This is a genomic window from Chryseobacterium sp. GTID13, from assembly GCF_056172655.1.
The window spans coordinates 346030-461372 of the sequence record NZ_JAOCMB010000007.1; the positions used below are offsets into that span (position 1 = coordinate 346030).

General features: G+C 39.2%; 99 protein-coding genes and 10 pseudogenes (2 of these 109 only partly in view). 44 read left to right on the top strand and 65 right to left on the bottom strand.

Features of this window, described 5'->3' with window-relative positions; all coding sequences use genetic code 11:
* A protein-coding gene (locus tag N4G44_RS20875; protein ID WP_474929696.1) for an SRPBCC family protein crosses the window boundary here: on the bottom strand, positions 1-28 show its start. It extends 383 nt beyond the left edge of the window; the window shows 28 of its 411 coding nt (coding positions 1-28); it begins with the start codon at positions 26-28; its stop codon lies beyond the left edge, outside the window.
* A gap of 338 nt (positions 29-366) precedes the next feature.
* Between N4G44_RS20875 and N4G44_RS20880 the strand changes: the two genes are divergently transcribed.
* From N4G44_RS20880 to N4G44_RS20915, 8 genes are all read left to right on the top strand, one after another.
* Positions 367-825 carry an efflux RND transporter periplasmic adaptor subunit gene (locus N4G44_RS20880; protein ID WP_474929697.1) on the top strand — a complete coding sequence of 153 codons (459 nt, stop codon included), beginning with the start codon at positions 367-369 and terminating at the stop codon, positions 823-825.
* Between the two features lie 35 nt (positions 826-860).
* Positions 861-1454, top strand: coding sequence for an efflux RND transporter periplasmic adaptor subunit (locus N4G44_RS20885; protein WP_474929698.1), 594 nt, complete (start codon positions 861-863; stop codon positions 1452-1454).
* 18 nt (positions 1455-1472) lie between these two features.
* Positions 1473-1688 (top strand): efflux RND transporter permease subunit, encoded by a 216-nt coding sequence (locus tag N4G44_RS20890; protein ID WP_474929700.1) that lies wholly within the window; start codon positions 1473-1475, stop codon positions 1686-1688.
* 26 nt (positions 1689-1714) lie between these two features.
* Complete coding sequence (locus N4G44_RS20895) at positions 1715-4609, top strand: efflux RND transporter permease subunit (RefSeq protein ID WP_474930114.1); 2895 nt, start codon at positions 1715-1717, stop codon at positions 4607-4609.
* A gap of 91 nt (positions 4610-4700) precedes the next feature.
* Positions 4701-4961, top strand: coding sequence for a hypothetical protein (locus tag N4G44_RS20900; protein WP_474929702.1), 261 nt, complete (start codon positions 4701-4703; stop codon positions 4959-4961).
* On the top strand, positions 4910-5986 hold the full coding sequence (locus tag N4G44_RS20905; protein WP_474929704.1) for a TolC family protein: 1077 nt from the start codon (positions 4910-4912) through the stop codon (positions 5984-5986). Before N4G44_RS20900 ends, N4G44_RS20905 begins: the two co-directional genes overlap by 52 nt.
* A gap of 340 nt (positions 5987-6326) precedes the next feature.
* Positions 6327-6917 carry a Crp/Fnr family transcriptional regulator gene (locus N4G44_RS20910; protein WP_474929705.1) on the top strand — a complete coding sequence of 197 codons (591 nt, stop codon included), beginning with the start codon at positions 6327-6329 and terminating at the stop codon, positions 6915-6917.
* Positions 6918-6972: 55 nt separating this feature from the next.
* The gene (locus N4G44_RS20915; RefSeq protein ID WP_474929708.1) at positions 6973-7656 is read left to right on the top strand and encodes an MBL fold metallo-hydrolase; all 684 of its coding nucleotides are present in this window, start codon (positions 6973-6975) and stop codon (positions 7654-7656) included.
* 156 nt (positions 7657-7812) lie between these two features.
* Here N4G44_RS20915 and N4G44_RS20920 read toward each other — a convergent pair whose 3' ends face one another.
* Entirely contained in the window at positions 7813-8628 is an 816-nt protein-coding gene (locus tag N4G44_RS20920) for a helix-turn-helix domain-containing protein (protein ID WP_474929710.1), read from the bottom strand.
* A gap of 184 nt (positions 8629-8812) precedes the next feature.
* Here N4G44_RS20920 and moaA point away from each other — a divergent pair, with 184 nt between their 5' ends.
* The 5 genes from moaA to N4G44_RS20945 are packed head-to-tail and all read left to right on the top strand — an operon-like array spanning position 8813 to position 13129.
* Positions 8813-9799 (top strand): GTP 3',8-cyclase MoaA, encoded by a 987-nt coding sequence (gene moaA, locus N4G44_RS20925; protein WP_474929712.1) that lies wholly within the window; start codon positions 8813-8815, stop codon positions 9797-9799.
* A gap of 2 nt (positions 9800-9801) precedes the next feature.
* Complete coding sequence (locus N4G44_RS20930; RefSeq protein WP_474929714.1) at positions 9802-11001, top strand: molybdopterin molybdotransferase MoeA; 1200 nt, start codon at positions 9802-9804, stop codon at positions 10999-11001.
* Between the two features lie 8 nt (positions 11002-11009).
* A complete protein-coding gene (gene moaC, locus N4G44_RS20935) occupies positions 11010-11486 on the top strand; it encodes a cyclic pyranopterin monophosphate synthase MoaC (RefSeq protein ID WP_474929716.1) in 477 nt (158 codons plus the stop codon).
* Complete coding sequence (locus N4G44_RS20940) at positions 11467-12075, top strand: NTP transferase domain-containing protein (protein WP_474929720.1); 609 nt, start codon at positions 11467-11469, stop codon at positions 12073-12075. Before moaC ends, N4G44_RS20940 begins: the two co-directional genes overlap by 20 nt.
* 13 nt (positions 12076-12088) lie before the next feature.
* On the top strand, positions 12089-13129 hold the full coding sequence (locus N4G44_RS20945; RefSeq protein ID WP_474929724.1) for a ThiF family adenylyltransferase: 1041 nt from the start codon (positions 12089-12091) through the stop codon (positions 13127-13129).
* Positions 13130-13138: 9 nt separating this feature from the next.
* Here N4G44_RS20945 and N4G44_RS20950 read toward each other — a convergent pair whose 3' ends face one another.
* From N4G44_RS20950 to N4G44_RS20990, 9 genes are all read right to left on the bottom strand, one after another.
* Entirely contained in the window at positions 13139-13351 is a 213-nt protein-coding gene (locus N4G44_RS20950) for a hypervirulence associated TUDOR domain-containing protein (RefSeq protein ID WP_474929726.1), read from the bottom strand.
* Positions 13352-13361: 10 nt separating this feature from the next.
* Positions 13362-13907, bottom strand: a complete 546-nt coding sequence (locus N4G44_RS20955; protein ID WP_474929728.1) for a DUF488 domain-containing protein — start codon at positions 13905-13907, stop codon at positions 13362-13364.
* A gap of 22 nt (positions 13908-13929) precedes the next feature.
* A complete protein-coding gene (locus N4G44_RS20960) occupies positions 13930-14847 on the bottom strand; it encodes a bestrophin family protein (protein ID WP_474929731.1) in 918 nt (305 codons plus the stop codon).
* 34 nt (positions 14848-14881) lie between these two features.
* Positions 14882-17239, bottom strand: coding sequence for an FdhF/YdeP family oxidoreductase (locus tag N4G44_RS20965; RefSeq protein WP_474929734.1), 2358 nt, complete (start codon positions 17237-17239; stop codon positions 14882-14884).
* A 71-nt stretch (positions 17240-17310) separates the two neighbouring features.
* Positions 17311-17661, bottom strand: coding sequence for a DUF7009 family protein (locus N4G44_RS20970; RefSeq protein ID WP_474929736.1), 351 nt, complete (start codon positions 17659-17661; stop codon positions 17311-17313).
* Positions 17658-18518: a formate dehydrogenase accessory sulfurtransferase FdhD gene (gene fdhD, locus N4G44_RS20975; RefSeq protein WP_474929738.1), complete on the bottom strand. Its 861-nt coding sequence runs from the start codon at positions 18516-18518 to the stop codon at positions 17658-17660. Before fdhD ends, N4G44_RS20970 begins: the two co-directional genes overlap by 4 nt.
* A 57-nt stretch (positions 18519-18575) precedes the next feature.
* Positions 18576-18992, bottom strand: coding sequence for a molybdenum cofactor biosynthesis protein MoaE (locus N4G44_RS20980; protein WP_474929740.1), 417 nt, complete (start codon positions 18990-18992; stop codon positions 18576-18578).
* A 5-nt stretch (positions 18993-18997) separates the two neighbouring features.
* Positions 18998-19240, bottom strand: a complete 243-nt coding sequence (locus tag N4G44_RS20985) for a MoaD/ThiS family protein (protein WP_343661535.1) — start codon at positions 19238-19240, stop codon at positions 18998-19000.
* Positions 19241-19256: 16 nt separating this feature from the next.
* A complete protein-coding gene (locus N4G44_RS20990; RefSeq protein ID WP_474929742.1) occupies positions 19257-19997 on the bottom strand; it encodes a sulfite exporter TauE/SafE family protein in 741 nt (246 codons plus the stop codon).
* 193 nt (positions 19998-20190) lie between these two features.
* Here N4G44_RS20990 and N4G44_RS20995 point away from each other — a divergent pair.
* The 4 genes and pseudogenes from N4G44_RS20995 to N4G44_RS21010 all read left to right on the top strand — a co-directional run bounded on the left by N4G44_RS20995 (position 20191) and on the right by N4G44_RS21010 (position 24986).
* Positions 20191-21140, top strand: a pseudogene (locus N4G44_RS20995) (Dyp-type peroxidase).
* Positions 21141-21683: 543 nt separating this feature from the next.
* Complete coding sequence (locus tag N4G44_RS21000; RefSeq protein ID WP_474929744.1) at positions 21684-22559, top strand: hypothetical protein; 876 nt, start codon at positions 21684-21686, stop codon at positions 22557-22559.
* Positions 22526-23269 carry a tail fiber domain-containing protein gene (locus N4G44_RS21005; RefSeq protein ID WP_474929747.1) on the top strand — a complete coding sequence of 248 codons (744 nt, stop codon included), beginning with the start codon at positions 22526-22528 and terminating at the stop codon, positions 23267-23269. Before N4G44_RS21000 ends, N4G44_RS21005 begins: the two co-directional genes overlap by 34 nt.
* A gap of 448 nt (positions 23270-23717) precedes the next feature.
* The gene (locus tag N4G44_RS21010) at positions 23718-24986 is read left to right on the top strand and encodes an NAD(P)/FAD-dependent oxidoreductase (RefSeq protein ID WP_474929750.1); all 1269 of its coding nucleotides are present in this window, start codon (positions 23718-23720) and stop codon (positions 24984-24986) included.
* 82 nt (positions 24987-25068) lie between these two features.
* On the opposite strand, the gene N4G44_RS21015 is transcribed toward N4G44_RS21010, so the two are convergent.
* The 7 genes and pseudogenes from N4G44_RS21015 to N4G44_RS21045 form a co-directional block, all read right to left on the bottom strand.
* Positions 25069-26595, bottom strand: a complete 1527-nt coding sequence (locus tag N4G44_RS21015; RefSeq protein ID WP_474929752.1) for an FAD-dependent oxidoreductase — start codon at positions 26593-26595, stop codon at positions 25069-25071.
* 2 nt (positions 26596-26597) lie between these two features.
* Positions 26598-26729 carry a hypothetical protein gene (locus N4G44_RS21020; protein WP_474929755.1) on the bottom strand — a complete coding sequence of 44 codons (132 nt, stop codon included), beginning with the start codon at positions 26727-26729 and terminating at the stop codon, positions 26598-26600.
* Positions 26730-26817: 88 nt separating this feature from the next.
* Positions 26818-27615 carry an SDR family NAD(P)-dependent oxidoreductase gene (locus tag N4G44_RS21025; RefSeq protein ID WP_474929758.1) on the bottom strand — a complete coding sequence of 266 codons (798 nt, stop codon included), beginning with the start codon at positions 27613-27615 and terminating at the stop codon, positions 26818-26820.
* 32 nt (positions 27616-27647) lie between these two features.
* Positions 27648-28817 (bottom strand): zinc-dependent alcohol dehydrogenase, encoded by a 1170-nt coding sequence (locus N4G44_RS21030; RefSeq protein WP_474929759.1) that lies wholly within the window; start codon positions 28815-28817, stop codon positions 27648-27650.
* A gap of 156 nt (positions 28818-28973) precedes the next feature.
* Positions 28974-29575 (bottom strand): annotated as a pseudogene (locus tag N4G44_RS21035) (YciE/YciF ferroxidase family protein).
* Between the two features lie 72 nt (positions 29576-29647).
* Complete coding sequence (locus N4G44_RS21040) at positions 29648-30571, bottom strand: hypothetical protein (RefSeq protein ID WP_474929762.1); 924 nt, start codon at positions 30569-30571, stop codon at positions 29648-29650.
* A gap of 215 nt (positions 30572-30786) precedes the next feature.
* Positions 30787-31383, bottom strand: coding sequence for a Crp/Fnr family transcriptional regulator (locus tag N4G44_RS21045; RefSeq protein ID WP_474929763.1), 597 nt, complete (start codon positions 31381-31383; stop codon positions 30787-30789).
* Between the two features lie 955 nt (positions 31384-32338).
* On the opposite strand from N4G44_RS21045, the gene N4G44_RS21050 reads away from it, so the two are divergent.
* From N4G44_RS21050 to N4G44_RS21060, 3 genes are read left to right on the top strand one after another with little or no spacing between them, the layout of a single operon-like run.
* Positions 32339-33130, top strand: a complete 792-nt coding sequence (locus N4G44_RS21050) for a cyanophycinase (protein WP_474929766.1) — start codon at positions 32339-32341, stop codon at positions 33128-33130.
* A gap of 37 nt (positions 33131-33167) precedes the next feature.
* Positions 33168-34004, top strand: a complete 837-nt coding sequence (locus N4G44_RS21055) for a cyanophycinase (protein ID WP_474929767.1) — start codon at positions 33168-33170, stop codon at positions 34002-34004.
* 35 nt (positions 34005-34039) lie between these two features.
* Positions 34040-34807 (top strand): succinate dehydrogenase/fumarate reductase iron-sulfur subunit, encoded by a 768-nt coding sequence (locus tag N4G44_RS21060; protein WP_474929769.1) that lies wholly within the window; start codon positions 34040-34042, stop codon positions 34805-34807.
* Between the two features lie 34 nt (positions 34808-34841).
* On the opposite strand, the gene N4G44_RS21065 is transcribed toward N4G44_RS21060, so the two are convergent.
* Entirely contained in the window at positions 34842-35438 is a 597-nt protein-coding gene (locus tag N4G44_RS21065) for a Crp/Fnr family transcriptional regulator (RefSeq protein WP_474929771.1), read from the bottom strand.
* A gap of 490 nt (positions 35439-35928) precedes the next feature.
* On the opposite strand from N4G44_RS21065, the gene N4G44_RS21070 reads away from it, so the two are divergent.
* Complete coding sequence (locus N4G44_RS21070) at positions 35929-36525, top strand: Crp/Fnr family transcriptional regulator (RefSeq protein ID WP_474929773.1); 597 nt, start codon at positions 35929-35931, stop codon at positions 36523-36525.
* 23 nt (positions 36526-36548) lie between these two features.
* On the opposite strand, the gene N4G44_RS21075 is transcribed toward N4G44_RS21070, so the two are convergent.
* The 11 genes and pseudogenes from N4G44_RS21075 to N4G44_RS21125 form a co-directional block, all read right to left on the bottom strand.
* Entirely contained in the window at positions 36549-37145 is a 597-nt protein-coding gene (locus tag N4G44_RS21075) for a Crp/Fnr family transcriptional regulator (protein WP_474929775.1), read from the bottom strand.
* Between the two features lie 159 nt (positions 37146-37304).
* Positions 37305-37721, bottom strand: coding sequence for a low affinity iron permease family protein (locus N4G44_RS21080; RefSeq protein WP_474929777.1), 417 nt, complete (start codon positions 37719-37721; stop codon positions 37305-37307).
* 110 nt (positions 37722-37831) lie between these two features.
* Complete coding sequence (locus tag N4G44_RS21085; protein WP_474929779.1) at positions 37832-38689, bottom strand: SH3 domain-containing protein; 858 nt, start codon at positions 38687-38689, stop codon at positions 37832-37834.
* A gap of 82 nt (positions 38690-38771) precedes the next feature.
* Positions 38772-39599 (bottom strand): 50S ribosomal protein L11 methyltransferase, encoded by an 828-nt coding sequence (gene prmA, locus N4G44_RS21090; RefSeq protein WP_474929781.1) that lies wholly within the window; start codon positions 39597-39599, stop codon positions 38772-38774.
* A gap of 321 nt (positions 39600-39920) precedes the next feature.
* Positions 39921-40634, bottom strand: a complete 714-nt coding sequence (locus N4G44_RS21095) for a 3-ketoacyl-ACP reductase (protein WP_040996513.1) — start codon at positions 40632-40634, stop codon at positions 39921-39923.
* 366 nt (positions 40635-41000) lie between these two features.
* Positions 41001-42566 carry a calcineurin-like phosphoesterase C-terminal domain-containing protein gene (locus tag N4G44_RS21100; protein WP_474930115.1) on the bottom strand — a complete coding sequence of 522 codons (1566 nt, stop codon included), beginning with the start codon at positions 42564-42566 and terminating at the stop codon, positions 41001-41003.
* 59 nt (positions 42567-42625) lie between these two features.
* Entirely contained in the window at positions 42626-44068 is a 1443-nt protein-coding gene (locus N4G44_RS21105; protein ID WP_474929782.1) for a SusD/RagB family nutrient-binding outer membrane lipoprotein, read from the bottom strand.
* A gap of 11 nt (positions 44069-44079) precedes the next feature.
* Positions 44080-46383, bottom strand: coding sequence for a TonB-dependent receptor domain-containing protein (locus tag N4G44_RS21110; RefSeq protein ID WP_474929783.1), 2304 nt, complete (start codon positions 46381-46383; stop codon positions 44080-44082).
* A gap of 68 nt (positions 46384-46451) precedes the next feature.
* Positions 46452-47051, bottom strand: coding sequence for a TonB-dependent receptor plug domain-containing protein (locus N4G44_RS21115; RefSeq protein WP_474929784.1), 600 nt, complete (start codon positions 47049-47051; stop codon positions 46452-46454).
* Between the two features lie 444 nt (positions 47052-47495).
* A complete protein-coding gene (locus N4G44_RS21120; protein ID WP_474929785.1) occupies positions 47496-48242 on the bottom strand; it encodes a glycerophosphodiester phosphodiesterase family protein in 747 nt (248 codons plus the stop codon).
* A gap of 62 nt (positions 48243-48304) precedes the next feature.
* A pseudogene (locus N4G44_RS21125) lies at positions 48305-51387 on the bottom strand (TonB-dependent receptor).
* A 238-nt stretch (positions 51388-51625) separates the two neighbouring features.
* Between N4G44_RS21125 and ligA the strand changes: the two are divergent.
* From ligA to N4G44_RS21140, 3 genes and pseudogenes are all read left to right on the top strand, one after another.
* Positions 51626-53631: pseudogene (gene ligA, locus N4G44_RS21130) on the top strand (NAD-dependent DNA ligase LigA).
* A gap of 607 nt (positions 53632-54238) precedes the next feature.
* The gene (locus N4G44_RS21135) at positions 54239-56683 is read left to right on the top strand and encodes a DUF7619 domain-containing protein (RefSeq protein WP_474929786.1); all 2445 of its coding nucleotides are present in this window, start codon (positions 54239-54241) and stop codon (positions 56681-56683) included.
* Between the two features lie 450 nt (positions 56684-57133).
* Positions 57134-58045 carry a terpene synthase family protein gene (locus N4G44_RS21140; RefSeq protein ID WP_474929787.1) on the top strand — a complete coding sequence of 304 codons (912 nt, stop codon included), beginning with the start codon at positions 57134-57136 and terminating at the stop codon, positions 58043-58045.
* A 28-nt stretch (positions 58046-58073) separates the two neighbouring features.
* Here N4G44_RS21140 and N4G44_RS21145 read toward each other — a convergent pair whose 3' ends face one another.
* From N4G44_RS21145 to N4G44_RS21175, 7 genes and pseudogenes are all read right to left on the bottom strand, one after another.
* Positions 58074-59789: an ATP-binding protein gene (locus N4G44_RS21145; protein WP_474929788.1), complete on the bottom strand. Its 1716-nt coding sequence runs from the start codon at positions 59787-59789 to the stop codon at positions 58074-58076.
* 5 nt (positions 59790-59794) lie between these two features.
* Positions 59795-60903: pseudogene (locus N4G44_RS21150) on the bottom strand (sensor protein KdpD).
* A 265-nt stretch (positions 60904-61168) separates the two neighbouring features.
* A complete protein-coding gene (locus tag N4G44_RS21155; protein WP_474929789.1) occupies positions 61169-62257 on the bottom strand; it encodes a porin in 1089 nt (362 codons plus the stop codon).
* Positions 62258-62270: 13 nt separating this feature from the next.
* Positions 62271-62828 carry a K(+)-transporting ATPase subunit C gene (locus N4G44_RS21160; protein WP_474929790.1) on the bottom strand — a complete coding sequence of 186 codons (558 nt, stop codon included), beginning with the start codon at positions 62826-62828 and terminating at the stop codon, positions 62271-62273.
* A 10-nt stretch (positions 62829-62838) separates the two neighbouring features.
* On the bottom strand, positions 62839-64878 hold the full coding sequence (gene kdpB / locus N4G44_RS21165; RefSeq protein ID WP_474929791.1) for a potassium-transporting ATPase subunit KdpB: 2040 nt from the start codon (positions 64876-64878) through the stop codon (positions 62839-62841).
* A gap of 170 nt (positions 64879-65048) precedes the next feature.
* On the bottom strand, positions 65049-66743 hold the full coding sequence (kdpA, locus tag N4G44_RS21170; RefSeq protein ID WP_474929792.1) for a potassium-transporting ATPase subunit KdpA: 1695 nt from the start codon (positions 66741-66743) through the stop codon (positions 65049-65051).
* Between the two features lie 726 nt (positions 66744-67469).
* Positions 67470-68795 (bottom strand): sigma-54-dependent transcriptional regulator, encoded by a 1326-nt coding sequence (locus N4G44_RS21175; protein WP_474929793.1) that lies wholly within the window; start codon positions 68793-68795, stop codon positions 67470-67472.
* A 419-nt stretch (positions 68796-69214) separates the two neighbouring features.
* Between N4G44_RS21175 and N4G44_RS21180 the strand changes: the two genes are divergently transcribed.
* Complete coding sequence (locus N4G44_RS21180; RefSeq protein WP_474929794.1) at positions 69215-72082, top strand: M16 family metallopeptidase; 2868 nt, start codon at positions 69215-69217, stop codon at positions 72080-72082.
* Between the two features lie 88 nt (positions 72083-72170).
* On the opposite strand, the gene N4G44_RS21185 is transcribed toward N4G44_RS21180, so the two are convergent.
* The 4 genes and pseudogenes from N4G44_RS21185 to N4G44_RS21200 all read right to left on the bottom strand — a co-directional run bounded on the left by N4G44_RS21185 (position 72171) and on the right by N4G44_RS21200 (position 76455).
* On the bottom strand, positions 72171-72644 hold the full coding sequence (locus N4G44_RS21185; RefSeq protein ID WP_474929795.1) for a hypothetical protein: 474 nt from the start codon (positions 72642-72644) through the stop codon (positions 72171-72173).
* Positions 72645-72748: 104 nt separating this feature from the next.
* The gene (locus tag N4G44_RS21190; RefSeq protein ID WP_474929796.1) at positions 72749-73252 is read right to left on the bottom strand and encodes a GNAT family N-acetyltransferase; all 504 of its coding nucleotides are present in this window, start codon (positions 73250-73252) and stop codon (positions 72749-72751) included.
* Entirely contained in the window at positions 73249-74247 is a 999-nt protein-coding gene (locus N4G44_RS21195; protein WP_474929797.1) for a polysaccharide deacetylase family protein, read from the bottom strand. The genes N4G44_RS21190 and N4G44_RS21195 overlap by 4 nt, the downstream gene beginning before the upstream one ends.
* A gap of 70 nt (positions 74248-74317) precedes the next feature.
* A pseudogene (locus N4G44_RS21200) lies at positions 74318-76455 on the bottom strand (S46 family peptidase).
* Between the two features lie 627 nt (positions 76456-77082).
* Between N4G44_RS21200 and N4G44_RS21205 the strand changes: the two are divergent.
* Positions 77083-77571, top strand: coding sequence for a copper resistance protein NlpE (locus N4G44_RS21205; RefSeq protein WP_474929798.1), 489 nt, complete (start codon positions 77083-77085; stop codon positions 77569-77571).
* Positions 77572-77599: 28 nt separating this feature from the next.
* On the opposite strand, the gene N4G44_RS21210 is transcribed toward N4G44_RS21205, so the two are convergent.
* Entirely contained in the window at positions 77600-78247 is a 648-nt protein-coding gene (locus N4G44_RS21210) for an MgtC/SapB family protein (protein WP_474929799.1), read from the bottom strand.
* Positions 78248-78697: 450 nt separating this feature from the next.
* Here N4G44_RS21210 and N4G44_RS21215 point away from each other — a divergent pair, with 450 nt between their 5' ends.
* The 8 genes from N4G44_RS21215 to N4G44_RS21250 all read left to right on the top strand — a co-directional run bounded on the left by N4G44_RS21215 (position 78698) and on the right by N4G44_RS21250 (position 82899).
* The gene (locus tag N4G44_RS21215; protein WP_474929800.1) at positions 78698-79255 is read left to right on the top strand and encodes a YdeI/OmpD-associated family protein; all 558 of its coding nucleotides are present in this window, start codon (positions 78698-78700) and stop codon (positions 79253-79255) included.
* Between the two features lie 25 nt (positions 79256-79280).
* On the top strand, positions 79281-79679 hold the full coding sequence (locus N4G44_RS21220) for an immunity 22 family protein (RefSeq protein ID WP_474929801.1): 399 nt from the start codon (positions 79281-79283) through the stop codon (positions 79677-79679).
* Between the two features lie 6 nt (positions 79680-79685).
* Positions 79686-80237: a hypothetical protein gene (locus tag N4G44_RS21225; RefSeq protein WP_474929802.1), complete on the top strand. Its 552-nt coding sequence runs from the start codon at positions 79686-79688 to the stop codon at positions 80235-80237.
* A gap of 74 nt (positions 80238-80311) precedes the next feature.
* Entirely contained in the window at positions 80312-80776 is a 465-nt protein-coding gene (locus N4G44_RS21230; RefSeq protein WP_474929803.1) for a hypothetical protein, read from the top strand.
* Positions 80777-80811: 35 nt separating this feature from the next.
* Positions 80812-81444, top strand: a complete 633-nt coding sequence (locus N4G44_RS21235) for an FEKKY domain-containing protein (protein ID WP_474929804.1) — start codon at positions 80812-80814, stop codon at positions 81442-81444.
* A gap of 149 nt (positions 81445-81593) precedes the next feature.
* The gene (locus N4G44_RS21240) at positions 81594-81791 is read left to right on the top strand and encodes a hypothetical protein (RefSeq protein ID WP_474929805.1); all 198 of its coding nucleotides are present in this window, start codon (positions 81594-81596) and stop codon (positions 81789-81791) included.
* Positions 81791-82222, top strand: a complete 432-nt coding sequence (locus tag N4G44_RS21245; RefSeq protein ID WP_474929806.1) for a hypothetical protein — start codon at positions 81791-81793, stop codon at positions 82220-82222. The genes N4G44_RS21240 and N4G44_RS21245 overlap by 1 nt, the downstream gene beginning before the upstream one ends.
* A gap of 98 nt (positions 82223-82320) precedes the next feature.
* On the top strand, positions 82321-82899 hold the full coding sequence (locus N4G44_RS21250; protein ID WP_474929807.1) for a hypothetical protein: 579 nt from the start codon (positions 82321-82323) through the stop codon (positions 82897-82899).
* A 308-nt stretch (positions 82900-83207) separates the two neighbouring features.
* Here the strand turns inward: N4G44_RS21250 and N4G44_RS21255 are convergent.
* From N4G44_RS21255 to tssO, 16 genes and pseudogenes are all read right to left on the bottom strand, one after another.
* A pseudogene (locus N4G44_RS21255) lies at positions 83208-84406 on the bottom strand (DNA polymerase).
* Between the two features lie 99 nt (positions 84407-84505).
* Positions 84506-86040, bottom strand: a pseudogene (locus N4G44_RS21260) (5'-3' exonuclease H3TH domain-containing protein); the annotation flags it as partial.
* A 454-nt stretch (positions 86041-86494) separates the two neighbouring features.
* Positions 86495-86905 carry a type VI secretion system tube protein TssD gene (gene tssD / locus N4G44_RS21265; RefSeq protein ID WP_185097194.1) on the bottom strand — a complete coding sequence of 137 codons (411 nt, stop codon included), beginning with the start codon at positions 86903-86905 and terminating at the stop codon, positions 86495-86497.
* A gap of 314 nt (positions 86906-87219) precedes the next feature.
* The gene (locus N4G44_RS21270) at positions 87220-88134 is read right to left on the bottom strand and encodes an ankyrin repeat domain-containing protein (protein ID WP_474929808.1); all 915 of its coding nucleotides are present in this window, start codon (positions 88132-88134) and stop codon (positions 87220-87222) included.
* A gap of 1 nt (position 88135) precedes the next feature.
* Complete coding sequence (locus tag N4G44_RS21275; protein ID WP_474929809.1) at positions 88136-88945, bottom strand: Tle-like phospholipase domain-containing protein; 810 nt, start codon at positions 88943-88945, stop codon at positions 88136-88138.
* The gene (locus N4G44_RS21280) at positions 88885-89397 is read right to left on the bottom strand and encodes a PAAR-like protein (protein WP_474929810.1); all 513 of its coding nucleotides are present in this window, start codon (positions 89395-89397) and stop codon (positions 88885-88887) included. Before N4G44_RS21280 ends, N4G44_RS21275 begins: the two co-directional genes overlap by 61 nt.
* Before the next feature lie 20 nt (positions 89398-89417).
* Positions 89418-90272 carry a hypothetical protein gene (locus N4G44_RS21285; RefSeq protein ID WP_474929811.1) on the bottom strand — a complete coding sequence of 285 codons (855 nt, stop codon included), beginning with the start codon at positions 90270-90272 and terminating at the stop codon, positions 89418-89420.
* 35 nt (positions 90273-90307) lie between these two features.
* Positions 90308-92503, bottom strand: coding sequence for a type VI secretion system Vgr family protein (locus N4G44_RS21290; protein WP_474929812.1), 2196 nt, complete (start codon positions 92501-92503; stop codon positions 90308-90310).
* A gap of 208 nt (positions 92504-92711) precedes the next feature.
* Positions 92712-93122, bottom strand: coding sequence for a type VI secretion system tube protein TssD (tssD, locus tag N4G44_RS21295; protein WP_260540020.1), 411 nt, complete (start codon positions 93120-93122; stop codon positions 92712-92714).
* 357 nt (positions 93123-93479) lie between these two features.
* Positions 93480-94352, bottom strand: coding sequence for a lytic transglycosylase domain-containing protein (locus N4G44_RS21300; protein WP_474929813.1), 873 nt, complete (start codon positions 94350-94352; stop codon positions 93480-93482).
* A 71-nt stretch (positions 94353-94423) separates the two neighbouring features.
* Positions 94424-96919: pseudogene (locus N4G44_RS21305) on the bottom strand (ATP-dependent Clp protease ATP-binding subunit).
* Between the two features lie 743 nt (positions 96920-97662).
* Positions 97663-99630 carry a type VI secretion system protein TssR domain-containing protein gene (locus tag N4G44_RS21310; RefSeq protein ID WP_474929814.1) on the bottom strand — a complete coding sequence of 656 codons (1968 nt, stop codon included), beginning with the start codon at positions 99628-99630 and terminating at the stop codon, positions 97663-97665.
* A gap of 35 nt (positions 99631-99665) precedes the next feature.
* Complete coding sequence (gene tssR, locus N4G44_RS21315; RefSeq protein ID WP_474929815.1) at positions 99666-100061, bottom strand: type VI secretion system protein TssR domain-containing protein; 396 nt, start codon at positions 100059-100061, stop codon at positions 99666-99668.
* 48 nt (positions 100062-100109) lie between these two features.
* Positions 100110-101018 (bottom strand): PKD domain-containing protein, encoded by a 909-nt coding sequence (locus tag N4G44_RS21320; RefSeq protein WP_474929816.1) that lies wholly within the window; start codon positions 101016-101018, stop codon positions 100110-100112.
* 48 nt (positions 101019-101066) lie between these two features.
* Entirely contained in the window at positions 101067-101591 is a 525-nt protein-coding gene (locus N4G44_RS21325) for a type VI secretion system transmembrane protein TssO (RefSeq protein ID WP_474929817.1), read from the bottom strand.
* Between the two features lie 15 nt (positions 101592-101606).
* Positions 101607-102053 carry a type VI secretion system TssO gene (gene tssO, locus N4G44_RS21330; RefSeq protein ID WP_474929818.1) on the bottom strand — a complete coding sequence of 149 codons (447 nt, stop codon included), beginning with the start codon at positions 102051-102053 and terminating at the stop codon, positions 101607-101609.
* A 333-nt stretch (positions 102054-102386) separates the two neighbouring features.
* On the opposite strand from tssO, the gene N4G44_RS21335 reads away from it, so the two are divergent.
* The 5 genes and pseudogenes from N4G44_RS21335 (at position 102387) to N4G44_RS21355 (ending at position 106740) form a co-directional block, all read left to right on the top strand.
* The gene (locus tag N4G44_RS21335) at positions 102387-102989 is read left to right on the top strand and encodes a response regulator transcription factor (RefSeq protein ID WP_474929819.1); all 603 of its coding nucleotides are present in this window, start codon (positions 102387-102389) and stop codon (positions 102987-102989) included.
* Positions 102990-103127: 138 nt separating this feature from the next.
* Positions 103128-103418, top strand: coding sequence for an HU family DNA-binding protein (locus tag N4G44_RS21340; RefSeq protein WP_002984212.1), 291 nt, complete (start codon positions 103128-103130; stop codon positions 103416-103418).
* Between the two features lie 368 nt (positions 103419-103786).
* Positions 103787-105345, top strand: a pseudogene (locus tag N4G44_RS21345) (Rne/Rng family ribonuclease).
* A gap of 48 nt (positions 105346-105393) precedes the next feature.
* Positions 105394-105864 (top strand): OsmC family protein, encoded by a 471-nt coding sequence (locus N4G44_RS21350; RefSeq protein ID WP_474929820.1) that lies wholly within the window; start codon positions 105394-105396, stop codon positions 105862-105864.
* Between the two features lie 225 nt (positions 105865-106089).
* Complete coding sequence (locus N4G44_RS21355) at positions 106090-106740, top strand: response regulator transcription factor (protein ID WP_474929821.1); 651 nt, start codon at positions 106090-106092, stop codon at positions 106738-106740.
* 330 nt (positions 106741-107070) lie between these two features.
* Here N4G44_RS21355 and N4G44_RS21360 read toward each other — a convergent pair whose 3' ends face one another.
* The 7 genes from N4G44_RS21360 to N4G44_RS21390 form a co-directional block, all read right to left on the bottom strand.
* Positions 107071-108582, bottom strand: coding sequence for a carboxypeptidase-like regulatory domain-containing protein (locus N4G44_RS21360; RefSeq protein WP_474929822.1), 1512 nt, complete (start codon positions 108580-108582; stop codon positions 107071-107073).
* An 11-nt stretch (positions 108583-108593) separates the two neighbouring features.
* Positions 108594-109904, bottom strand: a complete 1311-nt coding sequence (locus tag N4G44_RS21365) for a CsgG/HfaB family protein (protein WP_474929823.1) — start codon at positions 109902-109904, stop codon at positions 108594-108596.
* A 78-nt stretch (positions 109905-109982) separates the two neighbouring features.
* Complete coding sequence (locus N4G44_RS21370; protein ID WP_474929824.1) at positions 109983-110393, bottom strand: curli production assembly/transport component CsgF; 411 nt, start codon at positions 110391-110393, stop codon at positions 109983-109985.
* 11 nt (positions 110394-110404) lie between these two features.
* Positions 110405-110701, bottom strand: a complete 297-nt coding sequence (locus tag N4G44_RS21375) for a CsgE family curli-type amyloid fiber assembly protein (RefSeq protein ID WP_474930116.1) — start codon at positions 110699-110701, stop codon at positions 110405-110407.
* Between the two features lie 20 nt (positions 110702-110721).
* Positions 110722-111135 carry a curli-like amyloid fiber formation chaperone CsgH gene (csgH, locus tag N4G44_RS21380; protein WP_474929825.1) on the bottom strand — a complete coding sequence of 138 codons (414 nt, stop codon included), beginning with the start codon at positions 111133-111135 and terminating at the stop codon, positions 110722-110724.
* Between the two features lie 10 nt (positions 111136-111145).
* A complete protein-coding gene (locus N4G44_RS21385; RefSeq protein WP_474929826.1) occupies positions 111146-111547 on the bottom strand; it encodes a hypothetical protein in 402 nt (133 codons plus the stop codon).
* A 159-nt stretch (positions 111548-111706) separates the two neighbouring features.
* On the bottom strand, positions 111707-112525 hold the full coding sequence (locus N4G44_RS21390; protein WP_474929827.1) for a hypothetical protein: 819 nt from the start codon (positions 112523-112525) through the stop codon (positions 111707-111709).
* 351 nt (positions 112526-112876) lie between these two features.
* Between N4G44_RS21390 and N4G44_RS21395 the strand changes: the two genes are divergently transcribed.
* The 5 genes from N4G44_RS21395 to N4G44_RS21415 form a co-directional block, all read left to right on the top strand.
* Positions 112877-113506 (top strand): NUDIX hydrolase, encoded by a 630-nt coding sequence (locus N4G44_RS21395; protein WP_474929828.1) that lies wholly within the window; start codon positions 112877-112879, stop codon positions 113504-113506.
* Between the two features lie 27 nt (positions 113507-113533).
* Positions 113534-114340 carry a lysophospholipid acyltransferase family protein gene (locus N4G44_RS21400; RefSeq protein ID WP_073065054.1) on the top strand — a complete coding sequence of 269 codons (807 nt, stop codon included), beginning with the start codon at positions 113534-113536 and terminating at the stop codon, positions 114338-114340.
* A gap of 15 nt (positions 114341-114355) precedes the next feature.
* A complete protein-coding gene (locus tag N4G44_RS21405) occupies positions 114356-114571 on the top strand; it encodes a hypothetical protein (RefSeq protein ID WP_474929829.1) in 216 nt (71 codons plus the stop codon).
* Positions 114572-114645: 74 nt separating this feature from the next.
* On the top strand, positions 114646-114840 hold the full coding sequence (locus N4G44_RS21410; RefSeq protein WP_474929830.1) for a hypothetical protein: 195 nt from the start codon (positions 114646-114648) through the stop codon (positions 114838-114840).
* Positions 114797-115343 carry the start of a UDP-N-acetylmuramate--L-alanine ligase gene (locus N4G44_RS21415; protein ID WP_474929831.1) on the top strand. Its footprint extends 791 nt past the window's final position, so 547 of the gene's 1338 nt are visible here — the first part of the coding sequence; the start codon lies at positions 114797-114799; its stop codon lies off the right edge, out of view. The genes N4G44_RS21410 and N4G44_RS21415 overlap by 44 nt, the downstream gene beginning before the upstream one ends.

The following is a 115343-nucleotide window of genomic DNA, read 5'->3' on the forward strand; positions in this document are numbered from 1 at the left end:
CTTTTTTACCAATTAATTCACTGGTCACAGATAGCTGCCGGGTCCACATTTTCTTGCATATTGGTTAATAATACAAATTTCCGTAGTAAAATATTAATAAAAAAGGTCTGAATTCGGTGTAAACTGGTCAAAATCTGAACAAACAATCATCTCTAAATATTTTAGAAATCTGTTTTCAAAATAGTCGGTAAGAAAATTCTTTAAAGAAAATAAATGACCTCAGTATCATTCAATTTGTTTTAATAGGTTGAGAATAGCTATTTCATATTAAGCTACTATCTTCTGTAGAATAATGGTTTCGTTTTAGACCAATATCAGACCAAAACAGACCTTTTATCATGTATTTCCTTACCTCAAATTTGCACGGTGAACCAATTTACAATCGGATTTCTCTTTAATAGTAAAAATTTATTTTATGATAGTCAAAAGAACGAAAAGTCTTTTTTATTAGGAAGCCTGCTGCTTCTTTCAGCATGTAGCGGGAAGGAACAGCCTAAAGTTAAAAATGAACCTATAAAGGTTGGCGTGCAGAAAATAGAGGTTGTTTCCCAACCCGAAACATTTTCTTACAGTGGAAATATTCTGGCAGACAACAGTGTGAGCATTGGTTTTGGAGTTTCCGGCCGTGTTACTGCAGTGTATATTCAGGAAGGTCAGCGCGTATCGAAAGGTCAGCTGCTGGCTGCCATTGAAACCAGTACTTATCAGAATGCCCTGGCTGTTGCCGGAGCAGGAATGGATCAGGCCCAGGACAATTTCAACCGTCTTAATCAGCTGTATCTTAAAAAAGTTTACCGGAAAGAGATTATATCGCCGCAAAGGTAGCGCTGGCACAGTCTAAAGCCAATAGAGATATTGCCATGAAAAATCTTAGAGATACAAAGCTATACGCCTCTTTTTCGGGGATCGTTTCCCAAAAGCTTACTGAAGCCGGAGCGATGGCAGCACCCGGAGTTCCTGCATTTACTGTAGTAAAGACCGATAAGATCTATGCGACTGCATCCATCACGGAAAATGAGATTAGTGCCCTTAAAATAGGAACTCCTGCGGAAGTTTCCATTCCAAGCCTTAACCGTACGATTCATGGAAATATTACCATCATCAATCCTCAGGCGGATGACAACTCCAAAACGTATACCGTAAAGATCCGGCTCGACAATCCGGGAGGGCAGATATTGCCGGGGATGATTACGGATATCAACATCAATACAGGTAAAAGTAAAGATGCCATTATCCTTCCTGCTCAGGCCATACTTAAAGACCCTGATGGTTCAAGCTATGTATATACTGTGAAATCTGCTAAAAATGGCGCCACAGCCTTTAAAAAGAGAGTAGAAATGCAGAATATGGCAGGGGCAAGCGATGTAGTTATCAAAAGCGGACTGACACCGGATGAGCAGGTCGTTATTTCCGGGCAAACGCGTCTTGGAGACGGCACACCTGTTAAGTTTTAATTAAAAAGAAATAAAGAAATGACGAATAAAAAAGTGCATTTTCTGGAAGCTGTGATGAAATACAAGCAGGTAGTGATCGTGATGGTAGTCCTGTTGATGGTAATGGGGATCAACTCTCTTATCAATATGCCCCGAAGCGAAAATCCAAGGATCGAGATTCCGACCGCTGCTGTGTATGCATTTTATCCGGGAGCCGATGAGCATCAGGTTGAGGAAGAAGTAGCAAAAAAATAGAACAGTATCTCTTCTCCTTTGAAGAGATCAAAAAGAAAAAGGTCAAAGCTGAAGTAAAAGAAGGACAGGTATTTTTCACTGTGGAAATGAATACTGATGTCAAAGACCGTAAGAAATTCTGGCATACGCTTCAGCTTGATATGGATGCGAATCTTCGTCCAAAGCTTCCTGCCGGAGTTGTCGGACCGTTTATCAACAGTAATTTTGCCAATGTTACGGCAATGATCATCTCCGTATCTTCCAAAGAAAGAACCTACGCTGAGATCGAAAAATATGTTGATAAGATGGAAGATGGTCTGAAGGTAATCCCTACGGTTTCCAAGATTAACAGATCCGGTGGCCAGAAACAGCAGATCTACATTAAGATCAATGACCAGAAACTACAGCAGTACGGTTTTGGAATCAACACATTGGTCAGTGCCATTCAGCAGCAGAATGTGACCGGATATAATGGAGAATTATCCGGAGGTTCCAATGCCATCATTCCAGTCTTTACCAACAGCCGTTACAAGAATATGTCTGATATTGCCGAGCAGATCGTCTATACAACACCGGCAGGCAATGTGGTGCGCCTTAAAGATGTCGCCGATCTTGAAAGACGTTTTGAAGAACCTTCTTCATTGGTAAGAGTAGGAGATGAAAAAGCAATGGTACTGACCGTTGATATGCAACCCGGAAATAATATCGTAGCCTTCGGGAAAGAAGTGGAGAAAAAGATTGAGGACATTCAGAAAAATTTCCCGCCTGATATTCACATGAAAACGATTGTGAATCAGCCAGAAGCCGTTGGAGAAAGTATCAGTCATTTCATGGTGGAGTTTGCCATGGCAATAGGTTCTGTGGTACTTGTTGTAATGTTACTGCTTCCTATACGGGTCGCCGGTGTAGCTTCAGCAGCAGCGCCTATTTCTATCATTATTACGTTTGGGCTCATGCAGATCGTGGGTCTGGAACTTCACCAGGTGACCCTTGCCGCTTTGATCATCGTTCTTGGAATGGTGGTGGACAATGCCATTGTGGTAGTCGATAATTATATTGAAAAGCTTGATGAAGGGATAACGCCATGGACCGCAGCCTGGCAGGCAGCCCAACAGCTGTCACTTCCGATTTTTACGGCGACAATGGCCATTATATTTGCATTTGCTCCATTAGCTTTATTTATGGATGGTATTGCAAAAGATTTCATGTTTTCACTCCCGATTACCGTAGCTATTGCATTGATCACCTCGATGCTGGTCGCTCTGTTCCTTACACCATACACCTGTTATGTATTTATTAAAAAAGGATTAAAGCATAAAGTAAGTGACAGACCTGTGAAGAAAAACATGCTGGATCATCTTCAGACAGCATTTGATAATGGGGTTGGATTGGCTTTCAAATGGCCAAAAACGATAATGTTTATTGGTGTGCTGTCTATTGTCAGCGCCCTCTTTATTGCTACAAAAGTAGACCCGGAGTTTTTTCCGCTCACCGAACGAAACCAGTTTAATATGGAAGTCTGGATGCCTAACGGAACCTCACTGGATAAAACGGAAGCTAAGGTAAAAGAGCTTGAAAAGATCCTTAAAAAAGACAATCGCGTAGTGGATATCACAAGCTTTGTAGGAATGAGTTCACCACGATTCCATACTTCCTATGCGCCGGAATCTCCTAAAAAATATTTTGCTCAGGTTTTCATTACTACTATCAGTAATGATGCATCTAATGAAATGGTTAAAGAATATCTGGAAAAGCTGAAAAACTTTATTCCTGATGGCTCTATTAAGTTGAAGCAGCTCAGCTTTCAAGAAGGTTCACCTATTGATATCCGTGTGGTAAGTGATAATGAATCCGATCAGAGAAAGGTAGCACTGGAGATTAAAAAGATCATTGAAAATACACCGGGAACCAATAATGTACGCCTGAGCAGTGAATATGATTACATGGGCGTAAAGCTGAATGTGGACGATGTGAAAGCCAACCGGCTAGGGGTAACGAATCAGGCGATTACCCAAACCCTCGGAGCGGGACTGAAAGGATATTCTGTTTCGACATTATGGGAAGGAGATAAACCAGTCGATATTTTCCTGAGATATGATTCCATAAGCAGGAAAGATATGAATGCCCTGGAAAATCTTCACATCCAATCTTATTTTGGCAGCAAGATCCCGTTGAAAGAAGTGGCGACCTTACAGCCGGAATGGCATGCAGGAGTCATTTCAAGAAGGAACGGCATTAAGTACGTCAGTGTTTTGGCAGAAGCACAGCTCGGTCCTAAGCCATCAAAGATCCTGAAAGAAGCACAGCCAAAAATTGAGGCGCTTGCGCTTCCGGCAGGCACGACCATTCAATATGGAGGAGATGCGGAATCAACAGCTGAAAATACTCCGGGAATGATGCTTTCACTTTCTGTGAGTCTTATCCTGATTTTCCTGACGCTGCTGTTCCAGTTCAAAAACCTGGGTAAAGCCCTTATTATCCTTTGTACTTTCCTTCTAAGTCTTTTCGGGGCCTTCTTCGGACTTTTCATTACCGGGAATCCATTAGGAATGACAGGTTTTATGGGTATTATCAGCTTGATAGGTATTGTGGTAAGAAACGGAATCATCCTGGTGGATTATGCTGATGAATTGATCCGTGAACATGGATATAAGCACAAAGCAGCCGCCATGGCAGCCGCCAAAAGGAGAATGCGTCCTATATTCCTTACTTCAGCCGCTGCTGCCGTAGGAGTAGTTCCAATGATTTTGGGTAAATCTCCAATGTGGGCACCTTTAGGAAGTGTATTGGCCTTTGGACTTATCTTCTCCATGATCTTTACGCTTTTCATTGTTCCGGTGATGTATTACAAGCTATTGAAAGATCCCGCGCCTAAAGACGAAATCCCTGAAGATCAAATGGACGATGAGGTTATTTTATATAAACCCAAACCTCATCATTAATAATATCAATTTTTTAACCGGTTGCCCTGTGTTGATTCCTTGTTAATAAACTTATTTGTTTAGTGCTGCAGGGCAACCTTTATGTAAAAAAATGAAAATAATATACGATACGATATCAAAAATAGTTCTGGTGCTGCTGTTTACAGCGTCAATAGGTGCTCAGGCCCAGGAACGTATAGTTTCTGTGGATGAAGTCAAAAATCTGGCATTAGAGAACAATAAAAAGATCAAAAAAGCGCAACAGAATATAGAAGCTGCCAAGGCCGCAAGAACCGCTGCAGAAGCAGGGGAAAACCTACAGTGGACGGAAGCGTGGGAGGATATTATTTCTCCAAACCACTTTCCAACCTGATACCGGAAGTATTGGGAAGTGCCAATGTAAATGTTACCCAGGTTTTGTATGCCGGCGGAAAAGTAGAAACCGGGAAAAAGCTTTCTTCAACAGCAGTAGATCTGCAGATGGCGCAGAAAGACCTTACCAAAGAGGAAGTAAAACTCTCTGCGGAGACCATGTACTGGCAAATTGTAAATGCCAAGGAGAAAATAGCGCTGGCACAAGAATACATCAAACTTCTGGATCAGCTGCATACCAATGTAAAGAATTCCTTTGACGCAGGGCTTACCTATAAAAATGATCTGTTGAAAATAGAAGTTCAACAGAATGAGGCACAACTCAATCTGAAACGTGCGGAAGATGGCCTTAGCATAACCAAATTAAGCCTTGCTCAGATCGCAGGACTTCCCAATTCGGATTTTGATGTGGAAGATGCTGTAAGCGGCAGCTTTGCCGGCATTTTGGCAGACAGTCAGCTGCAGCCGTCGAACCGACCCGAGCTATCCATTCTTGCCAAGGCAGTAGAAATCAATGAACTTCAGGAAAAATTATTGGATGGAGACAGAAAACCTACGGTAGCACTTTCAGGAATTGGGTTTTCCAGTGTAGGTAAAAATGTTAATCCTATCAATATGAAAAATAATATGCAGGGATTTGTGGGAATGCTGTCTGTAAACATTCCGATTTATGACTGGGGAGCAAGACAAGAAAAAGTAAAAGAGCAGCAATATAAAACCAATTCTCAAAAGCTTGAACTGGAAGAAACTAAAGAGCTCCTGGCCCTTGAAGTCCAGAATGCCGTGATGCAGCTCAATCAGTCTGTTAAACGTATCGAGCTTGCTGAAAAATCTCTTGTCCAGGCCACGGAAAATCTCAGGCTGAACCAAGACAGGTACGACGCAGGAACTGTGGTGGCAGAAGAAGTATTGAAAGCCCAGGTTCTCTGGCAGGAAGCCAAATCGGAAATTCTTGATGCCAAGGCGGAATATAAGATCAATGAAGCTAAGTATAAAAAAGCTTCAGGGATGAATGGTGAGCATTAAGTGTTTTTAGAAAGGGAAAAAATCTTTGCTTGATACTATTCTGATTTGTCTTGCAGGCAATAAATCAATCCTATTGCCCACGCAGTTGCATTTGTTGCGGAAATTGTCCTTGGAAGGTTATTTAAGACTTACTATTTTTAGTAAGTCTTTTTGTTTTGCTCTTTTCAAAATAATATCTGTCTTTTATGGGACGTCAAGGCTCGAAACATTTCGTACACCCATCTTGAACGCTGTCTCAAAAGTGAAACAACCTCTTTTTTTGAATATAAAATAATTGTTAGATTTGAACACTGGATTGGGCATATAGTCCACAAACGGTTAAAGAAAATAAGATTGCGCAATGACTGACGACGTATTTAAAAATTATCTATCCTCAACAGGAAAGCTCTCTGCCGAGGAAATCAGCTTTTCCTGGCAATTCTTCAAACCCATTCATTTAAAAAAGGGAGATTTTTTTATTCGTGAAGATGAACCCTGCCTTTATATTGGATTTATCGCCAGTGGAGCCGTAAAAGCGTACGCTATTGATCAGGATGGAAAGGAAAATATAACCTGCTTCAAGTTTGAGAATGCATTTGCCACCTCGTTTCCTGAGTTTGTGGCTCAGGAAAAATCCAGAAGGAATATCAGGACTATTGAAGACAGCATAATCTATAGGATCAGCTACCCCGACTATCAGCATCTGCTTAATGAGGTTAGCGCCTGGAACGAGGTTATAAAATCGGTGATGGAGCAAGAGTATAACCAAAAGGAACGTTATCTTCTGAATTACAATAACAGGTCGGCAGTGGATAAATACCTGCATGTCCTCTCTAATGAACCAATGCTCATCAAGCGCGTAGCAACGCAGGACCTGGCATCATATCTTGGTATCACACAACGGTCTCTTACACGGGCAAAGGGACAAATACACAAGCCCAACACATTATAGGACAAATGTCCTTATGCAGTCCTGATCAGCGAAGTAGATTTGCACAAAAAAAGCTATGCTACGTCAAATTGCTCCCGAAGTCTTCCAGATCCCACTGATGCCGCGAAACAGCATCAACAGCTATATTATCGAAGGTGTATTGGTAGACTCCGGAATACGGAGCTCATATGCCACTGTAAAGAAAGCCATCGAGAAAATCCCGGTTTACCAACATATACTGACGCATGCCCATGCGGACCACCAGGGCTGCAGCGATCAGATATGCGATGAATTTGCTATACCTTTACTCTGTCATCCCAACGAAGTTTTCAGGACCGAAACAGGTATGGTAACCAACGACTATCCTACTCCACAGCATTGGATCGCAAAGCTTCAGCAAAAATACTGGGCAGGACAGGGACATAAAGTCGAACGGACAATCATCGAAAAAGATAGTATCGGAAATTTCCGGGTAATAGAGACACCCGGACATTCGGCGGGTCATATTTCTTTATTCCGCGAGCAGGATGGTGTACTTATAATCGGGGATGCAGCTACGAATATGAACCTGCTCACAACAGCAACCGGCCTGCATCTTCCGCCCAATCTATTCACTTCGGACCAGCAGTGCAATATCAGATCACTTCAGAAGTTAGCCGAACTAAATCCTGCGATTATCTGCTTCGGTCATGGACCGGTTTTGAGAAATACTGATCGGAAATTTGAACGATTTGTGGCTAAACACAGCTCAAGAGTTTAAAATTAAATCTTGATGTAATTACGATTTAAAAGAAGATGCATTGTAACCATCTTCTTTTATTCCATACTGCGCAGCTGAATAATTCTGAGTTTGTGCTAAGGTAATTCAAACGAATCTTTATCTATCAAACTCAAAAATCCTTGAAATAGCTTAAGTTTAACTTTTTCTCATCGTCATTCTATAGTTCTTGGGAGTCCAGCCTGTTTGTGTCCTGAAAAAATAGGAGAAATGAGAGAAATTATTGAAACCAAGCTCAAAGGCTATTTCTTTAATTGATTTATTTGAGCTGTGTAATAATTTCTTGGCTTCCAATAGGATTCTTTGTCTTATAAATTCTAACGGAGATATTTTATATTGCTTTCTGCACAGCACTCCGAGATAATTGGGAGTAATGCAGAGCTCTTCAGCATAAAAGGCTACGCTTTTCTGTGTTTTATAATAGGTTTCAACAAGTTCGTGGAACCGGAAAGCAGGATTATTGTGATCATTTAAAGCGGATTTTCCATGGATCTGCTCTATCCAAAGATTAATCATCAGTGCCAAAAGCCTCACCCTTGCATTGATAAGCTCAGGAAATACAATTTCCGAATGTATTTCTTTATGAATCGCATCAAACTCCATACTGAATTTTTCATAAGCTTCTTCATTGGTCTGGATCATTTCGTGGGTACTGTGAGGCGAAAAAGTATGTTTTAATGTTGGGGAAAATGTTTCAAGAATAGAATCATTAATGATTAATCTTCTTCCGTTCGCCTGCAAAGGCAGATCCCAGGTATATTTCCTTTTGGGTAGATGAACAAATAATTGTTTGGAATTTAAAGCATAAGTATCAATATCTGTAATACAATTACCATCAGCACATTCATCCAAAATAATGATTGTGAAAGAATTGTCAGGAAAACGGTTAAGTTCGGAAGAACTTATTTCGCTCTGATAAATAACATCGATGTCTTTTGTATCCTCACTTTTCAAAACAGCTGAATTATTCTTTTGTTGCATCCCTTATTTAATGTCCGGTAAAGTTACTTAAATTCAATATTAATACCCTCAATATCCGGAATTGTGAAATCAATATGGTCTATTATCTGCAAATATAAAAATACCTATTTCAGAGAGAAACATTCAGTATATTTGTAATAAGACTTATTCTATTTAAATGTTGACAGATCAATTTGGAAGGAGCATAAACTATCTCCGGCTTGCTATCGTAGACCGGTGTAATCTCCGATGTACTTACTGTATGCCGGAAAACGGTCTTGCCTGGATCAAGCAAAATGAATTAATGACGGATGAAGAAATGCTCAGAATCTGTTCAGTATTTACTGAAATGGGCGTCGATAAAATCAGGATAACAGGAGGAGAACCTTTCGTCCGTAAAAACAGTATTGAGCTTATCCAGAATATATCACAATTAGCCGGACTTACTGACCTCAGCATCACCACCAATGGTCTTCTTACCGGACAATATATCCCACAACTAAAAGAATACGGGGTTAAATCTGTCAATCTAAGCCTTGACACCCTTGATAAAGAGCGTTTTTTCAAAATTACAAGAAGAAACAGTTTTGATAAGGTGATGAAAACATTAGATAGTCTCTTACAGCATAATATAAAAGTAAAAATCAACACGGTGGTGATGGAAGGGGAAAATATTGAGGATATTATCCCTTTGGTAACACTTACAAAAGACCTTCCTGTAGACGTCCGCTTTATTGAAGAAATGCCTTTTAACGGTGGCAATAATGATATTTCCCTAAAATGGAATTTTACACAAATTTACAGCTATATCAAAGATCATTTTCCTGAGATCCAAAAGACGGATGATCCTAAAAGTTCAACGTCATACAATTATAAAATTCCGGGATTTACAGGAAGTATAGGAATCATTGCAGCTTATACCCGTTCATTTTGTGGAGACTGCAACAGGATAAGAATCACTCCTTCAGGTATCCTCAGAACCTGTTTGTATGAAGGAACCGGTGTCAACCTGAAAGATGAAATGCGTATGGGAAAAACAGATGAAGAGCTGAAAAGCATCATTATCGGCAGCATACAAAAAAAACCGAAAGACGGCTGGGAAGCTCAGAAACAGAGTTTAAACCCTTCACAAATACATCAGTCAATGGCAACAATAGGAGGATAATTATGGAAATGATCAGTGTACAGCAGGCAGAAGAAATCATATTTTCCCAAGTAAGAAATTTCGGAACAGAAGAAATTTTCTATGAAAATGCCTCAGGAAGGATTTTAACGGAAGATATTCTGGCAGACCGTGATTTGCCGCCTTTTGACAGACCGACGGTGGATGGAATTGCCATCAGTTTTAAATCCTATGAAAAAGGATTGCGCAGCTTTACCATCAAATCTGTACAGGCTGCCGGAGAAGCTCCACTTTCTATTGATGAAGACAATGAATGCATAGAAATCATGACCGGAGCAGCATTGCACTCTTCAATGGATACGGTCATTCGTTATGAAGATATTTTGATAAACAACAATGTTGCGAGCATTAATATTGATATCAAAAAAGGACAGAATATTCATCTGAAAGGAAGGGATAAAAAGACAGGAGAAATACTGGTAAAAGCCAATCAGATAATTACTCCGTCTGTTCTCGGAATTGCCGCCTCAGTCGGAAAAACATTTCTGACAGTGAAAAAACTTCCCAGAGTAGCTATTATTTCCACAGGAGACGAAATGGTCCCACCTGAAAATACTCCTACTCCATTCCAACTGAGACGTTCTAACGGAATCACTATAAAATCTGTTTTGGAAAAATATAAAATCGATGCTGACCGGCTGCATTGGAATGATGATTTTGAATTAATAAAAAAAGAACTCTCCCAATGTATCAACCATTACGATATTTTACTGTTGAGCGGCGGGGTTTCTATGGGAAAATTCGATTATCTGCCCAAAGCCTGTGAAGAACTGGGAATAGAAAAGCTCTTTCACAAAATAAAACAAAGGCCGGGAAAACCTTTTTGGTTCGGAAAAAGCCAAAACGAAAAATTGGTTTTTGCATTCCCGGGAAATCCGGTTTCCGTATTTATGTGCCTGCACCGGTATTTTATTCCCTGGCTGGAAAAATCTCTGGAAATCAGGCAAAATCCTCAATATGCCGTTTTACAAAATGATATCGATTTTCCCTTTTCATTACAATATTTTGCTCAGGTAAAACTCAGCGTGAATCCGGCAGGACAATTGATTGCAGAATCAGTAAACACCAATGGTTCCGGGGATTTTTCCCATCTTGCGGAAACCGATGCATTTATAGAACTTCCTCTGGAAAAAAATGAATTTAAGAAAGGCGAAGTCTACAAAATCTGGAAATATAATTTTTAATTCTACTCATGACAAACTTTTCACATCTTAATAAAAAAGAACATCCGGGTATGGTGAATGTAGGCAGTAAAAAGGTTACCCACCGGAAAGCCACTGCCAAAGCCACTGTTATACTTCCCGAAAACATACTGGAAGCGCTTCAAAAAGATGATTTTAAAACTAAAAAAGGTTCTGTTTTCCAAACTGCCATCATTGCAGGGATAATGGCCGCAAAAAAAACAGGAGAACTGATCCCGTTGTGTCATCCTATCGGTATGGACAACTGTGAAATAGATATTCAAATCAATGCTCAAAATGAAATTGAAATCTATTGTACTACAGAGATTGAAGCTAAAACGGGCATCGAAATGGAAGCATTGACAGGGGTGTCTGTTGCCGCACTTACTATTTATGATATGTGCAAAGCCATGAGTCATGACATCGTAATCAAAGAAATACAACTCACCGAAAAATCAGGAGGAAAAAATGATTTCAAAAGAGACTGATCTTCCCAAATTAAACGGGCTGGTACTGGCGGGAGGGAAAAGCCAGCGAATGGGAAACCCTAAAGATAAAATCAACTGGCATGGCAAAGAGCAGCGGTATTTTGCGGCTGATCTTTTAACTCCGTTTTGTGACGAGGTTTTTATTTCCTGCAGACAAGACCAGCTGGAAAATTTTGATCCAGATTACAATGCCCTCACTGATACTTTTCTGAATATGGGACCTTTAGGCGGAATTCTTTCGGCATTACGCTCCCAGAGAGATAAAGCATGGCTGGTCGTTGCCTGTGATTTACCTTTATTGGATAAAAAATCGTTAGAGTTTTTAATTGAGAACAGGAATATAGAAAAAGCAGCCACCACTTACGAAAGTCCTTTTGACGGTTTACCGGAACCATTGATTACGATTTGGGAACCTAAAAGCTATCCTTTGCTCCTCAATTTTTTAGGATCAGGAATTACATGTCCAAGGAAAGTGCTGATCAACAGTGATACCTTAATCCTGAAACCAGTTAACCCGGATTCTTTAATGAATGTGAATACTCCCGAAGATAGGGAAAAAGCCCAGGAAATTTTAAGAAAACAGATTTGAAAGACAGAAACAGATGAGTAACCCGCTTGAACGTTATCATTGCCAGATGGCTTTACCAGGATTTGGGATTTCCTCCCAGGAACTCCTTAAAAATGCCAGGGTCCTGATCGTAGGCATGGGAGGGCTTGGCTGTCCCTCGGCACAATACCTTGTATCTTCAGGTATAGGAACAATTGGTATTGCCGATGATGATACCGTCTCTGAAAGTAATCTACACCGCCAGATTTTATATGCTCCGGAAGATATTGGGAAATCAAAAGTTGAAATTGCCGCTACAAAATTACAGCGACAAAATCCGTCGGTAAAAATCATTCCTTTTAATCTTCGGGTAACTTCTGAAAATGTGATAGATTTGATTTCAGAATTTGATCTGATTGTTGAAGGAACAGATAATTTCGAAACAAAATGCCTGCTGAATGACGCCTGTGTACTGACGGGAAAACCTTTGATCTATGGTGCCATTTATCAATACGAAGGTCAGGTAAGCATCTGGAATGTTTTACAGAAAGATGGTACTTATTCTCCCAATTATCGTGATGTTTTTCCGAATGCGGAAGAATCTCAGGTACCGAACTGCAGAGAAGGAGGCGTATTGCCTACACTGGCAGGAATTGTCGGATGCATGCAGGCTAATGAAGCCATAAAATATTTTACAAATCCCGAAGATTCACTGGCAGGAAAACTCTGGATAATGAATGTGCTGAATGGCAAAACCCAGATTATCAGATTAAGAAAAACTTCCGTGCAGATTACAGGTTTACCTCAGACCATAAAAACCATTATGTTTGAGCAGCTGATACAGGAAAAGGATCATTTTGAAATCATAGATGTCCGCACACCACAGGAACATGAAAAGTTTAATATCGGAGGAATTAATTTTCCTGTAGAAGAATTACAGAACCATTCAGATTATATTTCGGGTTGTGACAAACCTATTTTAGTTTACTGTCTATCCGGGAAACGCAGCGCAGAAGCGGTAAGAAAAATTAAAAATATCTTTCCTGAAAAGGAAGTATTTTCTTTGAAAGACGGCATCCACAGAATACATCCATAAGATGACAGGTTATATCCTGGTAAGCGCAGATTCTTTATGAGCCGCAATATGATCGGATTTATCACTTTTGATTTCATACTGCGGGTTGTTTTCATTAGCGTGATGAGTATAGCCCTTATAATCAAAATCTTGTGTATGAATTTTAATAATGGTTCCTGATACTCTTCCTGCTTCAGAGTTCCAGCTTACTTTATCTCCTATTTTGAATTTTGTTTTCATCATTTTTGAGATTTTAATCAAATAAACTTTCGTCAGAATAAAAAACATTCCCATCGCGTACTCTTGCCGGTGAAGTGTAAGGATGCTCTTCTGTTTTATTTACATCCATAATATGCTCTACTTTCCAGCCTTTTGCTTTAAGATAATCTGAGACCAAAGCTCTGTGGCAGCTCCACCATACCGCTTCAGAACACACGAAAACCGTTATTTTCTTCCTGGCTGTATTTTCCAGTTTTTCAGCTGCTTTTATAAAGTCTGTTGTCTGCATATAATCGGCATATCCACGAAAAGATTCATTCCGCCACCGGTTATTTATTGAATCCGGTTGTACTTTCCGTCTTCCTCCCAGTTCTTCAAGGTGGATGTACTCTATATTATTTTCGGGAAGCCTGATTTTCATATTTTCTTTACTGAACCATGGATATTTTTTGGACCCCGGAAACCTGCGGATGTCCACTACCATTTCAATCTTAAACGAATTAAGCATTTCAATAAAGTATTCCCATGAACGAACGGAATGTCCCACCGTATAAACCAGATGCTTTTCTAAAATTTCCATACAGGTATTTTTTTAGAAGATATCAATCAATAATATTCTGACCCTTTTTCTGAGAAACAGCAATATGTTCTCCCACCATTTCATGAATGGTTTCATCAATCATCACACACATGCTGTTCAGAGCTAAGTCATTTGCATCTGTTCCAAACGGTTCCTCAATTTCATCAGCTATTGCTTCAAATGCTACAAATGTATAGGCTACAAATACCACAATAAGTGGTGTAAACCATCCGAGCGAATCTACCAGTCCGAAAGGTAACAGAAAGCAATAAATGTATACCGTCCGGTGCAATAAAACCCTATAACTATAAGGGATGGGAGTTGAAATGATTCTTTCACAGCCTCCAAGAATATCAGACAGTTTATCAAAATTTTCATCAAAGCGGGCCTGCTGGATAGAATCCAGGGAACCTTCATCTTTTAAATTCTGCACCCATTCTGCAAGCAGGCGCATCATTACAGCCGGTTTATACTTGGATGCAGCGACAATTTTCAGCTGATCTTCATTAAGTCTGGATTTTAAATCTTCATAGGCATCTGTTCCTCTAAGCTGATGTTTCAACGCAAAAACAAAGGCACCAAGCAGCTGTACAAAATTGTGAACTGAAGCCTGATCATCTTTTATATTTTTCAGCGTGACTGCCTGGCGGGTCAGTGCTCTGGAAGTGTTCAGCAGAGCGCCCCATAGTTTTCGTCCTTCCCAGAATCTATCGTAGCTGGCATTGTTTCTGAATCCGAGGAATAAAGCCAGTACAAAACCGAACAGCGTGAGCGGCGCAGGATTTAAAGGAATTTTAAACGAGAGAATAATTCCATGAAAATAGGTCACCAGTAAAGAAAGAATTAAAAGCAATCCCAAACGGGGAAGCAAGGCGGGCAAAACAGAGCCATGCCACACAAAAAGCATTCTGAACCAGTGTTCCTTTTTTCTGATGATCATTACTGAATAATAATTTGTTTAAGTATTAATTATTTTATGGTTGTTCTAGACTTGTTCCGGCTGCTGCAATGACATGATCATCAATCTTTTTAAAAATATCAGGATCATGTTTGCGGATTTTGATGCGGACATATTTTGAAGCCGGCATATTGGCACCGTTTACCACATTATTGATGGATACCAGAACGTTGGTTTCCGGGAAATAGGTCATGGTACTTTTCTGAGGAATAGGATATTTTACGACAATGAAAAGCGGGGCTATCCTTTCGATTCCATCATCATAGTTGAAAAGGTCTACATGATCTCCTTCTTTGAGACCCGCTTTTTCAATATCTTTTTCGTTCATCATAACCACTCTTCTCTCATTGAAAATGCCACGGTAACGGTCATTCAAACCATAAACAACCGTATTGAACTGGTCATGTGTTCTGGTAGTTCCCATTAAATATTCGTCCTCGGCAAGCGAATTATCCGGTACGGCAGTTATGTTGAAAGCTGCTTTTCCAGGGTAAAATTCACTGTTGAATATCCCGTCTCTTGGACCGTTCGGAAGATAGAAGCCACCTTTCTGCACTACCCTTTCGTTATAATTTTCAAATCCTGGAATGCATTGTTCAATATCGTTACGAACAGCATCATAACTGTTGATAAATTTGTCCCAATCCACTACAGAACGTTCTCCTAAAACCGCTTTTGCCATTCTGCAGGCCACATGGGTTTCATTGATCAGATGTTTTGAAATAGGATCAAGAACTCCTCTTGACCATTCCACAACCCCCATTGAATTTTCCGTACTTACGTGTTGAAGTTCACCGTTTACCATATCTTTTTCACTTCTGGAAATTACCGGCAGGATCAAAGCTTCTTTTCCATGAATAAGGTGACCTCTGTTTAATTTTACAGAAACAATTACTGACATTTCTAATTTTCGCATCGCTTCTGCTGTAAAGGTCGTATCCGGCGCTGCTGAAAGGAAATTACCTCCCATACAGAACATGAATTTTACTTTACCTTCATGCATTGCTTTAAGCGCATTGACAACATCATAGCCTCCTTTTCTTGGTACTTTAAAGCCGTAATATTCCTCCAGTCTGTCCAATTGCTCAGTCGTTGGATGATGATTGATAAGTAATGTTCTGTTCCCCTGCACATTGCTATGACCCCGAACAGGACATGCTCCCCCACCCGGGATTCCTATGCTTCCTTTCATCAACAGAAGGTTTACAATGTTGTAAATCATTTCCACCCCATTGTGCTGCTGCGTGATTCCCATTCCCCAACAAATGATAATCCTTTTTCTGGAGGCAATCATCTGTGCAGCTTCTCTTAGATTCTCAACCGGAATGCCGCATTCTTCTGATAAGAAATTCAGGTCGTATCGTTTTAGTTCTTCAACCAATTCATTGAAGCCGGCAGTTTTATTCGTAATAAAATCATGGTCAAGAACTTTTCCCGGGTTTTTGTCTTCCTCTTCCAGCACGAGAATTTGCAGTGCTTTTAAAAGCGCCATATCTCCATTAATTTTTACAGGGAGATACAGATCTGACAATTCATAAGGTTTATTGAGCAAGGCACGGACTTCCTGAGGATTTCTGAAACCTTTTAATCCAGCTTCAGGAAGTGGGTTTACAGCCATAATTTTTGCGCCGTTTTTCTTTCCCTTAGTTAGTGCTGAAAGCATTCTCGGAGAATTGGTTCCGGGGTTCTGTCCTATGATGATGATAAGGTCTGTATCGTAAAAGTCTTCAAGCTTTACTGTTCCTTTCCCGATTCCGATGCTTCTGGAAAGTGCATAACCGGAAGTCTCGTGGCACATATTGGAACAGTCCGGGAAATTATTGGTCCCAAATTCACGGGCAAATAACTGGTAGACCCATGTTGCTTCATTACTTGTTCTTCCTGATGTATAAAAAATAGCTTCATCAGGCGAATCTAATGCATTTAGTTTTTCCGCAATTTTTTTAAAGGCATCATCCCAGCTTATCGGCTGATAATGTGTTTCTCCCTTCGGCAAATACATGGGTTCTGCAATTCTTCCCAACTGGCTGATTTCAAAATCTGTCAGCTTTGCTAAATCATACACCGAATTTTCTCTGAAAAACTCTGCTCCGATCTTTTTCGAGGTAGCTTCTTCTGCCAGGGCTTTTGCACCGTTTTCACAATATTCGCCTAGCTTGGAACGTTCGTCATCCGGGTCTGGCCATGCACAGCTCGGACAATCGAACCCATCAAACTGATTCATACTGAAAAGGGCTCTTCCTCCGCGAAGAACGGAGGCATTAAGCACCAACTGATCCAATGAATGAATCACCGCAGGAACACCTGCAGCCCAGGCTTTCGGCGGTTTCAGCTTCAGATCCAGCAGTTTATAAGGCGGTTCTGCAGAAGGCAATCTGCTGTCTTCTTCTTTTTATTGAATACATCTTTGTTTTCCATGATTTCTACCTTTAAAAAATGAAAAAATTAGCATTTCAGGTTCGGGTTGGGATAATTGTCGCTTTGATCTTCCAATGTATTATCAATGCATACAAAGTCTTTTTCTATTAAGAGTTTGATTTTTCCGGTCTGCCCTTCAAAGCCTACCCTGTCTGTGGTAATCCACTCATTTATCATTGCTGCAGGCATTTTCAGAACTATTCTGTTTTCGATGAAAGCTGCTGAAAGCTCTGCATCTTCTGTTCTTTCAATCGCGTAAATAAACGGACGGTCTACAAATTCCGTAAAGCTTGAAATGATACCGTCTTCCCCCAGTTTTGCCACTTCGGATTGGGTAAGACGAAATCTGACTGCGTTATCTTTAATTCTTATTTTCATAATAGATTTTCAATGTTAAAATGGCTGCCGGAATGGTAAATATTAAACCGGTTGTCCCGGAGAAAGCCCAGTAAAGTAATATCAAATTCTTTTGCAAGATCCACTGCAAGGCTTGAGGGTGCGCCTATTGCCGCCACAATGGAAATTCCTGCCATTGCCGCTTTCTGAATAAGCTCGAAGCTGGCTCTTCCGCTCAGGAGCAAAATTTTATTGTTCAGAGGAAGCAAACCGGCAGATAGTGCATACCCAATGAGTTTGTCCAAAGCATTATGTCTTCCTACATCTTCGCGCAATGCCAGAAGGTTTCCTTCCAGATCAAAGATACCGGAAGCATGTATACCGCCTGTAGCACTGAAATTATTCTGGAAAGACTGCAGTTTTTCCGACAGCTGATACAAAGTCTCCAGAGAAACTCCTGTATTTTCTTTTGTATGGTTATGGAAAACACTTACTGTTCTTATAGATTCTATAGAGCCTTTTCCGCATACACCGCAGCTGGAAGTGGTATAAAAATTCCGGTCTGCCTTCATAAGTTCAGGAACAAAACCTTCTGTAAGCTCAACAATGACAACATTTTCGCTGTTCCTGGAACATTCTGCCTGTGGAGAATATATGCTTTTAATCTGTTCACGGCCGGAAATAATTCCTTCTGTGAATAAAAAACCTGCAGCAAGTTCTGCATCATTTCCGGGAGTCCGCATCGTTACAGAAATGTTTTTAGACTCTTTTTTACCCTCAGCACTGTACGAAACCCTGATCTCTAAAGGTTCTTCTACAGAGATATCATCTGTATAAGGGAAACCACTGCTTTCCCTGACTTTGATGATTTCTATCTGCTTTACAGATTTATTTGACAACAGATTTGCTTTCATGATATAATGACTAGCTTAAAGGTACAAAATTTTATTCCTAAATCACGGGTGTGCCGAAACCCATTCTTCACCATCTTCAAAAATTTCTTTTTTCCAGATAGGAACGGTCTTTTTTATATTTTCAATCATAAAGCTGCAGGCATCGAAAACCGTATTTCTGTGCCCGTCACTCACCACAATAATCACGGCAGCATCACCTGGAAACAAGACTCCCGTGCGGTGATGAACGACAATATTCTTCACTGAAAATAAGGAAATGGCTTGATCTGCTATTTTCTGTATTTCCTTCACGGCCATAGATTCATAGCATTCATATTCCAAACGGGTAACAGTCTTACCTTTGGTATGATTTCGTACTGTTCCTACAAATGATGCCATTCCTCCGCATGCAGGATCGGAAGCAAGGGCAAAACAATCCGTAAGATTCAGTATTTGTTCTGTTATTTTTACATCAACCATATCTGTTATCCACCGCTTACCGGAGGGATTATTGCTATTTCGTTAGACACTGTTATGATCTGATCATCCTCTGCATATTCATCGTCAACGGCAATAAAATAGGATTTTAATCTTTTCAGCTCCGGAAAGTCTTTTTCCAGAAGTTCCTTGAGTGCTTTGACGCTTGCCCCTTCATGTATTTCTATTTCTTTTTCTGAAGTTCCGAAAATATCTTTCGTTATTCCGAATGCCAATATTTTAAGTATCATTTTTATATGCAGCTTATTACCAATATTTTATTAAAACGTTTATTCCGGCTACCAGAACCAGAACAGCTGTCATTCTTTTGATGACCAGAGGATTCCATTTCAGGGACATTCTGGAACCGATCTGTCCGCCAATGAATACAGCAAAACACAAACTCAGGATTCTGAAATAATCCATATCTGCAGACAGTTTGGATAACTGGCCTAAGATTCCTGATATTGAATTGACCAATATGAAAACACTTGACGCCGCTGCAATTTTCCGCGGAGTATCCCATTTCATGAGGTTTAACAATGGAGAAAGAAAAATTCCGCCACCAATGCCTACCAATCCTGATAAAAATCCGATTCCTCCTCCTAAAAAGCTGTTTTTTAAAAGAGATGTTTCGCTGTATTCCTGAAGATCTTCTCCATTTTTTGCTTCTGTCTTTATCCACAGCAACAGTGCAGCAATGATTAAGGTGACACCCAATATCAGGAAAAAAGTTTCCTGGCTTATTTTCAAAACAGCTCCCAGGTATGCCATAGGGACACTTACGATGGTAAGCGGCAGTATTTTCTTCCAGTCAATCTGCTTATTTCTGATGTAAATAATTACTCCTCCCACTACTACAATCACATTACAGATAAGTGCTGTTAACCGTATTTCCTGATAAGGCAGACTGTACATTGCCAGAACTGCAAGGTAGCTGGATCCACCACCAAATCCCACAGAAGAATAAATGAAAGCGATGATTAAAAAAAGAAAAAGATTTCCCAATGCCCCATATATTTTGCAGAATTAATTTTCTTACAATAATACTCATTTTTAGGGCGTCAAACGAAGGTATCATAAAAAGTTTCTACCGTAATTTGTGAGAAAAATATTCTGAATTGTTTATTTTATAAAACCATCCATGTTATCCCAACAGCATTTATTAAATTTGATTCATTAAAACGATATATCCATTTCAATGAATACTACTTCTTCTACTGATTACAATGCACAGAATGTTACAGACTATCCGAATAATAACACCTATTTTTTAGTATGGAATTTTAAAGACAATGTTGATCCTGATAAAATAAAATCGGTTTTCCAAAGAGTCTGTGCTTTGGTCATTAATCTGAATAATTCGGCACTTGACCGTTTTCCGGATTCCAAAGCAAGCTGTGTGATGGGAATCGGCTACGAAGCATGGCAGCAACTTCAGTTGCCTCAACCGCTGCCTAAAGAATTAAAAAATTCCAGGAAATAAAAGGCAGCAAACATACGGCAGTAAGCACAAAAGGTGATCTGCATTTTCATATCCGGGCTGATGAAAAAAGCCTTGCTTATGATATGTCTTCTACAATTTCGGGATATATGAAGGAAATAGCAGATTGTGTCGTTGAGGTGCAGGGATTCCGTTATTGGGACAGCCGGTCTATTTTAGGTTTTGTTGACGGCACTGAAAATCCGCATGGCAAAGACCGCGATCATTTTGCTATCATAGATGATTCTGATCCGCAGTATGAAGGAGCCAGCTATCTTTTTGTACAGAAATACATCCACAACCTTGATGCCTGGAAATCGCTTTCCGTAGAAGAACAGGAAAAAGTAATCGGCAGATCCAAAGACCATGATATTGAAATGGATGATGATGTAAAACCCAAAAACTCACACATCGCATTAGCTAATATTGGTGATGATTTTAAGGTTGTTCGTGACAATATGCCTTTCGGAAATGTAACAACCAATGAAATGGGGACTTATTTTATCTGCTATGCGAGCACATTCAGCACGGTTGAAAAAATGCTGACCAATATGTTCATCGGCAACCCGCCGGGAAATTACGACCGCATCCTTGATTTCAGTACTGCACAGACGGGAACATTATTCTTTGTTCCAAGTTTAGACATGCTTGATGAATTTTCAGGATAATCTTCGTTAACAACATTCCAATAAAAAAGGTGAATCAATCAATAAAAACATTTATAAAATCACACTAAGATAAACCGTCAGAGAGTTCGAAAATACTCCTGTCAAAGTACTTAAGGAGACAGTATCAGATAGCTGTCTCCTTTTTTATACCATTTTTATGGGGAGCGAATAAAATAATCCAAAGACAGCTCCTTTTTCAGGCTGTATTGAAATGGTAATTTTTTCTACAAACACTTGTAATTTTTTCTACATGATTTTTTTCCCAAAGCTTTGTAGAAATGTAGTTTTGTAATGTTAAAACTACTGCCATGAAAAACTTTTATTATTCTTTTTCTTCTTTTTTTAGTTTATCAACAGCGCAGGTTGCCATTGAGACCAATTACCTGTTACCATTTATACGAGCCTGACTCAAGACTTTCGAGAGATTTGCCTGATGACTATTTCTCAACCCGCCATAACAACTAAAGACACAGATACCAGTTTTTTCAATTTTTATTTTTCAGACTGAAAGTACACAGAATTCATTAACTAAAATAAATCAAAATGCTTAAAAACTTTACTGCGTTATCAGTGATCGTTGCGCTGCTTTCTTACAGCATTGCTTCTGCACAAAACGTCGGGGTCAACACCGATAAACCCGGATCAACATTGGATATTAACGGCTCTCTGGCTGCGAAATACAACACCGTCACTTCTGCCAACTACGTTATGACCTCAGCAGATTTTTATCTCTCGTATAGCGGAACAGCAAATGCCACTTTTACTTTACCGGCAGCCATATCGGGCGAAGGCAACTTCAAAGGTCGCATGTACACTATTAAAAACAATACGGCTTTCAATATTACAGTAAATCCTTTCGCTTCAGAAACCATTAATGGAAATACGAATATCACAGTGCCACCCAACCAGAGCCTGCAGCTAATCAGTACAGGCCTCACAGGTGCTGCTGCCACTTGGGAAGTATCGGGAAACAGTTCTTCAACAGGGGTAACAGCAAGCAATGGGCTGAATGCAGCAGGTAATGATGTGAAATTAGGAGGCACACTTTTACAAAATACGGCCATTGATTACGGAGATAAAGCATTGTATTTCAGAAGTAATGTAGATGGTTTCGGGCTTACAGCAATCAGCAACAGCAATGCCGGAACCAATGCTGCAGCACTTTTGCAGTTTACCAATAATGTTGGCAGCTCTTTAAATATGTTTCTCAATTCTTCCGCAAAAACTACAGACGGAGGTGCCAATGCTGCAACAATAAATAATGTAGGAGGCCCTTTCACAGTAGCGGGAAACAATAATACAGCACAGTTTAGACTAAGCACAGCAGGTGGTGGCGAATATTTTTTAACAGCACCAAAAGAATTCAATTTGACGGTAATGGAAATATGGAAATGTGGGGCGCTACCGGGAATGTTATAAACGCAAACAGCGGAGCTCTTACTTTAAGCGGCAATAATGCATCCAGCCGGCTAATTGTGGGAACATCAGGTCTTCAATATTATCATGGCGGAACGAATTTTCTTAATGTAGATGTCAATGGCGACATATCTATGAACAGGACTGAAGATGCAAGTGGTGGTGGAAATAAAGTATCTGCCACACAAGGGCACCTTGATTTAAGCGGATACAATACGCTTAATGGGAGCAGTACCCAAATCTACCTGGGTGCTCAGGGATTCAAATACAGTTATAATGGAGCTACAGTAACGACGATTGACGGTCTCGGAAATGTCTATTCGGCAAGTTTTAATTCCACTTCAGATATGCGTCTGAAAACTCAGGTCAAAGAAATTGGATATGGCCTCAAAACAATAATGGCACTGGAGCCCAAAGAATATGAAATTTCTGATAATAACGAAATTAAAGACGGAAAGCCTTTAATAGATCCCACTTTGAAAACAAAGCACAAAATAGGCTTCATGGCACAGGATCTTTATAAAATTGTTCCGGAAGCGGTTAATAAGCCGGCCGATGACAGTAAAAAGGCCTGGGGAGTAGATTATCCATCACTTATTCCTGTATTAACGAAAGCCATGCAGGAACAGCAAAATTTAATTGAGGAACTGAAAAGGGAAAACAATGAGCTGAAATCCCAAATAAAAGCAATCAATAAGAAATTAGGACTGTAGAATGATTATTGGTAAATCAGTTCAGGTTATTTTTCATTGATTCTAAAAACACGTAAATACCGGTATTCATATTTTAAATGAAGCAACCCCTCAGCTTTCATTTAAACACAAAATATCATTTCTTTATCTTCTATCCGGGAAATTAAATATCTTTATCTGATTTTCCAATGTATTGTAAAGCCTGCTATATGCAGGCTTTTTTATTTTATATCAAGAGTTCAAGGATAGTTTTATCAATCTTAATATATTGACGTCATACGGTCACTACTACTCAACTCACCTCTTAAATCCCGGCCGGAATCTTCATTCAATGAACGATTACAGCAACTATCAATTTATCTAACCAAAAACTCAATTCTAATTTACATAATATTAAAAATTATGAATAAAAAAGGCTTTTTTGGTCTTATTATTGAATAATATGAAGGGTCACCCAACACCAATTTATATGAAAAAGCACATTGTAATTGTCGGAGGAGGTTTTGCCGGTATTAATCTGATCAAAACTTTAAAAAACGACAAAAGGTTTCGCATTACATTGGTAGATAAAAACAACTATCATTTTTTCCCGCCTCTTATTTATCAGGTGGCTACTTCTTTTATCCAGGCCTCTAACATCAGTTATCCGTTCAGGAGACTGTTTTCCAACTATAAAAATGTGAACTTTCATATGGGAAGCCTTCTCAGGGTGATCCCGGAAAGCAAAACGATCGAAACAGACACAGGAAGCTTAAATTACGACTATCTGGTGCTTGCCTTGGGAACAGAATCCAATTTCTTCGGGATGGAAAATGTGCAAAGGTGTTCATTACCCATGAAAAGCATTGAAGAAGCCCTTTATCTGAGAAATCACATGCTGCTGAATCTTGAAGAGGCTGCCCGCAACAAAGATGTGACCCAGGCGGAAAAATTACAGAATATTGTGATTGCCGGAGGCGGTCCCACCGGGGTAGAACTCGCCGGAATGCTTGCTGAAATGGGAAATTATATTGCAAAAAAAGAATATCCGGAAATCAAGCTAAGTTTTTCCAACCTGTATTTAATTGATGCTATGCCTACTTTGCTGGGGCCTATGAGTGAAACGGCCCAGAAAACGGCTTATGAAACTTTAAAGAATTTAGGCGTTAAAATCCTTCTGAATGTTTCTGTAAAAGATTATGTAGACAGTAAAGTAATCCTTTCGGACGGAAGTTCCATAGCAACGGAAACGCTGATCTGGACGTCAGGGGTCATTGGCAGGGAGGTTCCCGGCCTTCCCGAGGAAAGCATCGGAAAAGGCAGACGTATTTTGGTAGACGCTTATAATAAAGTGGAAGGAACAAAAAATATATATGCCGTGGGAGATATATGCCTGCAGCTTACGGATAAAAACTTTCCCAAGGGACATCCGCAACTGGCACAGGTCGCGATCCAGCAGGCCAAAAACCTGGCGGAAAATTTCAAACGCATAGAAGATGAAAAAGTTCTGGTTCCGTTCAGTTATAATGATAAAGGAAGCATGGCTATTATTTCCAAGTACAATGCGGTAGTGGATTTGCCTAAGTTTTCTTTTAAAGGCTTTACAGCATGGCTTACCTGGTTGTTCATCCACATTATTCCTCTGGTTGGGTTCAGAAGTAAAATAAGACTGGCATTAGACTGGTTCAGATTATTCATTACCAACAACCCTTCCATACGTCTTATCCTTTATCCGAAACGGAATACCAGCAAGGAATAATTTTGTGACTCCGGTTTAATGCAGAGTTTTTACGATCTATTATCAATAAATCCTCTCCTATTTTAAACTGAATACGGTATTATCATTGTGCTGAAGGATCAGTTTCAATCCTCTGCAGATCTTTTACCGTAGGTCCGGTCAGCATTTTTCCGTTGACATTAAACCGTGAACCATGGCACGGGCAGTCCCAGCTTATTTCAGCACTGTTCCAACGGACTTCACACTGGGCATGCGGACACACACTTTTTAGAATATGTGCTTTACCACCGGTTTCTTTATAGATAGCATACGAACCGCCTTCATATTTCACAACTTTTGCTTCTCCATCCGTCAGTTCAGCCAAAGAACTGATCTTTTCAACAAATAATTTATCTTTTATAAAATCAAAGGCTACACTGGTCTGTTCTTTAACGAAAGTTGTGAATCCGGCCATCGGCTTTATTCTTCCCGGATCAAAAAGCTCTTTATATTTGCTGGAACCTGTTAAAATTAAATCCCCCAGGATCTGCGAGGTAATGGTTCCGAAGATCATCCCGTTGCCCCGGAATCCTGTAGCGGTGTAAATCCGGCCATTGCTACCTGGCAGAACACCAATGTAAGGAAGTCCGTCAACCGGTTCATAATACTGGCTGGACCAGCTGTACACCGCGGTTTCCACATCAAAATATTCCCGGACATAATTTTCAAGTTTTGAAAAACATTCTCCGGTATCTTCTGCATGGCCTGTTTTGTGATCTTCCCCACCGGCAATAAGCAGAACTTCCCCATTGATTTCCTGTGTTCTGTAATAATGATAGGGATCAACAAGGTCGTATCCCAGATCTTTTGGAAAATGATCTCCTTTTACAGTAAAAGCAATGGCATAGCTGCGATAGGGAGCATTCATAAAATGGAGGATATTAACGCCGGGAGGAATATGGGTTGCATAGATCACCTGTGCAGCTTTAATTTCACCTTTTATTGTTTTTAAAACCACCTGATCTTCCTGTTCATCATGGCTTTCACAAAGGCATTGTTCTACCAGCACTCCTCCCAGATCAATAAAAACCTGCACCAGGGCCTTGATATACTTTATAGGATGAAACTGTCCCTGATCCGGAACTACAGCTGCTTTTTTAAAGGGTATGGGAAAAGGGATATCCTGGGTAAGGATCATCTGATGCCCAACCTGAGCGGATGCTTTTACCATCTCATCAAGCTGATTTGCCTGGCTCTCATCCAATGCAAAAATATAGGCTGTTTTTCTTTCAAAATCACAGTCGATATTGTGCTCTCTGATATTGTTTTTAATAATGTTTTTGGCTTCTATTCCTACATATTTAAGGAGTTTGGCATTGTTTAATCCAAAATCTTTAATGGCCTGTGCATAGGTTGTATCGAAAAAATCATTCAAATGCGCAGTAGTACCTCCTGTGGTTCCGAAACCAATGTTTGAAGCTTCAAGAATGATGCATTTTTTACCTTCTTTCTGCAGCCTTACTGCTGTGGAAATACCGGTAATTCCACCGCCAACAACGGCTACATCAAACAACTGCTCGAAACCGGCATCAGAAGAAAACGTTTTGATCTCTTCCTGCCATATACTTTTTCTGGCTCCATCCCGGTTCATAATTATTTCACTTTTAAGGTGTCACTTGCAATTTTGTTTTCAGCTTCTTTTTTAGGCTCGTCTTCGTCCAAATCACACGGACCGCATGCAGTAAAACTAAGCAGGAATACTGTTAATAAAAGGGTTGCTTTCATAATGCTCTGTTTTTTTGTTGTATTATTTATCACTGATCAATCTAAGATACAGTAACCGTTTACCGGCTTTAATTTCTCTATAGGTCTGTTATTTTTCGCTGGCCGGTTTTTGCATTTCTGCCATTCTATGGGCTGCCATACTATCCGTCGACAGGTTGGACATGGCTACAGTCAGTTTATTTTTTAATCCTGAAATCACCTTATCATCCCCGTTCATAAGGGCATTGTAGCCATCCAGCGCCACTTCCCGGGAGGAAGCCAGACGGTTTTTATCTTCCACTATTTTACTGTCGTTCATTTCAGCTTTATTAAAGAAATCGGTGTCTGTAGGTCCCGGTAAAAGGGCAGTAACGGTAATTCCGGTATCTTTTAATTCTTCCCGGATAGCTTCAGACCAGGATAGAATGAAAGATTTTGTTCCATGATATACGGAATGCCAAGGTCCGGGAACTTTACCTGCCGTGGATGCAAGGTTTAAAATTTTCCCTGATTCCTGCGGCAGCCTGTCTTTTAGGAATAACTTTGTTAATATAAGTACGGAAATGATATTCAGTTTAATGATATCAATTTCTTTATGAATATCCGTATCACAGAATTTCCCGTAAGCACCCTGGCCTGCATTATTGACCAGGATGGCAGGACTTATTCCGTTTAATTTCAGCTCCGCATAGAGAGAATAGGCCTCTTCTTCAAGGAAAAGGTTTTTGGAAATAAATATGACATGAACGCCATACTGCTTGAATTCATCTGCTATGGCCTGCAACTTTTCATGATTTCTGGCAACAATAACAAGGTCATACCCATTTATTGCGAATAATTTGGCCAGTTCATATCCTATTCCGCTGGTAGCTCCTGTAATCAGGGCATATTGATTTTTACGATTCATGGGTATTTAAATTATCTGTTGATTATATTTATTTAGATTTTCCAGGGATCTAATACTACTTTTACACATCCGTCTTCTTTTTTATCGAAAATCTCATATCCTTTTGCGACTTCATCCAATGCAAGACGGTGGGTGATAATATCATCGAGTTTTACTTCGCCGTTTTCCACATATTTCATCAACTTATCTATGATAGGATGTACGGGAGCCTGGCCGGCCTTCAGGGTAATTCCTTTATCGAAGATCTGTCCTAATTTAAAATTGTCATAGTTAACGGGATAAACCCCAAGAATAGAAACTGTTCCGCCTCTTCTTACAGCACTCATACAGGCTTCCAGGACTTTTATTGAACCTTTTTCAAAGTTTATCACTGCTTTTGCCCTGTCCAGAAGGTCTCTTTCGGGTTCAAAACCTACTGCATCAATGCACAGATCGGCCCCTCTTCCTTCGGTCATATCCCTGATCTGCTCTACGGTACTTTTTGCATCTTCCCATAGAATGGTTTCGCATCCGGTAAGGTTCTTGATCTGGTCAAGTCTGTATTGCAGGGTATCAATCACAATTACCTTTTTAGCATTATGCAGGATGGCACTTTTGGCTGACATTGAACCTACAGGGCCTGCTCCGAAAATAGCCACCGTTTCACCTCCTTTCAGTTCTCCCCACATGACACCGGTATATCCGGTCGGGAAAATGTCCGTAAGAAATAAAACCTGCTCATCCGTTAACCCTTCCGCTACTTTTCTGGGGCCAAAATTAGCATAGGGTACTCTTACATATTGTGCCTGTCCGCCGTTATAGCCTCCATACAGATCAGTGTATCCGAATAATGCACCTCCTTTTTCCGTGAGAATTCCTCCTTCGGGACCATAATGATCAGGATTACTGTTCTCACAGGCCACGGGAAGGTCGTGCTGGCAAAAGTAACAGCCTCCGCAGGCGATCGGAAAAGGAACCACTACTCTGTCTCCTACCTTCAGGTGGGTAATATTTTTTCCTGTTTCTTCTACGATTCCCATGAATTCATGTCCCATAACCATAGGCCGGAGCTGTGGCAGTCCTCCGGAATACATATGCAGGTCGCTTCCGCAGATCGCTGTGGAAGTCACTTTTAAAATAATATCGTTCTGATCCTGAATAACAGGGTCATCTACTGTATCGCAGGTAATTTTACCCGGTGCGTGAAAAACTGCAGCTTTCATAATTTTATATTTAAGTGTGATTTGGTGGTATTGAAGAATAAACATACTCCAGGTTCATTCAGGTTTACAGAATAACAATGACAACCCTGACCATCTCCTGATTAAAATAGGCCACATAGAACATTTTCTATGCAGCCCGGGGTACTATATGGAGAATCAATCTTCCTGTTCAGCATCAAAATTGATGAAAGTTTCTGCAATCTCGGTAAGATTATAGTCGGTATCTTCTTCTTCCTGAAGTGTTTTTTCAAGTAAGTCGGCTACTTTATCATGCCCCATGGTGATAGCAAGCTGTGCCAGACCTCCGTATGTTGCAATTTCGTAGTGTTCTACTTTCTGTGCCGCAATAATTAAAGCAGCATCACGGGTCATGGAGCCTTCCTGGGTAGATTTGATGATTTCTTCGCCTTCTTTTATGATGCCTTTGATGGCTTCACATTCTTTTTCTCAGGCTTTTCATCGATTAATTTAAAGACTTTTTCCAACCGGCTTACATGTTTTTTGGTCTGCAGCTGGTGATCTTCAAAAGCTTCTTTAAGTTCTTCAGTCGTTGCTGCCTCTTCCATTTTTGTTAATGCCTCGATAATTGCATTTTCTGCAAAATAAATATCCTTGAGGGCACTTACGAAAAACTGATGAAGAGAGGAGTTTTTCATATCACTTTTATCTACAGTGGCATTATCCACTGCTAGTTTTTTTCCTGTAGTTCCTGTCTGAGAAGTTCCAGGAGTGGTATTTTCTGTTGTTTTAGTTGCCATAATGCAATGTGGTGTTTAGTATGGAATGAAAAGATTGCCTCAGTAATAAATTAAAGAGGCAATCATTAAAAATTATGAATTATTACGTCTGCCTCCAAAGCCTGATCTGCCGGAACCGGAAGACCTTCCGCCTCCATGAGAAGCCTGGCCTCCCATACGGGCAATTCTTGTACGTTCAGCTTTACTCATTGAAGCAAAGCCTCTTCTTGAAGTACCGCTTCCTGAGCTAGAACCTCTTCCGCTTCCTGAGCCAGAATTTGAATTTGAGTTTGAACCTCGGCCGTTTCCTGATCCAGAATTTGAGCCACGCCCTCTTCCTGAACCTGAACCGCTATTGCCGCCGGATCTTGAGTTTGAACTTCTTGAGCTGCTACCGCTATTTGATCCTGATCTGCCTGAACCTGAAGATCTTCCGCCGCCGTGAGAAGCTTCACCTCCCATACGGGCAATTCTTGTACGTTCGGCTTTACTCATGGAAGCAAAACCTCTTCTTGAAGTACTGCTTCCAGAGGATGACCTTCCTCTTCCTCCTGACCTGGAACCAGAACCGGAGCCTGATCCCGAACCGGAACGTGAGCCACCACGGGAACCGCCTCCAGAATTTCCTCTACCACCAGAAGTAAACCTTCCCTGGCTGTCTCTATTCTGATTACCGCCTCTGGAACCGCCTCTGCCGCCTCCTCTTGAGCCACGGCCTCTGTTATCATCATCATCGTCGTCGTCATAATCTTCGTCATCATAATCTTCATCATCATCGTAGTCTTCGTCATCATCATAATCTTCGTCGTCATCGTACTCATCATCGTCATCATATTCATTATCATAATCATCGAAATAATCCTCATAATCGGAGAAATCATCATCATAATCTTCATCCTCTGATGCATCGCTATAACCATGGTCATAACCTAATTGGTAAACTTCTTCAAGAGTGGAGTTTTCTTCGTTGGAAGAATTGTTTCCTGATCTGCGGTTGTTTGAATTTCTAGTGTTCATTACTAAAATTTTTTATTATTAATATTTGGGTGATGTACTGCTGTTCTTAACTAGTATCAGAACAGCAATGGTATTTTTTAAATTGAATGATATGAAGCTATGAAGCTTTTAAATTGCTCTTTTTATAAGAGTAAATAGAATATGAGTAAAAATGATGTATCAAATGTACAATTGAATTTCAGGTCAGTTTATGATCCGCATCATAATGGATGATATTAGTATAATATTTTTCTGTTTTTAATTTTTAAAACATTTTCTTTTTCCATACTTTTTATCGTTCTGATCACGGTTTCCACCCTAAGACCGGTAAGGCAGGCTAGCTGCTGGCGGGTGAGCGGTATTTCAAAAGAGAAGATATCTGAGCTGCTGTGGAAACTTTTTAAATAACTCATGACTCCTTTCAGACGTTCTTCAGGGTTTTCCAATGAGTTTTTCTGAAGCATGATGTATTTATAATAAAGACGGTCCGACAGACCTTTACACAGATCCCGGTACAGCGAGGGATGAGCATCCAGCATGGCAAAAAAATCACTTTTATTCATTCTGAGAACTGTGGAGGGCGTTACGGAAACCGCATTCATAGGATAGCGTTTATCCCCGAACAACAGAGATTCTCCTATACTTTGCCCCGCAGAAAGTATGTTTTGTATAAACTCTTTTCCTTCGCTGCTATAGTTATTGAGTTTTACCTCTCCTTCCACTATCTGATAATAGTAAAGAGGCAAATTATCTTCATAAAAAATAGTTTCGTCTGTATCATAATATTTTATTTCCGCCCCTGCTGATTTCAAAAATTCCTGGTCAATAATCATAATATTTTTGTTTTTTTAAGTAATTAATTATTATCTCAGTAAAGATTAAAACCGGTAAATATTAATGCAATTACATACGAATTGTGAGTGAGTTTTTATTTTTAAAACCTGATATAAAATACAATATGTCGAGCCATGCACATACCCGGCAAGAATGCCTGGCACTGGAAAATACTAGGAATTACAATTTTAGCAATTACCTCTTTCCGCTAAACCGGAGATAGTGATCATTTCATACATCAGTATACAACTACCCATCATCAAAGTGATGTAATAAATTTTCCGGCTGTTCCTTTTGTCGATAAGATATGTCCTTTGTATTCCTTAATCTGAATACATTTTTGAATCCGAATATTTACTGGAGTTCAGGCTCAGAATCCTGCATCGTCAGTATTCCGGATGAGCCGTAGATGATCTCCACGTTTAGGACTCATAAAAAGGCGACCTGTAAAAAAGTCTGGTGAGGTAACTGGTTTCATAATATTAAATTTATGGTGTAGTTCAAAGGTATAGCCTTAATACACAGAACCTTTATGACCTATGTCATAACATGTGCTTTTTATCAGAAAATAAATATTTAATACCATTTATCATTAAATATTTTACAATTTAAAACTAATTTCCATACGTTATTCTTTATTAAATCACCAATGAAAAGAATAAAATTCATGTTCTTATGGAAAGAATCATTTATAATGAAATAGAAAAATATTCTGCATTGTGATTCACATCATAAAACATGCAGATCATTATTCTCTAAGTTTGGAATAAGCTAAAGCACCATCCGTTTTAACACTTCATTTTTCATTTTTATAAACCGAATAATAAAACACATTAATCGGGAAGAGATAGGAAAGCTTTCAACAGTATTTCAATTCCCAGTTAATACAATCCCCGGTTTGAATGATGATGCTTATAAAAGCTGACAGATCCCATATTAATAAAAAAATTTACCATGATTCCAGAAGGCAGGTTATTGATTATCGGCAATACAAAATGCACATCTCATCTTGATATTACACCCCAGAAAACTGGTTATCCGCTATTATCCCCGGATATACTGCATTGTTTGGCTAAAGAAAAAGATGACCGTATTGAGATTATTGTATCAGATGCGCGTTCAGACAGTTTTAAGAAAGAATGCCGTGATGCACTTACAAAAACAGGATTCAGTAATTTCGATTTTCTACACATCCATGATCTGAATCTGCCGGATGAAGACTATTACCTTAAAAGACTTTCCAAAGCCAAAACCATATTTTTCGTCGGAGACCAGTCCAGAACCTATGATATTTTGAAAAGATCAGGCATCATCCGTTTTTTATACAGAAAATATATGTTTGACAGTGGTTTTACGATTGCAGGAATGAGCCTGGGTGCCCTCTGTATTCCGGGAATAATGCTGGTTGGCAGGGAAGACAGCAGCAGCGGAATGATCCCTGGATTAGGATTTCTTACCCATTGTATTGTTGACTCGCAATTTGTGCATAAAACAAGATTTGAAAAACTGGCCTCTACCGTCATTCAGCACCGTGAATTTTTAGGGCTGGGACTGAGTTCAGACACTGCACTGATTATTGAAAAAGGATGGTTCGCATCCTGCAGGGGCACAGGAACCATCATGGTCATTAATGCCAGAAATGTAAAAAAAGAAAGCAATGAAAGTTCAGTCTATGTAAAAAATCTTAAAGGCCGCATCTTAATCAACGGATGCACTATTAATTTAATGAATGGTGAAGTGGCCTGATTACAATAAATAATTGAAATATTAAAAGTTAAAATTTATGACATCAAAAGGAAGATTACTAATTATAGGCGGTAAAGAAGACCGGAAGGACACGAAAGTAGAAATAAAAGATGCCAATAGTGATTTTATACCTCATGAGATTCTTAAACTTCTGGTAAAATCAAACGATGACCGTATTGAAGTGATCACCACTGCAAGCTCGGAGCCCGAGAGCATGAAAGAAATCTATCAAAAGACATTTACCAGGCTGGGGTATACCAATTTTGATTTCCTTCACATCTGCGATGAATACATCCACAGTGATTATCATTTTAAAAGAATTTCAAATGCAAAAGCAGTTTTCTTTACAGGTGGCGATCAGAACAGAATATGCGAAGAGCTCAGACAATCGGCTATTACTGACCTGCTAAAGGAAAAATATACCCATGAAGAAGATTTTACCATTGCAGGAACCAGCGCAGGAGCCATGTGTATGGGGAAAATTATTATTTGTGAAGCTTTAAACGGGGAAGCGATCTTAGATCATGATATTGAGCTGGGCGCCGGATTAGGTTTTATTAAAAACTGTATTATAGATACCCATTTTGTCCACAGAGGCAGATTCGGCAGGCTGGCACATGCATCCATTCTGCATCCGGATCATTTGGGTGTAGGTCTTGGAGAAGATACCGCATTACTTATTGAAAACGGCGAGCAGGCAACCTGCAAAGGATCCGGAATGGCAGTGATTATCAACGCTCAGGAACTGAAACAGACGAATAAAGATTTTGCAGAAAAGGGAGATCCCATCTATGCTGAAAATCTCAAAGTACACCTTTTGACTGACGGCTGCAGCCTTCAGCTCAATGACGGAACCATGAAAGGCAATCCATAACCTTCATTAAAGGCATAATTCCTAAAAAATAAGATATGGCCACAAAAAGAAGCCTGAACCTGACTCTGAAGATCTGGAGGCAAAAAAACAGCAAAACCAAAGGCAAATTCGAAATCTACAAGGTGTCTGACATTTCTACAGATGCTTCATTTCTTGAAATGCTTGATATTCTTAATGAAAAACTTATTGAAAACAATCAGGAGCCTGTGGCTTTCGACCATGACTGCCGCGAGGGAATCTGCGGAATGTGCTCACTGTACATCAACGGAAGAGCTCATGGGCCGGATACAGGAATAACCACCTGCCAGCTGCATATGAGAATGTTTAAAGATCATGAAACTATCGTTATAGAGCCATGGCGAAGCATTGCTTTTCCGGTGATCAAGGATCTTATAACAGACAGGAGCGCTTTCGACAGAATTATGGCTGCCGGCGGGTTTATATCCGTCAATACATCAGGGAGTACCCTGGACGCCAATGCGGTCGCAGTTCCCAAGGCTGACGCCGACAAAGCCATGGATGCCGCCGCCTGCATCAGCTGTGGTGCCTGCGTTGCCTGCTGCCCCAATGGAGCCGCTATGTTATTTGTAGGTGCAAAGGTCTCGCATTTCGCACTACTCCCTCAGGGAAGAGTTGAGGCAAAAAGACGCGTCCTTAATATGGTGAAAGCAATGGATGAGGAAGGATTCGGAAACTGTTCTGTCATCGGAGCCTGTGAAGTGGAGTGCCCAAAACATATATCCCTGGATAATATTGCCAGGATGAACAGGGAATATATCTCGGCCTGGATCAATAAAGAATAGGAATTGCTTGTATTAAAAAACCAGTGCTCTACAATCAATAGTAAATTTTACGGTCTTTGATCTGCACAATTTGCTGTTTTTCCATTGTCTTAATGGTTCTGATCGTTGTTTCCACACAAAGTCCGGTCAGGCTGGCCATCTGCTGCCTGGTAAACGGGACCATAAAAGAATAGGGTTTCCGGTCTTTGTGAGAGCCTTTTAAATAGTCCATCAGGCCGGTAAGCCTCGCCGCTGAATTCTGGAAGGAAATATTCTGCATCATAATAAATTTATAGTACAGACGCTGGGAAAGGGACTTGCACATTTCAAGATACAGCTGGGGAAGTTTCGCCATCAGTTCAAAGAAAGCCGATTTACAAAGCCTGATAATGCTACATTCTGTCATAGCTTCCGCATTCATGGGATAAGCCTGATCGATAAAAAGAATGGATTCCCCGAAACTTTCTCCATCGGAAAGAATATTGTGTATAAATTCTTTGCCTTCAGAGTCATAATTATTTAATTTTACGTCTCCTGTTATAATCTGATAATAATAATGGGACGTTTCGCCCTCATTAAAAATAAGTTCTGTTGCCCTATACTTTTTTATATCTGCACCTGCAGAATATAAAACGGTTTCACTGATTTCCATAATATTTTATTTTTAGTTGTGAATTATTTAGTATAAAATTTTCACAAGTAATAGCGGAATTAGTGAATATTTTATAGGATTAATATAATTTAGAATGCAAATATCACACCCATTATTAATAATTTAACGTTAAATAAGGTTTAAAATTTTCAATAATAAATAAAAATAAACAAACACAATATAAAATAATACACCATATATTGAAATTTATTAAATTCAAAATTACATTAAATAACTGCAGATTTACTTAAAACAAGAAGGGCTTTTCCCAGTAGAAAAGCCCTTGGAATATATGGGGTCTAAAAAAGTATTTTATTGATTGGATTGATTATTCATATCAAATTATTTATCAAATCTATCATTAAATTTTGCCATATATTATGAGCAGGATCATAAAGGATGTATTATTGATAAAAAAGTTAATTATGCTTACTGAACTGTTTTACTGAAAATAAATGCCTACCTTGTTCCTATTAGAATAAAGACCCCAATGTTAATACCTAACGAACTTTTACTTTCATACGGAGCAGAAATTGAGACATTTTATCCTGGTGATATTATTTTTAAGGAAAACGAAACTCCTAAAAGCTATTACCAGATCATTAAAGGAAGAATAAAACTCAACCATTACAATGAGGACGGAAAAGAGCTTATTCTGGCCATTCTGAATTCCGGGCTGAGCGTATGCGAACTCCTGCTTTTTATCGATAAGAAATATCCTGTTAATGCTATAGTACTTGAGCAGTGCAGTATCCTGAAACTTCCGAAAAAAGATTTTACAAGAATGCTTGATGATCATCCCGGAATATCCCGCGATATCAATAAATTTTTATCGGAAAGGCTGTATTTCAAATTCATTATGCTTCAGAACAATTCGTCAATCCATGCCAGCATAAGGATAAAGGGAGCTTTTGATTATTATAAAAGTTTTAGCGCCGACCAAAGCAAATATTCTTTTGAAATACCGCTTACAAGACAGCAAATTGCCTCGATCACCGGCCTGCGGGTGGAAACCGTGATCAGAACGATAAAAAATCTGGAAAAGCAGGAAGAACTCCGGATAGAAAACAGGAAAATTTTCTATTGATTTTTCATCTGGTAATACTCTGCTTAGTAAAAGATCTTACCGTTTCTTATTTGCACGATGTTATTTTTCTCCATTTTTTTAACAGTCCGGATCACTGTTTCAAGCCGTAAAGCTGCCAGAGAGGAAAGCTGCTGCCTGGTAAAGGGAATCTGATAGGAGAAAACCCCTTTTACGGAATGAAGTTCTTTCAGTATGGTAAACAATTCCTTGATCCTTAACATAGAATCGTTAATGGACAAGCAATTAAGCATCGCGTACCTGAAGTACATCCTTTCTGCATTGAACCTGTAAAGGCGCAGCAGGAATTCAGGTTTTTTAGTTATAAATTCTATAAACCTTTCCCCGGGAACTCTCAAAATAACGCCGTCTTCCATGGCAACGGCATTGAAAGGGTAATTTTTATCGGCAAAAAGAAAAGTTTCTCCAAAACACTGTCCGTTAAAGAAAACACCGAATATAGATTCCGTTCCGTTTTCCCGGTCTTTGGTTAATTTGACAGCACCTTTGAAAATCTGGTAATAGTAATTGGGCAGCTGCCCTTCAGAAAATATGGTTTCATTAATTTTATAGTATAATACATCAGCCCCCAGTGAGGACAATATTTCTTCGCTAAATATCAAAATTATAATAGTTTTTTAAATGAAATCGTATAATCTCTTTAATAATGACAAAACTAAATAAAATGACCGCAAAGTATTTATGACGCACATCACAATGCCTACCACACAATCCCTATTTTATTACACCCCGGGAAGGATATCAAAAAAATGAAAATCTTATCAAGAAGTTTCAGTATGGCTGTCAATAGAGCGGGCTTCTACAGATCCGGCAGCTTTTTTAGGAAGTTTTCCTATTCTTTCATAGAATTTGTGCAGTTCATCAAGCTCTTCTTCGGTTAAGTCTTCAATGTCCACAATACGGTTGCTGGCATTTTCGTGAGCGGCAATAAGTTCGTTAAGCTTGATCTGAATTGCTTTTGAATCCTTATTTTGCGCTTTCTGAATTAAGAATACCATTAGAAACGTTACAATGGTAGTCCCTGTATTGATCACCATCTGCCATACTTCAGAAAATTTAAATAACGGTCCTGTTGCGGCCCAGATAATCACGAGCACGCTGGCTCCGATAAATGCTCCCGGACTTCCGGCAAAACAAGCCGCCCAATCCGAGAAGCTGTCAAAAAAATTCTTTTTCATAATAAACCTCAATATTCTAACGACAATAAGTCATAAACAATAAACTAATTTCATCCATATTATTGAAATATTTCATGATCCTGATCATAAACAGGCCTTTCAGAAGCATTTTAACCGGATTTAACATCATCAAAAAAGCAACAAAAAACCGCTGTAATCTCTACAGCGGTTTTTTTATTTTTCAACCTGAATTTATTTAAGCTTATAAGAGTTTCCGTCCCAAAGATAGGTTTTGGAAGATCGTTTTTCTTTTCCCTGTCTTTATCATCCCTTTCCATTTCTTCGGTTTTAAAGACAAATGCATTGGGAATTCCTCCTTTATCGTTAGGAAATACAAATTCTTCGGAATGGTAGTATACATCGGCATCTCCTACATTCATCAGCTGTGGCAGGACCACCAGTTTTTTGTCTTTAAAAAGAACATACTGAGTATAGCTTGCAATTCCGCAGGCTTCCCCGGAAACCATCGCTTTAAGGGTCAATTCCACATTCTGCAGTTTGTGACCGCTTTCAATGGTAAATGTGCCATAGCTCAGCTCCTCTCCTTTCCCGGTATCAAAGTACACTTCATCAATCAATGCGGTTCCTTCGATGACTTTTATCCCGGCAATGTTCTGCTTTACGGTTTCATTATATTCTTTATTTTTCCGGTCTACGGTTTTAGACAATCCGAAAAGAAAATCGTACCCGTTCTTATTTCGGTAGCCCACACAAAGGTTGCCACCCCAGACATAACCTTCCGAAACCTGGTCGCCTTTCTGATAAGATACTTTATACCAGTTGGCTCCTCTTTCCCCCAACCTCAGAACCGTTTCCTCTTTTTTAAGGATCATTACCTGCTGATTGGTCTGCAACGAGTCAGTAACCTGTGACTTTACATCCGGTTCCTTTCTTACCCTTGTCCAGTCTGTAAATATTTTCTGCGGCTTATTCTCTCCAAAGCCAAAAACTCCATCCGGGTAATTCATGTTTTCTTCCTGCGCGGAAAAAATTGCAGCATCATCAGAAACAGAGCCGTTAGTAAAGATTTCATAATACTATTTTGCTTCATTATTTTTCCAGCAGCAGGCTTACCCACTCTTCACGCTGCAGTTTCTTTTTAAGCTCCAGACCGCTTTCCTTACAAACTTCCAGAATATCATCCACATCAAAGAAGCAAAGACCGGACAACAGCAGCTTTCCTCCTTCATTCATTACAGAAACATAGGTTGGAATATCAGAGATCAGGATATTTCTGTTGATATTGGCCAGAATAATATCGAAGTTTTCGCTTCCTAAATTTTCTGCGGTTCCCAGTTCAATATCAAGCTCAACATTGTTTCTTGCTGCATTTTCTTTTGAATTTTCCACAGACCATTCATCAATATCAATCGCTTTTGTATCTCCTGCCCCTATCTGTTTGGCATAAATTGCCAGAACCGAAGTTCCACAACCCATATCCAGTACTTTTTTACCTTTAAAATCAATATCCATCATCTGCTGGATCATCAGGTGGGTGGTAGGATGATGGCCTGTCCCGAAAGACATTTTCGGCTGAATGATAATTTCATGCATCCCTGGTACAGATTCATGGAATTCGGCACGGATCAGTACTTTATCATCAATATTGATAGGTGAAAAGTTCTTTTCCCATTCTTCATTCCAGTTGATGTTCGGCATTTCCTCGAAAGTATAGCTGATCTGGACATTCTCGTTTTCAAAAATAGGAAGAGCCTTCAGATTTTCTTCTTTAAACAGCTCTTTCTGAATATATCCTAAAATTCCGTCAATTTCTTCGGTAAAGCTGTCAAAGCCTATTTCAATAAGCTCTGCCATCAGAATCTCATTCCATGGCTGCAATGGAGAAATCTTGAAATTGAATTCTAAATAATTTTGCATGTAGTAAGTAATTTGGTGCAAAAATAAGGATGTTATTATTGTTAAAAAAATTGAAGTGATATGAGTATTATAATTTTGAGGATAATTATTTTTATTTTAATCGCAAGGATGCAAAGTTTTTTAATATGCTTTACATCTTTAAGATCGCGAAGGCGTTACACTTAGCAACGGGTGAGAAATTTTTATTTTGGCTAAAGCCTGGTGGATTTATACCCATTAAAAAAGCGGGCTAAAGCCCGCTCCTATTGAATATGTTTACGATTTTAATTACTATGTTCAATGTCCCGCATCACGAATCCCATAACACGTAACCCGCAACACCTATGGATTCGTAGAGAAAATAGAACCGTTCGCAATCAGTGCTCTTCTGTTCATCTTTAAAATATCTCTTACCCATTCTGCAAAATCTTCAGGCTGAAGTACCTTATCCGGATTTCCGTCGGTAAGCCCGCTCTGGATACTTAAATCAGAGGCAATTGTGCTTGGTGTTAAGGTGATCACACGGATATTCTGCTTTCTCCATTCTGCCATCATAGACTGCGACAGGGAAACTACAGCCGCTTTGGATGCTGCATAGGCTGACATATTAGGACCTCCCTTCAAACCTGCTGTAGAAGCTACATTGACAATATCCCCTTCTCCTTTAGCTTTCATAAACGGATAAGCTGCTTTTGCAGCGTAGTAAACTCCGAACAGGTTGGTTTTAATTACCTGCTCCCAGGTTTCAGAAGGCATTTCCTCGATAGTTCCAAAATCCCCGATCCCTGCGTTGTTGATCAGAATATCAATCCCTCCCAACTGTTCTGCCAAAGATTCTATCCCGGCTTTTACCTGAATTTCATTATCTACAGAAAAAACTGCATAGGTTGAGTTCACTCCCAGCTTTTTGATCTCCTCCACGGTCATTTTAAGGTTTTCCTCATTTCTGCCGGTAATGGCAACGTGCACTCCTTCATTGGCCAAAGCCAGGGCCACTGCTTTTCCAAGTCCTCTTCCGCCACCGGTTACGATGGCATTTTTTCCGCTTATATTCATAATACTATTGTTTCGTTACTGCAAATTTACGAAAGAACATTTTTAAAGGACCGATAGAATCCGGATTTAACCGAATTTTAATAATAACCTGTCATTTTTACTACAAAAAGGAATTTTTTTAACACTTAAGTTATTTTAAAGTTTAATGCTTTAAGGATAAAAAGTTCACTTAAGTTCTAAGGAACCGGAGGTATCATACTGACAAAAAATTCGTCGGATCAAAATTCCCCTCCCGTGGAGGGGTGGCGAAAATTCAAAGAATTTTTGACGGGGTGGTTTACAGCACGATCATCTCAAGTTACAAAAAACAAAACCGGCTTATGAAACCGGTTTCTGAATAGAAAGTATAGTAAAAAAAATAAAAAGCTATGGAATAAGAACCGCATTCTGCACCTCGAATTCTTCTGAAGCCGTAAACTGATTTCCGTACATATCATAAGCTCTCACCTCAAGGGTATGTTTTCCTAAAGCCAGCTTCTTAGTGAAACCTACAGTCCATATATGTTTTGATAGTTCAGGATTGGAAGGTCTTTTGCCTGGAAACAAAGTTTGTGTTGAATCCCATTTAAATACGGAAAGGGCAAAATTCGGATCTACTGATTCGTCGTACTCCATTTCTTCCCAGTTTCCGTTGTCAATTTTGTATTCTACCTTGTCTTTTTTGCTTCCCATGAAGAAGTTGGCCAGAATTTTCGCAGAAGTTTTTGAAGGAAAAGGAATGACTTTCGGAACATATAAATTGATCTGATAATCTTCCGGTTTTCCGGCTGTTTTGTATTTAACCTTATATTGATTATCGTTAAAACTGATGAATGAGTATCCTTTTGCAGTTCCGTCTCTCATGGTTGAAGTAGGCAGGCCTATCTCATCGGATGTTCCTGACCACCAGTCGCCGCAAGTGGTTCCCACATTGTATTCATGAAGGTCTTTTGAACCGTTCCAGCCGGCTTGCTTTCCATAGAAAATCTGTTGCTGGATGTGTGTGTGAGCCGATAAAATCAGAGCATTTTTAAAAGGAGTCAGGTAATCGAATAATTTCTGACGGTCTGAGTTTCTGAAATTATCTTCGTTCTTATGTTCCAAAGGAATATGGAAAGAAACAACGATGAGTTTGTTTTTATCAACCAGTTTCAGATCGTTTTCAACAAATTTCAACTGGTCTTCACGGAATCCGCCCCAGTAACCTTTACCATCTCTCGGGTCCGGATACAGAATATCATCCAGAATAATAAAGTGTACATTTCCATAATTGAAGGAATAATTGGCCGGACCGAAATTGGACTCAAAGGTTTCATCTGAGAAACGGTCTTCTTTGGCATCGTAATTCATATCATGATTTCCCATGACATTATACCACGGAAGTCCAATCTCTTTCATCACATCGGCATAAGGTTTTTGGAGACTCAGATTATCCCCTACCAAGTCCCCCAAACTGATTCCCAATACTGCATTTTTCTTGGTACTTTTTACTTCATTCACTATCGCTCTTTTGAAATAATCAAGCTCTTTTTCCGTGTAAGGCTGCGGGTCCCCGAAAACAAGAATATCAAAGTTTTTGCTTTCGTCTTTTTTATAAAGCGGGAAATTCAGTTCTTTCGGAAGCTCCCCTGTTGGTGCAGTTCCTTTGTATTTAAAATCAGAAGGCGAACCTTTTGGCTTATGATGGTAGTAGAATTGCGGAAGATTATTAGCATTCAAAGCAGTCTGGTATCCTGACGGCTTGATGACAAAGATCGTCTGATCTTCCTGAACCGGCAGGCTGTATCTCCCGTTTTTATCGGTAAGGACCACCTGGATTCCATTGGATACTGAAACGCCTTCAATTCCTTTTTCCCGGTTTTCTTTTTTCTGGTTCTTATTACCATCTTCAAACACATATCCTGAAACGGAATCCTGTGCAAACGCCATTGCCGAAACCAATACGCAAGGCATTAAAAGTTTTATCCTGATACTCATATCTTTTCTTAATTTTTTATTTATTAATTCTTAGCTTATTTATTCCACCACATTTTTACATTGATATCATCGCCGCCCATCTGCTGAACTGCAGCCTGGTAATTGGCTGTATTCAATACCTTAGGATTGGGTGGATACATTAACCTGCTTGGCATAGCACTCCAGTTCAGAAGACCTCCATTATTGGGAAGTACGGGGAATCCGGTTCTTCTTTTTTCAAACCACTGCTGCTGATCCACAAAGAAAAGTGCCACATATTTCTGAAGCATGATTCTTTCCATTTCAGGTTTATAAGCTACGTTGGCATTGCTGAAATAATTAGCCGGCATTACCGCTCCCCACTGTTCAATGGCTGCTTTTACTCCATTCTCGTAATACGTCTGTGCGTTTCCCTGGATGATTCCTTTGAAAGCAAGCTCTGAAAGAATAAACTGAAGTTCAGCATACGGATAGACAAGAATTTTCAAAGGTGCTTTGGCAAGATTCTGATTAAGGTTTGAAGGCTGATAGTCGAAAGTGGTTCCGAAAGCGTATCCTGAAGGTGCTCCTTTATACCCTATATTGACATTGTTCAAATCTTTTGCCTGCGAGAAAAACATGGCTAAACGCGGATCGTTGTTGGCTTTCAATGTCGTTACAAAAAATTCTGAGGCTGCCCTTCCGGTGGTAAAATCCTGGGGTCTTGCGATAGGCGGCATCAGAGGGGAAACTCCGGTGATATCCAGCTTTGCACCATCGGCATTACTTTGAAAAACAGGATATACGGTGGGATTACTGATAATTTCCTGAATTCTTGCATAAACATTCACTTCACCATTTTTACTTAAGATCCTTGTCAGCAGTCTTAAAGAAAGCGAATTACAGAATTTTTTCCAGTTGGTGATTCCGTTCGCATCCGATTCCGCTTTATAAAACAGGTCATTCCCTGCAAGCACTTTATTCGTAATAAAAAGGGAATTGGCTGTTTTCAGATCATCCAGCAGGTGTACATAAATATCTTTTTGTCTGTCAAATTTAGGCTGTAAAATCCCGTCATCCAGTTTGGAAGCTTCAGAGAAAGGAACATCACCATAGGTGTCTGTAAGATTGGAATAGATCCACGCATTCAGAACCAAAGCAATGGCTTCGTAGTTTTTATCACCTTCCTCAACAGCGGCTCTTCTCAGGTCATCTACCTGCTTCAGCCAGCGGTAAGAATTATTCCAGAATCCGGCGCCTGTATTTTCGGTGATATAGTAACGGCTCAGGGAGTTTCCTTCGTTGGGAAAATCCAGAGATACCTGCATCAGGTCGAATGTAAAATCATTGGCCCTGTTATAGCCTACTGAGGCCATATTGTACTGGATAGGAACCAGCAGGGAACTTGCCACCGGCTTATTGATCCTGCTCTGGTCTTTATTGATCTCATCAAGGCTTCTGTCACACGACACAGCTCCCAAAAGCATGAGAAATGAAGATATATAGATAAGTTTTTTCATTGTTCTGATTTTTAAAATTTAACGTTTAACTGTATACCGACTGTTCTTGAAGAAGGCAGCTGCCCCATTTCTATCCCCGGAGTAATGGTAGAATCATCGAGGGTTGCTGCCTCGGGATCAAACAATGGAAACTTCGTCCACATCCAAAGGTTTCTTCCAAACAGGGCAAGGGTAATATCCGTAACCTTCAAAGGATCAACGATCGATTTAGGGAATGAATAGGAAATTCTGGCATCTCTAAGCTTGATGAACGAGGTATCGAATGAATTGGTCTCCACATTGGCTCTTCTGTAATAATCGCCGTAATAGGTAGGTACGGGAACTCCTTTCGTGTTTGGTGAAAAGCTTCCGTCAGGGTTCTGAACCACTCCCTGCCCTACAATCAGGCCATTTGGATTATCTCTTCCCCAAAGAGTATGCTCAAGTTTTCCCTGCTCAGACATTTTGTGGTGCGACTGGGAATAGGCTATTCCTTTGTACTGCCCGTCAAATGAGAAGCTTAACGTAATATTTTTATATTTAAATTCGTTCTGAAGACCTGCCCTCCATTTTGGATAGGCATTTCCTATCTTCTTCATTTCCGTTGGTTTTGCTGTCAGTCCGTCGCTGCCATAGATCACCTGTCCTTCCGGAGAATACATCAGGCCATAACCATACATATCTCCCAGTGAACCGCCTACTACAGCATTGTAATACACCACACCGCCTACGCTTCCAATGGTGTAAGGTTCGCCGTGGAACTCTTCAGGAAGGGAAAGAATTTTATTCCTGTTCATAGACCAGTTGGCACTTACATTCCAGGAGAAGTTTTTATTCTTGACCGGATAAGCATTTAAGGTCATTTCAATTCCTCTGTTTCTGATCTCTCCAGCATTAATAATCCTTTTGTTATAGCCTACTTCATACAATACGGGGATTACAATAGTCTGATTTTTGGAATTGTTCTGATACGCCGTGATATTAAAGTTTAATCTGTTTTTAAGGATCGTAAAATCCATCCCGCCTTCCATATTGGTGATCATTTCAGGTTTCAGATCAGGATTGGGATACAGCAACGGAGATTCTACGGAACCTGTAAACGAGCTGTTTTCATAATATTTATCCAGCATGTAATTGTAGGTATCGTTTCCTACTTTTGACCATGAAAGTCTCAGTTTCCAGAAGTTAAACTGGTCTGATTTCATTTTAAAAATATCAGACAGGATAAAAGATGATGACACGGACGGGTAGAAATAAGACCTGTTGTGTTTAGGAAGTGTACTGCTCCAGTCGTTTCTGGCTGTAACATCTACAAAAACAAGGTCTTTATAGCTGAAGTTCGCGAGTGCATACATACTGTTCACCTGGTTGTCGTTAGGCTTCGGAAGCTTATTATCCAACGCGATGGCGTTAGTCAGCTGGTATACTCCTGCTTTATTAAGTCCTATCGCCCTGTAATCGCTCATGGTCTGCTCATAATACCTTATGTTTCCTCCGGCAGAAGCAGTTACACCAAAGTCTCCGAATTTATTTTTATAAGTGAATAAAATGTCGTTATTCAGGTCTAAATACCTGATGTACTGCTCCCTGTAATAGCCTTTCAGGTAATTGGCAGAACTCCAGGGTCTTCTCTGGGTGCGGAACTCATTGCTCCATTCCAGACCGGATTTGAAAGCAACATCAAAGTTTTTTGCAAACTGGTAATTCAGGTTAATATTTCCGGTAATGATCTTCTTGTTTGTGGAATTCAGATTCTCATAAGCAATAAGATAGGGATTATCGATATATGAGCTGAATGGATGGATCTGGTCTACCTGTTCCTGACCATTCTTCCAGATAGGTCTGTACCACGCAAGGTCTACGTTTGGATTCTGGAAAATCATGAAATAGGAAATCGACTGGTTATTGTAGCCCGTTGCCGGAAGGTTATCACTTTTGGTCTGGCTGAAATTCAACTTGGTTCCTACCCTTAATTTGCTGCTCATCTTATGATCAATGGAAACAGCTGCATTTAATCGGTCGAAACCGGTATTTGGCATCATCCATTCATTTTTAAGATAAGAAAGAGATGACCTGAAGGCCGTGTTTTCATTAGAATGTTCTAAAGATAAACTGTTTGAATAAGTGCTTCCGGTCTGCCAGAAGTCTTTAATGTTATTTTTATAAGGTCTCCAGAGCTGTCTTTCTTTACTTTGCCCTTCTACGGAAGGATCGTACTGGAAGTAATACTGTCCGTCAAACTTTGGCCCGAACGCGCTGCTGGTAGATCCTGTGTTCACTCCGTCTGCAGAAGCTCCGTATGAGTAGTAATAGTTTCCGGCTTTATCTTTCTGCATCGTTCCCTGTCCGTATTCATATTGGTAATCCGGCCATTTAAGGACGCTGTCAAAGCTGGTATAGGAGTTTAAGGTGATCTGTACTTTTCCTTTTTTGTTTTTCCGGATTTGGTGGTGATCATAATGGCTCCCCTGGAACCTCTGGAACCGTACAATGCTGATGCACTCGGTCCTTTCAGAACGGTAACGGATTCGATATCTTCCGGGTTGATACTGTTGAAACTATCCCCGTAATCGATAGGAAGGTCACCTCCCGAACCGGCACCGTAAGCCGAAGTTCCGGTTCCTGTTTTCCTGTCACTTAAAGGAACACCGTCTACAACGATCAGCGCCCCGTTATTTCCCATGTTCATAGAAACGTCTCCACGGAGTGTAATACGGCTGGTTCCCAGTGGTCCTGCTCCTGCAGTCTGAACTTTCAGCCCGGCCACTTTTCCTTCCAAAGCCTGCGCCCAGTTATTGTTCTGGGTTTTGAGAATTTCTTCTGATTTGATGGTCTGGGTAGAGTATCCCAAAGACTTATCCTGTCTCTTGATTCCCAGAGCGGTTACCACCACCTCATCAATGCCTTTTACAGTATCTTTTTTTACCTTCTGCTGAGCCGCCAGATTGACGCTGACTAATCCCAACAGCGACAATACAAGCAGTTTTTGTGTCTCTTTACGCATATCCTTTTTGTTTGCGCAAAATTAAAACGACATTACGGGGATGGTTTTAACACGGTCTTAACATTTATTAAAATATTATTAAACAAAATATGAACATAAGTTTAACATAATATATAAACTACTGTTTTTCAATAATTTAAACAATTAATAATTTTTAATATCATTTTACAGGTACATTCCTGTATCTTTATTGTCTTTCTCTGAGAAAATAAGCAAAATCCTTTCAGAAAGGAGAAATATAACTACTAAAGCATTAAAGTTTTTTAACGCAAAGGTTTAATTTGACAGCGCGGACTGGAGAATGCAAAGAAGAAATCAATCTTTGATTGATTCAACTAAGCGAAAGTGTCATCCTATGTTTATATTATTTATTATATAAAAAGCCTGCCCCTAAAAGAGCCAGGCTGTACATTTAAAAATCTGCTTTATTTTTAGAATAAATCTTTATTTATTCTTTAACTGATCGGGAATATTAGTAGTCACAAAGCCTATTCCCTGCTTTTTCAGCTCTTCATACACTGCCGGATCATTTACTGTCCATGAATTGGTAATGAGGCCTAAAGTTTTTGCATCAGAAATCCATGTAGGATTTTTCTGGAAAACGCTGTAGTGGTAATCCATTCCGTCAAGACCTTCGTTTTTGATCTGCTCAGGAGAAAGCTCACCGTTCAAATACTGGACTTTGAATTTCGGCTCCAGCTTTTTGATCTGTTTGCAGATGTTTAAGCTGAAAGAAATGTATTCAGCCTGACCTTCAAGCTTCATATCTTTGATCATTTTCAGGGTTTTCTGAGTGATCTCGTTTTCTATTTCCGGAGTTTTGGCAGGCTTGATCTCAACGATAAGCTTTAATGAAGGATCTTTTTTGCCCTGCTTCAGGTAATCTTTTAAGGTTGGAAACTTTTCGCCGTTAGACAGTTTCACTGCTTCCAGTTCTTTGAAAGAAGTTTCAGAGATCTCCATTTCACCATGATGTTCATCGTGATTGATGACAAGAACGCCGTCTTTGGTCATTCTTACGTCGAACTCCGATCCGTATATCTTTAATTTCTGGGCATTTTCCAAAGACTTCACAGAATTCTCCGTGGTGGGCGGCTGGGCCTGGAAAAAGCCTCTGTGTGCAATAATCTGGGTTTGTGCCTTCATTACAACTGTGCTTAAAACTGCTAACCCTAAGATATATTTTTTCATAATATAATTTTGATAAATTAATAAAAAACTTAAAAACGTTTGATAAAGGTAGTGTTTAAATGTTAAAAACTATATTTGGCACCGATCTGGATCTGGTAAGGATTCCCTGAAAGAGGTGCCAGACCGCTTGTATTTTTCACATACTCAAACTGTTTGGTCTCCTGGTTGAATTTTGTTACTCTGTAAAGCGCCATATTTCCGTAAGATTTATTGACCCCCATTCTTTGTTAAGAAGATTGGCTACATTGAAAATATCTACAGAAAGTTCAAATGCTCCAATTTTTTCAAATTTAATTTTTTTGGCTACACGAACATCCCAAACTCCATAGAAGCCATTTTTACCTCCGTTACGTTCTGCAATGGCATTGTTATATTTTGCAACATAATCTTTCAGGGCCTGTCCTACTTCAGGATCATTAAGAAGCGGCTGGGTAATGATTTCCGGGAAAATGTAGGCAAGATCATTGGAATCTACGAAATCTCCATTGATATTTCCACCTGCAGTTACCGAAAAACGCGTTCCACCGATTCCTGAATAGCGAACTCCTAATGTGAATCCTGCAATAGTTGGTGAGTTACCGTAAACTACGATTTTATTTCTGAACTGATTGTCGGAATAAGCCATCCTTAAATCTCTCGGGTCACTCTGAACCGGTGTGGAAAGAGTTGCGGAATTGGCTACGTTCCCGTTGTATGAAGTATTGTCTTTGATATCAGACCAGGTATAACTTGCTGTAATCTCCCCATCTTTCCAGTAACGGTAGCTGGTATCCACCACGAATGAGTACTGGTTGACTTTACCCTCACTTACAAGCTCAAGCACTCTTCCGAATTTTTTATTGATTCTTCCCTCTTTCCAGTCGATGCTCACACTTTTATTATCGTTATTGATAATGGTGCCGGCAGGAACATACACTCCTCTTCCGCCTTCATTGGCTAAAGTGAAAAACGGGTTAGCCACCATGTTTCTGTCATAATAGAAATAATTGTTTCTTCCCAGCGCCATATATCCTGCAATTCCGGCTCTGAATCTTTCATTAAAGAAGTGGGTATAGGAGATATTCGCTTTATAAACGATTGGAATTTTTGCATCTTTTCCTGTGTAATTGATGGTAGGGATCTGATACTGTGCAAGTGAAGGAACCGTTCCGTAGTCATTTCTATAACTGTTGAAATCCGGAAACGGAACATCTTTACCCCTTACATCCACTGTAGCCAGATGATTTCCATCGAATACAAGGTTGTTAATGATCATATAGTTGTTGATATCTGAAGAGAAAATTCCGGCTCCGAATTTTACAAAATCTTTATTCCCTTCATTGATATTCCAGTCAAACTGAAATCTCGGCTGAATGACAAAAGATTTGATCTGGTTATCTGTTCTGATCCCCATTTCGTCATAAAGCTTCTGATTGAATTGAGCTTTCGGATATCCTCCGTAATCGAATCTTAATCCGGCCATGAAGTCAAGGCCTGTTGCTATTTTAGTTTGAATCTGTCCGTATATTCCTGCATTCCAGATACTGGATTTTACAGACGGGTCCTCCATCAAAGGAACTTCCCTGTAAAACCTGTAAGGGGTAAGATTGGCGAAATTCGTCATTCCCTGGAACTGGAATCTCCCGTTCACTTCACTTCCGTAGATCGATTTCGATCGGGTGTACATAATGTCTGCCCCAAAAGTATATTTAACCTTATCCGTATTGTAATACAAGTTATCAACAATCTGGAATACATTATTTCTGAAACCTTCCTGACCGAAACGGTGTCCCCCGATCTGGATATTGGTAGATCCAACACTGGAAGCCACTCCTTCTACAACAGCTCTTGGAACCGGATGTCCCAACTCATTGTTCTGGTAACTGTCCTGGAAAGTATATAAATACTGTGCTTTTAATTCATTCGTGATATTCGGCTTAACATTGGTTCTTAAAGTCAGGAGCAAACTGTTATCCAGGTTTTTATCGTTCCCGTAAGATTCAAAGAAATTGATCGCAGTATTATCTGCCAATCCGTTTTTATTCAAATCGTAGGTAAAGTTGTTTCTTAACGTTAACAAGTTCTTTTCGTTGATCTGCCAGTCCAAACGAAGGAATCCTGCATCTGAATTTCTAACTTTGTCGAAACTTCCGAACTGCGGCGTATTTCCTACTCCATATTTTGACCTTGCAATATCCAAAAACTGGTTCAGGGTCTGGGTGGTTGTATTAAATCTCTTCTCATCTTCCGGAGACTTGATATCCGCAATAATCAGCGGTCTTGAATCCAGCTGATGATCCCACGCCACAAAGAAGTGGAGTTTATTTTTAATAATCGGTCCGCCCAATGAAAAACCGAACTGGGAAGTAGAGAAATCGTTTTCTCTTTTGTTTCCTCTGATGTCATACGGGCTGGATAACCAGTTTGTTCTTAAATACTCCCAGGCACTTCCAGAAAATTTATTCGTTCCGGATTTCGTAACGGCACTTACCGTTCCACCACCACTTCTTCCCAGCGTTACATCATACTGGTTGGTGGTAATTTTAAATTCACGGACAGCTTCAATAGAAATAGAAAACGGGGCCCCGCTTCTGCTGGTTGTGGATCCTGCTGAAGTTGGGTTTTTAGCCGTCATCCCATCAATCGTAAAATTAGTTGAAGATCCCAGCTGGCCGGAAAGGTTTCCTCCTTTTCCACTTAGCGGGGAAAGTTCAGTAAGATTGGCAAAGTTTCTTCCGTTTACCGGAAGTATGCTGATATTCTTTGCTGAAATAGCTGTAGCTGCTCCAAGGTTTCCGATCTTGTTTTTCAGGTTTCCGGTAACAATTACCTCGTCTATCTGCTTCTCGCTGCCGCCCAGGCTCATATTGACGGTCACCTGATCTCCAAAGTTGACGTTATACCCTTCTTTCTTTTCCTCATTCACAATAACCGTATAAGGCCCGCCCAAAGGAATTTCTTTGAAAATATACTCCCCTTTCGAGTTGGTCTCTGTTTCCGTCCTGAACCCTGTAGACTCGTTCACGATCGTTACTTTCACTTTTTCCTGAGCAGTGCTGCCCAGCCCGGTTACTTTTCCCACAATAGAAGCCTGCGTAGTCTGCGCATAAGCCAGTGTTCCAAATCCCAAAAACAATAATCCTAGTACAATCTTTACTTTTCTCATCTCTTCAAATTAGATGTGCAAAGGTATTTTGACTTTCTCCACTAGCTGTTTAAGGGAGTTTTAACAAATTTTCAATTAAATCATAACGTTATGTTAAATTAATTTAAACAAGTGTTTTAAAATAAAGATAATCAGCAGCTTATTCCATATTACAGTATTTTAATATGTCCATAATATTTAATTATGGTATTTTTTAATGAAATTAGTTTAGCTATTTTTGCTCAAAAGATAGAAAGCAATGCCTGAAAACATACAGCAAAAAATAGAACAGCTCCGGAAAGAGCTTCACCAGCATAACGAAAATTATTACCTTCTGGATGCAGCCACCATCTCCGATTATGATTTTGATATGCTGCTGGAAGAGCTTCGCGACCTGGAGGCAAAGCATCCTGAATTTTATGATGAAAATTCGCCTACCGTACGTGTAGGAGGTGGAATTACCAAGGTTTTCCCTACCATTCAGCATAAATTCAGAATGTATTCCCTGGATAATTCTTATGATTTCGATGATCTTGAAGACTGGGAGAAAAGAATTATCAAAACGATCAATGATCCGGTGGAATTTGTTGCGGAACTGAAATATGACGGTGCTTCTATTTCTATCTTGTATGAAAACGGAAAGCTTGCTCAGGCTGTAACGCGTGGTGATGGGTTCCAGGGAGATGAAATTACGGCTAACGTCCGAACTATCTCAGATATTCCTCTTACTTTAAAGGGTGATTTTCCTCCCTACTTTTTTATGAGGGGTGAAATTTATCTGACCCGTAAAAATTTTGACAAGATCAATAAACTGCGTGAAGAAGAAGGCCTGGACCCTTTCATGAATCCGAGGAATACTGCCAGCGGAAGTTTGAAAATGCAGGACAGCGGCGAGGTAAGAAAACGCGGTCTGTCGTCGGTACTTTATCAGTTCATTTCTGAGGATGTACCTGCACAAAGTCACTGGGAACTGCTTCAGAAGGCTCAAAGCTGGGGCTTTAAAACTTCACAGCAGGCAAAGCTCTGCAAAACAATGGATGAGGTGAAGGAGTTCATCAGTTTCTGGGATACGGAACGGCATAATCTTCCTTTTGAGATTGACGGAATTGTTTTAAAAGTGAATTCTTTGCAACAGCAGAGACAGCTTGGTTATACCGCAAAATCACCAAGATGGGCCATGGCTTATAAGTTTAAAGCCGAAAAGGTAGAAACCCAGCTTCAGACAGTAACTTATCAGGTGGGAAGAACCGGCGCGATTACTCCTGTGGCTAATCTGAAACCTGTTTTACTGGCTGGAACGATCGTGAAAAGAGCTTCTCTTCACAATGAAGATATCATCAAAAAGCTTGACCTGCACGAACACGACTTTGTGTATGTGGAAAAAGGCGGTGAAATCATCCCAAAAATTGTAGGCGTCAATACTGAAAAAAGAACTGAAGAAAGCAAAGAAATAGAATACATCAGGCATTGCCCTGAATGTGGTACCGAGCTTGTAAAAATAGAAGACCAGGCCATCCATTTCTGCCCTAATGATCTCCACTGTCCGCCTCAGGTGGTGGGAAGAATGATCCATTACGTTTCCAGAAAGGCTTTGAACATCGAAAACTTAGGAAGCGAAACCATCGAACAGCTTTACAGAGAACGATTAATCGAAAATCCGGCAGATTTTTATGCTTTAACGAAAGAACAGCTTCTTCCGCTGGAAAGAATGGCAGAAAAATCGGCACAGAATATTATTTCAGGGATTGAAAAGTCGAAAGAGATTGCATTTGAAAAGGTGCTTTACGGAATCGGGATTAAGCATGTAGGTGAAACGGTTGCCAAAAAACTGGTGAAAAATTTCGCTACTATTGATGAGCTGAAAACAGCTACCGTAGAAGAGCTCTGCCAGGTGGAAGATATTGGTGCCAAGATCGCAGTAAGCATCGTGGAATTCTTCAGCAACCCGGAAAACATCCTGATGATCGAACGTCTGAAATCTTACGGGGTGCAGCTTGAAAAGGAGAAAGCACCAATGAAGTCCTTTCTAATGTTCTGGAAGGAAAAACTTTTCTTTTCACTGGAAAATTATCTTTATTTACCCGGGAACAGGCGGAGGAAATGGTGGAAAAACATGGCGGAAAGAATATTTCTGCCGTCTCTAAAAACCTCAATTTCCTTGTAGTAGGCGAAAAGGCGGGAAGCAAGCTGAAAAAAGCCCAGGATATCGGAACTATTACCATTCTGGATGAACAGGAATTCCTGGATCTGATAGAGAAACAATAATACCTTAACAAATAATAAATTAAACCATTGAGATTCAATTTCAATGGTTTTTTTATATATCCAAGCCTGTTGGTGTTGAATTGTGATGGCAAAAACAAATAGCTGATACAGATTTATAAAACTTGGAGATGTTTTATCGCGCGGATAAGGCAGATTTTTTATAATGTGGCAAATATGTTCATTAGGAACGGGCTTTTAATTGATATTCCTTTTTTATTCTATAATGATTTAAAATTTTTTATTTCGCAGACTGGAGATAACGTAGATTTTTATAGTGTGGTAAATATATTCAATAGGAACGGGCTTTAGCCCGTTTATTTTTTAAAATTCCGTTCAATGGCTTTAGCCAAAATTTAAATTATTTGGAAAGCAGTAAAGATTATTAAATAACCATATTTTTCTCCATATTTCTATAATTCCGTAACACTTACACAGAATATAAAATTAACACAAAAACAATATTTGAATAAATTATTTAAACAAAAACAAACAAAACAAACATTATATAAAATAATAAAAATCAAAAAGTAATTATTTTTCGTAATATAATTTTTCATATATTTATCAAAACAAATAATCACTCAACCATGAAAAAATCTACTTTTTTGTGCTCTTTCTGGCACACTTATCTCTCATAGCACAGATTGTCAATATTCCGGATCCGCAATTTAAGGCCAAACTACTTTCCGGGACGGCTACCAATCATATCACGCAGAATCTTGCAGGCAACTGGATATCGATGGACCTCAATAACGATGGCGAAATACAGCTTTCTGAAGCCGCTAATATCAGAAATATAAACATCTACAGTTCCAATGGTAACTCATTCCCGATTTCCTCAATAGAAGGGATAAAATCTTTCACCAACCTGGAATACCTTGATGTATCCGACTGCCCGGGTATTCTTTTCGTAGATATCAGCGGTATGCTGACAGTAAAGCTGGCCAGCTTTACCAATAACGTCAATATGACTTCTGCTAATTTTACGGGATGTCTTTTACTGGAAAATATTAATGTATCCAATTCCGCAATTGTTAACCTGGATATTTCCAATCTCCCAAAAATGAATATCCTGACGTGCAACGGAGGAAAACTACAAACCATTAACTATGCAGGAAGTACAACTATGAAATATCTTCTGTGCAGTGATAATGAAATCTCAAACATTGATGTAAGTTCACTTGTAGATCTGTACAGCTTTAATATTACAGGAAATTTATTAACGAGCCTTGATGTAAGCAATCTGACGAAGCTTGAAACCCTGAACTGTCCGGCCAACCAGCTTACTTCGATCAACCTGCAGAACACCCCTAAATTAAAATACCTTGAAGCCAGCTTCAATAATCTTTCTACTATAAATTTAAGCCAAAGTCCGGCTTTGAATTACCTGAGGATCATCAATAATCAGCTCACCACTATCGATCTTTCCAATGTTCCTTTACTGCAGACGCTTTTCCTCAATAACAACCAGCTTACTTCGCTGGATATCAGCCATAATACAATCTTGAATTCATTTAATGCTCCTAATAACAATTTACAGAAGATATTAATGAAAAACGGCAGGAATACAAGTGGTCTCTATCAGAACAATCCCAATTTAAGCTATATCTGCTGTGATGATTCTGAAATTAATCAAACCATAGCTTACAATAATTCAAATGGTTATAATAACGTAACTGTAAATTCTTACTGCTCATTCACTCCGGGCGGAACTTTCTATACCATTCAAGGGAATACAAAATATGACCTTAACGGAAATGGCTGTGATCCGGCCGATCAGAATAAATCATTTCAGAAATTTAATGTTACAGGAGGCGGAACTTCAGGAAGTATTGTAAGTAATAATTCAGGAAACTATTCTATTCCGGTGCTGGCAGGAGCTCATACCATCACTCCGGTTCTTGAAAACCCTGCCTACTTCAGCATATCCCCTGCTTCTTTCACTGCTAATTTCCCTGCGATGGCAAGTCCGTTGACCCAGAATTTCTGCATTACAGCTAATGGTTCCCATCCGGACCTTGAAATTGTGATTATTCCATTGGATTCTGCAGTACCTGGATTCAATTCGGATTATAAAATTGTTTACAAAAACAAGGGAACGACCATGCAGTCCGGAACGGTTGGATTCAGCTATAATGACAGCATTATGGATTTTGTAAGTTCTACTGTAACTCCTGATGCTCAATCTACCGGAAGCCTTACATGGAATTTTACCGGTCTCCTTCCTTTTGAAACAAGAGAAGTTAAGGTTAAATTTGAACTGAATACCCCAACTGACACTCCTCCTGTAAATGATGGAGATGTTCTAAATTATACGGCACAGATCAACGGAGCTCCGGATGATACCCCATCCGACAATACCTTTACCCTGAACCAAACCGTCGTGAATTCTCTGGATCCGAATGACAAAACCTGTCTTGAAGGAACAATGATTGCACAGACCCTGGTAGGAGATTATGTTCATTACCTGATCAGGTTCGAAAATCAGGGAACCGCCAACGCGAGAAACATTGTTGTGAAAGATGTAATTGATGCTTCAAAATTTGATATCTCTACGCTTACCCCTCTACATGCAAGCCATAGTTTTGTAACGAGAATAACGGGAAATACGGCTGAATTTATTTTTGATAATATACAGCTTCCGTTTGACGATGCCAATAATGACGGCTATATTTCTTTCAAAATCAAAACAAAATCTACATTGAACATGGGAGATGCATTCAGCAACACGGCCAGTATTTATTTTGATTATAATGCGCCGATCATTACCAATACTTACACCACAACAGTAAGAAATGTGCTGGCAGTTTCTGAAACCAAAACAGACAAAGAAAATGTAAGTATCTATCCGAACCCTGTACAGGATATTCTTTACATCAAATCCGGTGAGGAGATCATCAAAGCTGAAATTTATGATGCTTCCGGAAGAATTCTGAATAGCACAGGTGTAAAAGCCAATTCTGTAAATGTAGCCGAACTGGCTAAAGGAAACTATCTCATCAAACTGTTTACAAAAGACAAAACGATGGTTCAGAAGTTCATTAAAAAGTAAACTAATAACTTGATCTATATCTGCAGGGCTGTAATTTTTTTACAGCCCTGTTTTATGAAAAGCTGTTTAAACTTTATAAAACCACAAAAGTCACAAAGATCTTATTTTAAAACACTTTAGTTCACATTAGTAAATTTAAAATTATTCTAAAGAAAGTTCACATAAGATGAAAATCAAAGATTTTCGCAAAACTTAAGTGTACTTATTATGCATAAAGCTTGGCTCTAAAAAAACTTAAGTGATTAAACCTTTTGTGGTTAAAACAATCAATATAAAAGTTTAAACAGTTTGAATTTTAATGAAATTCAATAACAATATTTACATCCCCATCTGAGAAGGTAAAAGGCTTTCCAGACAGACTAAATAATATTGAATGTATTTCTACTCACTCCCTCATTTATAAATAAACCCAACATGAATGTTCCTTTTTTAGAATCTCAAATACCTGAGATGATTCATCCACAAATGGATGTGATCGTAGACGATATAAAAGAATATTATAAAACAGAAATTTTCAACATATCAAGTGAAAATACAAGGCTTTATGGGGACCATATGTCAACCGGCGCCCTTTATTCATCATACATACATCCTTTGGGAGACATTGAGAAAGTGAAGGCTGTTAGCCGGTATTATTGTTATTGGGCTTTAATCGATGATCAGTTTTTTGACAATTCCGTTGATCTTGACCATATTATCCAAACCTTTGAAGGGTTTCAGGCCGCCCTCAATGAAGCTCCCGAAATTGAAAAAACATTTGTTCCTATCCGCGAATTCTGTTCAAGAGCCGACTGGACTGTGGCTACAAAAGATATACTCAAAAGGGAAATGAACAGATATCTGCAAAGTGTACTGAAACTGCGGACCATAGAGGTACAAATGAAAACAGTTTCCCTTGAAGAATATCTCTCCTACAGGGCTTTCGATGTTGCTATGAACGTCATATTTTCCCTGACCTGGTATACTCAGGATAATATACCGCCATCTTTGTATTATAGTGATGAATTCGAAAAAATATTTGAATATTCAGGGATAAGTATAGGCCTTTTGCTGGATTTATATACCTTAAGAGCTAAAAAGAAAGAGATCAGGAATTATGCCCATGCCATCCGGATTATTCAAAGAGCTGAAAATTGTGAAGAGGAAGAAGCTATCAACAGAGGGGTTCGTTTATTCTATGAATACAACGATAAGCTGAAAGAAGAGTTCAGCCGTTTGGAATCAAAATATCCGGCTGCAATACAATATTTCAGGTACATCCAGTCTGGTTCAGTTAGATATTGCAATGAAAGCAGGAAAATCCGGTATAAGCAGATTGACGATATTGATGAAAATTTAGTAAAAGGTCGGACTGTACTATAAATTTCAGAAAGAGAGTGATAAAGTTCTTTTATGCTTCCGGCAGCCTGAAATAAAAAGTACTCCCCTGGTTTGGAGCGCTTTTCACGCCTATTTCACCATTCTGTTTTTCAATGAAATTTTTAGAAATAGCCAGGCCAAGCCCGGTTCCATTCTGTTGTTCCCCCGGAACCTGAAAATAGCGGTCAAAGATCTGGCGATGGTATTTCTCATCGATCCCGCTTCCGGTATCGGAAATGCTGAACTGAATCGTTGAATCCAGCTTTTCTACCCTGATCTCAATACTTTCATCCTGAAAAGAATGTTTTACTGCATTGGTCAGGAAATTATTAATTACCCAGACCGTCTTATCAAAATCTGCATTCACCCAATCATTCTCACCTACAAGATATTCGATATTGATTGGAATATTTTTCTGTTCTGCCAGCTTTTCAACATTTTTTACGGCAGCCTCTACCATCTCTTTTGGTGAGCATTTTTCAACGGTAAGCCTTATATTTCCGGTTTCTACCTGTGAAAGGTTGAGGAGCTCTCCGGTGATATTCAGCAGCCTCTGCCCATCATCATTGATACTTTTCAGCAGTTCTTGCTGCTGTTCATTCAGCGCTCCGAATTTTTGGTTCCCGAGTAGCTGAACGCCCATTTTTATAGCTGATATCGGGGTTTTTAATTCATGCGAAATAGTAGCGATGAAATTGGTTTTGGCAAAATCCAGTTCTTTAAAAGGGGTAATATTCCTCAGGAGAATTACTTTCCCGATATATCTGGTTTCTTTTTCACCTGTTTTTACGATATTGATGGGAATGATATCCTGTTCAAAATAGTTTTCCTTATTATCCCGGACAATTTTAATGGGTTCTTTCACCGGATGATCGATATTTTTAAGCAGTTCCCGCATAAGATCATTATTGACTGCCACTTCATGAGCCGTTTTACCGATGATTTCTTCCTTACGCAGATTGGTGATCTTTAATGCCTCATCATTGATCATGTAGATAAAATGATTTTCGTCCAGCCCGATCACTGCATCATGCATATTATTGACCAGCGTTTCAATCCGTTTTTTATCCATCAGCTGCTTGGAAAGGCTGCTGCTTTCATATTCCTGAAGCTTTTCCGCCATGGTATTAAAAGAATCTGCAAGGCCGTTAAATTCCTCACTTCCTTTGAAATGTACCCTTTCGTTATAATTTTTAGCGGCAATCTGCCGGATACTGAATGTCAGCTGACTGATAGGCTCCGCAATGGTCTGAGGCAGGTTAAAAAGAAGAATAAAGGCAATCAGGAAACATACGGTTCCGAGACTGACGATCCAGAAAGTGGCATTTTCAGCGGTAATGATGGCGATATCACTTTTTCTTTCAATGCCTTTCATATTCAGGGACATGATTCTTGCCAGGTCTTCACGGATCAGTTTTTCTTTTTCCTGAGAAGGCTGCTTCAGATAGCTGTTGAAATGAAGATCCAGGCTTTGGGTAGCTTCTTTTTCTCCGAATTCAGTAAGGTTTTTCTCCTGCAGTTTATTGTTTTTCTGAAAATCCGAAACGGCAACCACACTGTCTGTAGCAATTTTATCGAGTGCCAGAAGCATATTTTTGGAAAACTCCAGACTGTTGTAATTGGCGGTAAGAATTTTTTCCGTATCCGATTTCAGTTTATTGATGTAGACGGATCCGATCACTGACATAAGAACGATCAGTAAAAATAGAAGACCTACGCCCAGGGTAAGTTTTGTTTTAAGTTTCATTATTTCTAAGATAAAATAATAATATCTATCTGCCTTTCATTCAGCCTGTTCATCAGTGTATAAATCCAGCTGTAGCCGGAAACGCGCTGCCAGAGCTTTGCGTGGGGCTTACCGATGCATACTGTCGTGATATTATGGGCAATCACATAATCCAGAATTCCTTTGTGCACGCTGCTTTCTTTTATCCGGATCACTTTTGCGCCCAATTCCTGTGCTAAATTAAAATTATTAATCAGATATCGCTGCTTGTCGAGAGCTATTTTTTCAGGATTCTCCGATGGCTTCTGTACATACAAAACGGTCCACGGACTATTGTAATAACTTGCCAGACGGGCTGTTTTCCGGATGATATTTTTAGCAATCTTCTCATTACTGCTGATGCATGCAAGAAATTTGATCGGTTTAAAATTTTCTGTTTTAATTTCCGTTTCCACCTTTCTTTCCACGTGGGCAGCCACCTCTTTCAAAGCAAGCTCCCGAAGCTGCAGGATATGTCCGCTCTGAAAAAAGTTGGTAAGTGCCGTCTGGATTTTTTCCTTTTTATAGATCTTTCCTTCTTTCAGACGGGTCAGCAGTTCATCGGCGGTAAGGTCTATATTAACCACCTCATCAGCAAGACTCAATATTTTATCAGGTACCCGTTCCGCAACTTCTATTCCTGTGATATTCTTCACTTCTTCATTCAGGCTTTCGATATGCTGAATATTCATCGCGCTGATAACATTAATCCCGCTATCCAGGATTTCCAGCACATCCTGCCATCTTTTTTGTTTTTTGAACCTTCTACATTGGTATGGGCCAGTTCATCTACCAGCACCACTTCAGGATGCTCGTTAATGATAGCCTGAAGATCCATTTCTTCCAGGCTTTTGCCTTTATAGAAAACAGATCTTCTCGGTATTTCGGGAATTCCATCCGTAAGAGCTACCGTTTCTTCCCGGCCGTGAGTTTCTATATATCCTATCTTTACGTCAATGCCGTTGCGCAGCAGGGACTGTGCCTCCTGAAGCATGCGGAAAGTTTTCCCTACACCTGCACTCATCCCGATGTATATCTTGAATTTTCCTTTGCGGGATTTCTGGATCAGTTCTAAAAAATGTTTTGCTGATGACATTGCTTGTTTGATTTATTTTTTACCATAAAAGGTATATTTCTTTCTGAACCACCCCGTCAAAAATTCTTTGAATTTTCGCCACCCCTCCGCGGGAGGGGAATTTTGATCCGACGAATTTTTGTCAGTATGAGATCTCTAATTTCTTAGAAATTTAAGTGAAATTTTATCCTTAGACATTAAACTTCAAATAACTTAAGTCTTAAAAACTTTTGTGGTTTTTGTGGTTAATTTTATTTTTCACTATTCATTATTCACTTTTCACTTTCTAAAACCAGGCTGCCAGGCTTGTTGTAATAAAGAAATTTCCCTGTTTCATTTCATCATTTTTCACAAAAATGGCATCTTTGGAAGTAAATCCTCTTGCTTCTGTACGGAATACTACGTTCTTCAGGATAGCATAATCCACATTCAGGGAATATCCGAAGGTCTGGAAACCATTTTGCGTTTTGGTACTGATGATCACTCCATTTTTATCGTTATAATACTCCAGTCTTCCTGCCAGCGCCCATTTGCTGTCCAGCTGGTATTTCATTAAAATGTTTGGGCTGTACCAGATGTTATAGCTGCTGCTTCCTTTTTCTTTCTGCTCTGCCCCGATATCGAACCCAAATAAAGCTGAAAATTGATCTGTCAGCTGGAAATTTCCGTAAAGGTCGTGGAAATAACGCATTCTTTTTTCATCTTTTGCTTTGTCGTTTCCGATGAATGAACTGCTGTTCAGGGTAATTTTATCATTCGGCTTATAGGTTACCTGATGTCCAAACGAGATGCTTTGGTTTCCTTCCGGTTTTGCGATGCGCTGCCAGCCGTTCAGGACCAGCCCGCTCAGAAACCACTTTCCGTCATCCGAGGTATATGAAATTTTGGCTCCGGTCTCAAAATAAGGTGAATTTTCAGCAGCAAGGCTTCTTGTCAGGTTCACATTATCCTTTCCAATAGCACTTTCCCAACCGATGTGGGATGGCATAATTCCAGCATCGATCCATAAATTTTTAGTCTTTGAAATTCTGATTCCTACATTCGCTTCATTTACATATCGTAATGCTTCCTGTTCTGCAGCCATATTGTCCTGAGCATAGGTTCCGGCCATTAAAGCGACATTGGCGCGGAGGTTTTCACTCTGATAATTGGCTTTTACCAGTCCTAAATTCAGGTTCAGTTCATTATGCCTGTTATAGGAGTATAAAAAATTCTGGCGAAGATGATTGGCAGGTTCATTGAAATCATAGGTGTAGAAGAGTTCTGCATAGGCAGAAAAAGTCACTTTATTTTCTGTTTTTAATGAATCTGATGATTGTGCTTTCGGGAAAAAGATCCCGAATAATACGGCACTGGTAATGATATATTTTTTCACGGTGACAGCTAGATTATTTTAATTGATCCAAAGCAATATTAAGCTTCAGTACATTTACTTTTGATGGTCCTAAAAGCCCTAAAAACGGTTTCTCTGTTTGATTTTTCACCAGATCTCTTACTTTTTCCTCAGAAAGATTTCTGACTTCTGCTATTTTCTTTACCTGGTACAAAGCTCCTTCTTCAGAAATATCAGGATCCAGGCCGCTTCCGCTTGCAGTAACCAGCTCTACAGGAACTTTTGTATTTCCCATTCCCGGATGATTCATTTTTAAAGTGTCTATCCTTTTCTGCACGGTTTCCAGGTATTCTTCATTGCTTGGTCCTTTATTGCTTCCACCGCTTCCCGCAGCATTGTAATTAACGGATGACGGACGTCCGTGAAAGTATTTTTCAGATTTAAATTCCTGTCCGATATTCGCGTAGAATTTCTTCCCGTTTTGGGTGATGATCTCTGCATTTCCTTTTGTAGGCAATACTTTTGAACCAGCATACACGATAAGGAGATAAATTCCGGTGACAGCCAGAATTACCAGAGTAAGTCTGAATGCTGTAACAATATGATTTTTCATTTTTTAAATTTTAATAGAATAAACTGATCAGTAAATCAATGATTTTGATGCCAATAAACGGAACAATAACGCCGCCTAACCCATAAATTAAAAGATTTCTTCTTAATAATGCACTGGCACCGATCGGCTTGTAAGCCACTCCTTTTAAAGCCAGCGGAATAAGGAATGGAATGATCACGGCATTGAAAATAACAGCTGATAATATGGCAGTTTCCGGGCTTTGAAGATTCATGATGTTCAGTTTCTGAAGTGATGGAATGAAGGTAATAAATAAGGCAGGAATAATCGCAAAATATTTAGCAACATCATTCGCAATACTGAAAGTCGTCAGGGTACCGCGGGTCATCAGCAGCTGTTTTCCGATCTCTACAATCTCGATGAGTTTCGTAGGGTCGTTATCAAGATCTACCATATTTCCGGCTTCTTTTGCAGCTTGTGTTCCGCTATTCATCGCTACACCCACATCGGCCTGGGCCAAAGCCGGAGCATCATTGGTCCCGTCTCCCATCATGGCGACCAGTTTTCCTTCCTGCTGTTCTTTTTTGATGTAGTTCATTTTGTCCTCAGGTTTGGCTTCGGCGATGAAATCATCTACGCCTGCTTTCTCAGCAATGAATTTTGCGGTCAGAGGATTATCTCCGGTTACCATCACTGTTTTTACCCCCATTTTTCTCAGTCTCTGGAAACGTTCCTGAATTCCTGTTTTAATGATATCCTGAAGTTCAATAACACCCCAGACTTTTTCATTAACGCTTACAACAAGAGGAGTTCCTCCGTTTTCAGAAATTCTGGTGACAGCATCCTGGGTTTCTTTCGGGAAGATATTCCCGGCTTTTTCAGTCAGTTTTTTTATGGTATCATATGCCCCTTTTCTGATTCTTGTGTCTTCAAAATCGATTCCTGAAGTTCTGGTTTCCGCAGTAAAATCAATGTAAACCGGATTTGAAACAATGAGATCTTCTGATTTTAATTGGCTTAGTTCTATAATAGATTTTCCTTCCGGTGTTTCATCGGCTACTGAGCTTAATGCAGAAGCTTTGATGAAGTCTGGTAGTCTGATTCCGTCCGCAGGGTGAAATTCCGTCGCTTTACGGTTTCCTATGGTGATGGTTCCTGTTTTATCAAGCAGGAGTACATCAATATCTCCCGCAGTTTCTACTGCTTTACCGCTTTTGGTGATCACGTTGGCTCTCAGGGCTCTATCCATCCCGGCGATTCCGATTGCAGAAAGCAGACCTCCAATGGTTGTGGGAATCAAACAAACGAAAAGGGAAATAAATGCCGCAATAGTAATGGGTGTCTGAGCATAGTCTGCAAAAGGTTTTAATGTAAGGGTAACAATAATAAACGTCAGGGTAAAGCCTGCCAGAAGTATGGTTAATGCGATTTCGTTAGGCGTTTTCTGTCTTGATGCTCCTTCTACAAGGGAAATCATTTTATCTAAGAAGGATTCTCCGGGTTTGGTGGTTACTTTTACTTTTATTCTGTCCGAAAGCACTTTTGTACCACCGGTTACAGAACTTTTATCACCACCGGATTCACGGATCACGGGTGCACTTTCTCCGGTGATGGCAGATTCATCAATGGTCGCCAGCCCTTCGATGATTTCTCCGTCCATTGGGATCTGATCTCCTGTTTCACAAAGGAAAATATCGCCCAGCTTCATGTCCGCAGACATTTTAAGGATAGTTTCTACCTGGAATCCGGGTTTGTTTTCCAGAACTACTTTCGCAGGAGTTTCTTCGCGGGTTTTTCTCAGGGTATCTGCCTGGGCTTTTCCTCTGGCTTCCGCAATAGCTTCCGCAAAGTTGGCAAACAAAACGGTAAAGAATAATATGATGAATACGGTAAAGTTATAGGTAAAGCTTCCCTGTGAACGGTCACCTGTAAGACTGAAAAGGCTTACGATAAGCATTACTACAGTTCCGACTTCTACCAGGAACATCACGGGATTTTTAAACATAATTTTCGGATTCAGCTTGACGAAGGACTGTTTGATCGCTTCGTTCACCAAATCTTTTTGAAACAATGTTTGGGATTGATTTTTCATTTTTTTGAAAGAGTTATATCATTATAAATCAACGGTAGCCATTAAGACAGATTAAAACAAAGGAGTGGAAATGAATAATATATTCAGGTGAATGTTTCAATGAGATTCAGACTAGTTTCCTGATATTTCAATCTTCCTAATGGCTGACTATTGATTTTAATTTTTAATATTTATTTAGAGAAATACTGGATCTGTTCTGCAATAGGTCCCAATGTAAGGGCCGGGAAGAAAGACAGGGCTGCTATAAGAAGGATTACTGCCAAAGTCATAAAACCGAAAGTGGCTGTATCCGTTTTCAGGGTTCCTGAACTCTCCGGGATGAATTTTTTCTGAGCTAATAATCCCGCAATGGCTATTGGTCCTATGATCGGAATAAATCTGGATAAGAGCAATACGATTCCTGTTGAAATATTCCACCAAGGAGTGTTGTCACCGAGTCCTTCAAACCCGGAACCGTTGTTTGCTGAAGAAGAAGTAAATTCGTACAGCATTTCACTGAACCCATGGAATCCGGGATTATTCAATGTTTTGGCACCGAATTCCGGCAAATAGGCAGTTAAAGCAGTTCCCACAAGTATTAAGAACGGATGGAATAAGGCGACAATCATGGCGATCTTCATTTCTTTAGCCTCAATCTTTTTACCCATGAATTCCGGCGTTCTTCCCACCATAAGCCCACTGATGAACACAGCGAGAATAATGAATATGAAATAGTTCAGGATTCCTACCCCACAGCCTCCGTAGAAACAGTTGATCATCATCGCCAGCAGCTCATTCATACCTGAAAGAGGCATCGTACTGTCGTGCATGGCATTAACCGAACCTGTTGAGATTACGGTCGTTGCAATACTCCAATATCCTGAGGATGCGCTTCCAAAACGTATTTCTTTACCTTCCATTGCCCCCAGGCTGCTGTCTGCACCCATTTGAGTGATAAGAGGGTTGCCATTGGTTTCATTCACAATATTCGGAACGGCAAGTGCAAGAAAACCGACCGTCATTACGGTAAAAATCACCCATGACAGTTTTCTCTTTTTCAGGTAAAATCCTAAGGCAAAAACCAATGCAAACGGGATGATCATTTGGGTGACCATTTCGGTCATATTGGTGATATAATCCGGGTTTTCAAGCGGATGTGCTGAATTGGCTCCAAAAAATCCGCCTCCATTCGTTCCTAAATGCTTAATCGCTACAAAAGCAGCTACTGGACCTCTGGAGACATCAACTTTCTGCCCTTCCAGCGTTGTGATATGGTCTTTGCCTTCAAATGTCATAGGACTTCCGTTGGCAGAAAGAATCAGGGCAACAAGGATACTTATAGGAACCAGTATTCTGACAATAGATTTAGTAAAGAAATCATAGAAATTCCCTAATTCTGTAGTGGTTTTATCTTTAAAAGCTTTGAAAAGAACAGCCATCGCCGCCATTCCGGTCGCTGCGGTTACAAACTGCAGAAACATCAGGTAAAGCTGGCTTAAATAGCTTACGCCCGTTTCTCCGGAATAATGCTGAAGGTTACAGTTGACCAGGAAGGAAATCGCTGTATTAAAAGCAAGATCGGGAGACATATTCGGGTTCCCGTCCGGATTCAGAGGAAGCCACGCCTGGGTCAGCAGGATCAGGAACCCTATGATGAACCACACCAGATTGATCGTCAGCATGGCATACATATTCTGTTTCCAGGTCATCTGACAGGCCGGATTGATTCCCGATATTTTATAAATCAATTTTTCAACAGGTTCAAAAACAGGATCTAAAAAGGTCTTTTTGTACCCATACACATTAGCAATGTATTTCCCAAGGAAGATTCCAATAACTAATGTAATGACAAACATGGCAATAACGCCTAAAATTTCTGTATTCATGACCGTTTAAAATTTTTCAGGTTTTATCAAAACATAGCAGATGTACACAAAGGCCAGTATTGAAAGGAAAAATAAACTCCACATAGCTTTATATTTTATCAAAAAATTCAACGGATTTGTAAAGAAGCCAGAACATCACTGCAAAAAGCAGGAGTAAACCTATCAGCATCATATCGAAATTATCAGGATTAAAAGGGTAAGAATTACATATGATACCATCAGCCGGCTAAAGACGGCATGCTCACGTTTTTTGAACGTTTTTCTTGAAATTGTCATTTTTAAAATATTTTATTTGAAACCTATAGGCCAAAATAAAGTCCAATTTCAAAACAAGTTCACAAGTAAATAAAAATCAATGTGTTACAAAACAAAAGAGAGTCACCAGAAATACAAAAGCCTATCAAAATGATAGGCTCGTTTATTGAAATGATAGGGATCAGAAGTGAATGAGGATGTGAATTATCAAGGGTGAATTTTGCTTAGCAAGTGAAGGGTGAAATAATATGACTGCTGGTGGCTTCGAGAGCCTCAGCCACCAGATACTGGGCATTTATTCAATATTTCCGGAAACATTAAATTCAGGCTGTTAAAATATTCATCTTAATTGTTCCCAATCAGAAACTGTCAACAAGTAACTATTTTTACGCTAATTACTCTCAACTCGCACCCCGAAACTCTAAAACACTCAAACTCTCTGATCCTCAAACCCGAAACCCGTCCCCCGCCTTACCTCAATCCATACTCCTCCAGCTTGCGATACAGTGTCGCAATGCCGATCTCCAGCAATCTTGCGGCTTCGGCTTTATTGCCCTTCGTATACTGAAGGACTTTCTGAATGTGTATTTTTTCCAGAGACCTTATGCTTAAAGAGTCGCTTTCAGGAATTGTTTTATCTGAATAATGCGGCAGGCTTTCTGCATCAAGGGTATTATTTTCCATTAAAATAAGGCTTCTCTCCACGGCATTTCTAAGTTCGCGGATATTTCCTTTCCAGTCGTTTTTTTCCAGGGTTTTATAGTAATCGGGATTCACATGAAGGTCGGAAAGATGTAGTTTGCGGGAGAAAATATCAATGAAATTTTTGGCCAGCACTTTCAGGTCTTCTTTTCTTTCGCGGAGTGGCGGAAGGTGGATTTCAAAAACATTCAGCCTGAAATAAAGATCTTCCCGGAAATGGCCTTGCTTTATTTCATCTTCCAGATCTCTGTTGGTCGCGGCAATAAGCCTGAAATCTGATCTGGAAACTTTTGTTTCACCCATCTTGATAAACTCTCCTGTTTCTAAAACGCGGAGCAGTTTGGCCTGAAGATCTACAGGCATCTCCCCTATTTCATCCAGGAACAAGGTTCCTCCATTAGCTTCTTCTATCAGACCTTTTTTATCTTTTACGGCTCCGGTAAATGCACCCTGTTTATGACCAAAAAGCTCACTTTCCAGGATCTCTTTACTGAAAGCTGAACAGTTGATGGCTACAAAATTATTTTTCTTTCTCCCGCTTCCTTCGTGGATGGCATTGGCAAATACTTCTTTTCCGGTTCCTGTTTCTCCGGTCAGAAGGACAGCGGCATCCGTCAAAGCCACTTTTTCGGCCAGTTTTTTAGATTGCAGAATGGAAGGCGAAGTTCCGATGATTTGTTCAAATCCTTTCGATATACTGGTCTTCTGGACAATTTTAGAGCGGTTGTCTTTTACTTTTTCCAAAGCTTTATATACCAGCGGAATGATCTTCTCATTGTCGTCCCCTTTTACTAAATAATCATAGGCTCCGTTTCTCATCGCCTGAACAGCATCAGTAATATTCCCGAAAGCGGTCATCAGAATAATTTCCAGATGGGGATATTTTGTTTTGACAGATTTTACCAGCTCTACCCCGAAAGCATCAGGAAGGCGTACATCGCACAAAACGACGTCAAAATCATACTGCTCGAGCATCGTCATTGCTGAACGTGCTGTTGAGGCTTCTTTTACATTAAAATCTTCTTGGGAAAGAATCATTCCTAGTAATTTCAGGAGCTTGATCTCGTCATCGATGATCAGAATATTTCCGTGCATGGTATGGTTTTTCGAAAACTACTGCAAACTTATTGAATTTATTTTGGAAAAGAAGTAAAGAAAATCTGAGCAATGCGTATATGGAAGCTGTTTAAACTTTTATATTAATTATTTTTAACCACAAAAGGTTTAACACTTAAGTTTTTTTAGAGATAAGCTTTATGCATAAGAAGTACCCTTAAGTTTCGGGAAAATCTTTGATTTTCATCTTATGTGAACTTTTCTGAAGAATCATTTTAAATTTACTTAGGTGAACAAAATGAAAGCTTTTGTGACTTTTGTGGTTTTGTAAATTTTAAACAACTTTATGGCATAAATCAAAACTATAGATGCAATAATAAGGAAATTCCGGTTTGTTCTGTCCTGATTCCTTACATTTGTAATGCATTCCGGTTTTCAGGAATGAAATGAGTTAGCTTATGATTGACAAAAGATACAAAGAAACAGTTCATACAGATAAAAACAACTACGAATATATCACCATTTCCAATGACGAAAACAAGGTAAGAATTTACACTTTAAAGAATGGCCTAAAGGTTTTTCTTGCCCAGAATTTTGATGCTCTAAGAATCCAGACGTACATTCCTGTGAGAACGGGAAGCAATAATGATCCGGCTGACAATACAGGTTTGGCACATTATCTTGAACATATGATGTTTAAAGGGACTTCAAAATTAGGCACTCAGAACTGGGAAAAAGAAAAGGAACTCCTCGACCGGATTTCTGGCTTGTATGAGGAGCATAAAGCGGAACAGGATCCTGACAAAAAGAAGGAAATCTATAAAAAAATAGATGAAGTTTCCCAGGAAGCCAGCCAATATGCCATTGCCAACGAGTATGATAAAGCTATTTCTTCACTTGGCGCCAGCGGTACGAATGCGCATACCTGGTTTGATGAAACGGTTTATAAAAACAACATTCCCAATAACGAGCTTGAAAAATGGCTTAAAATAGAGAAAGAAAGATTTTCAGAGATCGTGCTTCGTCTTTTCCATACGGAGCTTGAATCGGTATATGAGGAATTTAACAGAGCTCAGGATAATGATTCAAGGCTCGTCAGCTATGAACTGATGGCCGCTCTTTTTCCAACCCATCCCAACGGCCAGCAAACGACGCTCGGAAAGCCTGAACATCTGAAAAATCCTTCTATGAAGGCTATCCATAAGTATTTTGATGAATATTATGTTCCCAATAATTATGCGATGGTTTTGGTGGGAGACCTGGATTTTGAAGAAACTATTCAGCTTGTCGATCGGTATTTCGGAACCATTCCGTACAGGGAGCTTCCTGAAAAAACTCATGTTATAGAACAGCCGCTGACAGAAATTGTGAAAAGAACGGTAAAAAGTCCGACTACTCCAAGGGTTCAATTGGCCTGGAGAACAGACAGTTTTGGAACGAGAGAGGCTATGCTTGCAGATATCACCGCCAATATTCTCAGCAACAGAGGCGAAGCCGGATTACTCGATCTGAATATCAACCAAACGCAAAAAATGCTTTGGGCACAGGCTTTCTCTGTAGGATTAAAACAATACGGATATTTTTCTATCGTAGCTGTACCGAAGGAAACGCAAACCCTGGATCAGGCAAAAGATATGGTTCTGGAACAGCTTGAACTGATTAAAAAGGGAGACTTCCCGGACTGGATTCTTCCTGCCATCATCAGTGATTTTAAACTTCAGCGTTTAAAAGGGCTTGAAACAGCGGATGGACTGGCTACCAACCTTTATGATACCTATATCAAAGGAAGATCCTGGGAGCAGGAACTGAATGAGATGAATCAATACCAGGCTTTCACCAAGGAAGATGTGGTAGATTTTGCCAATGCATTTTTTAAGGAGAATTATGTGGTGGTTTACAAGGAAAAAGGAGTCAATGATCAGCTGGTAAGAGTTGAAAACCCCGGAATTACCCCAATTAAAATCAACCGTGATGCGCAGTCTGAATTTTTACAGGAAATTACTGCTGAAAAAACGGAGGATATACAGCCTGAATTCATTGATTATAAGAAAGAAATTCTCACAGATACGGTAAAGGATAAAAAGCTGAGCTTCGTCCGCAATAAATACAATGATATTGCCCAGGTGCACTTTATTTTTCCTTTTGGAAGTGATCATGACAGGGATCTTGGAATTTCTACCCAACTTTTACAGTACCTCGGAACTGAGGACCTTTCGCCTGAGGACCTGAAAAAGGAATTCTTTAAGATCGGAATCAGCAACGATTTTAAAACAACAAATGACCAGCTTCTGATTTCACTGAGCGGACTGGAAGAAAATATTGAAAAAGGAATTGCCCTTCTTCAACACTGGATGTATGAGGTAAAACCTGATCAGGAAATCTATAAACAGTTTGTAGAAACGGTTTTGGAAAATCGTCAGGCCACGAAGAAAGACAAGAACCGCATTATGACGGCACTGACCAATTATACCAAACTGGGCAGCTTCTCCCGCTATACCGATATTATTTCGAAGGAGGAACTTGAAGCGGCTAATGCAGAAGTATTTACGGACAGAATGAAAAAGCTCTTCAAATATCCTTACCAGATATTTTTCTATGGAAAAGATCTTGAAAATTTCAACAATTACATTGGAAAACATGTAGAAAATGAGAGTTTTCAGATCCCTGAGCCCAAGCAGTATCCGGAACCGGAGACGAGCGGAAATGTTTATTTCATGAATTATGATATGGTACAGATGGAAATGAGCAAAGTGGGAAGAGGACATGAGGTAAATACTTCAAACTTCGGAAAGATCAATGTTTTCAATGAATATTTCGGAAGAGGGCTTTCGTCTATTGTTTTCCAGGAAATCCGTGAAAGTAAAAGTTTAGCCTATTCCGCCTATGTTTCCTATGCTGCGAATTCTGAGCTGGGGCATCCTGATTATATAACGACCTACGTCGGAACACAACCGGATAAGCTCCAGATCGCCGTAAACACGATGAGCGAGCTGATGAATGAGCTTCCCGAAGTTCCTATCCAGTTTGAAAATGCTAAAAATGCAGCCCTGAAGCAGATTGCATCAACCAGAATTACCAGGAACAACATATTTTTCAATACATTACGGCTGAAAAAACTTGGCATTTCTCATGATTTCAGAAAAGATATCTATGCACAGATCGAAAATCTGAAATTTGAGGACCTGAAGGCATTCTACCAAACAGAAATTAAGCCGATTCATTTTAACACTGCCATTATCGGCAAAAAAGAGAACCTGGATATGGAAGCTGTGAATCAGATGGGAGCCTTTAAAGAACTAACATTAAAAGAAATTTTCGGGCATTAACTTAAAAATATACTGAATAAAAAAAATCGAGAATTATTCTCGATTTTTTTATTGATATCCGGAAAAAGAGTTGCGGAGGATTCTACTGTTATGTCATCATACAATCCCCATCCCCATCCTGGTATTGAGGATCAAATCCTTCAGGAAGATGTTCGATAAGAAGTTGGTGAAACATATATCTTCTCTCAAAATCGCGCTCATAAATCTTTGGGAATGTTTTAGATTCATTCAGCTTTTTATTCAGCTCTGTCTGGTAGCTGGTTAAGATTTTTACTTTATTTGTAACAATAAAATAGTTAAGGAATTCAATAAAACGGTCTAAACCGGAAACTTCTGAAAACAGATAGGGAATCTTAAGGCTTCCGTCTCTGAGCTGCAGCAGTGAACCCGCTATCAAAGTATTTTTGTCATCATAGATTTTCACCCAAACATATTTAAAAACCTCAGCATAACTGGAAAACAGGTAATGATCATCTTTTTTCTTACCTTCCAGCACCCACGGATTTTTTATAAATACATTGATTTCATCTGCACTTCTTTTGCTCTGGAATTTGGACAACAATTCAGAGCTTTCAGCATCAATATGATCAAGTGTTTCAAACCTGAACCGGGGCTTTTTTACAGTTGAATTTTTTATCGAGATTAAAGAATTGGCAACTGCATCAGCTACCTGGAAAAGTGGGCCCAGTACTTTAGTCCGGGGCTTTTTTCAGGAATAACAGCTGCTGCATCCGAACGGAAATAATACCTTTTTCCCGCTTTCGGATAAACATATTCGAAGACACCCAGCATATTGTACAGGGCTTCTGCCTCTTTGGTAAATTCTGTTGCGATGATATTGCCGTCATATTCTTCAAACATCTTATTCAGCAAAGCTTTTGCAATTCTTTTCCCACGGAATTCTTCACTCACAAAAAGGGTACTCAGCCAGGCATAATGGAATATTTTTCCGTCGATTAAATAATTATCGGGAAAACAGCCTACATATCCCGCCAGTTTACCGTCGTAAAAGGCCAGGACCAAAAGTGTCTGATCATCCAAAGCCTTCAGGTTCCTGATCTGGGATTTGGCCCGGTGTGCCGAAATGGGAAGAAAATCAAAGCTGCTGAAATTTCCTGAAGAAATGAAATCTTCCAGTTGTTTTTTGTTAAATGTCTTCAGCTCTGTCATTTTCTCACTATTTTATTTTTGTTAATTATCTTTTTCAATCTGAAATAAGCTGTTTCTTTTTTTACTATTTTTTCCGCACTTTCCCCCATTTCCATCGGAATCCTGTGAAAAAGCCGTTCAACACTGTCCAATTTTGCCCCTGCGCTTCCGAAGCAGCAGAATATTTCTTCATTTTTAAACAGATCATCAAAAAACTCTTTCCTTACTCCAAAATCTGTAAACGGGAACGCAAAGCTCTCATACATAAAATCGTTTTCTTTCAAATAATTAAAAGTCCGGTCTGTACTTTCCATCTGTTCTTTCAATGAAAGTTCACCATATTTTGGATGATCCCAGCTGTGGGAGGAAATTCCATAGCCTTTTTGGGTGAGCTTCTTTAACTGGGCTGTTGTGAGGTAAGGGTTATATTCTTTTAAATAAGCATCACAGTCAATTTCTAATCTTTCAATCAGTTTGTCCAATAAGTCTCTTTGATGATAGCTGATCTTTAAAATCTTTTGCTTAAAGTCTTCTTTTGATGGATTTTCCAGGGAAAGCACCCTGTAGATTTCCGGATCTGCTGTTTTTATTTTTTCTGCTTCATCAATGATTAGGCTCGCCTTACACCTGAACATCAATTCCTGATTGTCAATAAAAGCAGGATTTATAAAGTTGCAGGCATAGATCCCTTTCCGTTCCAGAACAGGAAGTACGATATCGTAAAACTCCCTGAAACCATCATCAAATGTGAGCAGGGCAATCTTTTTCTGAGGCTCAAAATTTCCCTTAACAAAGTCTTTAAATTCCGACCAGCTTACCCACTGGAAATGTTTGGAAAGACAATCCAGATCTTCTTCAAACTGCCTGGTATTCTTATATTGAATGATGTGCTTAATGTGGGGTAAATTTTCATCAGAAACACAGTGATATACAGGCAGACAGTAGTCCATCGGAAAAAATTTCCCGAAGTTTTCCGTCTCAAAGGCTGCAAGCATACTGATGATCTTATCTTTCATCTCTGTTAAATAAAAAGAATCTATTCAAATGGTATTTAAATAGATTCTTTAAAGGTATTACTTTTATGGGTTATTTGATCACCTTCATTTCGTCGATCAGCCATTTGGAGTCGGCATATTTATCGATAATGAAAAGGATGTATTTGGTATCTACCATGATGTTTCGGCTGAAACGCGGGTCATAATTAATATCACTCATCGTTCCCTCCCACTGTCTGTCGAAATTAAGACCTACAAGGTTTCCGTTGGCATCAAGAGCCGGGCTTCCCGAGTTTCCTCCGGTTGTGTGGTTGGTAGCCGTGAATCCTACAGGAACATCACCTGTTTTGTCTTTATAAATGCCATAATCTTTCTTATTGTAAAGATCGATCAGCTTTTTAGGAACATCAAACTCATAATCACCCGGAACATATTTTTCCATTACTCCTGCAAGATGGGTTTGATAGCCATAAGAAACGGCATCTCTAGGTGTGGAACCTTTTACTTTTCCGTACGTTACACGAAGCGTAGAGTTGGCATCCGGGAAGAATTTTCTGTCTTTATCGGTAGCCATCTGCTGGGCCATAAATTTCTTTTGAAGCTCATCAATTTTTCCCTGAAGTGAAGTGAACTGAGGATCAGCATTCTTCATATACGTTTCTTTCATGGAAGCATACAGCTGATAAATAGGATCTTTTTTCAAAGTTTTGATCAGCTTGTCCTGATTGGAGAATGCTTTTTCAATATCTCCTGTCAGGGTTGCCCCGTTTACCTGGGCTCTTCCTGTGATGATTGAGTTTTTAGACATGTCTTCGATCACCGGAATGTTCTGGTTTTCGTCTTTATATTTGGCAAAACCTAAAGGTAAGAACTGAGGCGCTGTTTTATTGGCATATAAAGCCAGTAATTTTGCCGTTACTTTGGCATCAAGTTCTGCGCTGTAATCTTTGTAGAAAGAAGTTACCTTTGTTTTTAATTTGGTAAGCTCTTTGTCGTCCATCTTACCGGCTTCTACGGAAGATATATAGTCGTAGTAATCTCCGGCAAGCTTCAATGTTTCAGCGTTTCTTACAACTTCTGTATAATAGGCGTTGTTTAATGCATAAGGAGCCTGATCGTTGTAAAGTTTATTCAACTGATCCAAAGTAGCTTTGATCTCATGGTTTTTAGCAACAAGAGAGCCTTCATACATTACTTTTTCTCTACTGCATTTGACTTTTTCAAGCCTTCTACCTCACCAATCCATTTTTTCCAGTAATTGGCCACTGAAGCATATTTTGAAGCATATTTAATACGGGTTTCACTGTCTGTACGCATTTTCTCGTCCAGTGTTTTCAGGGCCACTTCACGTACGGCAATTCTTGCAGGATCTATATCGGTCATGATCTTTTCCACAGCTACTGCAGGAAGATATTCGGTAGTTTTACCCGGGAACCCGAATACGAATGTAAAATCGTTCTCCGCCTTATCTTTTATAGAAACCGGAAGGTAGTGCTTCGGAACATAAGGAACGTTGTCTTTTGAATATTCTGCAGGCTTATTGTCTTTCCCTGCGTAAATTCTGAACATGGAAAAATCTCCGGTATGTCTTGGCCAAACCCAGTTGTCCGTATCACTTCCGAATTTTCCTATGCTTTGAGGCGGTGCCCCAACCAGACGGATATCTTTGTAAGTTTCCGTAGTAAAAGCATAATATTTGTTACCATAATACATCGATTTTACTATGATCGACTGGTAAGATTCTATTTTCTGCGAGTTTTTATAAACCTCGATATTTTTATTGATCTTTTTAGTCAGTTCAGGCTCTACAAGGTTGTCTGTTCCTTCCAAAATCTGATCTGTCACTTCCTTGATATCTACAATGAAGTCTACTTTTACTCCCGGATTCGGAAGTTCTCCGTCGGGATTTTTAGCCCAGAATCCATTGGAAAGAAGATCGTTCTGAACCGTGGAATGTGCCTGGATCTGCCCGTATCCACAGTGGTGGTTGGTCAGTAATAATCCTTTAGGTGAAATGATCTCTGCAGTACACCCACCGTTAAACTGTACCACTGCATCCTTTATGCTTGGTTTCTGGGTATTGAAAATATCTTTGGCAGAGATTTTCATTCCCAAATCCTTCATTTCCTTTTCATTCAGCTCTGTAGGAATCCACATTCCTCCATATTGTTGCGCAAATGCCATTGCAGCCGGCAAAAGAAATACAGATAAAAGTATCTTTTTTGTCATAATCAAAATTTTGCCCCAATTTACAAAGAATATTATACATATGCCTTACGTGGGCGAGGAAATATAGTGGCGGCGGTGAAGAGTGAAAAATCAAGAGCCAAGAATCAAGAGTCAAGAGCCAAGATTTTAGATGCCAGGTTTCAGAGACGAGATATGAGACTAAGGTTGAGATTGAGTTGGAATAGGTCAATAGTGAATTTTGCTTCGCAAGTGAAGAGTGAATTTTTTAAGCCAAGATTCAAGACTTCAGATAATAGATTTCAGATATGAGACATAAGGTTAAGGTTGGGATTGGGTTGGAATGTGTACCGGTGGCTTCGAGAGCCTCAGCCACCAGATAGCAGTCCTGTATTCAATATTTTTGTAGATATCAAATTCCCGGCTATAGGAATATGTTTCTTAACTGCCGCAACCAACAACTATCAACTATCAACTATCAACTATCAACCAGCAACTATCTTTTAGACTTATATACTCAAACCCTATAACTCTATAACCCTATAACGCTTAAACCCGCATCCCGAACCCCTGAACTCCCAAACTCTACACCCCTCCGACTCCCCCTATGGCTTGGTTTTTGTTTCAAATAAACCACTTAAATTATTAATATATCTAAATTACTTCATCATGATGAATAGCAAAATGTTCATTCTGGGAATTGCATCGGCTGCATTTTTAGCATCGTGTAATCCTAAAGAAAAAACGACCGAAACTACAGAGGCTACAACAGATTCAGCAACTGTACAGACCGCACCTTCTGACAGCATTGCAAAAGCAACTCCTACAGCTCCGGGTGATACTTCGGAAAATGCCCTTGACTGGCCGGGAACTTACGAAGCCGTGGTTCCGTGCGCAGACTGCCCTGGAATTAAAACATCGCTTACCATTAATAATGATAAAACATTCAGTATTACGGAGGAATATCTCGAAAGAAACTCAAAGAACCAGGATAAAGGGACTTTTGCATGGGATGCTGCAGGAAGTGTCATTACTTTAAAAGGAAAAACTGCCGCTTATAAATATAAAGTAGGTGAAAATGTCCTTATCCAGCTGGATATGGATGGCAAAGAAATAACGGGTCCGAACAAAGATCTGTATGTTTTCAAGAAAAAATAAAGGCTCAGGCCTTTATTTTTTGTTTTAACTAGAATTGAAAAGCTGTAATTTTAGAATCGTTAATGAGGCTTTTAATGACTTCATCATGCCTTTCATGCTTTCCGGTCAGCCTCCAGGTGATAGAAAGATTTCCCTGTGTATATTGCAGCTTCAACATGAAATGCCTTAAGTGATGTTCTTCAAATATTTTTTCACAATGTTTGATATCTTCAGATCCGGCAACAGTTATTCTGTATTCCCTGATTTTATGGCTTGTGTCTATAAAATTCTGAAGATAAATAAGAGCACTCAGGATCAAAAGGACCAGTGTGGTTCCTAACAATGACAGATAAACATATCCTGAACCTACCGCCATTCCTATTGAAGCGGTAGCCCAGATGGTAGTGGCTGTGGTAATTCCGTCAATCTTATTATCGCCTTTAAAAATCACTCCTGCTCCCAGAAATCCGATTCCGGTAATGATGTTGGCTGCCAGACGGTCCGGGTTTTCCACCCCGATCTTTATAGAAAGAATGGTAAACAGGCAGGATCCGAAGCATACCAGGATAAAAGTCCGGAGACCGGCAGATTTGTTCCGGTATTCACGTTCTGCACCGATCAGCAATCCCAGAAGGACGGAGATCAGTATCAGCAGCAGTTCGTTCTGTACCACGTAATGATCCTGAAGGAATTCCATTGTGTAGAGTTTTACCTGAATAAAATTACAATAAAAAAGTTTATTTTACTATTTTTAATACACAGCTTTATATTAAAGTTGCTTAAGCTTTACAAAACCACAAAAGTCACAAAAGCTTTCATTTTAACACACTTGAGTTCACCTAAGTAAGTTTAAAATGATTCCGAAGAAAAGTTGACATAAGATGAAAATCAAAGATTTTCAAAAACTTAAGTGTACTTCTTATGCATAAAGCTTATCTCTAAAAAACTTAAGTGTTAAACCTTTTGTGGTTAAAATAATCAATATAAAGTTTAAACAGCTTCATTGCTGAAAATTCGGGTCTAAAGAAAAAGTTTTGTAATATTACATTTTAAAATCAAACCTATTACTTTTAAAAGGTTTTTGATATTTAAATCTTAAGAATTTAAGAGATAAAGTTTAGATAAGTTCATCAATAAAAGATCCACAATGACGCCTATTTTTTTTGCCAACAAGGAAGAATTCAGGAGATGGCTGGAAGAAAATCATGCAAAGGAAAAAGAAATTCTGGTCGGTTTTTATAAAAAAGGAACCGGAAAAGCTTCTATGAGCTGGTCCGAGTCTGTGGATCAGGCTTTATGTTTCGGATGGATAGACGGCGTGAGAAGATCCCTGGATGCAGGGAGCTATACCAACCGTTTTACACCTAGAAAACCGAACAGTACCTGGAGCCTCATCAATATTAAAAAAGTGGAAGAGCTTACAAAAGCAGGCCTGATGACTGCGGAAGGGCAAAGAGCATTTAAAGCAAGAAAAGAAGATAAAACAGGGATCTATTCCCATGAAAATGAGAATGTTTTTCTTGATCCGGCGTATGAGAAACGGTTTAAAGCTCATGAAAAGGCCTGGACATTTTTTGAAAAACAGGCTCCTTCTTACCAAAGGATGATCATTCACTGGCTGATGAGCGCAAAACAGGAAAAAACAAGGCTTTCGAGACTGGAAAAGGTTATTCAGGAAAGCAAACAATCAAAGAGATTAAAATAATATACAATACATTAAAAAATAATTTATGGAGAAAGAGATTTCACACTTCTGGCTGGGATATTTTAAAAATGAAGATGACTTTAATGATTTTGCGGAAGAGGACGAAAGATATTACACGGAAGAGGAAAATGAAGACCTGTATGTTTCAAAATTTGCAGAATCACAGCATATTCAGTGGTTTGACTATGATTTTATGGAATATGGTTTTGAGGATGAAAGCTTAGGCATTTATGAAAAGTTTACAGATTATTCTTATGCCGACCAATGGCTTCCCATTGTGGAGCAAAAGATCAACCAGCTCGGCTTGGAAACTCCGGTCAATGCTATTATTTTTGCCAATAAACATGTGATTCCCAATCCGGTTTCCGTGAACGATGAAGAATTTGCATTATACTACATTGGCGAAATTGAATATAATGTTTAGCCTTACATGAAAAAGGCTGCAATAAAGGATTACGAGAGTCTGCTGAAGGTTTTTGTGATCCTTCTGGATTACGGGGTGATCAGAAGAAATGATATTGCCGAATGGGCAGATTCTGTTTTAGCCCGTGAAGAAGAGTCTGAATATGCATTTATTGAGTTTTCCACTGTAACCAATTGGTATGATGTTGTACAGCTTTTAAACAAAAATTCTGCAGATGCTGATTCGGAAATTACTTCCAGGGCTTTATTAGGGGTTCTTTATCATCTTCTTCAGGATAAAAAAGTAGTTTTAAAAACTGTTTTTGAAATTACCACCTATATTTCTTATGAAGAGCAGCTTACTTCTGATGAACAGTTTCTTTTGTATTCTCTTGACGAATATATTGAACTTAATATGAATAAAGCCTATGAAAGATTTAAAAATAATTTTACTGATTTTCTTAGTATATATAAAGGTTTCACACTTGAAAATCATAACCTGTGGCCATCTATAAATGAGGAAATAAAAAAGGATCTGGATATCCGGCTTGAGGCAATCAAAAAGAATTATCCTTATTGAAAATTAAAACCTGTCAGTAAAATTACTTATCCGGATAATTTAATTTTAATTATCTTAGGTTTAATAAATTACTGATGAAAAAGATTCTATTTATTTTGCTGATATTTTATACATCAACTGCATTTGGACAGAGTAAATGCACGTTAAAACTAGAATCCAACACCACTCAGCTGCAGGAAAAAGGAATGATAGAGCTGTCTGTCCTGAATATGGGAAACAAAAAAGTTAAGATCAATAAAATTTTTTCGCCTTACAGATTACAGCTGGTCAAAATCCGGGAAAAGGAAAATAAAATAGACTATACAGCTGATGTGGACTGCTTCACAGACTGCATCAAAAAAACAGTAAAGCTAAAACCGGGAGAAAGTTACAAGTATACAATTCCGATCAGAGAAACCATCCAATATGCCAAGCTTATGAATGACAGGACGTATAGTTTTCATCTGTTTTTTGATCTTGTTGATCTTACTCCTGAAGATTGTAATGTGTATGGCCTGACGGATAAAGAAGTTGTATATACAAAAGTAAGCCCGCAGTAAAAATATTATAATCTTCTTATAAAACACAAACCAATATGTACAAAACACTCATTACTGTTAATATAGCTGTAATTCTTTTAGTTACTGCAGTTTATATCTCAGGGTATTATCTAATCAATTATCCTGTGCAGTTTGATTTCTGGTATGTACTTAAAGAATCTCAGTTACAATACCTGCTGGTTGGTTTTGCCATAACAGCTCTTGTTTCTTACCTTATCAGCAGTTTGGATTTCAAGAATTTAAGTTTTAAGGACAAATTTTCACGAATTTTCCCTGTACTAAACGCTCTGATTCTGGTATTTCTTGTTTATACCGCGACAACTGCCTTTGTAAAAAATAAAAGAGAGCTTAGCAACCTGGAGAACCATTATATCCGGGAAGCTGAAAAAGATATTAAAAGAGATCAGATCGTTATGAGGTATGGCGGATTTTATATTCCTGCCTATGATGAGGAAACCACCCGGAAGATAGATGGAATTTATAAGAAATATGGCACCATTTCAAAAAATACCGGATGTATTATTGATGCAATGGATATAAAAGCCCAGGAAAAGTACACCGAAATTACCAATTCCTATCTTGAAAAAAGAAATGGAAAAGACTGGAAAAAAACAATGGAAAAAGAGATTGACAACTTAAAGAAAAAACAGAACCCGGGAGTTAAATAAGCAATCAATTTATTAGACACTAAAATTTATATAAAAACAAAAACCATTGAAAAAAATCATCCTTCTAATTTCTTTATTTCTTCTCCTGTTCTATTCCTGCAAAAAGAGAGAGATCCAATTACCGATCAGAAAAAAATGCTGTAGAAAAAGTGATTAAAGCAGATACGGCAAGGCAGCAGGTTTCTGAAGCACAAACTGCTTCTTTTAAAAGTAACAAACCGACTGATCTTCTTCCTGCAGGATATGAAATCCAGTATGATGCGGAAGGAGACCTTAACCTGGACGGACTTTCTGATAGGGCTCTTATCATCAGGAAAAAGAAGATACGCTGGCTGCCAGAAAAGTGATGATCCTGTTAAAAAATACCGATAACACGTATAGAGTTGATAAAATCTCAGATACCGTTCTTCCTGATGAATATAATGAAGCCGGCTACAAAATACATGATCCGGAGGATATTTCTATTGAAAAGGGAGAGCTGAATATCAACCTTTATGATATCGGACCTTATGGAAATCAGTTCAGCAGGTTTAAATATCTGAACGGAGACCTTATTCTTACCTATATTGAAACCTACAATATGGGCGCCGGTTCCCACTCTGCCCTGTATTATGAACCTGCGAAAGGAAAGCTGATCCTTGAAACCGTCAATACCATGAAAGAGGAAATGCCATCAGAATCCAAAACCTTTCACCTCAAAAAAGAAAGATATCTATTTGAAAAGGTGTCCCCCGGAGATATCGTGCAAAACGTCTACGGATTTGTGAATGCCGAATAATACAGTTATAAAAAAATAGCGAAAAAGGGTAATTGATAGTCGTTTGTAATCATTCGAAATTTGTAATACAACAAAAAGAATTCAAAAACAACAATATCATGAAAACTCTACATTTCGGACTTTTAGGAAAGGAAAACACAAGTCCTTTTATCGTTACTGCTATCCTGTACAGTCTCTTATTATGTCTGCCGTTTATTTATTTTTTATACCTGAAAGGCCAGCCTCATTCCTCTAATTTTGAAAGCGTGGATGAGAAAGGAAAAACCATCGTTATAAAAGACTGGACAGACAATGCGGAGTCCAGACAGTTTAAACTGCTTACAAGAGTTGCCATTTTCAGCGCTGCTTTATCTTTCGGAGCTTTGGGTGCAGCAGTAAGCCTTATCACCCGGGCAAGAAGAGCAGGCACCTTTACTCATAAAATCACGATCAAGGAATTGATTTCCATCCAGACCATAGGTGCGGTTTTCGCTTTTATCCTTTCCCTGATTTTTATGGGTGAGATGATCGGCGGCACATTGTTTCCCAATGCTGAAGAATTTTATTTTATCATTTATATTGCCCCGGCCCTGGCAAAGCTTCTCGTCTGGTCATTTCTGGCTGGTTTTGCCGAAAGATTTGTTCCAAATATTCTTGAAAATCTGACCAAACTGAAGGATGTGAATGAGGAATCATAAAAATATTTGAATTTTTTTAAATTAATACAAAAGTAGTATTTCACGGGAAGTTAAAACTTCTTATCTTTATGTGGTATTGAATTGAATGAAACGTCATTCTTTTGACATACAGGCCTTAAAAAGCCGAGACGAAGGTAAAATCAATGAGGTGAAAAATGATTACACAAAATTTTCCGCACAGGCAGGAAGTTTTAGAAGACTAATTTTTAGTCTTCTTTTTTGTTTAAAACAACTTATCTGAATAAAATTGAGAACAAAAAAATAAGGTGGACCAACGATCCACCTTATTTTAATCATGTGATATTTTATTAATGTGCTTCCAGCCAGTTATTCCCGATTCCCACTTTTACCAGTAAAGGCACCTGTGTTTCCAAAGCACTTTCCATCTCGGTTCTGATCAGTTTTGAAGCGGCTTCAATTTCGTCTACCGGAGCTTCAAAGATAAGTTCGTCATGTACCTGAAGAAGCATTTTAGTCTGTAGCTGTTGTGCTTTAAGCTCCTTATCAATTTTGATCATCGCCAGCTTCACCACATCGGCAGCACTTCCCTGTACCGGTGCATTGACAGCATTTCTTTCGGCATGGCCTCTCACCACAAAATTATTGGAATTAATATCTTTTAAATGACGTTTTCTTCCTAAAATGGTTTCCACATATCCTATCTGGCGGGCTTTGCTTACCTGTTCCGCCATATATTCCTTTAGTTTCGGATAGGTTTCAAAGTAGGCTTCGATCATCTGCTTGGCTTCGGTTCTCGAAAGACCGGTCTGTTCTGCCAAAGCAAAAGCTCCCTGTCCGTAGATAATTCCAAAATTAACGGTTTTAGCCTGGCTTCTCTGGGTTTTGGAAACCTCTTCCAGAGGAATTTTAAACAATTTGGCCGCCGTTGAAGCGTGAATGTCTTCCCCATCCTGGAAAGCCTTGATCATATTCTCTTCTCCTGAAATTTCAGCAATCAAACGAAGCTCGATCTGAGAGTAGTCGGCAGAGATAATCTTTTTGCCTTCTCCGGACACAAAAGCTCCCTGATCTGTTGTCCGCGCAGTGTCCTGATCGGGATATTCTGAAGATTGGGATTTACACTTGCCAGACGTCCGGTAGCTGCCGTAGTCTGGGAGAAATTGGTATGTACCCTGTTGTCCTGCTTATCGATCTGCGAAGGCAGTGCATCTACGTAAGTCGATTTTAATTTCTGATAGGTTCTGTATTCCAGGATATGCTTGATGATTTCATGCTTTGAGCTCAACTTTTGAAGAACATCTTCCGAAGTTGCGTACTGTCCTGTTTTTGTTTTCTTGGCTTTAGGATCCAGCTGCATTTTTTCAAAAAGGATTTCTCCAAGCTGCTTGGGCGAGTTCATGTTGAATTCCTCTCTGGAAAGCTCAAAAATTTTAGACTCCAGCTGTCTAAGGTCATTTTCAAGATCTACACTTTCCTGTGCCAGCCATTTTTCATCGAGTGAAATACCTGCCAGCTCCATTTTTGCCAGAACTTCCATCAATGGCATTTCGATGTTGAAGAAAAGCTCTTCCAGGTTTTCTTTTTTCAGTTGCGGGGCAAAAAGCTCGTACAGCTGGAACGTTACATCGGCATCTTCTGCTGCGTAATCGGTTTGTGTTCTCAGGTCTGCATCCCGGAAAGTCCCTTGTTTTTTACCTTTTTTTCCAATAATAGTTTCAATGGAAACCGGTTTATAGTTGAGATAGACTTCGGAAAGGTAATCCATTCCGTGTCTTCCGTCCGGATTCAGCAGGTAATGGGCAATCATGGTATCAAACATAGCCCCTTTTACCGTGATATCGTATTGTTTTAATATTTTATAATCGAATTTCAGATTGTGGGCAATTTTCAGAAGATCTTCCTTTTCAAAGAAAGGTCTGAAAATTTCCAGGGTCTGCAGCACTTCTCCTTTGTCTTCGGATAACGGAACATAGTATGCCAGACCTTTTTTATAGGAAAAGCTCATTCCTACAAGTTCTGCTTCCAGCTCATTCAGTGAAGTGGTTTCCGTATCAAAGCAGACTGCCTGCTGCTTCAACAAATTGTCCACCAATACTTTCTGGGCTTTCGGATTATCTACAAACTGGTAGAGATGGTCATTATGTTCAATAGAACTCTTCGTGGAAGTTGCCTGATCAAGTTCTTCAAAATTGGCAAAAAGATCCAGCTGCATTACCTGCCCTTTTATTTCTGTAACTGCAGCGGTCTGTTTGATCTCAACTTCACTTACTACCACAGTTTCTACAGGAGCAGAAGCAAATGCACGGTAAAGGTTTTCGTACAGCCTTCTGAATTCAATTTCATCGAAAACTTCTTTTACTTTTTCAAAATCCGGCGTATCAAGGTCATACTGCTCCTGATGGAATTCTATCGGCGCATCACATATAATGGTTGCTAATTTTTTGGATAAGATTCCTCTTTCTGCAGAAGCTTCCACTTTCTCTTTAAGCTTTCCTTTCAGCTTATCCGTATTGGCCAGCAGGTTTTCTATACTCCCGAATTCTTTAAGGAACTTCATTGCTGTCTTCTCTCCTACGCCATCCAATCCGGGGATATTATCTACTGCATCCCCCATCATTGCAAGGAAATCGATGACCTGTTTTGGGTCTTCTATTTCGTATTTTGCTTTACTTCTTCTACTCCAAGAATTTCTATATCGCCCCCTTTTAAGCCGGGTTTGTAGATTTTAATTTTATCTGTCACCAACTGGGCAAAATCTTTATCCGGAGTAACCATAAAAGTGGTATACCCTTCTTTTTCTGCTTTGCAGGCAATGGTACCTATCACATCATCTGCTTCATATCCTTCAACTCCAAGGATGGGAATATGCATCGCCTCCAGAATTCTGTGAATGTATGGAATAGCAATCTTGATCGCCTCAGGAGTTTCGCTTCTGTTGGCTTTGTAATCCGAATAGTCATCCGTTCTTACACTCGCCTGCCCTACATCAAAAACAACTGCCAGGTGGGTCGGTCTTTCTCTTCTGATCAGTTCGATCAGGGAATTGGTAAACCCGAAAATAGCAGAAGTATCCACCCCTTTGCTGGTAAGCCTCGGATTCCTGATCAATGCGTAATATCCTCTGAAGATCATCGCATAAGCATCGATGAGAAAGAGTCTTTTATCTTGTGTTGCGTCCATAATATCTATAATGAACAAATATAAGAAAATAGGAATATTTCTTTGGGGTAATAAGTGATGAATTGTGAGTTTTGAGGTGAGGGTAAGAGTTGGAGGGTTGGAGAGTTTGAGAGTAGATGAGTGTAAAGATAGTTGTTGGTTGATAGTTGCTGGTTGTGTCAGTTAAGCCCCATATTCTGATAGCCGGATATTTGAGATCTTCAAATATTGAATATAGGACTGCTACCTGGTGGCTGAGGCTCTCGAAGCCACCAGTAGTAACGTTGCCTTACCATTCATCTTTCACCTGCGAAGCAAAATTCACCATTGACATTTATTTAATCTAAAAATTTCATGTCTGAAATCTGATATCTTCCCAATAAAATCACGGCCTTAACCAGTTCCCATAAAAAAACAGAACAGCATTTCTGCTGTTCTGTCTGATGTTATTTTTTAATAAAAGACTTGGGTCTTCTTAATGACCGGATGAAGGCCACATTCCGCGGTACTCAGAGTTCCCAAGAGTGATAACTTCTGCGCTTACTACGAAACTGATCAGCATACTGTTGCTGTCTATTGCATCAAAGTCTACCTCATGCTGGATTACATATCCGTTTTCCCACTTCAAAGTAGTTAGGGTACCTTCTTCGTGAGATTTGTTGAAAGTAACTTCTCCTGTTGTAGGCTTATATTTTCCGTTCAATAAACTTTCCAGGATATCAGATTTTTCGGTAGCTTCTACTGTAACTTTGATAAGAGCATTTGACGGATCTGATGCTACACGTCCTGAAACATCTGTAGATCTTGATACGCTATAGTTAAGTTTTAATAGTTTCTGACCTTCTCCGTTGTTGAATTTTAAGATTCCTCTTGAATTTGCTGCCATGATTGGTGATTTTAAATGTTATATATTATGTGAATAGTGATTGATTACAGAGCAAAGATAGACCTGATACGGATAAGAGAAAAGTTTTTGGATGCAAATCTGAAATATTGTAGTAATTCTACGATTTGATGTAGTAATTCTACGACTTTTGATTTAACATAATGCTGCAGACGCCTGTTGGCAATAGAAATTATATTTTTAAGAGTGTTTAATTTCTTTATTATTTTACACCATCATGGGAAATATAAAAACAAAATCAGACCTTGACCGATCTGATTTTTATTGTTGGATTTAAATAGTGTTTCTGGTTGTCTTTACTTTCCTTTTACAATAGCCAAATCTTCCTGATAGCGGTTTTCGCCGTAATTCTTTTTGAAGTTTACTGATGTTTTATCTTTAGGACTTAGATTTTCATACAATTTTATTCTGAGTTTAGCTTCTGCTACTGTATCTTTTTGGTAAGGGAAGTGAACATTATATTTTTCAATCAGCTGTTTTTTAAGCGCGAACAATTTTTGATAATAGGGAGAATCCGGTAAATTCCGTTCGTTTTTCTGATTTTCCTTGTATTGAATATAATTTGCCATTGGAGAAAGTTGCGTTCCGGCGATAACCGGCTGTCCTCCTTTTTCCAGAAAATAGCTGGCCAAATCCAAATCGTCTCTTGCAGCATCTTCCATAATATTGCTCCCATTGTAAGATACATGGTTAATATCTGCTCCATGTTCAAGCAAATAGTTGATCATTTTTCTTTCAGCATTTTCATCTCCGAGCATCATCGCATCACTAAGGGGACTCTTTCCGACTGTGGGATTAAGCGTTGCATGGTATTTTAATAATAAGTTCAGCATATCATAATCGTTAAGGGCTACCGCATGATTAACTGGCAAACCTTGAGGTGTTATAATATTAGGATCAGCACCATTTTCCATTAAAGATTCCATTGCTTTCATATTTTCAAGCAATGCGGCATAGTGCAGTAATGTGTATCCATTATCTTCTTCTCTATCACTCAACTGGTTAATGATTTCCGGATGAGCCTTAATGACATTTGTAAGTTCAACATTGTTTTCATCAAAAATACTTTGCGCCGCTTTAAGCTGTGGACCCTCAAATAGCTTTCCGGGTGGAAGGTTTCTTCTATTTTCATTTTTACGGGATCTAAGAACAGAATCTGAACAATTGTTAAGTGTCATAATGGATAGAAGTATTAAAATAATTGCTTTCATATTATATATTATTTGCTACAACGTCTGTATTGATTGTGTCCATCATAGCCTGAAATGCATCAGCATAAGTACTATGACCGCTTCCAATGGTTTTTATACCAAGTCCCTCATTGTCTTCAATATATCCGTAAATTTCATGCTGCTCATTTAAAGCACGCGGAACACCTCCGGTAAGCCCTCCAGCCCCTGCAAGTAAGTTAAGACCGGGGATTCCTGAAAATGCCAGCGTAGAAAGCAGCCCTTCTCTATTGTTCTGTAATCCGTTAAGGATGTCATTACTTGTACTATAATTAATAATACTTGAAGTTGACTTTACAGCTCCTTTTTTATCAAGATAATCTAAAGTATTTTGATGAACCCCTCTTGTATTGAAGGTATATCCAGGAAGTCCTGTATAGTAGGAAGCCATTGCACTGTTCCCACCTCCCAGGGAATGTCCTGTAAATTTCACATGTCCATTGGTTGCATTATCCATTTTCTCAGCAAGGCTTCTGGTCTTTTCTATTTGAGGAGTAGCGAAGCCAAAGGCCTGCCCTCCATCTTCAATAAACCAGTCATGATAGAATTGCATACCTTTCGGCTCGGAACCTCTGAACGCTACAAAATAATCTTTTGTTTCTTCGTTATAATATAGGGAAGCATAAAAACCATTACTATTATTGGTATTAAAATCTTCCTTTCTCAATGCCCCTGGTCCAAACAATTCGTCTAATTTACCCTGGTCATCTGTATTAATGCGGGTATAGCCATTTATTGTTGTAGTATTTCCATCCTTATCTTTGTAACCGTCTTCATAAGAATCTTTTGCCATCTGACTGGCTGTACTCGCCTCCTGAAGCTGGGCAACAGGTAAATGAAAAGTAACCTCCCTCCTATGAAACAATGTAAACTGGAATTTTGCAGCAAAGGTTTTTTATTTTCAATTCTAACTTTTGGATGAGTGTTTTTCCAGTCACTTCCTTTGCATAGAAATGAGCAGATATTCAGGCAGTCATCAATCAGGGCACTTCCTGCCCAGGCTGCCGCTGCCAAAACAAAAAGTCCGCCGGAAAAAGCTGCTGCTACGGCAACTCCGGCTAAAGCCCCGGCGATCATCATTTCCGGACAAATAAAATTGCCTTTAAAACGGTCGTCCTCCGTAGCCATTAGTTTGGCCCCTTTTTTCAGGTTTACCGAAGATTGGGAACTGACTCCAATTCCTATAAGCCTTCTACCTTTACTACAAATAAGCGGAGTACCTTGTGCGATATATAACTGACTCATAGTGATCGTGAATTAATGTGTTACTTTTTGTTTAACCTTATATGATATCTGCAGACATACATCATTTTTTCATTAAGCTCTTCCTTCACATGAAATAGGACTTCTGACAGTACCGAATCCTGATTATAGATATATTCTCCTTCTATTGCATATTTGTATTCCAAAGGATTGACCAGGGTTCTCTGATACTTTTCCTTATATACATTTTCAAACCGGGATTGGTTTTCCTTACTTTTTCCTTCCAGCTTTACAGTATATCCGCCATCTTCGTTTCTGTAAATCCTGTAAGCAGAGCTGTAATTCAGTTCTTCTCCGGGAAAAAGCGTTGATAAAGTGGTCCTTACAGGAATTTCCTCGGTAAAACTTCCTCCTCTGAATGCCGGTAAAGGATAAAACATAATCTGGTACAATAAATTACGCCCAATATTACGGTCTATATTATTAAACTCTTTATCATAAATCTGAATAAAAGTTCTGTAACTTTCTTTTACCAGCTCAAAAAAATGCAAGTCCTTTTTTATCTCTTCCCACTTCCTTAAAATTCCCTCTTTATTAGTGACTTCATGAATGCTTTTATCAGTATTCAAGGATAATTCTACTACCTCTGTTGCCTTGTTTATTTTTTCAAGAATTTCATAAAAAGGCTGCATCTGACCGTCTGACTGAATATAATTCTGGGCAGAAGATTCTACATTGATGTGGTTGTATTCTCCCGGCATTACGGTCCAGTCCTGTTCTATTTCTGTCTGGTTTGCTTTTCCTGTTCCCAGTGTAAGATAGGATTTTATATTGATTTGATATTCTGCTTTTTTATACCAGGCATATTTAAATCCTGATAAGTCATTATTTTCTTCATTATTCGATTCCAATGTCATGCCTTGCTAAGTTTTTTAGAATAAATTGCTCAACACTAGTTAATATCAACTTTACTTCCGGTGATAAACAGATCTCCTGTTGCATTGATTGAAGTGATCGATTGACTGTGGATGCTCAGTTTATCCTGTGTTACCAATAAAGCATTCTGTAGCGAATTCAAATCCAGCATTCCTTCTTTGGCAGAAATAGTGATTCCTTCTTTGGTGATGGTGATGCTGTTTTCGCCTACTTTTAATTCAATTTTTGTTTTTCCTTCCACAGAAATGTTTCCGCTGGCATCCATTTTTAAAACCGAATCAGCCGCTCCGCCGTCTTTTCCACCTACATTAATAGAGCTTGTACTTCCGGCATTGACCGTATTGTTGTTTCCTACGTTGACTGTTTTATTATTGTTGGCATTGGTTTCTGCATTTCCCGCACCGTCAAATTTCATATTAGCACCGCCCTGATCGGTCAGGAAAACAGAACCTTCACCATCATTCAATTCCAATTTATTTCCGCTTCTGCTGCTTAAGCTTTTTATATTATTTCCGGCACCGCCTCCGCCTCCGATTCCGCCATGGAACATTCCTCCCATTACAAAAGGACGGTCCGGGTGCTGATGGACGAAATTGACAATAACCTGGTCGCCAACTTCCGGGACAGCCATAAATCCTCTGTTCTTGCTTACTTTGTCACTGCTTCCCGCATCCGGAGTCATTACCCGTATAAATTCGGTAGTGTCCGGCCCTCCCTGCCAGTCAAACTGAACTTTTACCCTTCCCTGATTTAAAGGATCGGTATTGGAAATTACCTTGGCAAACTGAGGTTCTGCTTTCGGGGTTTCAAATTCCGGGCGGGGAATAAATCCCGTATCTGCCGCAATAGCTTCAAAAGTTCCGTCATAATATCCTCTTGCATTGACTTCATGGGTAACCTGCACGATCATTAATTTGGTAAAATAAGAGGTATCGTTGGTATCCGTTTTACGCATTTCAATATCTGCAGTACATCCGGGATAGAGGAACGGAACCGTTGTAGATCCTGAAGTAATGAAAACCTCTGATGCCTTGCTTCCAGCCGTCCCTTTCTGGGAAGCATCAATATCCATAAATGATGTGGCTTTGATGGGAGCTACCCGTAGAGAAGGTGTTTTAAAGGTTTTCTCTGATATTTCGTAAGCACGTTTGGCAATATCTGAAGTATGATTGATCTTTGAGCTTCCTGTAACGAGCTTCTCATTTTTGCTGCTGTTATAGCCATAAAAACTCGGGCTTACATGCTGGGCTCTCATTTTGATCGCAATGTCGCTTACGCTGCTTCCGTAGGTAAGTTTTACAGGTTTTTCCTGCGGCGGAAGTTTACCGAAATGCAGAACTTCACCGTCGTAGTAAAACTGTTCGCCATAGGCTTCTGCAATTCTTGCCAGGTAATTATAGTGGGTTTCTTCATATTGAGAGCTGTAAGGGACGTTTCCGTGCTGGGCATCTACCCTGAAATCGAACTTATTCTGTCCCAGCCCTTCTTTGATGACATGATCAGCAATACTGTTAAGGCTCACTTCCTGCCCGCCCCCAAAACTTTGAATATGGGGCGCAGCATCCAGCAGCACAGTAGGGCTGAATCCTTTAAGAACGATATTTCCAAGACTTCCCTTTTCCTGGCTGAATCCTACTTCTGTAATAACGCCCACAAAATTACGTTCTGGTCCCTGTTCAATATCTTTATATTTAAATACTACTGTGATTCTTTTTCCTAAAAAGCTCTGTGCTTCCTGCAAATTATGGTTTTCTGCACCTCCTAAGGTGTCATGAGCAAGAATAAGGCTGAATTCGTGATGCTTTGAAGCACTCTGCACCAGTTTAAAATGTTTGAAATGCCTGATTACCTGCCCTTCCACTACAATATCAAGCATGACAACCCGGTTAATTCCTGCAATAATGCTTTCCGGGATGGCCTTTGCATTATGTATTTTGGAAGTTGGCTGTTGGGACCATACTTTATTTTCGGTAATGGATGGATTATTGGGAACCATAGTCTGGTTCATGAACATTTTGGAGCTTTGGGAAGCACCCGAATAAATGTCCTGTGCATTTTTTGCAGACTTTTTAATGGCTTCATCCGCTTTCTGAAGCTTTGCATCTGCTTTTTGTACAGCCATATCTTCAGCATGGTTAAGCTGTTCTGCTTCTGTATCTTTTATACTGCCTTTAGGGCCGTGCACTTTTATCGATTGATCATCTTTAAACATAATAGGTGTTTTGTTTAAATTATAATAAATTCTGAATAGCTTCCGGCATACGGAGGCAGCTTCCAATCCTTACGAGACACTTATAATGAGGTTCCGAAGGACCATTTTGAAACGATATTTGTCCAAATACGGCAAAAACAGAATAGTATATTCTTGCGAATACACTATTCTGTACCAATTTATTTTTACTAAGATGATTGTTCTGGGATTAATGACCAGATGAAGGCCACATTCCGCGGTACTCGGAGTTACCTAAAGTGATAACTTCTGCGCTTACTACGAAACTGATCAGCATACTGTTTTCATCTACAGCGTCGAAGTCTACTTCATGCTGGATCACATAACCGTTTTCCCACTTCAGGGTAGTTAGGGTACCTTCTTCGTGAGATTTGTTGAAAGTAACTTCACCTGTTGTAGGCTTGTACTTTCCGTTCAGTAAGCTTTCAAGGATGTCCGATTTTTCAGTAGCTTCTACTGTAACTTTGATCAGTGCATTGGAGGGATCCGATGCTACACGTCCTGAAACGTCTGTAGATCTGGATACGCTGTAGTTCAGCTTTAATAATTTCTGTTCTTCGCCTCCGTTGAATTTTAAGATTCCTCTTGAATTTGCTGCCATGATTTGTAAATTTTAATCGTTAATATTTTGTGATTTGGTGATTGATTACATAGCAAAGATAGAACGTCACTTTTTAATAAAAAATCTTTTGAATGTAAATTTCAAATTTTGTAGTAATTCTACGATTTGATGTAGTAATTCTACGACAATAGATTTAAATACAATAAATAAGTATATGATTTACAATCATTTATATTCAAAATAAAACCCTGACTAATAAGGTTATTTTACACTTAAAAGAGAAATATTAAGATTTTTTTAAGAATAGTTAGTGTATTTTTAACAAAGTCAAAATTGAATTTTATAAAAAAACCGGCACTAAAAATAGTAACGGCTGTAGAATTATAATTATCTAGCTTATTGCTGTTGCACACGAACGCCTTCTTTTATGGAACGGGAAAGAATTTTATTCTTTTTCAGAAGAAAATCCGGCATAAGGTCGGTAGGAAGATAAAAAGGGCTCTCCCCTTTTTTCTGTAATTCTTCAGTAATTCCGGGGTTCCAGGCAAGAATTTCATTCATTTCCACATCCAGTTCGTCAGCGATGACATCCAGATTGAATCCTGCATTAATCTCGGTTTCCTGAAGAGGCGCAGCAGTGTTTCTGCCACTTCCGCCTTCTGTAAAGAAAACTTTATTAAGCCTTGCAGAATTATAGTTATTCAAAACACTTTCCAGCTCACCGGTTGCATAACAGGCATTCAGGTATTTTTTAACATGGTTGATTGTTTCAGCAGGAAGATATTTAGAATACACATGATACTGTGTAGAACCAGCGCTCTGCATGGCTTTGGCAATATTTCCCTCACCACAGTTATAGGCCGCTACCACTGTGATCCAGTCGCCATACTTTTTATAGAGATTTCCAAGGGAAACCACTGCTGTCTTTGTACTTTTATATACGTCTGTACGGTTCTGCTCCGTAAGACCATATTGATTGGCATGTGCAGTCATAAACTGCCATATTCCTACTGCTCCGGCTCCCGAGGTTATATTCCTGTTGAAATGGGACTCTATCAGGGCAAGGTTTCTTAAATGCCTGGGCAATCCTTTCTGTACCAATGAATATTCGATAAATTCAACGATTTCTTTATTGGCATTGATAATATTGTTATACCTCCTTACACTACTTTCTGAAGTGTCCGAAGGTTCCAGAAACTGTCCGTTCATCATCGCAAAACTTCCTGTCAGCATCAGTGCTGTAAAGATATTTCTGAATGCGGTTTTCATTTTTAATATGTTTTTTATAACTAAAGGGCAGAAAGGCTAAAAGGCTAAATCGCCAATGAGCGTTCTGTGTATTATCCGTCTACTTTCCAGGTTAATTTTTCTTCTTCTGTGTTCCAGTCTACATGAATGGTCTGCCCGGATTTCACTTCTTCTCTCACGATCATTTTGGAGATCGGTCTCGCCAGTTGCGCACGGATCACTCCTGAGATCTGTCTTGCTCCGTATTTGCTGCTGAACCCTCCCAAGGCAAGGTTTTTCACAGCTTCGTCACTGATTTTTAAGGCCATTCCCAATCTTGTCAGAGATGTATGAAGTGATTTAAGCTGAATGTTGAAAATTCTTTCTGCAATAGATTCAGTGATTGGTGCAAAAGGAATAATCTCTGTAATCCTTGCCAGGAACTCCGGTCTGAATCTTCCTGAATTGGACATAATCTGCATCAGTGAAGAGGATTCCGGAACTTTTCCTTCTTCAAACTGTTTTACAATCTCTTCGCTTCCTATGTTTGAAGTGAAAAGGATCAGGGCATTGCTGAAGTCACCTTCTTTTCCCAGTTTATCATGGACTTTTCCTTCATCCATGATCTGAAGGAACACATCAAACACAGAATGGTGGGCTTTTTCAATTTCATCAAATAAAACAACAGTATATGGCTGCTGTCTGATTTTATTAACGAGCATTCCCCCTTCTTCGTAACCTACATAGCCCGGAGGCGCTCCGTACAGTAACGCTGCTGAATGTTCTTCTTTAAATTCGGACATATCGAAACGTACCATTGCTTTTTCGTCGTTGAAAAGAAGTTCTGCCATAGATTTTGCCAGCTCGGTTTTCCCTGTTCCGGTAGGTCCCAGAAGGAAGAATGACCCAATTGGCTGTCCCGGTTTGTTCAATCCACTTCGGTTTTCAACGATAGCGTCTGAAAGGATTTTCAGAGCATGATCCTGTCCTACTACCCTGTTTAATAGCAGGGATTCCATATTCAGAAGCTTTTCTTTTTCCTGGGCCTGGATTTTTCCGATCGGGATATTGGTTTTTGCCGCCATTACTGCTGCCAGTTCCAGACGGTCTACTTTTTCTCTTTTTTAGCTGCATGCTGCAAGAGTTCAGCATAAGTATCATCAATAATCTTGTGGATCTGATCCACAGGCATGGAATTATCAATAACAGGCTGCTCATTTAATGAACCCCAAAGAATCGGACTTATTTTATCCCTCAGCAGGTTGTAATTCCAGATCAGTTCATTTGCCTGGTCTTTGCTGTCGGCAAATTCTTCTTTTAAAATGGCTTCGTAAGTTTCTTTCCAGCTTGCCAGTTCTTTTTCCGAAAGCTCATCAAGCATTTTGATGGCGGCCATCGTACGGTCCAGCAGGTCAATGGCTGCATCGGGCAGTTTTTTCCTTTTGCATATCTTTTAGCAAGACGTACACATTCAGGAATGGATGTTTTTTCTACTTCGATTCCGTGGTGTTTTTTGTAGCCGTCCAGAAGGACGTCAATCATTTTTACGCAGGTTTGTTCGTCCGGCTCATTGACGGTCAGGACTTCAAAGCGGCGGTTAAAGGCTTGTTCAGGTTCAATAATTTTCCTGTATTCTTCCTGTGTTGTAGCCCCGATTACTGTAATTTCTCCTCTTGCAAGTTCCGGCTTAAGAAGATTGGCCACATTTCCTATACTTCCTTTTGGATCTAAAAGGGTATGAATTTCATCTATGAAGAGAACTGCTTTTTCAATTTTCTTGCATTCGTTGATTACTTTTTTCAGACGGTCTTCAATTTCGCCTTTATAGGAAGTTCCGGCTAATAATGCTCCTGTGTCCAGCTCAAGAAGTGTTGCGTTTTTAAGCATTTCAGGAACATTTCCTTTGGTGATTTCTATGGCAAAGCCTTCTACCAAAGCCGTTTTTCCTACACCCGGCTCACCGATGATGATGACATTCGGTTTGCTTCTGCGGCAAAGGATTTCAACGAGCATTCGCAGCTCTTTGTCTCTTCCTATGATATTTTCAAGATCTCCTTTTCTGGCTTGTGCAGTTCTGTCCACACAGTAGCTTTTGATTGAAGGAAATGAAGAATCCGTATAATCTGACCCATTTGAAAAAAGTGAAGAAAAATTACCGTCTTCGGATACCGCGAAAGGGGTATCTTTTCTGTATAAATTAAAAATTTCGTGTTCTCTAAGAGGGAGTGATTTCAGCTGCTGCAGGGAAAAACAACTTCAGGTTTCACAATGGCAGTAAGGATACAGATCGGTGTGATCTCGTCCAGCCCAAGTTTCAGCCTGATATCGTCTGCTTCTTCTGTAAGGGTATCTACAGCATCATCCGGGCGTACTTCATCCGGAAGATGTGCTGTTTTCGGATATTCTTCAATACGGACATCTGCCCATTCGTAAAAATACCCGGGATCTTTATCAATATTTTTCAGGAATTCATTAAGGCCGATATCTTTATGCATTAATGCCTGCAGGATGTGCGGGCCGCCGTAGGTGGCATTATAATTTTCCTTTGCTATTGACTGGGCAATATGAAATAGCTGCTTTACTGTTTCGTTGGTTACTAGTACTCCCATTATAATTTTCTAATATTAATATGTTTGTGTTTCTTTTGTATCAGATTATTTGGTGTTATCTGTCAAAACTTACCTTTTACAAATATATCTTTTTTATGTAAAATGTACGTAAGATAAAGGTAGTTAATTCTTTGATCAGAGAAGTAATAAGTTTTCTTAATGGTAAATTAAAATAGTTTTTTACTTTTTAAACAAAAAGACCGCCTTTGGGGACGATCTTTTTTATGAATGTTGATGTGTAATAGTGTGTCTTCATTAAGTAGCACAATCCGCAGATCATCATTGTATTTCAGTTTCCATAACTTCTGTTATTCCCCGTCATTTATGATTCTTTGAATTCCGTCATGATTGTGCATTTTATCAATGATTAATATTTTGTGATGTGGTGTGATTGTTTAACAAATATAGAACGGTTATTTTTATCTCAAAAGTATTTCTCCATAAATTTCATATTTTGTAGTAATTCTACGACTTTTGATTTAAGAATCTTTGCCAGATGTCACTGTAAAAGGGTTTGCCGTTTTAGGGATATACACCAAAAATAAGACATTTTACACTTCAATGAGAAATACACTGGTTTTTAAATGCAAAATTGAGCTTTAAAATGTCGAATTCCAGATCTGATGTTTAAAAAAGTAAAAGCTTTAAACCTTTTTCTGAATTTGTTCCAATGTATCACTTACCCTTACAAAATAAAAAAAGCAGAAGTAATACTCCTGCTTTTGATATGATTCATTGAACGATTAATGTTTGGTGTACTCCGGCTCGTCTACGGTTTGGGTAGTCGGCATAAAGTACTCATTCAGCCAATAGAAGGTTTGCCCGTTCTGCTGGATTTTTACAGCCGGATTGTTTCTGTGGGAAAGCATGTGCTCTGCCAGCTGTTTATAGCTTTTAAAGTATGCTCTGGCTGTTTCTTTTAAAACAATCTTAGATTTTTTCCAACCTTTCAGTTTGTATTTCGACATCAGCTCATCTTCAGAGTTATCGAATCCGGTACTTAATCCTACTGCATATGACATTGGTTTTTCATACAGCTCGGATTTATCTAAGAATTTTAAAGTCGGATTGTATTTTTTAAGAATCTTGATATATTCTTTAATAGCTCTCGACTGGTTGAAATCTGCTCTTTCCGGCTCTGTTTTAAGGTAAACTTCCGTATAGAAGTTCTTCAGGTTATCATATTCTGTTTCAGAAATAAGAATTCCTTTTTCTATACCCGGTTTAAAGTCTTTCAGCTCTTTCGGGATATAGCCTTTTACAAGGAAAGGGTTCCCGTAGTTGATCAGCTGCGCTGCAATTCCTGCAGAAACCGGATTGGTAAGGCCTGGGAACAGGTATTTATATTTCAGGTCTACATCTGTTCTTCCGGCGCCTACTGAAGAATGGAAATAGTCATTCAGAGACTTGTCAATGGTCTGGTTATCCAAAGTAACCTGTGCTATAAGGCTGTCTACCGATTTTTTCAGGTAACCGGGTGTTGCTACGTCTCCTTTTTTAGGGAAGATTACAAATCCCTGGGACATACTCTGTTTCGGATAATCCAGTGAGAAGAATCCTTCATCGCCCTCTACAAGGTTAAAGTTGTTTTTAGTAAGAACATCACTCTGATTGATAATCTTTTGTTTTTTAAGTTCGGCAATATTCTTTGCAGTATTAGTGACTACATTTTCTGCCATTAATACGAAATCGTTATAGGTATCGGATGACCTTGCACTGGTCTGGAACATGATCAGCCTGGCCTGAGCCTGCGTAAGAGAGCTGATTACGCTGTACATGTTTCCGCTCTGATTGGCAGAGGTTCCTACTGTTATCACCACATTTGTTTCATCCGGAACATTGGAAAGCAGGTTTCCTGCGGCAGAGAGCGCTTCTCCCACCGGCTGGTATCCGCTGTTGCTTGCACAGTTCATTTCATTGGTTCTTTCGTCAATGAATTTGGTGATTTTACTGTAATCCGAGCTTAAGTTGGAAACCAGAACGTTTTCCCCGCACGGATTATTTTTATACAAAACAACACCGTATTTTACCCCATTGAAATACGAAGGTTTTTCGAATCTAAGCTGCAGATCCTGAAGAAGAGACTTTACAATCGGGGCATAAGGAGCGTTCGGGCCGCTTACATCCAGAGCAAATACAATATTGATATTTTTATCTCTTTCAGTGATCTCTCTGTAACGGTCGAAATAGATTTCCTCTCCTAAAACATTGAATACATAGTTTTTGCTGTAATCTAAAATATTGGTGAAATATTTTGTCTTGGAATCCGGTGTAGGAGCTTCATTCAAAGGTAAGCTTACCGGATAGATATTTTCCAGAGGGGTTCTTTTGTTGGTATCCGTAAGAAGAATAGCCGTTCTGCTTTCTGAATCTGACGCCCCCGGATATCCTTCATGGATTCCTAAGGTAGTTTCCGTTACTTTGGTATCGTTTTTCAGCTTTACTGCAGAACGTTCGCCCCAAGTAGAGATCACATTGGCGTTAACCCATCCGTAAAGGTTGGTACTGATGCTGTCTATATCAATGGAAGGTTTCTTACCTACCAAAAAGCGTTTGTTGTTTTCTGCCTGCTTATAGACATACACCATCTGTCCGTTTGGAATTTTGACATTGGCTGCTTCTATAAGACTTGGAGAATTGAACACCATGATGGAGTCGTTCTTATAATATCTTTCAGCACTTCGGATCACTTCACTGTGATTCGGTACCACGGCTACTCTTACAGGGAAGCCTGTTTTTTCGCTTTTTAAAGAATTATTCCATAAAAGAAGGTCGGATTCCGGGATCCATCCATAGGTTTTAATGGATTTTGACGAAACTTTTTCATTAAAGCATCGGGAACGTATTCCGCTACTTTTACCATTCCGTCTCTATGCTTCAGAACCATTAAAGGCTCAAGAAATTTAACTTCTTTGTAGGACTTTTCGTCACTTTTATCAAGATAGGCTGTATTTCTGGATCTGTCTGAAATAACGATCCAAGGGACGGATTTTTTAGGGTATCCGTTTACAACCGGCGAGTTGTCTACCTGCCCGTACTGGGACGGTTCAGGGGTCCTTTTAGATGGCAGCTTCACCTGACAGCTTGCTAACAATACTGATAATCCTATATAATATGCTGCTAGAGGAAATTTATTCTTCATCCTATTTTATTTTTATGATTGGGTGGTGTATCCGGGAGCCCGGACTTATTATTTGCTTTGGTTGATATCAACCTTAGTTACACAGTTCTGTTTATCATCCAGGTTTACTTTTACACTCTGGATCACGACATTTTTGTCAAACTGAAGGCCTGCGCAGTACATATAAAAGTTATTAGCCTTACTGTCGCTTACTTTTACCACCGTGTTTTCGTTGTTACACAGGTAAGTTCTCAGCAGGTAATTGTAATGTACGTTGAAACTGTTTCCGTTGGCAATCTGCTGAAGGTGGTATTTGAAATCATCATCAACCTTTTTGTAAGAATCTTCTACCGGAATTTCATCCTCCTGTAAAGCGTTGTAAGCAGGAAGAATCTTGATCAGGTGGTAAATAGGCTCCTGGCTTTCTTCAGTAAACAATGCAACACGGTAGTCACCCGGTCTTTTATAGGAGTAGATGGCCATTTTTTCTTTAGCATCTATATTACCCGTTTCGCCAAACTTCCAGGCAAACTGTGTAGCCTCCGAAACTGCACGGAACTGCACATTTTCATTTTGCATCGCCTGTGTAGGAGCATCAATAATGGTACTGATCTTCGCACTGTCTTTTGGCTTCTGGTATCTTGGCGAAACCATTACAGGAAAGGTTTTGGTATACTTATTATCTATAATCAAGCTTACCGAATAATACCCCGGTTTATTGTAAAAATGGATTCCCGTACTTTTGTCGGAAGTAGTCCCGTCCCCGAAATTCCATCTTTTGGTTTTTGCGAACTGGGTCTTATCCTCAAATAAAAGTGTATCCCCTACCGATAGTGAAGAAGGATAGACTACCCCTACAATATCATCGGCAGAATGGATCACCTTTTTCTGCAGCCATAACGCAACGAGCGCTGCAATGAGCAACGTTGCGATAACACCAATAATAATGTTCTTTTTGTTTTTTTGAAAATAATTCATAGTTAAGTGATTGTGATGTGTTTATTCCTTGAATGTTTATTTTTTTGATTACTGGGTCCTGGCCCTTAATGCATTTTGTCTTTCGTAAAGCCGGTTCTGTTTATCTTTAAAACCAATTCTGCATTCTTCCACTTCTTTTTCAAATCTTTTTACGTCTTCCGTGGTTGTGGAAATCACTTTTTTATCTTCAAAATACATTTTGTAGAATTTAGCGATCTGCGGATAGGCATCCTTGCGGATATCCATCACGTCGTTTCCATGAAAATAGCTGGCAAGCCCATTAATCCCGTTGAAGATATTATTTTCTGCAAAAGGTTCCGGAGACTTGTCTGTAATTCTGCTGATCATGGTATAGGTACTGTCCATTTCAGGCTGTAAGACCTTTTGTTCGCGGTCGAATGCCGCTTTCTGTTCCAGACTTTGTATTCCTCTGACATCTTCTTCCGAGAACGGAGATTCGTAGCCTTTTAAAAAGATGATTCCGAAGAATATCATAGCGGCCAGAAGCATCAGTATTAAATAGAAAAACTGATAATGCCTTTCTTTTTTAGATAGTGTAATAGATCCCTGCATATGCTTTCTTTTTTATTATCTTCTTTTACCTCCTGTAAAGTTTCTTGTAGGATCTTTTCTAAGCTGGCCATTGGCCCTTCCTACTTTTGCGATACAATCTTCAAGATCCCTGAGGACGATCTTCTTATTGGATTCCACTCCTATAATATCGTTCTTTAATTTCAGCATCGGCTCTATCTGTTTCATCAGAACGGCATAATGCTTGAAATTATCCACACTGTCTTTACCCATAATGTTTTTCACCTCTCTCACATCATCCATGATTCTGGTTCTGAGAAAAACATCATTTTCTACCTTATTAATGTTTAGCTGGCTCATCTGGTCATAGATTTTATCTACATGAATCCTGAGAACATCACCACGCATCATAAGTTCTTTGTAAGCATCAGATTGTCTGACAATTCCTTCCCGCTGTATACTATAGCTTTTAAAAAAGAGGAATAAACACAGAAAAGACACCACCGAGAGAACGGCGAAAGACAGAATAAACTTCCAGATGCCTATTCTGACGTCAGATTTGTTAAGTTTTTTTCCCTGTTAGAAGACATATTTTTGCGATTTGTTTGGCCTGTGAAAATATAAAAAAAAATTTATGCACAATACGTATTTTCCCTAATGTAGTTTCGTGAAAACCCCTATTTAACGAAGTTTAATTTTAACTTTCATAAGTTTTTCATAAATTAGGCCTCTGAATTTTAAATATCACCACCAAATCGATATTAAAAAGTGAGTAAATTATTATCAAATACAGTGCGATTTTCTATAGCTGACAGTGATTTTTATTTTAAGAAAATCATGATCAAGACGCTTATGGAAAACCCCTTCTATATGCTTCTGAATGACTGTAATAACGGCCATGAGCTCGTGAACAGGATCTACAGGAGGCAGGAAGATGTGTTTATTATAGAACTGTTCATGCCGGTACTAAGTGGTATGGAAGCCATTAAGTACATCAGGAAAAACAATACGGAAACTCCTATTGTAACCTATTCCAGCACCTACCAGGAAGATATGGCCGAGATTCTTTCCAAAATTCCCAATATCTATTACTGTCAGAAAAAAAGTACCATTATAAAAGACATCATCAAAGGAACTATTGCCTCTGACGGCTTCGATTATGAAAAATACTCCAGGGAATGGGAGCAGCAGCCACTCGCTGTACAGAACTATATGGAAAGGCAGAAGAAAGGCCAGGAAGAGCTGAACCCTACCGAGATACAGCTTATGAAATTCTGCTACGAGGGCTACAGCAATAAGGAAATTGCAGAAAAGCTGAACCTCAGCACCCGTACGATAGACACTTATATTAACAGGCTTACTGAAAAGCTGGGACTGAAAACAAAACTGCACCTCATCCGTTTCTGTGTAGAAAACGGATACTATAATTCCAGCATGTAGAAAGATTTAATGTAATATTAATATAGGCTCAACATAAAAACTCCAACTCTTTAAACAAAAATATTTTGCCACTAATTTGCTAGTATTCAATTTTTTTAACTAAATTTGCACACCTAAAATTTAAAATTAAAAAAGGAAATGACAAAGGCAGAATTGGTAAACACCATCTCAAATAAGTTGGGAACAGAAAAGAATGAAACACAGAAAGTTGTAGAAGCTTTTATGCAGGAGATCAGAACTTCTATGTATAATGGGGATAACGTTTATCTGAGAGGTTTTGGATCTTTTATCATTAAAACAAGAGCTGCTAAAACAGGAAGAAATATTTCTAAGAACACTGCAATTGAGATTCCTGCTCACAACATTCCTGCTTTCAAACCTTCAAAATCTTTTGTAGAGAAAGTAAAAACAAAAGTCGCAGTAAAATAAAAATTAACTGAATATTAACTAGTTACTAAAAAATTAAAATTATGCCAAGCGGAAAGAAAAGAAAAAGACACAAGGTTGCAACTCACAAAAGAAAGAAAAGAAGAAGAGCGAACAGACATAAGAAAAAATAATCTCTTTTTTTCGGGATTTACAATATAATAATATAGTTGGTGGTTTTAATTATTTAGAGTTCACCGACTATATTTTTGTTTGCAACGATAAGATTCAAAAGGAAAAATAAAGGCTTTTGCAGATATTTTTTAAAAATATACAGCAATTTCATTCTAAATTCTTATATTTAAAATTATTTATTTGCTAAAAAATACGCCAGTTTCCTATAATCTTAATAAATTTTTATCTTATACAAAATGAAGAAAGAACTAATAGTTTCGCATGAAGATGATCTTACAAAGATTGCACTGCTGGAAGACGGAAGACTATGTGAACTTCATGAGCAAGAGGACAAAAGCGAATTTATAGTTGGAGATCTGTTTGTAGGAAGAGTAAAAAAGCTGGCACCTAACCTGAATGCAGCATTCGTAAACATCGGCTACGATAAGGATGCATTTCTGCATTACCAGGATCTGGGGCCCCAATACCTTACCTACAGAAAGTTTTTAAAAGACACTATTTCTAAAAAACAGAGCACTTCAAGCCTAAAAAATTTCGAGATACAACCCGAAATAGACAAAAACGGAACCGTAGAAAAAGTCATTGCCAAAGATGATCTTGTTCTGCTTCAGATTACCAAAGAACCTATTTCCACAAAAGGTCCGAGGATCTCTACCCAGGTTTCTTTAACAGGACGTTTTCTGGTCCTGATCCCTTTCGACAACAAAGTTTCCATTTCCAAAAAAATCAGAACCACTGAAGAAAAGGAAAGACTGAGAACCCTTATCGACAGCATCAAACCTGAAGGTTTCGGTGTGATCATAAGAACCGTAGCGGAAGGAAAAAAGTAGCAGACCTTCACAATGATATGAATCAGCTCATCCAGAAATGGGAAAGCACGTTCAAAAACATTCAGAAAAGTAAAGTTCCGGCAAGAGTTTTAAGCGAAGAAGACAAAGCTTCAGCTATATTAAGAGACAATTTCAACCAGGATTTCGTGAGCATCATCTGCGATGATGAACAGATGGTAAACGAAATGACCAACTATGTAGAGGTTATAGCCCCGGAAAAAAAGAATATTGTCCAGTTTTACAATTCACATATCCCTCTTCTCGAATATTACAACGTTGAAAAACAGCTCAAACAGAGTTTTGGAAAACACGTTAATATTCCAAGTTCAAAAGGTGCTTACCTCGTTATAGAGCACACAGAAGCACTTCACGTAATCGACGTTAACTCCGGAAACAATATTACCACCGGGAACGCCGCCAACAAAGAACACGCACTTAATGTGAACAAAATGGCAGCCACAGAGATTGCCAGACAACTTCGTCTCCGTGATATGGGAGGCATCATTGTAATCGATTTCATCGATATGCAGAACCCCGAGCACAGAAGGGATCTGTATGAACATCTGAAAGAAGAAATGAAGCGTGACAAAGCACGCCACAAAATTCTTCCCCCGAGCAAATTCGGACTGATCCAGATTACCAGACAAAGAAACCGTCCGGAAAAACAGATCGAAACCAAAGAAGAAAACCCGAACAAAGACGGAGAAATTGTAGCTCCGATCGTCATCGTGGAAAGAATGGGCGAAACGCTCAGAAGCATCCTGCAAAAGGAGAAAGGAAAAATTTTCCTTCATGTACACCCTTTCGTGGAAGCCTACCTTACCAAAGGCATCAAAAGTATCCAGATGAAATGGTTCATGAAATACAAAAAATGGGTAACCATCATCCCAAGGGATTCTTTTAAATATTTAGAATATAAAATCTACAATTCGAAGAAAGAAGAATTGATAGAGTTTTCTAATTAAGAACAAAATTTAACCTCCGGCCTTGTACCGGAGGTTTTTTAAACTAAAATGAGCAAAGACCACCACTACAAAGCAACCATCCATTGGACAGGAAACAAAGGAACCGGCACCAGCAGTTACAGAAATTATGAAAGGAGCTATACCATTCAGATTGAGAATAAAGCTCTTATTGAAGGCTCCTCTGATCCTGCATTTCGTGGAGATAGAACCAAGCATAATCCGGAAGATATGTTCCTCTCTTCCCTTTCTTCCTGCCACATGCTCTGGTACCTTCATTTCTGTTCCGAAGAAGGCATCATTGTTACCGATTATAAAGATGAAGCTACCGGCGTAATGACTGAAACAGCGGATGGAAGCGGTCACTTTACATCTGTTACTTTGCACCCTACCGTTACTGTTACGGAAGAATCAATGATTGAGAAAGCAAAAGAACTGCATCATAAGGCAGGTCAGTTTTGCTTCATTGCCAGGTCGGTTAATTTTCCGGTAGAACATATCCCTACCCTGTTAGTTAAATAGTTTTAATTTTAAGTCTGATACGATAAAAACAACCACTAATATTAGATTTAAATTACAATAACTCTAAAATTATTATTTAAAACTCCACAATAAGAGAATTATTTATCAAATAATCAATAAAAAATCAATTTCTTAATCATTATTATTGCAATAAATTGCAATTAATTGTTATTTTTTTATATAATCTGAATATTTTTTTATATTTTTATATAAACAAAACTAACCATGATGAAACCAAGATTAACCATCTTTGATGAGCCGTTGCTGTATACAGAAGGCTTGTCAAAACTACTCTCACAGAGTAAAATTTTTAACACGATTGACATTTGTAATTCTCATGAACACTTATTCGAACAATTAAAACTGGATCCTCCGGAAATTCTGGTCTTAAGCTCCAACATGTTGATGCTTACGGACATTTTCCGGCTTGTAGAAGACATTACCTCCACCAACAAAAAAATCAAGATTATTGTCATAGGCAATAGTTATGATATGATTGACATCCGGAAGCTCTTTAACAAAGGCATAAAGAGTTATCTCGATAAAAACAGCAGATATGATGAATTCCTGAAATCCATAAACATCCTGCTTTTAAATGAGATCTACATCTGCGATAACGCAAAAGAAAGAATGATCAACTTTATCAGCAGCGAGGAAGGAAAATCCAATCAGCACATCAAAGAACCTCTCACCCGCAGGGAAATGGAGATCCTTAAACTGATATGCGACGGCTTCAGCAGCAAAGACATTTCTGAAAAGCTCTTTATAAGCATCAACACGGTAGAAACCCACCGCAAAAGAATCCTCTTAAAATTAAACGCAAAAAATTCCGTAGGAATTGTAAAATACGCCTTAGAAAACCACATTATCGACTGATGAAAAAAAATTAATTTCAAAAAAAATTCCAAACCTTCGGTTTGGAATTTTTTTGAGGTGAAGAGATGTCAGTGGTAAATTTTTGCTTTGCAAGTGAAAGGTGAATTATTACTGGTGGCTTCGAGAGCCTCAGCCACCAGATAGCTGCCTTTCGTTCTAATATTTCAGAATTCAAAAATTTCAGTTCAAGTTTTTTTAAGTAGCAAATCCGTCGTTTTCAATTTTAAAACTATTTCCCATTAAAGCATCCCAAAAACTCTAAACCCCAAACTCTAAACTCTAAACTTTAAACTCATCACCTCATAAACTCTCAAACCCTCAAACCTACTCCTACTCATAATCCGGCATTTCGCCATTACTGAAAAGAGAAGCTCTTGAAAGATCGGTCAGTGTACTGTTGAGATCAATAACCATCACGTTTTTCTGGGAAATATTATCATTGGAAGTATTCATGAAGATCACCTGGGCATTATTCGGTGAAAATCTTGGATCGAGGTCATTGGTTCCCATTGGCTTTTCGCTTTCTGCAGAAATATCGTAAACAGTATCGCTGGTCAGGTTGTAGATAAAGATATGGGAATCAAGCTGGCGGTAATTTCCGCTTCCGTCCTGGTATCCTGAAGTGTCACGGGTGAAGACCAGCATCTGGCCGTCTACAGAGAAATTCAGTCCTCCGGCTGCCCCTGACGTTCCGGACAGAACGGTTTTCAATACACTTCCTGTCATATCTATTATATAAATTTTTGTATTGTATCCGTTGTAGTCATTTGTTTTTAAAGCAATTCTGCTTCCGTCATAGCTCCAGTCGCACTCAGAGATCATGCTGCCGTCCGGAGTGGTGTACACTAAGGTCAATCCGCTTCCGTCCTTATTAATCCTGTACAGTTTATTGAAGTTTGAATAAAGAATTTCCTGGCCGTTTGTACTCCATGCAAAATCCATTTCATAATTATTAAATCCTGCAGCAGGTACCGTCGTGACCTTAAAAGGATTGGATCCGTCAGGATTTGCTGTGTAGATATGGGTACTTCCGCCTTCCGTTCGCAGAAATGCTATCAGTCCGGCATTGTTATTTTTCCTTGGTCTCCAGCTGTTATAGGACGAATTCGTAAACTGGAAGCTGTTTCCTGCTCCGTCACTTGACATAATGACAAAATTTCCGTTCTGTTTCTGTACATAATGATAGCGGTTGGCAGGAACCGTATTGGTGGTAAATTTACTGATGGTACTTAAAACTGGCGGGTGAATGCCGTCCGAAACAGACACCTGCCAGAAGTAACTAACACCAAACTTCAAATTGGACAACGAATAATGTTTCGCTGCCAAATCATTAACCTGGATCACATTCGTATCAAGGTTATTTTTAATTGTTAAACTGTATCTTAAAACATCAGCCGTATCAGGATCTGTAGCAGTCCATGTCAGCTCAACGTTTAAAGGTTGATTCACCGCATTGTCTACCGGACTTAGCAGCTGCGGTGCAGAAGGAGGAGAGTTGAGCGATTCATCATCGTCCATTTCAAAAACCACGGTTACCACCTGGTTTTGATTTTGTATATTGACACCCTGAAAATTGGTGAGATAGCCGGAGAGTTCGGCCTTTACAGAATAATTTCCTACCGGCATCGCGGCAATTTCAAATGTACCGTCTGTTCCGCTGAAAACCGTCTGTGTAGTGGGTGCTGTAAAGATTTTCACATTAGGAATGGGCACATTGGTGCCCCGTTTTACGACTTTTCCTTTCAATGATCCTGTCTGAGCCTGTTCTATAAGATCTTCATTACACGAAAACAGACAAAAGGTAAGGATGAATATGCTGAGTATTTTGATTAAAGTTTTCATAGTTCATGTTTTTATTTGTTTCCAAGGTAAAAATTGATTCCAATGGCGAACCGGAGCGCCTGATCTTTTCTTTTTCCGTTCACCATTCCTTCCCAGTCATCTTTAAATCCGATATCATATTGAGAAGAGGCCCGGATTGCAGTATTATTTCCGATCATAAATTCCAGTCCTCCGCCAACCTGGGCTTTGTACTGAGGTTTGTATTTTGAAAACATCGCTCCCGCTCCTCCATAGATATACGGACTGAGCCTGTACTTCGGAAACAGGAGAAACTCAAGATTAAGCTCGGGAACAAGGTAATTTCTTTTAATAATATTTTCATTCTCTAAAGTGAAATAGCTTCCGCTGGCTTCGACATTGAAATTGGGACTTATAAAATATTTTACTCCCACTTTTCCGCCGACATTCATTTTAGCATTTACATAATCATCCTTAATTTTCTGAGCTTCCACGCTGGCAAAAACGGACATTTTCTGTCTGTAATTTTCCGGAAATTTATTGCCTACCGTTCTGCCGACATTCGCATCCTGCTCTTTATTGTAATCATTGATGAGTGCCTGGTATCCGGTTAAGTTTTCTGATGCTTTACCCCATATTTTATCTCTGGTGCCTTCAATAATCAGGGATCTTACCGCTTTCTCTATCGCTTCGGTTACTGCAAGCTGTACAGGTTCGTTTTGGGTAAGTCCGACCTCCGCTTCCAGCAGTCTTTCCGTATCGATATATCTGAAAAAGCTACCGTTCACGCTGGTTGATAGAATGGTTTTTGAGGTATAAACCGTTTTAAGAATTTCGCCGTTAAGAGTAGAAACGGCACGAAGATAAATGGTGATCCTGTCCTGGCGGTATTGTGTGGAAGCCCCTATTCCGAAATACCTTGCTCCAAGACCTCCGGTCATGGTATTGCTGTCATAAGAGATCACACCGCCTTCCAGAAGGATTCCTGCATACAGAAGAGGAGGTAGAGACTGGCTGTTTTTATCGGCATCTTTCATGTATTCCTGTCTGGTAGACCGGATGATCTGCCTTTCGTTTAAAAGATTGGCAATATTTTCTCTTTCAATGGGAATAAACCACCGGCTGTCTTCCAGTGCTTTAATCAGGATGGTTGTAGTTCCCTGGGGCACCGCCGTACTCCAGTTGTTTCCGCTTTCCGATGGTTTATACTGGCCGGTCTGGTCCCTGAATTTGTAGACCCCTATAACGATTTTTTCATTGGGAAGAGGAAGGTTCCTCAGCTCCGCAGTCGAAGGGGTGAGCTCTCCCATGGTGGATCTTTCCGGGTCGGAAGGAAGACCCAGAATCGAACTGCAGGCCTGCATTAAGCACAGCAGGAACGTACAGAAAAAATTCTGGTGTAAGTGTAAGTTCTCATGGTAAGTTTGGTTTTTAGTTATTTTTTATTTTGGAATGACGATCTCGGACTGATCACCTGTACTGGTATCCAAAATATTGATTAAAAGTCCCTGGGCTGTAGTCGTGATCTGCAGGTAAAGTGATCCGAAAAGATAATTTCCGGGCTTCAGACTGCCCTCCCCGAACTGATCCTCAAACAATTTCCTGGAAAGCTCACTCAGTATCTGCCTGTTCAGGCTCTGGCTGAAACTATCCAGAGAATTAACATTATCGAGCAGACTGCTGAAATCATTTTTTTCATCAAACTGATTCTGAGCGTTTGCCGAACTTAAAAGCCACTGGTAATTAAAGGTATCACCTCCAAATGCCGGATTGACAGGCTTATAAACGAGCTGCTGGGATTTTCCGGAGAAAATACCCGCAATAAAGGTTAAAATAATGAGAAAGGTTTTCATGGCGGACGTTTTTAGTAGATAAATTCATTTTTAATGAGATTTTTCTTGGCATTAAATTCTTTGATATATTTCAGACTGGCTGCCAGCTGTTCGTTCAGGTAATCTTCGTTTGGATTGGTCATAAAGCTGTAAATCACTTTATCATCGATCTGAATATTGATCTGGCCGCTGGTACCGCGAAGCGGAAGTTCAGAAATGGTAACAGCACTGTTGCTTTTGTCGGGAATCTGGCTGTACTGGATATAAAAAAGATCATAAAAATCTTTTCCGACCTTAGTTTTGGTCTCATCAATAGTAAGCCCTTTCAGTTCAAAGACTGCGTCTTCTTCTACTTTGGCCGTTTTTTTCTGAACAGGTCAGTATTAATTTCAAGGCTGTCTTTTGCAACAAGCTTCTGGGTTTCTTCATCTTTGATATAGAGAAAAGCTTTCAGCGCATCTTTCTGTTCAAGATTAACGCTGATTTCGGATAAAACCTTTACTTCATTGGGATTGATGGAAAATTTCCCGCTCTGCTGGTTATTGGAAAGATTTCCTGCATTTCCTTTTTTAATGGAAACCAACAGGTAATTCAGCTCTTTATACACTGTTGTATTATTGGTAACAACCGCTTTAAGCCTGATCTGGTTTTCAAGAATATTCTTCTCAATCTTTGCATTTACTTTTTTATCTTCCTGCCCATTCATTGTACCGGACAGGAAGATAAATAAAGTGCACAGATTTAAGGAATATAAAAGTTTCATCACTTGTGTTTTAATAATTTCTCATGAAAATGGTTTTGTTATCCCCTTTTACATTGATCTGCATTCCGTCTGAGACGCTGTTGCTGCCGGTAATATCAATGATATTGTTATTTCCCTGGGCAGTAATGGCTGTTTTGGTTTCCTGATCTGTAAAAGAATTGATAAATAAAAGTGTATTGAAGTCTCCCGATTGCTGTACGGCAATATTGGTTTTAGGATTAAGAAAAAGTTCTGCATGGTTGTCATCTCCTATCTGGAGAACGCTGGAGCCGTAAAGTCCCTGCTGCTCCGTCTGTTGTTTTGCCATAAGATCAAGAACCGTATTGCTGTTGACCTTGTCCCAATCCAGCTGTTGTGCATTCACGCACAGCACTGCGAAAAGTGTAAAGGCACCCCATCCCGGTTTAAACATGGTATTAATTTTTAATAAAGGTACATGAATAGAGGATTGAGAAAAACACACCCAGCAGGTACAGATATAAAATCATGGTTTCTGGGTATGTTCATCATGAAAAGCTTAAAAAAGGAGAAAGCCTTGAGCCTCTCCTTTATTTTGAATTACGGTACTTTATTAATTGGATTGGGTTACAACCATTGAGTTTCCGTTACCCATCTGGGTTCCTACATGGATGTGGGAATCTCCGCTTTGGGCTACCCAGGTAAAGTTATTGTTACCCATCTGAACATCGATGGCTGTATTGGAATCCCCTAACTGTAGTTGATATAATTGGTTACTGTTTCCAACTTGTACTCCCATGGATGTATTATCATCCCCGATTTGAACTGCAGCCGCGATATTATTGTTACCTACCTGATCGTTTGTTGCGCTGTTATCATTTCCGTCCTGATATTGTACTAAAAGGTTGGTACTACCTACCTGAAGACCGCTTGCATCATTTCTTCTTCCAAGCTGAACCTGGTAAGCATCATTTCCGATACCCACCTGAATTGCTGAAGCATCATTTCTTCTGCCATCCTGATATTGTACCACAGAGTTCCCTAAACCTAATTGTGTAGAAGAGGCTTCATTTCTTCTTCCGATCTGAGTCTGTTCTGTAGAATTGAATGCACCAAGCTGCCAGGTTACCGCAGAGTTTCTGTTTCCTGTTTGGCTTACATCGTTGGTATTGGCAAGACCTGTTTGGTCTACGTCAATAGAGTTTCTGTTCCCGGTACTTTGAGCGGTGTTCACGTTCAGAGCCCCTATCTGGTCAATATCCGCCGTATTACGGTTTCCGTCCTGTGTAAGGCTGTTAATATTCAAAAGCCCTGTCTGACTAACAGTAGCAACGTTCAAGTTTCCGATCTGGGCAGTAACATCAATATTTGATTGTGCGAAGCTGAAACTCATGGCCATTAGTGTAAATACACCAGTAATAAAGTTTTTCATTTTGACAAAAATTAATTGGTTAATAGTATGACAAAGGTATAGGCTAAACCAAAATGAAAAACCACTGCTAAAGTGTAAATTTTCAAAATCACTGTTTACCGTTTTGAAAGTAACCGTTTACTGTTTTCTCCGGATCACTTGTTTCAGTTACGTAAAAATACGGTATATTATAAATTGATTTTCATACAGATACAACAAATAACTCTAATTTTTGAATTGAAAATTTTTCTCCGGTTTTTTGATGTTCTTATTTTTAAATTTTTCAATCATTCGATTTTTTAATGACCTTTCAATGGTTAATTAATGTTAATGCCTGTTCTTTTCTTCAGTATATATTGCTAAATTTGAAGTATGGAAAGTTTTGGAAAAGATTTATTGAGGAAAATTACAAATGTAGAGCTACCGGGGATCAATGCCCATGGAGTATTTTCACCTCCTTCCCGACCGGTATTTACCTATGATGAAGTGCTGGCAAAAAATCCGAAATTTGCAGCCGTTAATATTGTTCTTTATTTAAAAGATAATGAATGGTATTTCCCTCTGATTCAAAGAACCATCAATGAGCACGACAGACATAGCGGGCAGATCTCTTTACCCGGCGGAAAGCGTGAAGAAATGGATAGAGATTTTGCAGAAACCGCCGTACGCGAAACCTCGGAAGAAATCGGTATAGATAAGCATTACATCAGGGTAATCAGAGAAATGTCTCCTATCTATATCCCGCCAAGTAATTTTTATGTATATCCCTATATTTCGTATACCAAAAAGAATCCGCTTTTCGTTCTTCAGCAGAGTGAAGCGGTAGAAACTATAGAATTTCCTATCACCTCTTTTCTCAGCCTTCCGGATAAACCTGAAATCATGGCTCTTCCCGGTGCAGCCGGACATGAAGTTCCGGTGATTAATTTCAACGGATATATTATCTGGGGCGCTACGGCAATGATATTGAGCGAGTTTAGCCAGTTGTTGAAAAAAATGTAACTTTGCATTACCGTGTTTAATTGAAAAATGGCGAAGAAAAATATTTTCACCGATGCATTCGGAACACCTTATTTTTTAAAAAGGTTTATTATTTTTATTTTAGGGGTTGTATCTTACAGAAGATTCAACGGCTTTAATAAATTGAAGATAACCGGTACGGAACACCTTGTGGATCTTCCCGATTCCAATGTGCTTTTCGTGTCCAACCATCAAACCTATTTTGCAGACGTAGCAGCAATGTACCATGCGTTCTGTGCGGTAAACAATGGTTATCTGAACACAATTAAAAACCCTATTTACCTGCTCAACCCTAAAATTGATTTTTATTATGTGGCAGCAGAAGAAACCATGAATAAGGGAATTCTTCCGAAGATTTTCAAGATCGCCGGTGCTGTAACGGTAAAAAGAACATGGAGAGCAGAAGGTAAAACGGTCAACAGAATGGTAGACCTTACTGAAGTTGACAATATTATGAAAGCTTTGGACAACGGCTGGGTAGCAACCTTCCCTCAGGGTACTACATCTGCTTTTGCACAAGGAAGAAGAGGTACAGCCAAGCTGGTTAAAAATCAGCGCCCGATTGTGATTCCGATCAAGATCAACGGTTTCAGAAGGGCATTTGACAAAAAAGGTCTCCGTGTAAAGGTTACGGGCGTAAAACCTACCATGGAGTTCAAGGCACCCCTTGATATAGATTACGACAACGAAAAAGCGCCTGAAATTTTATTGAAAATTATGACTGCCATAGAGCAGACAGAAGATTTCAATGTACTACACAATTATGATGAAGAACTTAAAGCTAAAAAATTAGAACAAAAGGATTCAAATAATTAAAGTAAGTAGAAAATTATGAACAAAATATTAGGGATCTTAATCGCGGTCATAGTATTAGTTTCGTGTAACAGCCAGAAAGTATATTCAGATTTTGATATAAGCTATTCCAGAAGCGGAGGCTATGCCCCTGTGTATGAGAATTTACTCATCAAAGGTAATACTGCCCATTACTCTTTTGACCAGGGGGAAAAAAGTATAAGCAGGATTTTAAAGTTTCTGATGAAGATTTAAAGAAACTAGATCAAACCCTTTCTCAGAATAATTTCAGGAGAATACAGGAAGATCACAAAAAGCTGTATGATCAAGTGACCACTTCCATCAATGTAAAAAAAGGTCCGAATGAAGGCAGCAAGTCTGATGCCAGCACAATCATGCCTAATTTTACAACGAACTGGAACAACATTCTGAATGCTTTTCAGGAGATCATTAATAACAATGTAAAAAAAGTAAATAAAGTTGAAAACCCATTTCATTGCTATCGGCGGAAGCGCCATGCATAATCTTGCTATTGCATTAAAGGATAAAGGATATCAGGTAACCGGTTCGGATGATGCTATTTTTGAACCGTCACGATCCAGACTGGAAAAGAAAGGTATTCTGCCTCAGGAAATGGGCTGGTTCCCGGAAAAAATAACGGCGGACATAGATGCCGTGATCCTTGGTATGCATGCCCACCAGGACAATCCTGAGCTGGCAAAGGCAAAAGAACTGGGTTTAAAAATTTATTCATATCCTGAATTCCTTTACGAGCAGTCCAAAAACAAGACAAGAGTTGTAATTGCCGGATCGCACGGTAAAACAACCATTACTTCCATGATTCTTCACGTGCTGAACTTTCATCAGAAAGATGTAGATTTTATGGTGGGTGCTCAGCTTGAAGGTTTTGACTGTATGGTAAAACTAACGCAGGAAAACGACTTTATGGTTCTGGAAGGGGATGAATACCTTTCCTCTCCTATTGACCTGCGTTCCAAATTTCTTCTTTATCAGCCTAATATTGCTT

What these genes read in the sequence shown, in the direction of transcription:
- N4G44_RS20885 (WP_474929698.1), top strand. Translation starts at nt 861, where the DNA reads ATGAAAAATCTTAGAGATACAAAGCTATACGCCTCTTTTTCGGGGATC.
- N4G44_RS20890 (WP_474929700.1), top strand. Translation starts at nt 1,473, where the DNA reads ATGACGAATAAAAAAGTGCATTTTCTGGAAGCTGTGATGAAATACAAG.
- N4G44_RS20900 (WP_474929702.1), top strand. Translation starts at nt 4,701, where the DNA reads ATGAAAATAATATACGATACGATATCAAAAATAGTTCTGGTGCTGCTG.
- N4G44_RS20910 (WP_474929705.1), top strand. Translation starts at nt 6,327, where the DNA reads ATGACTGACGACGTATTTAAAAATTATCTATCCTCAACAGGAAAGCTC.
- N4G44_RS20915 (WP_474929708.1), top strand. Translation starts at nt 6,973, where the DNA reads ATGCTACGTCAAATTGCTCCCGAAGTCTTCCAGATCCCACTGATGCCG.
- moaA (WP_474929712.1), top strand. Translation starts at nt 8,813, where the DNA reads ATGTTGACAGATCAATTTGGAAGGAGCATAAACTATCTCCGGCTTGCT.
- N4G44_RS20930 (WP_474929714.1), top strand. Translation starts at nt 9,802, where the DNA reads ATGGAAATGATCAGTGTACAGCAGGCAGAAGAAATCATATTTTCCCAA.
- moaC (WP_474929716.1), top strand. Translation starts at nt 11,010, where the DNA reads ATGACAAACTTTTCACATCTTAATAAAAAAGAACATCCGGGTATGGTG.
- N4G44_RS20940 (WP_474929720.1), top strand. Translation starts at nt 11,467, where the DNA reads ATGATTTCAAAAGAGACTGATCTTCCCAAATTAAACGGGCTGGTACTG.
- N4G44_RS20945 (WP_474929724.1), top strand. Translation starts at nt 12,089, where the DNA reads ATGAGTAACCCGCTTGAACGTTATCATTGCCAGATGGCTTTACCAGGA.
- N4G44_RS20950 (WP_474929726.1), bottom strand. Translation starts at nt 13,351, where the DNA reads ATGATGAAAACAAAATTCAAAATAGGAGATAAAGTAAGCTGGAACTCT.
- N4G44_RS20955 (WP_474929728.1), bottom strand. Translation starts at nt 13,907, where the DNA reads ATGGAAATTTTAGAAAAGCATCTGGTTTATACGGTGGGACATTCCGTT.
- N4G44_RS20960 (WP_474929731.1), bottom strand. Translation starts at nt 14,847, where the DNA reads ATGATCATCAGAAAAAAGGAACACTGGTTCAGAATGCTTTTTGTGTGG.
- N4G44_RS20970 (WP_474929736.1), bottom strand. Translation starts at nt 17,661, where the DNA reads ATGAAAATAAGAATTAAAGATAACGCAGTCAGATTTCGTCTTACCCAA.
- N4G44_RS20980 (WP_474929740.1), bottom strand. Translation starts at nt 18,992, where the DNA reads ATGGTTGATGTAAAAATAACAGAACAAATACTGAATCTTACGGATTGT.
- N4G44_RS20985 (WP_343661535.1), bottom strand. Translation starts at nt 19,240, where the DNA reads ATGATACTTAAAATATTGGCATTCGGAATAACGAAAGATATTTTCGGA.
- N4G44_RS21000 (WP_474929744.1), top strand. Translation starts at nt 21,684, where the DNA reads ATGCTTAAAAACTTTACTGCGTTATCAGTGATCGTTGCGCTGCTTTCT.
- N4G44_RS21005 (WP_474929747.1), top strand. Translation starts at nt 22,526, where the DNA reads ATGGAAATGTGGGGCGCTACCGGGAATGTTATAAACGCAAACAGCGGA.
- N4G44_RS21010 (WP_474929750.1), top strand. Translation starts at nt 23,718, where the DNA reads ATGAAAAAGCACATTGTAATTGTCGGAGGAGGTTTTGCCGGTATTAAT.
- N4G44_RS21015 (WP_474929752.1), bottom strand. Translation starts at nt 26,595, where the DNA reads ATGAACCGGGATGGAGCCAGAAAAAGTATATGGCAGGAAGAGATCAAA.
- N4G44_RS21020 (WP_474929755.1), bottom strand. Translation starts at nt 26,729, where the DNA reads ATGAAAGCAACCCTTTTATTAACAGTATTCCTGCTTAGTTTTACTGCA.
- N4G44_RS21025 (WP_474929758.1), bottom strand. Translation starts at nt 27,615, where the DNA reads ATGAATCGTAAAAATCAATATGCCCTGATTACAGGAGCTACCAGCGGA.
- N4G44_RS21030 (WP_474929759.1), bottom strand. Translation starts at nt 28,817, where the DNA reads ATGAAAGCTGCAGTTTTTCACGCACCGGGTAAAATTACCTGCGATACA.
- N4G44_RS21040 (WP_474929762.1), bottom strand. Translation starts at nt 30,571, where the DNA reads ATGAACACTAGAAATTCAAACAACCGCAGATCAGGAAACAATTCTTCC.
- N4G44_RS21045 (WP_474929763.1), bottom strand. Translation starts at nt 31,383, where the DNA reads ATGATTATTGACCAGGAATTTTTGAAATCAGCAGGGGCGGAAATAAAA.
- N4G44_RS21050 (WP_474929766.1), top strand. Translation starts at nt 32,339, where the DNA reads ATGATTCCAGAAGGCAGGTTATTGATTATCGGCAATACAAAATGCACA.
- N4G44_RS21055 (WP_474929767.1), top strand. Translation starts at nt 33,168, where the DNA reads ATGACATCAAAAGGAAGATTACTAATTATAGGCGGTAAAGAAGACCGG.
- N4G44_RS21060 (WP_474929769.1), top strand. Translation starts at nt 34,040, where the DNA reads ATGGCCACAAAAAGAAGCCTGAACCTGACTCTGAAGATCTGGAGGCAA.
- N4G44_RS21065 (WP_474929771.1), bottom strand. Translation starts at nt 35,438, where the DNA reads ATGGAAATCAGTGAAACCGTTTTATATTCTGCAGGTGCAGATATAAAA.
- N4G44_RS21070 (WP_474929773.1), top strand. Translation starts at nt 35,929, where the DNA reads ATGTTAATACCTAACGAACTTTTACTTTCATACGGAGCAGAAATTGAG.
- N4G44_RS21080 (WP_474929777.1), bottom strand. Translation starts at nt 37,721, where the DNA reads ATGAAAAAGAATTTTTTTGACAGCTTCTCGGATTGGGCGGCTTGTTTT.
- N4G44_RS21085 (WP_474929779.1), bottom strand. Translation starts at nt 38,689, where the DNA reads ATGAATTACCCGGATGGAGTTTTTGGCTTTGGAGAGAATAAGCCGCAG.
- prmA (WP_474929781.1), bottom strand. Translation starts at nt 39,599, where the DNA reads ATGCAAAATTATTTAGAATTCAATTTCAAGATTTCTCCATTGCAGCCA.
- N4G44_RS21095 (WP_040996513.1), bottom strand. Translation starts at nt 40,634, where the DNA reads ATGAATATAAGCGGAAAAAATGCCATCGTAACCGGTGGCGGAAGAGGA.
- N4G44_RS21100 (WP_474930115.1), bottom strand. Translation starts at nt 42,566, where the DNA reads ATGCCTTGCGTATTGGTTTCGGCAATGGCGTTTGCACAGGATTCCGTT.
- N4G44_RS21105 (WP_474929782.1), bottom strand. Translation starts at nt 44,068, where the DNA reads ATGAAAAAACTTATCTATATATCTTCATTTCTCATGCTTTTGGGAGCT.
- N4G44_RS21110 (WP_474929783.1), bottom strand. Translation starts at nt 46,383, where the DNA reads ATGCAGAAAGATAAAGCCGGAAACTATTACTACTCATACGGAGCTTCT.
- N4G44_RS21115 (WP_474929784.1), bottom strand. Translation starts at nt 47,051, where the DNA reads ATGCGTAAAGAGACACAAAAACTGCTTGTATTGTCGCTGTTGGGATTA.
- N4G44_RS21120 (WP_474929785.1), bottom strand. Translation starts at nt 48,242, where the DNA reads ATGAAAAAATATATCTTAGGGTTAGCAGTTTTAAGCACAGTTGTAATG.
- N4G44_RS21140 (WP_474929787.1), top strand. Translation starts at nt 57,134, where the DNA reads ATGATTCATCCACAAATGGATGTGATCGTAGACGATATAAAAGAATAT.
- N4G44_RS21145 (WP_474929788.1), bottom strand. Translation starts at nt 59,789, where the DNA reads ATGAAACTTAAAACAAAACTTACCCTGGGCGTAGGTCTTCTATTTTTA.
- N4G44_RS21160 (WP_474929790.1), bottom strand. Translation starts at nt 62,828, where the DNA reads ATGAAAAATCATATTGTTACAGCATTCAGACTTACTCTGGTAATTCTG.
- kdpB (WP_474929791.1), bottom strand. Translation starts at nt 64,878, where the DNA reads ATGAAAAATCAATCCCAAACATTGTTTCAAAAAGATTTGGTGAACGAA.
- kdpA (WP_474929792.1), bottom strand. Translation starts at nt 66,743, where the DNA reads ATGAATACAGAAATTTTAGGCGTTATTGCCATGTTTGTCATTACATTA.
- N4G44_RS21175 (WP_474929793.1), bottom strand. Translation starts at nt 68,795, where the DNA reads ATGCACGGAAATATTCTGATCATCGATGACGAGATCAAGCTCCTGAAA.
- N4G44_RS21180 (WP_474929794.1), top strand. Translation starts at nt 69,215, where the DNA reads ATGATTGACAAAAGATACAAAGAAACAGTTCATACAGATAAAAACAAC.
- N4G44_RS21190 (WP_474929796.1), bottom strand. Translation starts at nt 73,252, where the DNA reads ATGACAGAGCTGAAGACATTTAACAAAAAACAACTGGAAGATTTCATT.
- N4G44_RS21195 (WP_474929797.1), bottom strand. Translation starts at nt 74,247, where the DNA reads ATGAAAGATAAGATCATCAGTATGCTTGCAGCCTTTGAGACGGAAAAC.
- N4G44_RS21205 (WP_474929798.1), top strand. Translation starts at nt 77,083, where the DNA reads ATGATGAATAGCAAAATGTTCATTCTGGGAATTGCATCGGCTGCATTT.
- N4G44_RS21210 (WP_474929799.1), bottom strand. Translation starts at nt 78,247, where the DNA reads ATGGAATTCCTTCAGGATCATTACGTGGTACAGAACGAACTGCTGCTG.
- N4G44_RS21215 (WP_474929800.1), top strand. Translation starts at nt 78,698, where the DNA reads ATGACGCCTATTTTTTTTGCCAACAAGGAAGAATTCAGGAGATGGCTG.
- N4G44_RS21220 (WP_474929801.1), top strand. Translation starts at nt 79,281, where the DNA reads ATGGAGAAAGAGATTTCACACTTCTGGCTGGGATATTTTAAAAATGAA.
- N4G44_RS21225 (WP_474929802.1), top strand. Translation starts at nt 79,686, where the DNA reads ATGAAAAAGGCTGCAATAAAGGATTACGAGAGTCTGCTGAAGGTTTTT.
- N4G44_RS21230 (WP_474929803.1), top strand. Translation starts at nt 80,312, where the DNA reads ATGAAAAAGATTCTATTTATTTTGCTGATATTTTATACATCAACTGCA.
- N4G44_RS21235 (WP_474929804.1), top strand. Translation starts at nt 80,812, where the DNA reads ATGTACAAAACACTCATTACTGTTAATATAGCTGTAATTCTTTTAGTT.
- N4G44_RS21245 (WP_474929806.1), top strand. Translation starts at nt 81,791, where the DNA reads ATGATCCTGTTAAAAAATACCGATAACACGTATAGAGTTGATAAAATC.
- N4G44_RS21250 (WP_474929807.1), top strand. Translation starts at nt 82,321, where the DNA reads ATGAAAACTCTACATTTCGGACTTTTAGGAAAGGAAAACACAAGTCCT.
- tssD (WP_185097194.1), bottom strand. Translation starts at nt 86,905, where the DNA reads ATGGCAGCAAATTCAAGAGGAATCTTAAAATTCAACAACGGAGAAGGT.
- N4G44_RS21270 (WP_474929808.1), bottom strand. Translation starts at nt 88,134, where the DNA reads ATGAAAGCAATTATTTTAATACTTCTATCCATTATGACACTTAACAAT.
- N4G44_RS21275 (WP_474929809.1), bottom strand. Translation starts at nt 88,945, where the DNA reads ATGGCAAAAGATTCTTATGAAGACGGTTACAAAGATAAGGATGGAAAT.
- N4G44_RS21280 (WP_474929810.1), bottom strand. Translation starts at nt 89,397, where the DNA reads ATGAGTCAGTTATATATCGCACAAGGTACTCCGCTTATTTGTAGTAAA.
- N4G44_RS21285 (WP_474929811.1), bottom strand. Translation starts at nt 90,272, where the DNA reads ATGACATTGGAATCGAATAATGAAGAAAATAATGACTTATCAGGATTT.
- N4G44_RS21290 (WP_474929812.1), bottom strand. Translation starts at nt 92,503, where the DNA reads ATGTTTAAAGATGATCAATCGATAAAAGTGCACGGCCCTAAAGGCAGT.
- tssD (WP_260540020.1), bottom strand. Translation starts at nt 93,122, where the DNA reads ATGGCAGCAAATTCAAGAGGAATCTTAAAATTCAACGGAGGCGAAGAA.
- N4G44_RS21300 (WP_474929813.1), bottom strand. Translation starts at nt 94,352, where the DNA reads ATGAAAACCGCATTCAGAAATATCTTTACAGCACTGATGCTGACAGGA.
- tssR (WP_474929815.1), bottom strand. Translation starts at nt 100,061, where the DNA reads ATGAAGAATAAATTTCCTCTAGCAGCATATTATATAGGATTATCAGTA.
- N4G44_RS21320 (WP_474929816.1), bottom strand. Translation starts at nt 101,018, where the DNA reads ATGAATTATTTTCAAAAAAACAAAAAGAACATTATTATTGGTGTTATC.
- N4G44_RS21325 (WP_474929817.1), bottom strand. Translation starts at nt 101,591, where the DNA reads ATGCAGGGATCTATTACACTATCTAAAAAAGAAAGGCATTATCAGTTT.
- N4G44_RS21335 (WP_474929819.1), top strand. Translation starts at nt 102,387, where the DNA reads ATGATCAAGACGCTTATGGAAAACCCCTTCTATATGCTTCTGAATGAC.
- N4G44_RS21340 (WP_002984212.1), top strand. Translation starts at nt 103,128, where the DNA reads ATGACAAAGGCAGAATTGGTAAACACCATCTCAAATAAGTTGGGAACA.
- N4G44_RS21350 (WP_474929820.1), top strand. Translation starts at nt 105,394, where the DNA reads ATGAGCAAAGACCACCACTACAAAGCAACCATCCATTGGACAGGAAAC.
- N4G44_RS21355 (WP_474929821.1), top strand. Translation starts at nt 106,090, where the DNA reads ATGATGAAACCAAGATTAACCATCTTTGATGAGCCGTTGCTGTATACA.
- N4G44_RS21360 (WP_474929822.1), bottom strand. Translation starts at nt 108,582, where the DNA reads ATGAAAACTTTAATCAAAATACTCAGCATATTCATCCTTACCTTTTGT.
- N4G44_RS21365 (WP_474929823.1), bottom strand. Translation starts at nt 109,904, where the DNA reads ATGCAGGCCTGCAGTTCGATTCTGGGTCTTCCTTCCGACCCGGAAAGA.
- N4G44_RS21370 (WP_474929824.1), bottom strand. Translation starts at nt 110,393, where the DNA reads ATGAAAACCTTTCTCATTATTTTAACCTTTATTGCGGGTATTTTCTCC.
- csgH (WP_474929825.1), bottom strand. Translation starts at nt 111,135, where the DNA reads ATGAAACTTTTATATTCCTTAAATCTGTGCACTTTATTTATCTTCCTG.
- N4G44_RS21385 (WP_474929826.1), bottom strand. Translation starts at nt 111,547, where the DNA reads ATGTTTAAACCGGGATGGGGTGCCTTTACACTTTTCGCAGTGCTGTGC.
- N4G44_RS21390 (WP_474929827.1), bottom strand. Translation starts at nt 112,525, where the DNA reads ATGAAAAACTTTATTACTGGTGTATTTACACTAATGGCCATGAGTTTC.
- N4G44_RS21395 (WP_474929828.1), top strand. Translation starts at nt 112,877, where the DNA reads ATGGAAAGTTTTGGAAAAGATTTATTGAGGAAAATTACAAATGTAGAG.
- N4G44_RS21400 (WP_073065054.1), top strand. Translation starts at nt 113,534, where the DNA reads ATGGCGAAGAAAAATATTTTCACCGATGCATTCGGAACACCTTATTTT.
- N4G44_RS21405 (WP_474929829.1), top strand. Translation starts at nt 114,356, where the DNA reads ATGAACAAAATATTAGGGATCTTAATCGCGGTCATAGTATTAGTTTCG.